Source organism: Nonomuraea sp. NPDC059194, from assembly GCF_042754765.1.
GTDB lineage: Bacteria > Actinomycetota > Actinomycetes > Streptosporangiales > Streptosporangiaceae > Nonomuraea.
Genome location: NZ_JBHZBH010000023.1, coordinates 1 through 105,337, shown reverse-complemented (window position 1 = coordinate 105,337; position 105,337 = coordinate 1). Strand labels below are relative to the sequence as shown.

General features: G+C 67.5%; 139 protein-coding genes, 2 tRNA genes and 1 pseudogene (1 of these 142 cut by a window edge). 106 read left to right on the top strand and 36 right to left on the bottom strand.

All coding sequences use genetic code 11. The features are described from left to right. Both ACFXJ8_RS26480 and ACFXJ8_RS26475 read left to right on the top strand, forming a co-directional pair. Window positions 1-427 carry the final stretch of a DUF932 domain-containing protein gene (locus ACFXJ8_RS26480; protein WP_379646654.1) on the top strand. It extends 602 nt beyond the left edge of the window, so 427 of the gene's 1,029 nt are visible here — the last part of the coding sequence; the start codon falls outside the window, past its left edge; it ends in the stop codon at window positions 425-427. Between the two features lie 83 nt (window positions 428-510). Continuing rightward, a complete protein-coding gene (locus tag ACFXJ8_RS26475) occupies window positions 511-993 on the top strand; it encodes a hypothetical protein (protein WP_379646653.1) in 483 nt (160 codons plus the stop codon). Here ACFXJ8_RS26475 and ACFXJ8_RS26470 read toward each other — a convergent pair. From ACFXJ8_RS26470 to ACFXJ8_RS26435, 8 genes are all read right to left on the bottom strand, one after another. Beyond that, window positions 990-1,721, bottom strand: coding sequence for a TIGR02391 family protein (locus ACFXJ8_RS26470; RefSeq protein WP_379646652.1), 732 nt, complete (start codon window positions 1,719-1,721; stop codon window positions 990-992). The two genes, ACFXJ8_RS26475 and ACFXJ8_RS26470, sit on opposite strands and share 4 nt — an antisense overlap. Window positions 1,722-1,856: 135 nt before the next feature. Then, complete coding sequence (locus ACFXJ8_RS26465; protein WP_379646651.1) at window positions 1,857-3,164, bottom strand: C40 family peptidase; 1,308 nt, start codon at window positions 3,162-3,164, stop codon at window positions 1,857-1,859. After that, window positions 3,161-4,045: a replication-relaxation family protein gene (locus ACFXJ8_RS26460; RefSeq protein ID WP_379646650.1), complete on the bottom strand. Its 885-nt coding sequence runs from the start codon at window positions 4,043-4,045 to the stop codon at window positions 3,161-3,163. The genes ACFXJ8_RS26465 and ACFXJ8_RS26460 overlap by 4 nt, the downstream gene beginning before the upstream one ends. 12 nt (window positions 4,046-4,057) lie before the next feature. Continuing rightward, window positions 4,058-6,391: an ATP-binding protein gene (locus ACFXJ8_RS26455; protein WP_379646649.1), complete on the bottom strand. Its 2,334-nt coding sequence runs from the start codon at window positions 6,389-6,391 to the stop codon at window positions 4,058-4,060. Beyond that, window positions 6,388-8,142, bottom strand: coding sequence for a VirB4 family type IV secretion system protein (locus ACFXJ8_RS26450; RefSeq protein ID WP_379646648.1), 1,755 nt, complete (start codon window positions 8,140-8,142; stop codon window positions 6,388-6,390). The genes ACFXJ8_RS26455 and ACFXJ8_RS26450 overlap by 4 nt, the downstream gene beginning before the upstream one ends. After that, the gene (locus tag ACFXJ8_RS26445; RefSeq protein WP_379646647.1) at window positions 8,139-9,080 is read right to left on the bottom strand and encodes a PrgI family protein; all 942 of its coding nucleotides are present in this window, start codon (window positions 9,078-9,080) and stop codon (window positions 8,139-8,141) included. The genes ACFXJ8_RS26450 and ACFXJ8_RS26445 overlap by 4 nt, the downstream gene beginning before the upstream one ends. Next, on the bottom strand, window positions 9,077-10,690 hold the full coding sequence (locus tag ACFXJ8_RS26440; protein WP_379646646.1) for a conjugal transfer protein TrbL family protein: 1,614 nt from the start codon (window positions 10,688-10,690) through the stop codon (window positions 9,077-9,079). The genes ACFXJ8_RS26445 and ACFXJ8_RS26440 overlap by 4 nt, the downstream gene beginning before the upstream one ends. 5 nt (window positions 10,691-10,695) lie before the next feature. After that, complete coding sequence (locus tag ACFXJ8_RS26435; RefSeq protein ID WP_379646645.1) at window positions 10,696-11,946, bottom strand: hypothetical protein; 1,251 nt, start codon at window positions 11,944-11,946, stop codon at window positions 10,696-10,698. 246 nt (window positions 11,947-12,192) lie between these two features. On the opposite strand from ACFXJ8_RS26435, the gene ACFXJ8_RS26430 reads away from it, so the two are divergent. Together ACFXJ8_RS26430 and ACFXJ8_RS26425 are read left to right on the top strand one after the other, a co-directional pair. Continuing rightward, on the top strand, window positions 12,193-13,284 hold the full coding sequence (locus ACFXJ8_RS26430) for a DNA-methyltransferase (protein WP_379646644.1): 1,092 nt from the start codon (window positions 12,193-12,195) through the stop codon (window positions 13,282-13,284). A 199-nt stretch (window positions 13,285-13,483) separates the two neighbouring features. Beyond that, window positions 13,484-14,584: pseudogene (locus tag ACFXJ8_RS26425) on the top strand (recombinase family protein); the annotation flags it as partial. A 534-nt stretch (window positions 14,585-15,118) separates the two neighbouring features. Here ACFXJ8_RS26425 and ACFXJ8_RS26420 read toward each other — a convergent pair. Continuing rightward, window positions 15,119-15,204 (bottom strand) — tRNA-Leu (locus ACFXJ8_RS26420). 108 nt (window positions 15,205-15,312) lie between these two features. Here ACFXJ8_RS26420 and ACFXJ8_RS26415 point away from each other — a divergent pair. The 3 genes from ACFXJ8_RS26415 (at window position 15,313) to ACFXJ8_RS26405 (ending at window position 19,423) form a co-directional block, all read left to right on the top strand. Then, a complete protein-coding gene (locus tag ACFXJ8_RS26415) occupies window positions 15,313-16,587 on the top strand; it encodes a M20/M25/M40 family metallo-hydrolase (RefSeq protein ID WP_379646643.1) in 1,275 nt (424 codons plus the stop codon). A gap of 160 nt (window positions 16,588-16,747) precedes the next feature. Continuing rightward, window positions 16,748-17,278: a hypothetical protein gene (locus ACFXJ8_RS26410; RefSeq protein WP_379646642.1), complete on the top strand. Its 531-nt coding sequence runs from the start codon at window positions 16,748-16,750 to the stop codon at window positions 17,276-17,278. 183 nt (window positions 17,279-17,461) lie between these two features. Beyond that, on the top strand, window positions 17,462-19,423 hold the full coding sequence (locus ACFXJ8_RS26405) for a chaplin family protein (RefSeq protein ID WP_379646641.1): 1,962 nt from the start codon (window positions 17,462-17,464) through the stop codon (window positions 19,421-19,423). Window positions 19,424-19,608: 185 nt separating this feature from the next. On the opposite strand, the gene ACFXJ8_RS26400 is transcribed toward ACFXJ8_RS26405, so the two are convergent. Then, window positions 19,609-19,776: a DUF5703 family protein gene (locus ACFXJ8_RS26400; RefSeq protein ID WP_379573043.1), complete on the bottom strand. Its 168-nt coding sequence runs from the start codon at window positions 19,774-19,776 to the stop codon at window positions 19,609-19,611. A 195-nt stretch (window positions 19,777-19,971) separates the two neighbouring features. On the opposite strand from ACFXJ8_RS26400, the gene topA reads away from it, so the two are divergent. From topA to ACFXJ8_RS26360, 8 genes are all read left to right on the top strand, one after another. Next, on the top strand, window positions 19,972-22,647 hold the full coding sequence (topA, locus tag ACFXJ8_RS26395; RefSeq protein ID WP_379646640.1) for a type I DNA topoisomerase: 2,676 nt from the start codon (window positions 19,972-19,974) through the stop codon (window positions 22,645-22,647). Between the two features lie 673 nt (window positions 22,648-23,320). Next, window positions 23,321-25,204, top strand: coding sequence for a dTMP kinase (tmk, locus tag ACFXJ8_RS26390; protein WP_379646639.1), 1,884 nt, complete (start codon window positions 23,321-23,323; stop codon window positions 25,202-25,204). A 10-nt stretch (window positions 25,205-25,214) separates the two neighbouring features. Next, window positions 25,215-26,390: a DNA polymerase III subunit delta' gene (locus ACFXJ8_RS26385; RefSeq protein WP_379646638.1), complete on the top strand. Its 1,176-nt coding sequence runs from the start codon at window positions 25,215-25,217 to the stop codon at window positions 26,388-26,390. Between the two features lie 497 nt (window positions 26,391-26,887). Next, window positions 26,888-27,400 (top strand): SigE family RNA polymerase sigma factor, encoded by a 513-nt coding sequence (locus ACFXJ8_RS26380; protein WP_379646637.1) that lies wholly within the window; start codon window positions 26,888-26,890, stop codon window positions 27,398-27,400. After that, on the top strand, window positions 27,397-28,047 hold the full coding sequence (locus ACFXJ8_RS26375) for a permease-like cell division protein FtsX (protein ID WP_379646636.1): 651 nt from the start codon (window positions 27,397-27,399) through the stop codon (window positions 28,045-28,047). The genes ACFXJ8_RS26380 and ACFXJ8_RS26375 overlap by 4 nt, the downstream gene beginning before the upstream one ends. A gap of 83 nt (window positions 28,048-28,130) precedes the next feature. Beyond that, a complete protein-coding gene (locus tag ACFXJ8_RS26370) occupies window positions 28,131-28,955 on the top strand; it encodes a stage 0 sporulation family protein (RefSeq protein WP_379646697.1) in 825 nt (274 codons plus the stop codon). Between the two features lie 118 nt (window positions 28,956-29,073). Then, window positions 29,074-30,543: an alpha/beta hydrolase gene (locus ACFXJ8_RS26365; RefSeq protein ID WP_379646635.1), complete on the top strand. Its 1,470-nt coding sequence runs from the start codon at window positions 29,074-29,076 to the stop codon at window positions 30,541-30,543. Window positions 30,544-30,599: 56 nt separating this feature from the next. Next, window positions 30,600-30,676, top strand: a tRNA-Thr gene (locus ACFXJ8_RS26360). 73 nt (window positions 30,677-30,749) lie between these two features. Here ACFXJ8_RS26360 and ACFXJ8_RS26355 read toward each other — a convergent pair. The 3 genes from ACFXJ8_RS26355 to ACFXJ8_RS26345 form a co-directional block, all read right to left on the bottom strand. After that, window positions 30,750-32,354, bottom strand: a complete 1,605-nt coding sequence (locus tag ACFXJ8_RS26355; protein ID WP_379646634.1) for a hypothetical protein — start codon at window positions 32,352-32,354, stop codon at window positions 30,750-30,752. A 3-nt stretch (window positions 32,355-32,357) separates the two neighbouring features. Then, window positions 32,358-32,480, bottom strand: coding sequence for a hypothetical protein (locus ACFXJ8_RS26350; protein WP_379646633.1), 123 nt, complete (start codon window positions 32,478-32,480; stop codon window positions 32,358-32,360). Between the two features lie 144 nt (window positions 32,481-32,624). Then, window positions 32,625-33,044 carry a helix-turn-helix domain-containing protein gene (locus ACFXJ8_RS26345; RefSeq protein ID WP_379646632.1) on the bottom strand — a complete coding sequence of 140 codons (420 nt, stop codon included), beginning with the start codon at window positions 33,042-33,044 and terminating at the stop codon, window positions 32,625-32,627. A gap of 173 nt (window positions 33,045-33,217) precedes the next feature. Between ACFXJ8_RS26345 and ACFXJ8_RS26340 the strand changes: the two genes are divergently transcribed. The 22 genes from ACFXJ8_RS26340 (at window position 33,218) to ACFXJ8_RS26235 (ending at window position 44,269) form a co-directional block, all read left to right on the top strand. Further along, the gene (locus ACFXJ8_RS26340) at window positions 33,218-33,463 is read left to right on the top strand and encodes a hypothetical protein (protein ID WP_379646631.1); all 246 of its coding nucleotides are present in this window, start codon (window positions 33,218-33,220) and stop codon (window positions 33,461-33,463) included. Between the two features lie 48 nt (window positions 33,464-33,511). Further along, window positions 33,512-34,213, top strand: a complete 702-nt coding sequence (locus ACFXJ8_RS26335) for a phage antirepressor N-terminal domain-containing protein (protein ID WP_379646630.1) — start codon at window positions 33,512-33,514, stop codon at window positions 34,211-34,213. A gap of 190 nt (window positions 34,214-34,403) precedes the next feature. Beyond that, window positions 34,404-34,658, top strand: a complete 255-nt coding sequence (locus tag ACFXJ8_RS26330; protein WP_379646629.1) for a hypothetical protein — start codon at window positions 34,404-34,406, stop codon at window positions 34,656-34,658. Then, entirely contained in the window at window positions 34,655-35,047 is a 393-nt protein-coding gene (locus ACFXJ8_RS26325; RefSeq protein ID WP_379646628.1) for a hypothetical protein, read from the top strand. Before ACFXJ8_RS26330 ends, ACFXJ8_RS26325 begins: the two co-directional genes overlap by 4 nt. Beyond that, complete coding sequence (locus ACFXJ8_RS26320) at window positions 35,044-35,388, top strand: hypothetical protein (RefSeq protein WP_379646627.1); 345 nt, start codon at window positions 35,044-35,046, stop codon at window positions 35,386-35,388. Before ACFXJ8_RS26325 ends, ACFXJ8_RS26320 begins: the two co-directional genes overlap by 4 nt. After that, entirely contained in the window at window positions 35,385-36,218 is an 834-nt protein-coding gene (locus ACFXJ8_RS26315; RefSeq protein WP_379646626.1) for an ERF family protein, read from the top strand. Before ACFXJ8_RS26320 ends, ACFXJ8_RS26315 begins: the two co-directional genes overlap by 4 nt. Beyond that, the gene (locus tag ACFXJ8_RS26310) at window positions 36,215-36,559 is read left to right on the top strand and encodes a hypothetical protein (protein ID WP_379646625.1); all 345 of its coding nucleotides are present in this window, start codon (window positions 36,215-36,217) and stop codon (window positions 36,557-36,559) included. Before ACFXJ8_RS26315 ends, ACFXJ8_RS26310 begins: the two co-directional genes overlap by 4 nt. After that, window positions 36,556-36,915: a hypothetical protein gene (locus ACFXJ8_RS26305; protein ID WP_379646624.1), complete on the top strand. Its 360-nt coding sequence runs from the start codon at window positions 36,556-36,558 to the stop codon at window positions 36,913-36,915. The genes ACFXJ8_RS26310 and ACFXJ8_RS26305 overlap by 4 nt, the downstream gene beginning before the upstream one ends. Further along, window positions 36,912-37,049: a hypothetical protein gene (locus ACFXJ8_RS26300; protein WP_379646623.1), complete on the top strand. Its 138-nt coding sequence runs from the start codon at window positions 36,912-36,914 to the stop codon at window positions 37,047-37,049. The genes ACFXJ8_RS26305 and ACFXJ8_RS26300 overlap by 4 nt, the downstream gene beginning before the upstream one ends. Next, window positions 37,046-37,843 (top strand): hypothetical protein, encoded by a 798-nt coding sequence (locus tag ACFXJ8_RS26295; RefSeq protein WP_379646622.1) that lies wholly within the window; start codon window positions 37,046-37,048, stop codon window positions 37,841-37,843. The genes ACFXJ8_RS26300 and ACFXJ8_RS26295 overlap by 4 nt, the downstream gene beginning before the upstream one ends. A 78-nt stretch (window positions 37,844-37,921) precedes the next feature. Continuing rightward, window positions 37,922-38,335, top strand: coding sequence for a hypothetical protein (locus tag ACFXJ8_RS26290; protein ID WP_379646621.1), 414 nt, complete (start codon window positions 37,922-37,924; stop codon window positions 38,333-38,335). A gap of 109 nt (window positions 38,336-38,444) precedes the next feature. After that, window positions 38,445-38,873, top strand: a complete 429-nt coding sequence (locus ACFXJ8_RS26285; protein ID WP_379646620.1) for a hypothetical protein — start codon at window positions 38,445-38,447, stop codon at window positions 38,871-38,873. Next, on the top strand, window positions 38,870-39,223 hold the full coding sequence (locus ACFXJ8_RS26280) for a hypothetical protein (RefSeq protein WP_379646619.1): 354 nt from the start codon (window positions 38,870-38,872) through the stop codon (window positions 39,221-39,223). The genes ACFXJ8_RS26285 and ACFXJ8_RS26280 overlap by 4 nt, the downstream gene beginning before the upstream one ends. Further along, window positions 39,220-39,558: a hypothetical protein gene (locus tag ACFXJ8_RS26275; protein WP_379646618.1), complete on the top strand. Its 339-nt coding sequence runs from the start codon at window positions 39,220-39,222 to the stop codon at window positions 39,556-39,558. The genes ACFXJ8_RS26280 and ACFXJ8_RS26275 overlap by 4 nt, the downstream gene beginning before the upstream one ends. Further along, the gene (locus tag ACFXJ8_RS26270; RefSeq protein ID WP_379646617.1) at window positions 39,555-39,782 is read left to right on the top strand and encodes a hypothetical protein; all 228 of its coding nucleotides are present in this window, start codon (window positions 39,555-39,557) and stop codon (window positions 39,780-39,782) included. The genes ACFXJ8_RS26275 and ACFXJ8_RS26270 overlap by 4 nt, the downstream gene beginning before the upstream one ends. After that, entirely contained in the window at window positions 39,779-41,047 is a 1,269-nt protein-coding gene (locus ACFXJ8_RS26265) for a DNA cytosine methyltransferase (RefSeq protein WP_379646616.1), read from the top strand. The genes ACFXJ8_RS26270 and ACFXJ8_RS26265 overlap by 4 nt, the downstream gene beginning before the upstream one ends. After that, window positions 41,044-41,214, top strand: a complete 171-nt coding sequence (locus tag ACFXJ8_RS26260; protein WP_379646615.1) for a hypothetical protein — start codon at window positions 41,044-41,046, stop codon at window positions 41,212-41,214. Before ACFXJ8_RS26265 ends, ACFXJ8_RS26260 begins: the two co-directional genes overlap by 4 nt. Continuing rightward, window positions 41,215-42,039 carry a hypothetical protein gene (locus ACFXJ8_RS26255; protein WP_379646614.1) on the top strand — a complete coding sequence of 275 codons (825 nt, stop codon included), beginning with the start codon at window positions 41,215-41,217 and terminating at the stop codon, window positions 42,037-42,039. Then, window positions 42,029-42,370: a hypothetical protein gene (locus tag ACFXJ8_RS26250; protein ID WP_379646613.1), complete on the top strand. Its 342-nt coding sequence runs from the start codon at window positions 42,029-42,031 to the stop codon at window positions 42,368-42,370. The genes ACFXJ8_RS26255 and ACFXJ8_RS26250 overlap by 11 nt, the downstream gene beginning before the upstream one ends. After that, window positions 42,363-42,803, top strand: a complete 441-nt coding sequence (locus tag ACFXJ8_RS26245) for a WhiB family transcriptional regulator (RefSeq protein ID WP_379646612.1) — start codon at window positions 42,363-42,365, stop codon at window positions 42,801-42,803. Before ACFXJ8_RS26250 ends, ACFXJ8_RS26245 begins: the two co-directional genes overlap by 8 nt. Continuing rightward, window positions 42,800-43,627, top strand: coding sequence for a hypothetical protein (locus ACFXJ8_RS26240; RefSeq protein ID WP_379646611.1), 828 nt, complete (start codon window positions 42,800-42,802; stop codon window positions 43,625-43,627). The genes ACFXJ8_RS26245 and ACFXJ8_RS26240 overlap by 4 nt, the downstream gene beginning before the upstream one ends. 99 nt (window positions 43,628-43,726) lie before the next feature. After that, a complete protein-coding gene (locus tag ACFXJ8_RS26235; protein WP_379646610.1) occupies window positions 43,727-44,269 on the top strand; it encodes an endonuclease VII domain-containing protein in 543 nt (180 codons plus the stop codon). 70 nt (window positions 44,270-44,339) lie between these two features. Here the strand turns inward: ACFXJ8_RS26235 and ACFXJ8_RS26230 are convergent, their stop codons facing one another. Beyond that, entirely contained in the window at window positions 44,340-44,579 is a 240-nt protein-coding gene (locus ACFXJ8_RS26230; protein WP_379646609.1) for a hypothetical protein, read from the bottom strand. Between the two features lie 194 nt (window positions 44,580-44,773). On the opposite strand from ACFXJ8_RS26230, the gene ACFXJ8_RS26225 reads away from it, so the two are divergent. The 9 genes from ACFXJ8_RS26225 (at window position 44,774) to ACFXJ8_RS26185 (ending at window position 49,979) form a co-directional block, all read left to right on the top strand. Beyond that, window positions 44,774-45,664: a hypothetical protein gene (locus tag ACFXJ8_RS26225; RefSeq protein ID WP_379646608.1), complete on the top strand. Its 891-nt coding sequence runs from the start codon at window positions 44,774-44,776 to the stop codon at window positions 45,662-45,664. Beyond that, window positions 45,661-46,950 carry a DnaB-like helicase N-terminal domain-containing protein gene (locus ACFXJ8_RS26220; RefSeq protein ID WP_379646607.1) on the top strand — a complete coding sequence of 430 codons (1,290 nt, stop codon included), beginning with the start codon at window positions 45,661-45,663 and terminating at the stop codon, window positions 46,948-46,950. The genes ACFXJ8_RS26225 and ACFXJ8_RS26220 overlap by 4 nt, the downstream gene beginning before the upstream one ends. Window position 46,951: 1 nt before the next feature. Then, window positions 46,952-47,635, top strand: a complete 684-nt coding sequence (locus tag ACFXJ8_RS26215) for a hypothetical protein (protein WP_379646606.1) — start codon at window positions 46,952-46,954, stop codon at window positions 47,633-47,635. Between the two features lie 70 nt (window positions 47,636-47,705). Further along, window positions 47,706-48,131: a hypothetical protein gene (locus tag ACFXJ8_RS26210; protein ID WP_379646605.1), complete on the top strand. Its 426-nt coding sequence runs from the start codon at window positions 47,706-47,708 to the stop codon at window positions 48,129-48,131. Next, window positions 48,124-48,549: a hypothetical protein gene (locus tag ACFXJ8_RS26205; protein WP_379646604.1), complete on the top strand. Its 426-nt coding sequence runs from the start codon at window positions 48,124-48,126 to the stop codon at window positions 48,547-48,549. Before ACFXJ8_RS26210 ends, ACFXJ8_RS26205 begins: the two co-directional genes overlap by 8 nt. Then, window positions 48,546-48,962, top strand: a complete 417-nt coding sequence (locus ACFXJ8_RS26200) for a DUF397 domain-containing protein (protein ID WP_379646603.1) — start codon at window positions 48,546-48,548, stop codon at window positions 48,960-48,962. The genes ACFXJ8_RS26205 and ACFXJ8_RS26200 overlap by 4 nt, the downstream gene beginning before the upstream one ends. Window positions 48,963-49,081: 119 nt before the next feature. Then, a complete protein-coding gene (locus ACFXJ8_RS26195) occupies window positions 49,082-49,618 on the top strand; it encodes a 3'-5' exoribonuclease domain-containing protein (protein ID WP_379646602.1) in 537 nt (178 codons plus the stop codon). Then, the gene (locus ACFXJ8_RS26190; protein WP_379646601.1) at window positions 49,615-49,800 is read left to right on the top strand and encodes a hypothetical protein; all 186 of its coding nucleotides are present in this window, start codon (window positions 49,615-49,617) and stop codon (window positions 49,798-49,800) included. Before ACFXJ8_RS26195 ends, ACFXJ8_RS26190 begins: the two co-directional genes overlap by 4 nt. Beyond that, window positions 49,797-49,979 (top strand): hypothetical protein, encoded by a 183-nt coding sequence (locus ACFXJ8_RS26185; protein ID WP_379646600.1) that lies wholly within the window; start codon window positions 49,797-49,799, stop codon window positions 49,977-49,979. The genes ACFXJ8_RS26190 and ACFXJ8_RS26185 overlap by 4 nt, the downstream gene beginning before the upstream one ends. 4 nt (window positions 49,980-49,983) lie before the next feature. On the opposite strand, the gene ACFXJ8_RS26180 is transcribed toward ACFXJ8_RS26185, so the two are convergent. Then, window positions 49,984-50,178: a hypothetical protein gene (locus tag ACFXJ8_RS26180; RefSeq protein ID WP_379646599.1), complete on the bottom strand. Its 195-nt coding sequence runs from the start codon at window positions 50,176-50,178 to the stop codon at window positions 49,984-49,986. Between the two features lie 119 nt (window positions 50,179-50,297). On the opposite strand from ACFXJ8_RS26180, the gene ACFXJ8_RS26175 reads away from it, so the two are divergent. The 37 genes from ACFXJ8_RS26175 (at window position 50,298) to ACFXJ8_RS25995 (ending at window position 71,160) form a co-directional block, all read left to right on the top strand. After that, entirely contained in the window at window positions 50,298-50,768 is a 471-nt protein-coding gene (locus ACFXJ8_RS26175) for a helix-turn-helix domain-containing protein (protein ID WP_379646598.1), read from the top strand. A gap of 81 nt (window positions 50,769-50,849) precedes the next feature. After that, window positions 50,850-50,990 (top strand): hypothetical protein, encoded by a 141-nt coding sequence (locus ACFXJ8_RS26170; RefSeq protein ID WP_379646597.1) that lies wholly within the window; start codon window positions 50,850-50,852, stop codon window positions 50,988-50,990. Beyond that, complete coding sequence (locus tag ACFXJ8_RS26165) at window positions 50,991-51,116, top strand: hypothetical protein (protein WP_379646596.1); 126 nt, start codon at window positions 50,991-50,993, stop codon at window positions 51,114-51,116. 73 nt (window positions 51,117-51,189) lie between these two features. Then, complete coding sequence (locus ACFXJ8_RS26160; RefSeq protein WP_379646595.1) at window positions 51,190-51,765, top strand: DUF262 domain-containing protein; 576 nt, start codon at window positions 51,190-51,192, stop codon at window positions 51,763-51,765. Between the two features lie 73 nt (window positions 51,766-51,838). Beyond that, window positions 51,839-52,084 carry a hypothetical protein gene (locus ACFXJ8_RS26155; protein ID WP_379646594.1) on the top strand — a complete coding sequence of 82 codons (246 nt, stop codon included), beginning with the start codon at window positions 51,839-51,841 and terminating at the stop codon, window positions 52,082-52,084. A gap of 64 nt (window positions 52,085-52,148) precedes the next feature. Continuing rightward, the gene (locus ACFXJ8_RS26150; protein WP_379646593.1) at window positions 52,149-52,604 is read left to right on the top strand and encodes a hypothetical protein; all 456 of its coding nucleotides are present in this window, start codon (window positions 52,149-52,151) and stop codon (window positions 52,602-52,604) included. 82 nt (window positions 52,605-52,686) lie between these two features. After that, window positions 52,687-52,911 (top strand): hypothetical protein, encoded by a 225-nt coding sequence (locus tag ACFXJ8_RS26145; RefSeq protein ID WP_379646592.1) that lies wholly within the window; start codon window positions 52,687-52,689, stop codon window positions 52,909-52,911. Between the two features lie 93 nt (window positions 52,912-53,004). After that, on the top strand, window positions 53,005-53,259 hold the full coding sequence (locus tag ACFXJ8_RS26140; RefSeq protein WP_379646591.1) for a hypothetical protein: 255 nt from the start codon (window positions 53,005-53,007) through the stop codon (window positions 53,257-53,259). Between the two features lie 3 nt (window positions 53,260-53,262). Continuing rightward, window positions 53,263-53,466, top strand: coding sequence for a hypothetical protein (locus tag ACFXJ8_RS26135; RefSeq protein WP_379646590.1), 204 nt, complete (start codon window positions 53,263-53,265; stop codon window positions 53,464-53,466). Continuing rightward, complete coding sequence (locus tag ACFXJ8_RS26130) at window positions 53,459-53,932, top strand: DUF2493 domain-containing protein (RefSeq protein ID WP_379646589.1); 474 nt, start codon at window positions 53,459-53,461, stop codon at window positions 53,930-53,932. The genes ACFXJ8_RS26135 and ACFXJ8_RS26130 overlap by 8 nt, the downstream gene beginning before the upstream one ends. Further along, window positions 53,925-54,254, top strand: a complete 330-nt coding sequence (locus ACFXJ8_RS26125; RefSeq protein ID WP_379646588.1) for a hypothetical protein — start codon at window positions 53,925-53,927, stop codon at window positions 54,252-54,254. The genes ACFXJ8_RS26130 and ACFXJ8_RS26125 overlap by 8 nt, the downstream gene beginning before the upstream one ends. After that, window positions 54,241-55,092: a hypothetical protein gene (locus ACFXJ8_RS26120; RefSeq protein ID WP_379646587.1), complete on the top strand. Its 852-nt coding sequence runs from the start codon at window positions 54,241-54,243 to the stop codon at window positions 55,090-55,092. The genes ACFXJ8_RS26125 and ACFXJ8_RS26120 overlap by 14 nt, the downstream gene beginning before the upstream one ends. Then, window positions 55,085-55,366 carry a hypothetical protein gene (locus tag ACFXJ8_RS26115; RefSeq protein ID WP_379646586.1) on the top strand — a complete coding sequence of 94 codons (282 nt, stop codon included), beginning with the start codon at window positions 55,085-55,087 and terminating at the stop codon, window positions 55,364-55,366. The genes ACFXJ8_RS26120 and ACFXJ8_RS26115 overlap by 8 nt, the downstream gene beginning before the upstream one ends. Then, entirely contained in the window at window positions 55,359-55,820 is a 462-nt protein-coding gene (locus ACFXJ8_RS26110) for a hypothetical protein (RefSeq protein WP_379646585.1), read from the top strand. Before ACFXJ8_RS26115 ends, ACFXJ8_RS26110 begins: the two co-directional genes overlap by 8 nt. Continuing rightward, the gene (locus ACFXJ8_RS26105) at window positions 55,817-56,050 is read left to right on the top strand and encodes a DUF6011 domain-containing protein (protein WP_379646584.1); all 234 of its coding nucleotides are present in this window, start codon (window positions 55,817-55,819) and stop codon (window positions 56,048-56,050) included. The genes ACFXJ8_RS26110 and ACFXJ8_RS26105 overlap by 4 nt, the downstream gene beginning before the upstream one ends. Next, entirely contained in the window at window positions 56,043-56,393 is a 351-nt protein-coding gene (locus tag ACFXJ8_RS26100; RefSeq protein WP_379646583.1) for a DUF6221 family protein, read from the top strand. The genes ACFXJ8_RS26105 and ACFXJ8_RS26100 overlap by 8 nt, the downstream gene beginning before the upstream one ends. Window positions 56,394-56,436: 43 nt before the next feature. Beyond that, complete coding sequence (locus ACFXJ8_RS26095; protein WP_379646582.1) at window positions 56,437-56,691, top strand: hypothetical protein; 255 nt, start codon at window positions 56,437-56,439, stop codon at window positions 56,689-56,691. A gap of 152 nt (window positions 56,692-56,843) precedes the next feature. Further along, window positions 56,844-57,743, top strand: coding sequence for a hypothetical protein (locus ACFXJ8_RS26090; protein WP_379646581.1), 900 nt, complete (start codon window positions 56,844-56,846; stop codon window positions 57,741-57,743). Between the two features lie 149 nt (window positions 57,744-57,892). Continuing rightward, window positions 57,893-58,135, top strand: a complete 243-nt coding sequence (locus tag ACFXJ8_RS26085; protein WP_379646580.1) for a hypothetical protein — start codon at window positions 57,893-57,895, stop codon at window positions 58,133-58,135. A gap of 241 nt (window positions 58,136-58,376) precedes the next feature. After that, window positions 58,377-58,628, top strand: a complete 252-nt coding sequence (locus ACFXJ8_RS26080; protein WP_379646579.1) for a hypothetical protein — start codon at window positions 58,377-58,379, stop codon at window positions 58,626-58,628. Window positions 58,629-58,696: 68 nt separating this feature from the next. Continuing rightward, window positions 58,697-58,903 carry a hypothetical protein gene (locus ACFXJ8_RS26075; protein WP_379646578.1) on the top strand — a complete coding sequence of 69 codons (207 nt, stop codon included), beginning with the start codon at window positions 58,697-58,699 and terminating at the stop codon, window positions 58,901-58,903. 713 nt (window positions 58,904-59,616) lie between these two features. Then, complete coding sequence (locus ACFXJ8_RS26070) at window positions 59,617-60,015, top strand: hypothetical protein (RefSeq protein ID WP_379646577.1); 399 nt, start codon at window positions 59,617-59,619, stop codon at window positions 60,013-60,015. Then, entirely contained in the window at window positions 60,002-61,657 is a 1,656-nt protein-coding gene (locus ACFXJ8_RS26065; RefSeq protein ID WP_379646576.1) for a hypothetical protein, read from the top strand. Before ACFXJ8_RS26070 ends, ACFXJ8_RS26065 begins: the two co-directional genes overlap by 14 nt. Before the next feature lie 3 nt (window positions 61,658-61,660). Next, the gene (locus tag ACFXJ8_RS26060; protein ID WP_379646575.1) at window positions 61,661-63,163 is read left to right on the top strand and encodes a phage portal protein; all 1,503 of its coding nucleotides are present in this window, start codon (window positions 61,661-61,663) and stop codon (window positions 63,161-63,163) included. 2 nt (window positions 63,164-63,165) lie between these two features. Continuing rightward, window positions 63,166-64,866: an ADP-ribosyltransferase gene (locus ACFXJ8_RS26055; RefSeq protein WP_379646574.1), complete on the top strand. Its 1,701-nt coding sequence runs from the start codon at window positions 63,166-63,168 to the stop codon at window positions 64,864-64,866. Between the two features lie 213 nt (window positions 64,867-65,079). Continuing rightward, on the top strand, window positions 65,080-65,805 hold the full coding sequence (locus ACFXJ8_RS26050) for a hypothetical protein (protein WP_379646573.1): 726 nt from the start codon (window positions 65,080-65,082) through the stop codon (window positions 65,803-65,805). Between the two features lie 14 nt (window positions 65,806-65,819). After that, on the top strand, window positions 65,820-66,875 hold the full coding sequence (locus ACFXJ8_RS26045; RefSeq protein ID WP_379646572.1) for a major capsid protein: 1,056 nt from the start codon (window positions 65,820-65,822) through the stop codon (window positions 66,873-66,875). A 2-nt stretch (window positions 66,876-66,877) separates the two neighbouring features. After that, window positions 66,878-67,192, top strand: coding sequence for a hypothetical protein (locus ACFXJ8_RS26040; RefSeq protein WP_379646571.1), 315 nt, complete (start codon window positions 66,878-66,880; stop codon window positions 67,190-67,192). After that, on the top strand, window positions 67,189-67,764 hold the full coding sequence (locus ACFXJ8_RS26035) for a hypothetical protein (RefSeq protein ID WP_379646570.1): 576 nt from the start codon (window positions 67,189-67,191) through the stop codon (window positions 67,762-67,764). The genes ACFXJ8_RS26040 and ACFXJ8_RS26035 overlap by 4 nt, the downstream gene beginning before the upstream one ends. A 2-nt stretch (window positions 67,765-67,766) precedes the next feature. Continuing rightward, window positions 67,767-68,330, top strand: coding sequence for a hypothetical protein (locus ACFXJ8_RS26030; RefSeq protein WP_379646569.1), 564 nt, complete (start codon window positions 67,767-67,769; stop codon window positions 68,328-68,330). After that, a complete protein-coding gene (locus ACFXJ8_RS26025) occupies window positions 68,327-68,719 on the top strand; it encodes a DUF6093 family protein (RefSeq protein ID WP_379646568.1) in 393 nt (130 codons plus the stop codon). Before ACFXJ8_RS26030 ends, ACFXJ8_RS26025 begins: the two co-directional genes overlap by 4 nt. Continuing rightward, the gene (locus ACFXJ8_RS26020) at window positions 68,719-69,108 is read left to right on the top strand and encodes a hypothetical protein (RefSeq protein WP_379646567.1); all 390 of its coding nucleotides are present in this window, start codon (window positions 68,719-68,721) and stop codon (window positions 69,106-69,108) included. The genes ACFXJ8_RS26025 and ACFXJ8_RS26020 overlap by 1 nt, the downstream gene beginning before the upstream one ends. Beyond that, window positions 69,105-69,518 carry a hypothetical protein gene (locus ACFXJ8_RS26015; protein ID WP_379646566.1) on the top strand — a complete coding sequence of 138 codons (414 nt, stop codon included), beginning with the start codon at window positions 69,105-69,107 and terminating at the stop codon, window positions 69,516-69,518. Before ACFXJ8_RS26020 ends, ACFXJ8_RS26015 begins: the two co-directional genes overlap by 4 nt. Before the next feature lie 66 nt (window positions 69,519-69,584). Continuing rightward, complete coding sequence (locus ACFXJ8_RS26010) at window positions 69,585-69,917, top strand: hypothetical protein (RefSeq protein ID WP_379646565.1); 333 nt, start codon at window positions 69,585-69,587, stop codon at window positions 69,915-69,917. Window positions 69,918-69,949: 32 nt separating this feature from the next. Next, a complete protein-coding gene (locus tag ACFXJ8_RS26005; protein ID WP_379646564.1) occupies window positions 69,950-70,126 on the top strand; it encodes a hypothetical protein in 177 nt (58 codons plus the stop codon). A 3-nt stretch (window positions 70,127-70,129) separates the two neighbouring features. Continuing rightward, complete coding sequence (locus tag ACFXJ8_RS26000) at window positions 70,130-70,612, top strand: hypothetical protein (RefSeq protein WP_379646563.1); 483 nt, start codon at window positions 70,130-70,132, stop codon at window positions 70,610-70,612. Next, window positions 70,612-71,160, top strand: a complete 549-nt coding sequence (locus tag ACFXJ8_RS25995) for a hypothetical protein (protein WP_379646562.1) — start codon at window positions 70,612-70,614, stop codon at window positions 71,158-71,160. Before ACFXJ8_RS26000 ends, ACFXJ8_RS25995 begins: the two co-directional genes overlap by 1 nt. A gap of 362 nt (window positions 71,161-71,522) precedes the next feature. Here the strand turns inward: ACFXJ8_RS25995 and ACFXJ8_RS25990 are convergent, their stop codons facing one another. Continuing rightward, window positions 71,523-71,903 carry a hypothetical protein gene (locus ACFXJ8_RS25990; protein ID WP_379646561.1) on the bottom strand — a complete coding sequence of 127 codons (381 nt, stop codon included), beginning with the start codon at window positions 71,901-71,903 and terminating at the stop codon, window positions 71,523-71,525. A gap of 107 nt (window positions 71,904-72,010) precedes the next feature. Between ACFXJ8_RS25990 and ACFXJ8_RS25985 the strand changes: the two genes are divergently transcribed. The 13 genes from ACFXJ8_RS25985 to ACFXJ8_RS25925 all read left to right on the top strand — a co-directional run bounded on the left by ACFXJ8_RS25985 (window position 72,011) and on the right by ACFXJ8_RS25925 (window position 83,581). Continuing rightward, window positions 72,011-75,715 carry a hypothetical protein gene (locus tag ACFXJ8_RS25985; RefSeq protein ID WP_379646560.1) on the top strand — a complete coding sequence of 1,235 codons (3,705 nt, stop codon included), beginning with the start codon at window positions 72,011-72,013 and terminating at the stop codon, window positions 75,713-75,715. 67 nt (window positions 75,716-75,782) lie between these two features. After that, a complete protein-coding gene (locus tag ACFXJ8_RS25980; protein WP_379646559.1) occupies window positions 75,783-76,043 on the top strand; it encodes a hypothetical protein in 261 nt (86 codons plus the stop codon). Continuing rightward, entirely contained in the window at window positions 76,040-76,318 is a 279-nt protein-coding gene (locus tag ACFXJ8_RS25975; protein WP_379646558.1) for a hypothetical protein, read from the top strand. Before ACFXJ8_RS25980 ends, ACFXJ8_RS25975 begins: the two co-directional genes overlap by 4 nt. A 20-nt stretch (window positions 76,319-76,338) precedes the next feature. Continuing rightward, the gene (locus ACFXJ8_RS25970; protein ID WP_379646557.1) at window positions 76,339-76,764 is read left to right on the top strand and encodes a hypothetical protein; all 426 of its coding nucleotides are present in this window, start codon (window positions 76,339-76,341) and stop codon (window positions 76,762-76,764) included. 73 nt (window positions 76,765-76,837) lie between these two features. After that, window positions 76,838-78,709, top strand: a complete 1,872-nt coding sequence (locus ACFXJ8_RS25965) for a hypothetical protein (RefSeq protein ID WP_379646556.1) — start codon at window positions 76,838-76,840, stop codon at window positions 78,707-78,709. 41 nt (window positions 78,710-78,750) lie between these two features. Beyond that, window positions 78,751-80,577 carry a hypothetical protein gene (locus ACFXJ8_RS25960; RefSeq protein ID WP_379646555.1) on the top strand — a complete coding sequence of 609 codons (1,827 nt, stop codon included), beginning with the start codon at window positions 78,751-78,753 and terminating at the stop codon, window positions 80,575-80,577. After that, a complete protein-coding gene (locus ACFXJ8_RS25955; protein ID WP_379646554.1) occupies window positions 80,577-80,987 on the top strand; it encodes a hypothetical protein in 411 nt (136 codons plus the stop codon). Before ACFXJ8_RS25960 ends, ACFXJ8_RS25955 begins: the two co-directional genes overlap by 1 nt. A 106-nt stretch (window positions 80,988-81,093) precedes the next feature. Continuing rightward, window positions 81,094-81,417 (top strand): hypothetical protein, encoded by a 324-nt coding sequence (locus ACFXJ8_RS25950; RefSeq protein ID WP_379646553.1) that lies wholly within the window; start codon window positions 81,094-81,096, stop codon window positions 81,415-81,417. A gap of 2 nt (window positions 81,418-81,419) precedes the next feature. Continuing rightward, the gene (locus tag ACFXJ8_RS25945) at window positions 81,420-81,581 is read left to right on the top strand and encodes a hypothetical protein (RefSeq protein ID WP_379646552.1); all 162 of its coding nucleotides are present in this window, start codon (window positions 81,420-81,422) and stop codon (window positions 81,579-81,581) included. Beyond that, a complete protein-coding gene (locus ACFXJ8_RS25940) occupies window positions 81,578-82,333 on the top strand; it encodes a CHAP domain-containing protein (protein WP_379646551.1) in 756 nt (251 codons plus the stop codon). The genes ACFXJ8_RS25945 and ACFXJ8_RS25940 overlap by 4 nt, the downstream gene beginning before the upstream one ends. Window positions 82,334-82,488: 155 nt before the next feature. Next, window positions 82,489-82,836: a hypothetical protein gene (locus ACFXJ8_RS25935; protein ID WP_379646550.1), complete on the top strand. Its 348-nt coding sequence runs from the start codon at window positions 82,489-82,491 to the stop codon at window positions 82,834-82,836. A gap of 120 nt (window positions 82,837-82,956) precedes the next feature. Further along, entirely contained in the window at window positions 82,957-83,367 is a 411-nt protein-coding gene (locus tag ACFXJ8_RS25930; protein ID WP_379646549.1) for a hypothetical protein, read from the top strand. 16 nt (window positions 83,368-83,383) lie between these two features. After that, window positions 83,384-83,581, top strand: a complete 198-nt coding sequence (locus ACFXJ8_RS25925) for a hypothetical protein (protein ID WP_379646548.1) — start codon at window positions 83,384-83,386, stop codon at window positions 83,579-83,581. A gap of 447 nt (window positions 83,582-84,028) precedes the next feature. Here ACFXJ8_RS25925 and ACFXJ8_RS25920 read toward each other — a convergent pair whose 3' ends face one another. The 8 genes from ACFXJ8_RS25920 to ACFXJ8_RS25885 form a co-directional block, all read right to left on the bottom strand. Continuing rightward, entirely contained in the window at window positions 84,029-84,781 is a 753-nt protein-coding gene (locus ACFXJ8_RS25920) for a hypothetical protein (RefSeq protein ID WP_379646547.1), read from the bottom strand. A gap of 544 nt (window positions 84,782-85,325) precedes the next feature. Beyond that, entirely contained in the window at window positions 85,326-85,517 is a 192-nt protein-coding gene (locus ACFXJ8_RS25915; protein ID WP_379646546.1) for a hypothetical protein, read from the bottom strand. Next, on the bottom strand, window positions 85,514-85,639 hold the full coding sequence (locus tag ACFXJ8_RS25910) for a hypothetical protein (RefSeq protein WP_379646545.1): 126 nt from the start codon (window positions 85,637-85,639) through the stop codon (window positions 85,514-85,516). The genes ACFXJ8_RS25915 and ACFXJ8_RS25910 overlap by 4 nt, the downstream gene beginning before the upstream one ends. A gap of 153 nt (window positions 85,640-85,792) precedes the next feature. Beyond that, window positions 85,793-85,966, bottom strand: coding sequence for a hypothetical protein (locus ACFXJ8_RS25905; RefSeq protein ID WP_379646544.1), 174 nt, complete (start codon window positions 85,964-85,966; stop codon window positions 85,793-85,795). 98 nt (window positions 85,967-86,064) lie between these two features. Next, window positions 86,065-86,427 (bottom strand): hypothetical protein, encoded by a 363-nt coding sequence (locus tag ACFXJ8_RS25900; protein WP_379646543.1) that lies wholly within the window; start codon window positions 86,425-86,427, stop codon window positions 86,065-86,067. Window positions 86,428-86,445: 18 nt separating this feature from the next. Further along, entirely contained in the window at window positions 86,446-86,649 is a 204-nt protein-coding gene (locus tag ACFXJ8_RS25895; RefSeq protein WP_379646542.1) for a hypothetical protein, read from the bottom strand. A gap of 243 nt (window positions 86,650-86,892) precedes the next feature. After that, window positions 86,893-89,025 (bottom strand): FtsK/SpoIIIE domain-containing protein, encoded by a 2,133-nt coding sequence (locus ACFXJ8_RS25890; RefSeq protein ID WP_379646541.1) that lies wholly within the window; start codon window positions 89,023-89,025, stop codon window positions 86,893-86,895. Continuing rightward, window positions 89,022-90,380, bottom strand: a complete 1,359-nt coding sequence (locus ACFXJ8_RS25885) for a hypothetical protein (protein ID WP_379646540.1) — start codon at window positions 90,378-90,380, stop codon at window positions 89,022-89,024. Before ACFXJ8_RS25885 ends, ACFXJ8_RS25890 begins: the two co-directional genes overlap by 4 nt. Window positions 90,381-90,728: 348 nt before the next feature. Between ACFXJ8_RS25885 and ACFXJ8_RS25880 the strand changes: the two genes are divergently transcribed. Next, window positions 90,729-90,959 (top strand): hypothetical protein, encoded by a 231-nt coding sequence (locus tag ACFXJ8_RS25880; protein WP_379646539.1) that lies wholly within the window; start codon window positions 90,729-90,731, stop codon window positions 90,957-90,959. 263 nt (window positions 90,960-91,222) lie between these two features. After that, on the top strand, window positions 91,223-91,738 hold the full coding sequence (locus ACFXJ8_RS25875) for a helix-turn-helix domain-containing protein (RefSeq protein ID WP_379646538.1): 516 nt from the start codon (window positions 91,223-91,225) through the stop codon (window positions 91,736-91,738). 289 nt (window positions 91,739-92,027) lie between these two features. On the opposite strand, the gene ACFXJ8_RS25870 is transcribed toward ACFXJ8_RS25875, so the two are convergent. Both ACFXJ8_RS25870 and ACFXJ8_RS25865 read right to left on the bottom strand, forming a co-directional pair. Next, window positions 92,028-92,297 (bottom strand): hypothetical protein, encoded by a 270-nt coding sequence (locus ACFXJ8_RS25870; RefSeq protein ID WP_379646537.1) that lies wholly within the window; start codon window positions 92,295-92,297, stop codon window positions 92,028-92,030. A gap of 289 nt (window positions 92,298-92,586) precedes the next feature. Beyond that, complete coding sequence (locus ACFXJ8_RS25865; protein ID WP_379646536.1) at window positions 92,587-92,766, bottom strand: hypothetical protein; 180 nt, start codon at window positions 92,764-92,766, stop codon at window positions 92,587-92,589. 131 nt (window positions 92,767-92,897) lie between these two features. On the opposite strand from ACFXJ8_RS25865, the gene ACFXJ8_RS25860 reads away from it, so the two are divergent. The 3 genes from ACFXJ8_RS25860 to ACFXJ8_RS25850 all read left to right on the top strand — a co-directional run bounded on the left by ACFXJ8_RS25860 (window position 92,898) and on the right by ACFXJ8_RS25850 (window position 93,900). Continuing rightward, window positions 92,898-93,311 carry a GntR family transcriptional regulator gene (locus tag ACFXJ8_RS25860; protein ID WP_379646535.1) on the top strand — a complete coding sequence of 138 codons (414 nt, stop codon included), beginning with the start codon at window positions 92,898-92,900 and terminating at the stop codon, window positions 93,309-93,311. Between the two features lie 104 nt (window positions 93,312-93,415). Next, window positions 93,416-93,634 (top strand): type II toxin-antitoxin system HicA family toxin, encoded by a 219-nt coding sequence (locus ACFXJ8_RS25855; protein WP_379646534.1) that lies wholly within the window; start codon window positions 93,416-93,418, stop codon window positions 93,632-93,634. A gap of 20 nt (window positions 93,635-93,654) precedes the next feature. Continuing rightward, on the top strand, window positions 93,655-93,900 hold the full coding sequence (locus ACFXJ8_RS25850; RefSeq protein WP_379646533.1) for a type II toxin-antitoxin system HicB family antitoxin: 246 nt from the start codon (window positions 93,655-93,657) through the stop codon (window positions 93,898-93,900). Window positions 93,901-93,969: 69 nt separating this feature from the next. Here ACFXJ8_RS25850 and ACFXJ8_RS25845 read toward each other — a convergent pair whose 3' ends face one another. After that, a complete protein-coding gene (locus tag ACFXJ8_RS25845; RefSeq protein WP_379646532.1) occupies window positions 93,970-94,440 on the bottom strand; it encodes a hypothetical protein in 471 nt (156 codons plus the stop codon). Between the two features lie 243 nt (window positions 94,441-94,683). Between ACFXJ8_RS25845 and ACFXJ8_RS25840 the strand changes: the two genes are divergently transcribed. The 3 genes from ACFXJ8_RS25840 to ACFXJ8_RS25830 are packed head-to-tail and all read left to right on the top strand — an operon-like array spanning window position 94,684 to window position 96,034. Continuing rightward, on the top strand, window positions 94,684-94,932 hold the full coding sequence (locus tag ACFXJ8_RS25840) for a GntR family transcriptional regulator (protein ID WP_379646531.1): 249 nt from the start codon (window positions 94,684-94,686) through the stop codon (window positions 94,930-94,932). A gap of 53 nt (window positions 94,933-94,985) precedes the next feature. Continuing rightward, on the top strand, window positions 94,986-95,828 hold the full coding sequence (locus tag ACFXJ8_RS25835) for a helix-turn-helix domain-containing protein (protein WP_379646530.1): 843 nt from the start codon (window positions 94,986-94,988) through the stop codon (window positions 95,826-95,828). Continuing rightward, on the top strand, window positions 95,822-96,034 hold the full coding sequence (locus tag ACFXJ8_RS25830) for a DUF397 domain-containing protein (protein WP_379646529.1): 213 nt from the start codon (window positions 95,822-95,824) through the stop codon (window positions 96,032-96,034). Before ACFXJ8_RS25835 ends, ACFXJ8_RS25830 begins: the two co-directional genes overlap by 7 nt. Before the next feature lie 237 nt (window positions 96,035-96,271). Here the strand turns inward: ACFXJ8_RS25830 and ACFXJ8_RS25825 are convergent, their stop codons facing one another. The 9 genes from ACFXJ8_RS25825 to ACFXJ8_RS25785 all read right to left on the bottom strand — a co-directional run bounded on the left by ACFXJ8_RS25825 (window position 96,272) and on the right by ACFXJ8_RS25785 (window position 102,586). Further along, window positions 96,272-97,546 carry a tyrosine-type recombinase/integrase gene (locus ACFXJ8_RS25825; protein ID WP_379646528.1) on the bottom strand — a complete coding sequence of 425 codons (1,275 nt, stop codon included), beginning with the start codon at window positions 97,544-97,546 and terminating at the stop codon, window positions 96,272-96,274. Then, a complete protein-coding gene (locus tag ACFXJ8_RS25820; RefSeq protein ID WP_379646527.1) occupies window positions 97,480-97,662 on the bottom strand; it encodes a helix-turn-helix domain-containing protein in 183 nt (60 codons plus the stop codon). Before ACFXJ8_RS25820 ends, ACFXJ8_RS25825 begins: the two co-directional genes overlap by 67 nt. After that, a complete protein-coding gene (locus ACFXJ8_RS25815; protein ID WP_379646526.1) occupies window positions 97,652-98,995 on the bottom strand; it encodes a replication initiator in 1,344 nt (447 codons plus the stop codon). Before ACFXJ8_RS25815 ends, ACFXJ8_RS25820 begins: the two co-directional genes overlap by 11 nt. A 445-nt stretch (window positions 98,996-99,440) precedes the next feature. Further along, complete coding sequence (locus ACFXJ8_RS25810; protein WP_379646525.1) at window positions 99,441-99,587, bottom strand: hypothetical protein; 147 nt, start codon at window positions 99,585-99,587, stop codon at window positions 99,441-99,443. Next, window positions 99,584-99,727, bottom strand: coding sequence for a hypothetical protein (locus tag ACFXJ8_RS25805; protein ID WP_379646524.1), 144 nt, complete (start codon window positions 99,725-99,727; stop codon window positions 99,584-99,586). Before ACFXJ8_RS25805 ends, ACFXJ8_RS25810 begins: the two co-directional genes overlap by 4 nt. After that, complete coding sequence (locus ACFXJ8_RS25800; protein WP_379646523.1) at window positions 99,724-100,101, bottom strand: hypothetical protein; 378 nt, start codon at window positions 100,099-100,101, stop codon at window positions 99,724-99,726. Before ACFXJ8_RS25800 ends, ACFXJ8_RS25805 begins: the two co-directional genes overlap by 4 nt. After that, the gene (locus ACFXJ8_RS25795; RefSeq protein ID WP_379646522.1) at window positions 100,098-100,727 is read right to left on the bottom strand and encodes a DUF2637 domain-containing protein; all 630 of its coding nucleotides are present in this window, start codon (window positions 100,725-100,727) and stop codon (window positions 100,098-100,100) included. Before ACFXJ8_RS25795 ends, ACFXJ8_RS25800 begins: the two co-directional genes overlap by 4 nt. Before the next feature lie 65 nt (window positions 100,728-100,792). Continuing rightward, complete coding sequence (locus ACFXJ8_RS25790; protein ID WP_379646521.1) at window positions 100,793-102,163, bottom strand: FtsK/SpoIIIE domain-containing protein; 1,371 nt, start codon at window positions 102,161-102,163, stop codon at window positions 100,793-100,795. 93 nt (window positions 102,164-102,256) lie between these two features. After that, window positions 102,257-102,586 carry a hypothetical protein gene (locus ACFXJ8_RS25785; protein ID WP_379646520.1) on the bottom strand — a complete coding sequence of 110 codons (330 nt, stop codon included), beginning with the start codon at window positions 102,584-102,586 and terminating at the stop codon, window positions 102,257-102,259. Window positions 102,587-102,722: 136 nt separating this feature from the next. Between ACFXJ8_RS25785 and ACFXJ8_RS25780 the strand changes: the two genes are divergently transcribed. Together ACFXJ8_RS25780 and ACFXJ8_RS25775 are read left to right on the top strand one after the other, a co-directional pair. After that, the gene (locus tag ACFXJ8_RS25780; protein WP_379646519.1) at window positions 102,723-103,565 is read left to right on the top strand and encodes a GntR family transcriptional regulator; all 843 of its coding nucleotides are present in this window, start codon (window positions 102,723-102,725) and stop codon (window positions 103,563-103,565) included. Beyond that, complete coding sequence (locus ACFXJ8_RS25775; RefSeq protein ID WP_379646518.1) at window positions 103,562-104,611, top strand: HAD family hydrolase; 1,050 nt, start codon at window positions 103,562-103,564, stop codon at window positions 104,609-104,611. The genes ACFXJ8_RS25780 and ACFXJ8_RS25775 overlap by 4 nt, the downstream gene beginning before the upstream one ends. Window positions 104,612-105,337 lie beyond the last annotated feature (726 nt).

Genomic DNA, 105,337 nt, shown 5'->3' with positions numbered 1-105,337 from the left:
GCTCCGGCTCGCCGAAGCCCGCGATGCCCTCAACATCGTGTACGAGGTCGCCGACACCTTCGCCGACCAGGTCAAGCGGCTCTGCGAGACCACCGTGAGCCCGGCTCAGTGGTCGCGTTTCCTGGACGAGTACGCCCCCATCCCCGCAGAGTTCGGCCGGTCCCGGACTCTGGCCGAGCACAAGCGAGACAGCCTGATCAAGCTCTGGCGTTATGACAACCGCGTCGCACCCTGGTCAGGTACCGGCTGGGGCGTGCTCCAGGCGGTCAACACCTACGTGCAGCACGAGCAGATCGTGCGTGGCGCTGGCCGGGTCGAGCGGAACTACCTCCGCGCCGTGACCGGCGGTGTGGACCAACTCGACCGCGAGACACTCCAGACCCTGGAGAAGGTGATCGACCGGCCGGTGTTCGCCCGCGCGGCGTGAACTCGTTCCGGGTACGGCTGCCGCCCTGACAGGTAGCCGTACCCGTGACAGGATCTCACTGTCCGGCGACTGCGGAGGGCGACATGAACGACGAAACAGCGGCGTTGCTCTTCGATGCGGTCGGCCGGCTCGAGGTGACCATCCTGGCACGCGAGTGCCCGGCGATTGTCGTTCTGCAGAGCGAGCGTCTTCTTGTCCTCAGCGACTATGACTATCTGCGAGATGACGAGACGGCCGCCGCGTTCGAAACGCGGGCGGCTGCCAAAGCGCGGGAGATCGACGCCGTGCGGTGGGTGCTCGCGGTCCCCCAGGTGTGGGTGATCACTCCGGATGCGATCCTGAGCCGTGCTGTGTCCAATCACCCGTTGCGGGAGGGCGAGCAGGAAGCGATCACTTGGATGAGCTTCGACCGCCAGGACGGCGTCGACTACGGCCGCGTGCCGTATACCCGCCGACCGAACGGTGAGCCCGTCTTCGGCGAGCCGGAGATGGTTACGGTTGGGGTCCGGCCCGACGAGTCAATGCCTGGCTTCAAGCTGCTCGAGGAGTCAGCTTCAGCCAACTAGGGAGCCTCTACCACGGCGGCGGAATCAACCCAGCGTGCGAGCACACTGAAGGCAGCAAGTTGCTCAAGTGCTTCGAACTCCGGCAACTCATCCTGCACGACGTGGCTGGACGGGTTCCGGATTCCCCGATAGCAGCCCTCGGCGAACGCCATGACGCCGGAATGTTCGCTTATCCAGGTCTGAGATCCATCATTGGGCCTCAGCCGTAGTCGCGGCTTCCCCGGCTCAGGATCCTTGACACTAAAGGCTTGCTTGAAGAGGTCGGTTTCAGAGATATCCACTCGACCGACCTTCTTCGATGTCTCTGCATTGACCATGACAGCAGCTGAGCGTATGGCTTCACGGTAGAAGCCTGAAGTCCAGTACGGCCTGGCCGGCTCCCACACCCACGGGTGAAGATGCTGGGCATTCAGCCTCGGGGCGTTGTCCCCAAGCTTCTCAGCGATCTCTTCGCGACGATCAAGCTCAACGAGAGCTCGTTGGGTGGCTTCCCTGTGACGTTTCCACTCGTCGAGGGCGCTTCCCTTCATTGAACGCCAGCCAGGCAAGATGCGATCAAGAATCTGTTCGCCGACCTGGACAGAGGCAATGATTTCCTCGCGGGGAGCGTACGACATCACGGGCTTGCCTGCGGCCAGAGCCGTCGGCGGCTGTTTGCGAACTCGCAGCTCGATGAGATCGAGAAGCCCCTTCAGCTCTTGCCTAGCCCACGCAGTGTCCAGCGTCACGGACCCATGATCCCGTATCGGACGGGGAGGTCCAAACAGTAGGCAGGGTCGCCGCGGAGGGCGACCCTGCCCGGACCTGCTCGTCCCATTCGGCCAAGAAAGGTGGGAGCGGTCGTTTCCAGCGTACGCTGGGCCCTACCCAGGCCGTACGGCTCCCGCGTACTCCGCTTCGCGCATGGCCGTCCACCCGTCGACCTTCACCGTGCTGCCGGTGTAGGGCGCGTGCACGTAGCGCTTGCCGTCGATGTTGATCGCCACGTGGTGGATGGTGGATGGGTCTCTCGGGTTGGTGGCGAAGAAGATTAAGTCGCCCGGCTTGAGTTGGGAGCGAGGCACTCGGGTACCCGCGTTCCACTGAGTCGACGTATGACCCCCGACTTTCACGCCAGCCTTGGCCCAGGCGTACTCGGCGAGCCCGGAGCAGTCGAAGCCCTTAGTTCGAGCGCCCCGTCCGATCCCCAAGCTCGGGCCGCTGAGACCGCCTCCTCCCCAGGAGTAAGGCACGCCCATCATTTTGAGTGCCGCCTTGAGCGCCACCGCACCGCGGCCTGCCTTACCGACGGCCTCCATGGTCTTCGGATCGAGAACCGCGTTCTCTTTGGAGAGCTCGGTACACAGGCGACCGGCGACGCTGTTGACGATCTGCTCGGCGAGCTTCGTCGGGTCATCGGTTCCTTCGGTGACGCTTGGCAGATAGCCGCTCTGGAGTCCTGCGGCCACGTCCGCAATGACCGCAGTCCGGGGGATTCCGAGCGAGATCGCTGCTTCGAGACTGGCACCCACGATCCGCGCGTCCTCGGCGGAGAGGTCCACAGGGTCACGGCGGACCGATGAAGGCGTGAGTGCCTGCTCGCTCTCGCCGAGCGCGTTCACGATGCGCTCGGCGCGCCCCTCGTGCTTGGCATATGCCGAAGGGAAGGCCGATAGCTGGACTGTCTGCGCGGCAACTGTGAGCGGCTTGTTCTCCCAGTCCTTGACCTTGACCAGGCGGGAGAAGAACTTCCGCGCGGCGTACTTCGGATCGGTGACCTGTGCTCGGGTCCCCCAGCCGTGCTGGGGGTGCTGCTGGAAGATCCCGTAGGCCTGCCCATTGTCCCCGACCACGCCGTTCTTGAGATACGACTCCTGCAGTGCTGTGGCCACGCCAACGACTGCGGCTCGCTTCGGCAGGCCCAGGTCTTCAGCTGTCTCCACGATTGTCCGGGCGTTGCTGAGCTGTTCGGCCGTGAGCCCGAGGCCGCCCTTCGGCGCCACCTTCGCGGGCTGCTTGATCCGTTCCGGTGTCTGCTCGGTGTAGGTGCAGGCCACCGACGCGAGCTTGTCGAGGTCGGCCTGAGCAGAGGCGTACTGACCTCCGCCGGTCATCCCGGCAATCAGAGCGACCGAGGAGACCAGCCCGCCGCCGGCGGCGATGGCCTTGAGGAGTCCCGCTTCGAGGATCACTCGTCAGCCTCCTCGGGTGCCGTCTGCGGTCCGAGCCCCGGCCAGTGCAACGCCAGCTCGGCGAGCCGTACCCGAGGGCCGTCGGAGTCGGTGGGCAACCAACAGGCGCCAGCCGGGCCGTCATCAACCAGGCCGGGCGCGGCAACTGGATAGGCGGTGGCGATGGGCACGAACATGCGGGCTGGATGGTGCTTGAGCTTCTTGCGGAGGTTGGCCTCGCGCCGCTCTCCCTGCACCCAGAAGAGCACCGGGGTCACGATGCGGCTCGACTCGGTGAGCTCCACGTAGCCGTCCAGCTTGCGGGCGACGCGGTCCAGGGTCTCGGTGCCGGTGTCGTACTCCAGGAAGAAGTCGATGCTGTGGCCGGCCTCGCGGAACCGGCCATAGGCGTCCGGGCGGGCGATCGGTCCCCACTCGGTCCTGCACCGGTGCTCAGGCCACCATGTGGTCAGCTCGCTTTCCGGATGACGGCATGCGTAGCCGTACAGGCTCGCTGCGATGCCGTTGGCACCTACTGTGTGGCCAAGGCTGGAACTGAAGGCGATGCCGATCACTCGGTCGCGCCGGTAGCCGGACTCGGCGAGGTCGACGCCCTCTTCGGAAGCGAGCACCGCGGCGGCGGTCTCGCCGATCACGTAGTGGTAGGGCGCCGTGCCCATGGCGGGTGGCAGATTGGGGCGGAATCGCTCCAGCACGCCCATGCGGGACAGGACGAGCAACCGCTTGCGCGCGGAGTCTGCGGAGTCGAAGTAGATCTCCGCGATCTGGGCCGAGGTGAGCACGCGGAAGTCACGGATCATGCGGATGAGTTGGCGGTCGCGGTCGGTGAGACGGATCGCAAGGGCGTTCAGCATCCGTGGGGTGAAGCGGGTGATGGACATGGTGGGTCTCCTTCAGAGGGTGTGCCGGCCGTCCGGCTTGCGGGTGGTGGCGCTGGCCGTACGGCCATGCGCCCGCGCGGCGACGACCCGGATCTGCCGGGCGACGCCTGGGTCTGGCTCAGGGAGGGGTCGGGTGCGCAGGGTGAAGGGAGGCGCTTCTGCCGAACGGACGACCAGGCGGGCGGCGGCCTGGAAAGCGTCGAAGCTGCTGAGGTCGTGTGTGGTCAGGTGTGGACTGAAGTGGTGCTCGACCTCGCGGGCGTCCTCGGGCGAGAGCGAGAAGTAGATCTTGTTGCGGGCATCGGAGGAGATGGCCTGGCGCAGCTCGCGGGGAAGCTGGGCGAGGTGCTGGTGGGCCAGCACCAGCGAGACCCGGTAGGCGCGGGCCTCGGCGAGCATGTCCGCCAGGGCGTGCGGGAGGGTGAGGAAGTTGTGGCACTCGTCCACGTAGAGGGCGGCAGGGGAGCGCGGGTGGTCGATCTTGGCGCGGCGGGAGGCGGCCTGCCAGACCTGGGCAAGGATCATGGAGCCGAGCAGCCGGGCGGTGTCGTCGCCGATCACGCCCTTGGGTAGGCGGACCAGAAGGATGCCGCCGTCGAGCACATCGCCGAGGTCGAAGGTGGACTCGACGCTACCGAGCACGTCGCGCACGAACGGGCGCAGCAGGAACGCCCAGAGCTTGTTCATGATGGGCGCCGTGACGTGGGCTTGCGCCTGGTCAGACAGGGCGGTGTACCAGGTCCAGAAGCCCATCAGGAGCGGATCTTCGATGCGGGCGGTCTGGCGCTGGCGAAAGGCGGAATTGGACAGCAGTTCGGGGACGTCGGCGAGGGTGCCGCCGTTTCGAGCAAGGGTTAGCGCGCAGCCGCGCAGGATGTCGTCGGTGCGGGGTCCCCAGTAGTCGGAGTAGATCTGGTGGAAGATGCCGACGAGGTTGTCCACGCCCATGGCTTGGTCGCCGCCGCCCAGGACGTTGAGGGATGGACGGGGGTGACGGTCGTCAGGGTCGATCAGTATGACCTTCTCGGCGTGCTCTTCGGGGATGAGCCCAAGGAGGTCGCGGACCAGGTCGCCCTTGGCTTCGATCACGACCACGCCGCGGCCGGCTTCGACGTCGGAAAGGATCATCTGGGCCAGCAGGGTGGACTTGCCTGTCCCGTTCGGGCCCATGACGTGCACATGGTGGAAGGAGTCGGCCACCCGAAGGGCGACGGGGCGTTCGTGGCCGGACTCGGAAAAGCCGAGCACCTTGCCGGTTCGCGAGATCGCCGGGGAAGGCGGGACGCTGTTCGCGCCTGCGCGCTGGAGACCTGGGACGGCGGCGTCCAGGGGGAGGTGCGCCAGTGCTGCCAGTTCGGGCACCGAGAGCAGGAATCCGCGGCCCATGCGCCGGGACGCGAGCCGATGTGCTGAGAGGAGCAGCTTGCATCGCTCAAGTCGGTTGTGGCCGCTGTAGAGGGCGAAGGCTGCAGCGATCGCGTGGGCGCGTCCGGTGATGCCGTTTCGGCGGACTCCGGCGAGCGCTTTGGACGTCGCGGGGTCTGCCTGTACGGCGTAGCGGACGGCGACCTCGTAGCGGGAGCGATGAGCCTTGTCGCGGATGGCACGGGCTTCCGCGGACTCTTCCAGCCGGACATGGCGGTCAGGAGTCGAAGGCTTGCCGGCGCTTGGCACGACCAGGTCCAAGAGCAGTCGGACCAACCGGAAGGGACCGTTGAGGGCACCGGTCAGCCGACGTCCGGTCGCCGGTCGGGCGAGGATCTGAACGGCGGCGTGCTGCCAGGACGGCATGCCCACCGCCGCGCCGTTGATCGCGCGTAGTGGGTCGGTTCCGAAATCGTGGCGGATGGGGAGGCGCTCGCTCCGTGCGAGAACGAGTTGTCCGCCGACAGCCTGCCCGTCGAGCGGGACAGGGGCAGTGGGCTCGTGGATGAGGGTGCGCGCCGACGGCCACGCGGCCTCGATCGCGTGCTCGACGAGTTCCTGGGGGATACAGCCGGGCACCCACAGCCGAATGCGGATGCCGTTGACCCCAAAGAGGTACTCGAAGGCCAGATGAGGTTGGCCGAGGAGCAGGCGCTTCCACGCGGGCCGGAGCAGTCCGATCAGGTTGCCCCAGAGCGCTTCGGCACCGGGCAGGTTGGCCACGGGCGGGGGGAGAATCTCGACACACCGAGAGCTGCGCGTGAGGTAGCTCTGGCGCAGCCGCACGACGGCAGCTCTCACCAGGATGAACAGGATCGTGGCGCTGATCGCTATCGCGCCGAGCTCCCAGGCGTGCCGGAGCAGCCAGGCCGCCAGCTCATCCAAGACGGCGTCGGGATCGTCGAGCCAGTCGTAGATCACAGGTCCGCCTCCTCGAACTCGGCAAGTTCCTGCGGCGAGGAGGTGACGAGGTCGTGCTCGCGAGCGCTGGCGATGACCTGGAGCGGACAGCGCTGACCACTGACTCCGGCTGTGAGCAACCCAGTGCCGCGTTCGGCGGACAGCAGGAGTTGCCGCTCCCCGTCGGACAGCCGGAACGCCTCGGTGACCTTGTCGATGGCCTGGGGTGCCTGCCGGAGGAGGATCTGGGTGGTGGAGTTGGCGACGATCGCCTGGCCCATCTCCGAGCCCAGGAGGTCGGCGGCGTCCTGGGTGACGACGGACAGGCCGGCCCAGTGCTTGCGGGCGGCCTTGGCCATGCGCAGCAGGAACTTGGCGCCTTCGGGGTCCTTCATGAGCAGCCAGGCCTCGTCGACCACGACCAGGCGCGGGCGCCGGTTGAACGGGTCGGAGACGCGGCGCCAGACAGCGTCCAGCGTCAGGAGCGTTCCAACGGCTTTGAGCTCTTCGGGGAGGTCGCGGAGCGAGAAGACGATCAGATGGGAGTCGGGGCGCGTGGTGGTTGGGCCGTCGAAGAGCTGGCGATGGCTGCCGGTGACGTACGGCGCGAGCCCGGCGGCAAGCTCTTTGGCCTTGGGATCGCTGTCCTTGCTGAGGGTGGCCGCGAGGTCGCGGAGCAACGGCGGGCGGCGGTTCCAGGTGTGGGGATCATGGGTGATCCCAGCCTGGCGGTAGGTGGCCAGGATGGCGCGGTCGAGCGCCGCCTTCCCGGCGTTGTCCAGCCGCTCGCCGAGCATGACCGCGATGAGAGTGTGCAGGAACAGCGCTCGTCGAGTTAGGGGGTCGTCTCCGCGTTGGTTCTTCGGTGGCAGGTCGAGCGGGTTGAGCCTGACCTTGGGTGCTCCCAGATGGATATAGGCGCCGCCGGCGGCATTGGCAAGTCGGGCGTACTCGTCTTCCGGGTCGATGATCGCGACCTCGATGCCTGTGTAGAGCGAGCGCAGGGCTTCGAGCTTGGCCAGGTAGCTCTTGCCGCTGCCGGAGCGGGCGAGGATGACGGAGTTGTGGTTGTCCTGGGCGAAGCGGTCCCAGGCGACCAGGGAGGCGCTAGAGGTGTTCGCGCCGTAGAGCACGGCGGTGGGGCCGAGCTCGGTCGTCAGGTCCGGGCTGGTAAACGGGAAGGCCGAGGCGAGCGCCGGAGTATCGAAGGTTCGGCGCATGGCCAAGTTGTCGTAGGCCAGAGGCAGGCTGGACACCCATCCCTGCAGCTGGCGGAAGTCGACCTGGCGCGCGTCCAGGAGCAGAGAGGCGGCCAGGGCTCGCACCTGCGCGCAGGCGTCCTCGAGGTCGTCCACGGTGGAGGCATGTACGGTCAGGTAGATCGAGGCGCGGAACAGCTTGGCCTGGCCGCGGGCCAGCCGGGAGGCGAGGTCTTGAGCATCCTCCGCGGCTGCCTCCCGGCCGGGATCGAGGAGTCGGCCGTGCTCATAGTCGGAGCGCAGCCCGGACTCCAGCCGGGCGAGCTGCTTACGCAAGCGATCGGTGGCCACCAGCGAGGGCACCGGCTCGATGTGGAGCGAGACGTCCAACCGTCCGGGGTAGGTGAGCAGCGGTTCCAGCCATCCGGGAGCGACCTCGCGGGGGTAGCCGATGATCGCCAGCGTTGCGCAGACGCTCGCCCCTATGTGCAGGCGGCGGGCTTCGACCTGGACGACGTCCGGGCCGAATCCGTTGGCCGTGGTGTTCGTACGGCGAGGCAGTCGGATCTTCACCACTGGTCTCCTCGCGTGATGACCTCGCCGGGGAGGGCGATCTCGTCCTCGGGCAGGGCCGGGGCGGTGGGGTCGAAGCAGGAGCACAGGAGAGCTCCGACTGCGCGCGCATCCAGGAGCCGCGTGGTGAGCCCGCAAGCACCCAGGACCCGCGATGCCTCGTCCAGCCGTCGCAGCGCCCGAGCGGCAGCGGCGTCACGGCCGTTGGCACCGACTGCCGGCTCGCGGATTATCAGCAGCACCTGACGGCGGAGCAGGTCATGCCGGGCCGACAGGTTGGCCAGGAAGTCCGCGTGTTCCAGGGCGGCGGAAGCCAGCGCGGGATGGGGGAGCCGGCGGGCGTTGTCCTCCAGCGCGCCGATGGTGTCGGACAGGTCGACGCGTTCGGCCCGGACGAGGACCTGGGCGGGGCCGGAGAGGGAGTTGAGCCAGCGGCCGAAGACGGCCACCAGGGCGTCCTGCTCATCAGGGGTACGCAAGGCGAAGCTGACGGTAGAGACTTCGGCGACGGCGGCGACCCCGTCCGGGCCGAGGTCGATCAGCCCGTCGCCTGCGACGCCTCGCGCGGGCAGCTTGAGTGAGGCTGGTTGAGGACCGGCGGAGGCAGAGATCCAGGTGGGCGGCATGGGAATGTCCTCGGACACGGAGACCAGGTGCTTGGGGGAGCGCTGGAACTGGATGGCGGCCAGCAGATAGCGGTCGAGCGAGACGCCGTCGTGCTGGCCGATCGCCAGGAGAATTCCGACGACGGACACGGGCAGAGCGACGGCAGCACAGACAATGAGCGGTGCACGGTCGCCTACGGCCATGTAGGCGCTGTAGAGCAGGCCGCCGGTCCCGCCGAGGATGGCCACCTGCCGGGCGGTGAACGAGCCGAGGATCTTGTCGGGCTGTTCGACGTCAGCAGGGATGCGCGCGATGGATTCCCCCCAGCTCATTTGCTGTCACCGCCTCGCGGTTTGCGCGGGCGCGGCCTGGGCCGTGGCGTACGCCGAGCGCCGGGGTTCTCCGGCCAGTTGGCCTGGCTGGGGATCGGGGCGTCGGGCGGCACGATCGGGCGAACGGGACTTTGGCCGGTGCGCGGAGGTTCGATCGCGAGTCGTGAGTTGCTGCGCAGGGCATTCATCTGGCCGAGCCCGGCTGGGCCGTTCGCATAGAAGCTCTCGCGCGGATAGCCGTAAACCGGTGTCGTGGGCCGGATGGGCTCCTGCGGCTTTGGTGTCGGCCGATACTTGCCGGCCACCGGTGGGGCGGTGGGTGCGTGCTTGACCGGTGCCGGTTCCCAGTCCTCAGCTCGGATGGGACGGCGTGCTCCGGTCGGTGCGTGCTTGAAGGAATTGGCGCCGCTGCGGGCAGCCGTCGATGCGGTGATGGCGGTGGAGGCAGCGGTGCAGGCCGGGCCACCGATCGCTCCTGCGACGACCTTGCTGGTCATCGTCAGCGCGGTGGCCCTCTTCGATGGCGCGCCTCCGCCTGTCCCGCCGCGCCCGAGGCGAAGGGCGTTGAGGACCGGTGCGGTGGCCTTGGCGGCGATGGCGTACTTGATGATCCGCGTGATGGTGGAGCCGCGCCCGCCCTGGATGAAGATCTGCCGGAAGATCCACGAAGGGATGCGGACCAGGATGACCAGCAGGCAGATCGCCAGGGTGAAGTTGATCAGCTGACCGGTTGGTTCGATGCCGAGGAGCAGCCTCCCGTCCTGGTTGAAGAACACCCTCATGGCCAGCACGAGCGTGAGGGACTGGGCGACCTGGATCAGCAGGAGTCCGGTGAACGCTCGCCACCAGAAGCGAGCCACGCCATCGGTGTGGGGGAGTGAGTGGCACGCCATGGCGAGCGGCGAGGCGACCACGAGCAGCAGCACCAGCGCGCTGCGCATGATGAACGTGATCACCAGCAGGATCAGCAGGATGATCGCCACGAGCGCGAGCAGGATGTAGAAGATCTGGTTGTTGCTCGGCGGAAGGATCATCATCCGGATCGAAGTCGCCGCCCGCTTGGCATCGAAGTCCTGCCCGAGCAGAGCGCCCGAGAGGGCATTCGAGACCTCGATGATCTTTCCACAGATCAAGAAGCTCAGATTCGCGGCCAGGATCGCCAGGCCCAGGCGGGGGAGGACCTCCTTGACCGCATAGCGCGTCTGGACGGTCTGGTAGCCCATGGCCGCGATGGCACCGATCGTGGCAAGGACGAGAAAGGCGCCGTTGGCGATGGCAGCCGTCGCCTTCCACAGGTCGAAGACTCTGCCGCTCGCGGATACGTCCGGCGTGGCGAGCAGCGAGCTGGCGAGGATGTCGAGCAGCGGCCTGATCGACATCGCGACGAGGTTGCCGAACCAGGCGTTGATCTGGCCGGTGATCCAGTCGCCGATGCCTATTCCGACCGACGGTCGTGCCGGTCCCCAGTCGAGTTCACTGGCCGGGCCACTTGGCGACGGCGACGGCGTCGGTGATGGGTTCGGAGCCGGTACTGCCGCTGCCGCTTCCGCGGCAAGCACGAGGGTGGCGGTGGCAACGACGATTGCCGCAGCGGCAAGGCGGGTACGCATCGCGCTCACCCGCCCACGACGCGCTTGAGCACGTTGACGAAGAGCGGTGCGAGGATGGCAAGGCCGTAGCCGAAGGCGGCAGCCTTCAGCGCCGCCTTCGCCTTCTGAACCTCACCAGGATCGCCGCCGGCAACCAGGTAACGCAGGCCGCCGACGGTGAGCATCAGCGTTGCCAAGGCGGCAAGAAGGCCGATCAGCCAGTTCCGGAGGTTGTCGAAAACCTTGTTGAGGTCTGACGGCACTCGGGCGACTCCGGGCTGCGTCTCGGCGAGTACGGCGGAAGCCGTACCGGCAAGGACGACGGCAACGACTGCCGCGATCAGCGCGACCTTCGCCAGGTGACGCCAGCGGGTCCTAGGGGTGGAAGGTGCGGTCCGCGCGGAGCCGGTGGGGTTGCCCCAGCCTCCCTTCGATTCAGTAGTGATGGGCCGCGGATCTGAGGTGATCCGGCTCCGCGCGGAAGTCTCTTCCACCCTTCTAGGGGCGGCAGAAGTGATCGTTAGGGACAGCGCCGCCTCGACTTCTCCGGCCAGAACGGCGTCGACCAGGATCGGTTCACAGCGCTGCCGCCGCTTCTTGGCGGCTTCCTCGGTCAGCCCGAGCTCGGCTGCGGCCTCGGCAAGGGTGCGCTTCTCCAGCCGGGTGCGGCCGATCAACTCGGCATCCAGTTCGCTGACGACCCCTTTCGCCACCGCGTCGGCCAGGACGAGATCCGGGTGTCCCCAGGGCGCCGCGGGCGCCTTGGAGGCGTGGTTGGAGACCCGGCGAGCGACATCGGCTTCGGCGTTCTGGCGAGCTCGTTCACCGGCCCTATGGGCCGCGTCGCACATCCGAGGAAGCACATTCGGCCGGTCGATGTCCGTCGTGCGCAGTGCCTCGATGAAGGCGGTCAGGACCTCGGTGTCGATGTCGATCGGGTCGCCGGCGACGTAGCCGCGGCAGATCCGCCCGGCGATGCCGCGCAGGGCCGGCACCGCGACGCCCACCGCACCGACGAACCACTGCGGTCCGTCGCGGCGGGCCCGCGCGACCATCTCGCGCCACACACTGTCGCGCGTGGCGTTGGTGACGGTCCGTGAGGTGAGCAGGTCGCGGAGCTCGGTCAGCAGGATCGGGCGCCGGGGGAGCTCTCCGCCGAGCGTCCGGCCATCGACGGTCAGACCAGCGGGGTCGCAGGAGACGAGTTGGAAGACATGCTCCGCGGCGTCCAGGGGTGAGTTGTTCGCCAGGGGCGTCTCGTGAAGGTGGGACTTCATCGCGTTGCTCCAGTACGAGAGGAACTGCGTTCTCGTAACCGGTGTAAGAACCACCTCTGGCGACCCTCTGGCGCACCTTGAGTAGCAGAACAGCCACCTCTGGCGCCAGAGATCAACTCACTGGAAGAGCCATCCGCCAGAGCTGCGCCAGCGAGCCGCCAAAGATCATCGTTCGACTGGAGATGCGCCTCATTCGGGTTGTGACCCGGTCAGGCGCTGCGGATCTGAGGCCCGCCCCATCTGGCGATGACGACTCTGCTCAACGCCAACACCGATCACGCCGCCTGCACGGCCGGCGCCATCTCCGCACCGGAGGTGCGCACCGTGAGGCAGCCCTACTGGACCACCCCCACGACGACCCTCTACCTCGGTGACGCCCGCGAGGTCCTAGCCGAGCTGCCCGCAGCCTCGGTCGACTGCATCGTCACCAGCCCGCCCTACTACGGTCTGCGCGACTATGGCGTGATCGGTCAGTACGGGCAGGAGCCGACACCCACGGAGTACATCGAAACCCTCCGTGCGACGTTCGCCGAAGCCAGGCGCGTCCTGGCCGACGACGGCACGCTCTGGCTGAACCTCGGCGACTGCTATGCGGCCAACTCCGACGGCTGGTCACGCGGCAACGGCTACAACGAACGGCAGCCAGGGGTCCGGCCCCGCTCGCGCCTGGTGCTGCCGCCGAAGAACCTGCTCGGCATGCCGTGGCGGGTCGCCTTCGCTCTGCAGGAGAACGGCTGGATCTTGCGGAATGCGATCGTGTGGCACAAGCCGAACGCGATGCCGCAGTCCGTGCTCGACAGGGTCTCCACCCGGCACGAAATGATCTTCCTGCTGGTCAAGCAACGCCGCTACTGGTTCGACCTGGATGCCATCCGCGAGCCGTACACCGGAGACCGTCCGCTGCCGCGCCGCACCCGGACTGGCGGCAACAAGCCCAACACGATCAAGACCCCCTGGCCGCCCGACGGCAAGTATCAGACCGACCAGGAAGCCTTCTGCGGCAAGAACCACGGCACGGCCATGCTCGCCTCCGGGCGGCGGCATACCGCGGCACACGAGCGCGGCAGGAACCCTGGCGACGTCTGGTCCATTTCCACCCGACCACTGAAGGTGGCACACTTCGCTGCCTTCCCCATCGACATCCCGCTCCGGGCGATTGCCGCCGGCTGCCGCCCCGGCGGCACCGTCCTCGACCCCTTTGCCGGAGCGGCAACGACGGCGGTTGCCGCACGGCAGCTCGACCGGCGCTTCGTCGGCATCGAGCTGAACGAGGCGTTTTGCGATCTCGCTCGGGCGCGCGTCATTGCCACTGTGGCAGAAGAGCCCGACGGTGACTGAACAGCCACAAAGGGCCTGCTCAGGGCCTCCCAAAACGGCCGAGGAGACGTACGCTGCAGGGCCCGGATCGGCAAGCGGCAAGGCGGAATTGCGGGTGTTGCCGCCCATCGATCCGCCTGACCTGACCCCGGGAGTGGCTGTCGTCCTCCTGCGGATCTTGCTCAAGGCCTACGAACGGATCAATCAAGAGGAGTGACGGGTGACCGAGCTGGCGTTTTGGGGCCGATGCTCCACAGAGGATCGGCAGGACCCCGAGGCATCGCGGGCGTGGCAACTCAACAGGGCCAAGGCGCTCGTAGAACCTCGGGGTGGCCAGATCGTGGCGGAGTTCTTCGACGTCGACAAGTCGCGCTCGATCCCGCCCGCCAGACGGCCCCAGGCTGCCCGCCTGCTCAGCCAGCTCGCCGACCCCGGCCGTGGATTCGGCGCGGTCGTGGTCGGCGAACCGCAGCGAGCCTTCTACGGTAACCAGTTCGGGTTGACCTTTCCGCTCTTCGAGCACTACGGCGTGTCGCTGTGGGTGCCCGAAGTCGGTGGACCGATCGACCCGGCCAACGAGGCACATGAGCTGATCATGTCGATGTTCGGCGGGATCAGTAAGGGCGAGCGCAACCGCATCAAGGTGCGCGTTCGCTCGTCCATGGCCGCTCTCGCCCAGATGGAGGGCCGGTTCCTGGGCGGACGCCCGCCTTACGGCTACCGACTGGTCGACGTCGGGCCGCATCCCAACCCCGCCAAGGCCGCTGACGGCAAACGACTGCGCAGACTCGATCCTGACCCCCTGACATCAGCGGTGATCCAGCGCATCTTTCTGGAGTTCCTGAGTGGCAAGGGCCTGCTCGCCATCGCCGAGGGCCTGACTCGTGACGGCATCCCATGCCCGTCGGCCTACGACCGCGCAAGGAACCCGCACCGCAGCGGGATCGCCTGGTCCAAGGGAGCTGTCCGCGCGATCCTGCTCAACCCGCGCTACACCGGCCGCCAGGTCTGGAACCGCCAGCACAAGGACGAAGTCCTGATCGACGTCAACGACGTCGGGCTCGGCCACATGACCAAGCTGCGCTGGAACGACCCCACCCGCTGGATCTGGTCAGAACAGCCCGCACACGAGCCACTCGTCGACGACGAGGTCTTCGCTCAAGTGCAGGCTCTCCTTGCAGCACCTCAACAAGGGCGGAAGCCACGCAGCAGTCCCCGCCCTTACATCTTCCGTGGACGCCTCTTCTGCGGCCTGTGCGAGAGGCGCATGCAGGGAAGCTGGAACAACGGCAAGCCCCACTACCGCTGTGTCTTCGCGCGTGAGTACGCCCAGGCGAACAGCCTCGACCATCCACGTGCGGTCTACATCCGCGAGGAGTTGATCGTCGGCCCCTTGGACGACTGGCTCGGGCTGCTCTTCGACCCGGAGCGCTTGCCGGACACCATCCGCGCCATGGCCAGCGCTCAGACGGCCGACGACCATCGGCTCGCCATGATGGAGGCCACGCGCCAGGCCGTAACGGACTGCGAGCGCAAGCTGGCCTCCTACCGGGCGCTCATCGATGCGGGGAGCGACCCGGCGGTCGTCGCCGGCTGGATCAGCGAAACCGAAGCGAAGCGGAAGGTCGAGCAGATGCGCTTGGACCAGCTCGTCAGCACCATCCCCAAGAAACTCACGGAGGAGGAGATCGCTGCTATGACAGCCGCTCTGGGGAACCTGCGCCGCGCGTTCCGTGGTGCCGACCCGCTGGACAAAGCCGCGATCTACGAGCAGCTCGACCTGCGCCTGACCTACGAACCAGCCCAGAACGCAGTGATCGCCCGAGCTGAGCTCGGGCGATCATGTAGCAAATTGTGTCCGAGGGGGGACTTGAACCCCCATGCCCCGCAAAGGGCACTAGCACCTCAAGCTAGCGCGTCTGCCTATTCCGCCACCCGGACTTGGTGCCTGCACGCGGGACCGTCATCCCGCGTCGGCTCAGTAAGGTTAGCAAACTCTGCGGGGTGCGTCATACCGTGTTTCCTCGAGACCCGATCGAAGGAGCTCGCATGACCGCGCTCACCGGCGAAGACGAGGTAGCAGACCTCTGCCGCGACCTGATCCGCATCGACTCGAGGAACGCCGGCGACAACGCGGGCCCGGGTGAGCGCAAGGCCGCGGAGTACGTGGCGGAGAAGCTCACCGAGGTGGGCCTGGACGCGCTGATCCTCGAGAGCGACGACCGCAGGGCCAACGTGGTCGCCCGCATCGAGGGCGAGGATCCGAGCAGGGGCGCGTTGCTGCTGCACGGGCATCTGGACGTGGTGCCGTTCGACGCGGACGACTGGCGGCACCACCCGCTGTCGGGTGAGATCGCCGACGGCTGCGTGTGGGGCAGGGGCGCGGTCGACATGAAGGACATGGACGCGATGATCCTGGCCGTGGCCAGGCAGCGCGTGCGGGAGCGGCGCAGGCCGCCGCGCGACGTGGTGCTGATGTTCACCGCCGACGAGGAGGCGGGCGGCGCCTACGGGGCCAAGTGGCTGGTCGACAACCATGCGGGGCTGTTCGAGGGGGTCACGGAGGCGATCGGGGAGGTCGGCGGGTTCAGCGTGTCGCTGGGCGACAGGCGGGTCTACCTCATCGAGGCCGCGGAGAAGGGCATGGCGTGGATGCGGCTGACGGCCAAGGGCCGCGCGGGCCACGGTTCGATGCTCAACGCCGACAACGCCGTCACCGAGCTCGCCGAGGCGGTCGGGCGCGTCGGCCGCCATGAGTGGCCGGTACGGCTGACGCCGACCGTGAAGCGCCTCCTGGAGGAGCTGGAGATCGGCCCAGACGACGTCGACAAGCTGGGCCCGCTCGCTCGCATGATCGGCGCGGCGCTCCGTAACACCGCCAATCCGACGATGCTCCAGGGCGGCTACAAGGCCAACGTGATCCCGCAGAACGCGCAGGCGGTGGTGGACGGGCGGTTCCTGCCCGGGTTCGAGGAGGAGTACTTCGCCACGATCGACGAGCTGCTCGGGCCGAACGTGTCGAGGGAGTTCGTGCAACACCAGGTGGCGCTGGAGTTCCCGTTCGAGGGGCCGCTGGTGTCGGCGATGGCCGAGGCGCTGCTGGCGGAGGACCCGGCCGCGAAGGCCGTGCCGTACACACTCTCCGGGGGCACGGACCTGAAGGCTTTCAGCAGGCTGGGAATCACCGGGTACGGCTTCGCGCCGCTGCGGCTGCCGGCAGACCTGGACTTTTCAGGGATGTTCCATGGGGTGGACGAGCGGGTGCCGGTCGATTCGCTCCGGTTTGGGGTCCGGGTGCTTGACCGATTCCTTGGACTCTGCTGAAAAGCCTTTGCGACCACCTTGCGTGCTGCTACGGTTACGGACCGTTGAGGGGTGAGTCTGCGGACTGACCTCGCAGAGTCGGTTCTGGAGCTCGGGAGGTCGTCACGTGGCACGCATGCCGGTGCAGCAGTGGAGGGCGCACGCCCTTCATGCTCGGCGCGTGCCCGTGACCGTTTCCGAAGAGCGTGCGACCACCGATCGGGCCGCCCGGATGGCGCGGTTCGCGGCCGGCGCCCGCTCGGTCATCGCACGAGCGCTGACGGTAGGCGGCCTGCTGGTCGCCGGTTGGCTGCTCGCCATGCTCTTCGGGCTGCTCTCAGCCGCTCCGGCGGCCGCGGAGACCACCGCGGCGACAGGAGCCGACACCTCTCAAGCCGCCGCCGGGTTCCCCTCGGCGAGCGGCGCCGCCTTGGTGACGGACAACGCCGAGGCCATGGCCGGAGCTGAAGTCGACGGGCTGACCAGCCAGTCGAAGCCCGGCTTCCCCGCACCTTCCACCGCGGAAAAGAGCATGGGCGCCAACGGCTTGGCCCCCAACAGCGGTGGCAACGGCCCGTTCGGGCCAAGCATGGGGGACCTCGCGCGGTGCTTCTTCGACCCGCGTGAGACGGCTCAGCGCGCCCCCTTGGCGTGCGTGCTGCCCCCGGTCTTCCGCACAGCGGCGGACGACCCTTCTTTCTCCCCTGACTGAATCCGCTCGAGAGCTGGAGTGTGGGCCGAGTCCCCTCCGCTGAGCGTGTGATTTCACCCGTCAGATCTGGTTCGCGAATTCTCCGAGGTCTCCGCTGCGCGCGGTCGTTCGTCGACCTCGCTCGGCCTCGGCTGCCCGCGAACTGTCAGGTACATCCCCCCAAGAACCACAAGGAGCATTCATATGCGTACGTGGGCCAAGGCGTCGACTCCCGGGGCTCTGCTCGCGGTGGCCGTCCTGTCCTTCGGCGGCGGTACGGCCGTCGCCGACACCTCCGGAGACAACTCCATCGGTGGCGGCAACCAGGTCAACCTGCCGATCTCCCTTCCCGTCGACATCAGCGGCAACTCGCTCGGCGTGGCCGGCGACTCCAACGCCAGCTCCCAGGGCGGCGCGTCGGTCGAGAACGTCGGCAACACCAGCATCCCCAACAAGACGTCGGGCAACAGCAGCATCCTGGGCGGCAACCAGGTCAACGCGCCGATCAGCGCGCCGATCAACGCCTGTGGCAACGCGGTGTCGCTGTTCGGCAGCTCCGAGGCCGGCTGCAAGGGCGGCGCCTCGGTCAAGAACGCCGGCAAGGGCGGCGCGGGCGGCAACCGGACCTCCGGCGACAGCAGCATCCTCGGCGGCAACCAGATCACGGCGCCGATCAGCGCCCCGATCAACGCCTGCGGCAACGCGGTGGCCATCTTCGGTGATGCCACCGCGGGCTGCAAGGGCGGCGCCTCCGTCAAGAACGTCGGCAAGGGCGCCGGTGGCAACACCACCTCGGGCCGCAGTTCGGTGCTCGGCGGCAACCAGGTGATCGCGCCGATCAGCGGCCCGATCAACGTCTGCGGCAACGCGATCGCCGTCTTCGGCCAGGCGTTCGCCGGGTGCAAGGGCGGTTCGAGCGTCACCAACGGTCCGGGCAAGCCGGGCCACGGCTACCACCGCACGCCGGGCCGTCCCGGCTCCTCCGGCAACGACACCGACGGGCGCTTCAGCGCCGGCAGCGGCAACCAGGTCGTCGCCCCGATCAGCCTGCCCATCACCGCCTGCGGCAACGCGGTGGGCAACGCTTCGGCGGGATGCAGGGGCGGCAGCTCGGTCGAGAACACCGCCGCGGGCAGCGGCGCAGGCGGCAACACCACCTCGGGCAGGTCGGGCGTGCTGTCAGGCAACCAGGTGATCGCGCCGATCACGGCTCCCGTCAACGTCTGCGGCAACGCGGTCGCCGCCTTCGGCCGGGCCTTCGCCGGGTGCAAGGGCGGCGCATCGGTGAAGAACGGCGGCAGGGGCGCGGGTGGCAACACCACCTCCGGCAGGTCGGGCGTGCTGTCCGGCAACCAGGTCGTGGCCCCGATCACCGCGCCGATCAACGCCTGTGGCAACGCCGTGGCGGCGCTGGGCCTCGCGGAGGCTCACTGCAGGGGCGGCGCGTCCGTCTCCCAGAAGAACGGCATCGGCGGTGGCGGCAACACCACCTCCGGCAGGTCCGGCATCCTGGCGGGCAACCAGGTGATCGCGCCGATCACCGCTCCCGTCAACGTCTGCGGCAACGCGGTGGCCGTTCTCGGCGACGCCGCGGCGGGCTGCCTCGGTGGCGCCAGGGTCGGCAAGCCGGTCCACGAGCACTCCGACGCCTTCGACCGGTGGGCGCGCACCAGCGGCAGGTTCACTGGCGCCAAGACCAGCGGTCTGCTTCCCGCGCTCCCTGTCGTGCCCGCCATGGCCGGGGTGAAGGATGTGGGTAACGTCACCCACCAGATGGGCGGCTCCGGCCTGCCCGCCCTGCCGTTGGTGGGCGACCTGGCCGGCACGCTCGGCCTGCCCGAGCTTCCTGCTCTGCCCGGCCTGCCCGGCCAGCCCGCCACCCCCGCTTCACCCGCCCAGCACCAGGGCGTTCCCGCGGGCAACGGCCCGGCTGCGGCGCTCGGCCCCGCGACCTCGCTGGTCGCCTCCACCCCGGTCGGTGGGGCTGTCGGCTCCGCCACCAGCGCGCTGCCCGTCGGCGACCTCGGCCTGATGAGCGCCGCCCAGCCGTCCGGCGTCACGGGGATGACCTCCAACTCGCTGCTCGCGCTGGTCATGGGCGCCATGTTCGCCGCCTCGGCCACGCTGTTCGCGACCACCCGCCGTATCCGTTTCGGCAAGAAGTAACCAAATCACCACCCGCCGCAGGCGGGTGGGCGCACTGCCCGCTCCCACGCCAGGGAGCGGGCACGGCCCGTTGCCCCTGGTGGGGCACATGATGCTTTGTCCGCCCTCGTCGACATGCGAGCGGGCAAAGGTAAAGACGCTTTGCCCGTTCCAGGGGGCGCGGCCCTGGGACGGGCAAAGCCATGTCACAAGGTGCTGCGGACCCGGATAACCTTGCGACGGAGCCGTACGTGCCGGCTGCCATCGGGGTGCAGCCGCACTCGGGCGAGCTCCCACTGCCCGTATTCGGCATGTTCGGTCAGCAGCTGACGTGCGGCTTCGCGTGAAGTGTCGCGGGGGATATAGACATCCATGTAGGAGTAGGCCAGCACAGCGATTAGTCTCCAGGGTGAGTTAGGGAGCAACGGCACTCACTCGGCCTTATTCTGCGTCCTTGAGTGAGACGGTGACCCCCGGGGGAAGGAAAATCCTCCGACACGGGTTACCTTTCAGATCTGTGCCCGCTCCCAGCAGGGGGATAGCAAGCGAACAGCGAGGTAGGAAGCAGCGTGCCAGCCAACAACGGCAGCGCCGGCGGAAATCGCCTGGTGATCGTCGAGTCGCCGGCCAAGGCGAAGACGATCGCGGGCTACCTTGGGCGCGGTTACATCGTCGAATCGAGCATCGGTCATATCCGTGACCTGCCTGAGAAGGCGGATGACATCCCTGAGAAGTACAAGGGGCAGGCGTGGGCACGCCTCGGCGTCAACGTCGATCACGAATTCGAGCCGCTCTACGTCGTCAATCCCGACAAGAAGGCTCAGGTCAGCAAGCTGAAGCAGCTGCTGAAGGACGCCGACGAGCTCTACCTCGCCACTGACGAGGACCGCGAGGGCGAGGCCATCGCGTGGCACCTGCGCGAGGTGCTCAAGCCGAAGGTGCCCGTGCACCGCATGGTCTTCCACGAGATCACCCCGCAGGCGATCCGCGACGCGGTGGCCAACCCGCGCGACCTCAACCTGCGGCTGGTCGACGCGCAGGAGACGCGGCGCATCCTCGACCGCCTATACGGCTACGAGGTCAGCCCCGTGCTGTGGAAGAAGGTCAAGCCCCGCCTGTCCGCCGGCCGCGTGCAGTCGGTGGCCACGCGCCTGGTGGTGGAGCGCGAGCGCGACCGGATGGCGTTCACCGCCGCCCACTACTGGGACCTTTCCGCGCTGTTCGACTCGGGCAAGCCGGAGGAGACGCCGCGCGACTTCACCGCCACGCTGACCGGCGTCGAAGGCAAGCGCGTCGCGCAGGGCCGTGACTTCGGGCCCGACGGGCAGCTCAAGAACGCGAGCGTCCTCCACCTGTCCGAGCAGGCCGCCGCCGAGCTGGCCGTACGGCTGCGCACGGCGTCGTTCGCCGTCCAGTCGGTGGAGCGCAAGCCGTACACCCGCAAGCCGTACGCGCCGTTCAGGACGACCACGCTGCAGCAGGAGGCCAGCAGGAAGCTGGGCTTCTCCGCGAAGTACACGATGCAGGTGGCGCAGCGGCTGTACGAGAACGGTTTCATCACCTACATGCGTACCGACAGCATCACGCTGTCGGAGACAGCCGTCGCGGCCGCCAGGTCACAGGCCATCAAGCTGTACGGCTCGGCGTACGTGCCCGACAAGCCGCGCGTCTACGCCAGCAAGGTGAAGAACGCCCAGGAGGCGCACGAGGCGATCAGGCCTTCGGGCGAGGAGTTCCGCACGCCGGGCGAGACCGGGCTGAGCGGCGACATGTTCCGCCTGTACGAGCTGATCTGGCAGCGCACCGTCGCCTCCCAGATGAAGGACGCCGTCGGCGAGTCGGTCACCGTGAAGGTGGCGGGCGGGGGCGCGGAGTTCACCGCGACCGGCCGGACGATCACCTTCTACGGCTTCCTGAAGGCCTACGTCGAGAGCGCCGACGACCCGTCGACCGACCGCGACGACTCCGAGAAGCGGCTGCCGAACCTGGCGGAGGGCGACGCGCTCGGTCTGACCAGGCTCGACGTCTCCGGCCACTCGACCAAGCCGCCCGCCCGCTACACCGAGGCGTCGCTGGTCAAGGAGCTGGAGGATCGCGAGATCGGCCGTCCCTCGACGTACGCGTCGATCATCGGCACGATCCTCGACAGGGGCTACGTCTTCAAGAAGGGCACCGCGCTGGTGCCCTCCTTCCTCGCCTTCGCCGTGGTCAACCTGCTGGAGCAGCACTTCGGCAACCTCGTCGACTACGACTTCACCGCGGAGATGGAGAAGGTCCTCGACGACATCGCCAACGACAGGGCCGAACGCGTTCCTGAGCTGCAGCGCTTCTACTTCGGCCACGACGGCGACGAGGGCCTGAAGGAGATGGTCACCGACCTCGGCGAGATCGACGCCAAGGAGATCAGCTCCTTCCCGATCAGGGACAGCGACATCGTGATCAGGGTGGGCCGCTACGGGCCCTACCTCGACCGCGAGGGCGTCCGCGTCAACATCCCCGAGGACATGACGCCCGACGAGCTGACCGCGGCGAAGGCCGAGGAGCTGTTCGCCAGGCCGACGGGCGACCGCGAGCTCGGTCGCGACCCGGTGAGCGGCAACATGATCGTCGCCAAGGACGGCCGCTTCGGGCCGTACGTCACGGAGGTCCTGCCCGAGGCGGCCCCCGACGAGACCAAGAAGCGCACCAAGAAGGCCGACGCGCCCAAGCCGCGGACCAGTTCGCTGTTCAAGTCGATGTCGCTGGACACGATCACGCTGGACGACGCGCTCAAGCTGCTGTCGATCCCGCGCGTGGTCGGCGAGATCGACGGCGAGGAGGTCACCGCGCAGAACGGCAAGTTCGGGCCGTACATCAAGAAGGGCACCGACTCGCGGTCGATCGGGTCGGAGGACGACCTGTTCACGATCACGATCGAGCAGGCCAAGGAGCTGTTCGCGCAGCCCAAGCAGCGCGGTCGCCGTACGGCTGCCGCCGCGCCGCTGCGCGAGCTGGGTGAGGACCCCAACTCCAAGAAGCCGGTCGTGGTCAAGGAAGGCCGTTTCGGGCCTTACGTCACCGATGGTGAGACCAACGCCTCGCTCCGCAAGGGCGACACGGTCGAGGACATCACCATCGAGCGGGCCGCCGAACTGCTGGCCGAACGGCGTGAGCGGGCGCCCGCGCCGAAGAAGGCGCCGGCGAAGAAGCCGGCGGCGAAGAAGGCGACCACGACGACGCGGAAGAAGCCCGCTGCCAAATCGTGACCGGTTAATTGTCGGTCACGGACCGTAAGCTGACGGGGTGATCTGGCAGCCGGTCATCAGGACGCTCCCGACCGGGCGTGGCGCACGCCATGCCCGGTTCGTGGCGTCATCCTTGCTGGGCTTGGTCACCTGCCTGGTTCGCCTGGTCTCCTGCCCGGCTCGCGGACGACTTCGGGCGTGGCGCGCGCTTCCTCTCGGGCACCTGCCGACAACCGCCCTGCCGGTCGTCCTGCTTTCGCTTCCCTCGAAAGAACGCCCGTCCGTCCCCCTTTCGATTCCTCCAGAAGAACGCCCGCCGGTGACCACGGGTGGGGCCGTGCTGGTGGTCGCTGGGTGGCAGTGCTCGGGGTTGTCGTCGGGGTGGAGACGCTCGCCCGTCGCGCCGTCTCGCTTCTTCCAGAAGACGCCCGCGATCACGGATCAGGCCGCACCGGTGGTCGCGGGGCGGCGGCCCTCCACGGGGTCTATCGGAAGGACGGGCATCCGGCCGCCGGCCGTCAGGCATCTCGGGGGCGGGCGGGGCGAGGGAAACCGCTGGTGCCGGTGGGCCCGTACGACGAGATCTCCCTGGTCCAACTTGCCTCCGTGACGAGTTCACAGGTATTACCCTCAGGCCACGTACAGCCGGGCATAGCAGACTCCCGCCCTCAACCCCCCTGGATACGCTGACACCATGACCATCCGCAGACCGGTCCACGTGCTGGACATCTCCCCTTTCCGCAGGCTGTGGATGGCCATGTCCGCGAGCAGCCTGGGCGACTGGCTCACCCTGCTGGCCCTCAGCGCACTGGCCGCGCAGCTCACCGCCCCTCACGGATACCAGGCCCAGGCGGCGGCCGTCGGCGGCGTGTTCCTCGCCAAGCTGCTGCCCGCGCTCCTACTCGGCCCGCTGGCAGGCCCGCTCACCGCCAGGCTCGACCGGCGTGTGACGATGCTCGCCGCCGACCTGGCCAGGTTCGCGCTGGTGGCCTCGGTGCCGCTGATCGGCCTCTACCAGTGGCTGGTGGTCGCGGCGCTCCTGATCGAGTGCGCGGCCCTGTTGTGGGCGCCCGCGAGAAGCGCAACGGTGCCCGCGCTGGTGCCCAAGGAGCGGCTGGAGGAGGCCGCCAGGCTCGGCGTCCTCGTGACGTACGGCACCGCGTCCGTCGCCGCGCTGCTGTTCACAGTCCTGACGATGGCGGGGCAGTGGATGGTCGCGGGAGGCGCGCTCGCCTACCTGGTGTCGGCCGTGCTGGTGTTCACGTTGCGCGGCCTGCCCAGGCGTGGCGGGGCGGCCTCGACGCCTTCGGTGCTCGAAGGCTGGCGAGCCTCGGGCCGCGACAGGGTGGCGCGCGGGGTGCGCGCGGGCCTGCTGGCCACGGTCGCCGCGGGTGGCGCGCTCATCGGCGTCAGCGTGCTGAGCGGCCCGGTGGCCTACGGGGTGGTGTTCGGCGCGCTGTTCGTGGGCGTCGCGGTCGGCCTGTTCTTCGGCCCTCGGGTGCTGACGCGGTTGTCGCGGCTGCGGTTGTTCGGCGTCGCGGTCGTCGCCGTGGGCGCGGCGCTGGTGGTGATCGCGCTCGTCCGCGACCAGTCCGTGGTGGTCATGCTCACCGTGGTGCTCGGTCTGTGCGCTGGTGTGGCGTGGCGGGTCGGCCTCGACGTCCTCGACGGCTCGTCCGTGGAGCCCGTCGCCAGGGTCACACTGCTGTTCGCGGCCGCCGTGGTCGCTCCCGCGGCGGGCCTGGCGGGTGGCGCCCTGCTGGCCCTGCTCGCCATGGGCGGCCTGATGACGGTGGTCGGCGCACTGGCGTTGCGGCGGGTGGACGACAGGAAGGGTGTGTCACTGTCGGAGGACATGCTCGCCGCGCTGCGCGGCGAGAGCTACGCACCGGGGGATGTGGACGAAGTGCCTGGGGTGTTCATCGCCTTTGAGGGCGGAGAGGGTTCGGGCAAGACCACGCAGTCGAGGCTGCTGGCGATCTGGCTGCGCGACCAGGGGTTCGACGTGGTGCAGACGAGAGAGCCGGGCTCGACCAAGGTCGGCATGCGGCTGCGCGCGATTCTGCTCGACGCGGCGGAGAAGGGGCTGTCGGCCAGGGCGGAGGCGCTGATGTACGCCGCCGACAGGGCCGAACACGTGGAGAAGGTGATCAGACCGGCGCTGGAGAGGGGAGCGCTGGTGATCACCGATCGCTACGTCGACTCCTCGCTCGCCTATCAGGGGGCGGGCAGGGCGCTCGACCCCGGCGAGGTGTCCGAGGTCAACGCCTGGGCGACGAGCGGGCTGGTGCCGCACCTGACCGTGCTGATCGACACGCCGCCGTCGGTGGGGCTGACCAGGCTCGGCGGCGCGGCCGACCGCATCGAGGCGGAGCCGATGGCGTTTCACGAGCGGGTGCGCAAGGAGTTCCGCGCGCTCGCCGGGGCCGCTCCCGAACGCTATCTAGTGGTCGACGGCACGCTACCGCTGGACGAGATCAGCAGAGCCGTACAAGACAGGGTTCGGGAGCTTCTGCCCGATCCGGTGCCGAGTGAGTCCGAGGACGTCACCGGCACGATGCCCGCCATCCGCGACTAACCTTGACCCGGTGAGCGTCTTCGACGACCTGGTGGGCCAGGAGCAGGCTGCAGCCGTACTCTCGCGGGCCGCTCAGGCCGCCGCCGAGGCGGTCGCGGGCGGGCGGGGTGCGGGGATGACGCACGCCTGGCTCTTCACCGGCCCGCCCGGGTCGGGGCGTGAAGTCGCGGCCCGCGCCTTCGCCGCCGCGCTGCTGTGCCCGTCGGGCGGGTGCGGCCACTGCGACCAGTGCCATCAGGTGATGATCGGCTCGCACCCCGACCTGGAGGCGGTCAAACCGGAAGGCCTGTCCTACAGCGTCAAGCAGACCCGCGAGCTCATCCTGCGTGCCGCCGGAGCGCCGACCCAGGGCCGCTGGCGGGTGATCTTGTTCGAGAACGCCGACAGGGTCACCGAGTCGGCGGCCAACGCGCTGCTCAAGGCCATCGAGGAGCCGCCGCCGCGGACGGTGTGGCTGCTGTGCGCGCCCGCTCCCGACGACATGATCATCACGATCAGGTCCCGGTGCAGGGTCGTCGGCCTGGTCACCCCTTCGGGCACCGCCGTCGCCCACGTGCTGGCCACGCGGGAGAGCGTGCCGTGGGAGATGGCCGACTTCGCCGCGCGGGCGTCGCAGGGCGACCTCTCCCGTGCGCGGGCCCTGGCCCTCGACGAGGGGGTACGGCAGCGCCGCGAGGCCGTCCTGGCCATCCCCCGATCGCTCGGCGGGGTCGGCGACTGCATCACGGCCGCCGAGCGGCTGGTGAAGACGGCGGAGGAGGAGGCGGCCGCGGCGACCGCCGCGCTCAACGAGAACGAGACCGCCGAGCTCAGGAAGCTGTACGGCGAGGGCTCGTCGGGCAAGGGGCTCAACAGGGGGCTCGTGCGTGGCGGCGCGGGGGCGCTGAAGGAGCTGGAGGACCGGCAGAAGTCGCGGGCGACCAGGGTGAAGCGCGACTCGCTCGATGTGGCGCTGCTGGAGTTGGTGTCGTACTACAGGGATGTGCTGGCGGTGCAGCTCGGCGCGCCCGTGGAGCTGGCCAACGAGGATCATCGCTTCCATCTCGACGGGCTGGCGAGGGCCTCGACGCCAGAGGAGAGCCTGCGGCGGATTGACGCGATCATGCAGTGCAGGGAGCGGTTGGCGGCGAACGTGAACCCGCAGATCGCCGTCGAGGCGATGATGCTGGCCCTGCGCCGCCCCTGACCTCCTGGCTTCGCTAACCCCCTTGGCCCGTTGACCCCTGACCTCCTGGCTTCGCTAACCCCCTTGGCCCGTTGACCCCTGACCTCCTGGCTTCGCTAACCCCCTTGGCCCGTTGACCCGTGACCTCCTGCTCGCTGGCCACCTGCCCGTGGCCACCTGCCCGTGGCCCCGTGGCCGTGGCCTCCTGGCCCCTTGGGCTGTCCTGGCCTCTCCTCGCCAGCCACCTCTCGCCTCCTTCAGCGCCGTCATTTGACCCTCCTTCGCCCACTCCTCGCCTCTCCTATGCCCTCCTGCGCTGCCCCCCGGCTTCTCCTGCGCTGCCCCTCGGCTTCTCCTGCGCTGCCCCTCGACTTCTCCTACGCCGCCCCCCGGCTTCTCCTGCGCCGCGCCTGGCCTCGTCGTGAAACGGAAGCTTTGGCCTGCGGAGCCCATGGCCGCTCCGCGAAAATCGGCAGATGGCCGGAGCAGCAGACGCCCTCCCCAAACGTCTCTGTGATGTGAAAGTCGAGCTGCTCCCTGACCGGGAGCTCGTGGATGTGGCGACCATCTTCGCCGAACACCACCTGGGCCTCGTACGGCTCGCCCTGATCATGGTCGGCGATCAGGCGACGGCCGAAGACGTGGTCCAGGAGGCGTTCGCCCGCACCCACGCGGGGCGGGATCGGCTGCGAGATCCTGATCGGGCGCTGACCTATGTGCGGTCCGCCGTGCTCAACGGGTGCCGGTCGGTGCTGCGGCGCAGGGCGACCGTGTTCAGGCGGGCGGTGCCGTACGAGCCGCCGGTCTGGTCGGCGGAGAGCGCCGCCCTCGTCGGTGAAGACCGCAAGGAGGTGCTGGCGGCGCTGCGGGCGCTGCCGCGGCGGCAGCGCGAGGCGCTGACGCTGCGCTACTACTTCGACCTGTCTGACCAGGAGGTGGCCGACGCCATGGGGATCAGCGCGAGCACTGTGAGGTCCACGATCGCCAGGGGGCTCGCCGCCCTGGCCCGAGCGCTCGGGGAGGACGCGTGAACAGCCCGATGGAGGATCGCCTGCGCGACGCGCTCAGCGCCGCGGGCGCGACGGTGGCCCCCGAGACGGTCAGGCCGTTGCAGGCGCCGGCGGCGCGGACGAGGTGGCGTGTCGACCTCCGATACGTGGCCATCGCGGTGACGCTCGCCGGCGTGGTGGGGGCCATGGGGTGGTGGCCGGTCGAACGCGAGGAGCCGGCGGTGCTGGCGGCGGGGGTCTCAATCTCGTTGTCCGCGCTGGACGACGGTAAGGCCGACATGTCGGTATTCCTCTGCAAATCCGGATCGCCGGTGCCGAGGTGCCAAGGAGATGTGCTCGTCGATCGCGCGGCCATCCAGCGAACGCTGGAGGCGGTGCCGCAGGTGCAGGAGATCCGATTCGAGGATCAGGCGGCCAACTACGTGAGATTCCGCCGCTCCTTTCAGGACGAAGACTCGCAGCTCCTCAGATTGGTGAAGGCCGAGGATATGCCCGAGGCCTTCCGACTGCGGCTGCGGCCCGGCACCGATGGGGATGCGCTGGTCGCGGCGGCGGCGAGGATCGAGGGCGTCGCGACGGTCATCAAGCACGGGTGCCGGTCCTCATGGATTGACCGGGCGGCGCTGCGGTTGTTCGGCTCCGAGCCAGACACATGCCAGGCCCCATAATCGTTGGCGGCTCTCGTAGGGTGGGGAAGGAAGGCCGGTAAGGATCCCCGAGGCCGTCAGGAGGCGAGCGCGAGCCCATGGGAATGATCATGGCCGTGAGCTTCACCCGTTACGGAAGGCTCTACTACCTCGATCCGGGCGGACACAGCCCCAAGGTGGGCGACAAAGTGCTGGTCCCCACCGACTCGGGGCCGGAGGTCGCCGAATGCGTATGGGCGCCGCAATACTCCAGCGAGGACATCGACGGCCTTCCAGTGTGCGAGGGCCTCGCGGGCGATGAGCACCTGTCGCGCGACGAGACCAACAAACGGCGGCGCGCGGAGGCGCGCAGCGTCTCCAAGCGGCTCATCAAGCGCCACGAGTTGCCGATGAAGGTGGTGGGCGTCGACTACCTCGACAAGGAGAACATCTACACCGTCTACTTCTCGGCTCCCCACCGGGTCGACTTCCGGGCGCTGGTGCGTGACCTGGCCCGCAACCTGCGGGCCAGGGTCGAGCTGCGGCAGATCGGGCCGCGTGACGAGGCCAGGCTGCAGGGCGGGATCGGGCCCTGCGGGCGTGACCTGTGCTGCGCGACGTTCCTCAAGGACTTCGAGCCGGTGTCGGTCCGGATGGCCAAAGACCAGGACCTGCCGGTCAACCCGCTGCGCATCGCGGGGGCGTGCGGACGGTTGATGTGCTGCCTGAAGTACGAGCATCCCCTGTACCAGGAGTTCCGGGCGTCGGCGCCGCGGGTCGGGGTGGCCGTCGACACGCCCGAGGGGCCGGGGACCGTGGTGGGGCACAACGTGCCGTCCGACTCGGTGGTGGTGCGGCTGAACGACGGCGGGCGTCGGTGCTCGTGCTCGAAGGCCAGCGTGTGCGGTCCGCGCAAGGCGTACGACTCGACGTATGGGGGCGATGCCTGACGGTCTCCCGGCGGCGACAGGCGGCGTACGGGGGCGACTGGCAGTCTCCTGGAGGCGACAGGCGGCGTACGGGACGGCGACAGGCGGCCTCCTGTTTCTCACGGTGGGAAGGGGTGGGATGGGTCGAGGGCGCGGGCTCGTCATCGGGCTCGGGTTGAGCCTGCTGGTGGCCGCGTGCGGGACACCCACCACGCCCTCCCTCGATCCTTACCAGCAGGAGCTCGCCTGGGAAGACTGCGGAGACGGGTTCGAGTGCGCCAAGCTCGCCGTGCCCCTCGACTACACCAAACCCTCCGCCGAGCAGCTGGCCATCAGTGTGATCAGGCTGCCCGCCAACGGCGACCGCCTCGGTTCCATTGTGATCAACCCGGGCGGCCCGGGAGGATCCGGCATTGACTACGGCAGAGCCGCCCGCGTGGTCCTCAGCCCCGAGGTGCGGGCCAGGTTCGACGTGGTCGGCTTCGACCCGCGCGGCGTCGGCGAGTCGGCGCCCGTCGAGTGCCTGGGCGACGCCGAGCTCGACGCCTTCCTCGCCCTCGACGCCACCCCCGGCACCAAGGCCGAGCTCGCCGCGCTCGAATCCGGCTCCCGTGCGTTCGCGCGCGGCTGCCAAGCCGCCTCCGGCCGCCTCCTTCCGCATCTCGGCACCGTGAACGCCGCCCGCGACCTCGACGTGCTGCGCGCCGCCCTCGGCGACGACCGGCTGACCTATCTGGGCAAGTCCTACGGCACGTACTTAGGGGCGCACTACGCAGACCTGTTTCCCCACCGCGTGCGAGCGCTCGTGCTCGACGGCGGCATCGACCCTGCCCTGAACCGGGTCCAGCTGAACGAGGGGCAGGCCAAGGGCTTCTCCGACGCGTTCAGGGCCTACGCCGAGGACTGCGTTGCCGCGCCCGACTGCCTGCTGCGGAGCCGTACGGTCGACGGCGCCGTGGCCGAGCTCGCCGGGCTGCTCCGCCGTACGGACGACAAACCCCTGCGCAGTGACGGGCGTGAGGTCACTGAGGCGCTGGCCACGCTGGGCGCGTTGACCCCGCTGTACGACCGGGGCACGTGGCCGCTGCTGTCCGACGCGCTCCACGAGGCGGCGAACGGCGACGGCAGGCTGCTGCTGCGAAGCGCCGACCAGCTCGTCGGACGCGCTGAGGACGGCACGTACACCAACCAGACCGAGGCGAACATGGCCATCAACTGCGCCGACAGCCCCTCCCCCCGCACGACCGCCGACTTCGCGAAGGCCGCCGCCGAGTCGGAGCGGCGCGTGCCGGGGTTCGGTGCGTTCATCATGTGGAGCTCGCTGCCCTGCGCCTTCTGGCCCACCCCCGCCACCACGCCGATCAGGCCGCTGAAGGCGTCCGGGGCGCCCCCGATCCTCGTGGTGGGCACCACCCGCGACCCCGCCACGCCGTACGCGTGGGCGAGGTCGCTGGCCGCGCAACTGGAGTCCGGCGTGCTGGTGAGCTTCGACGGCGACGGCCACACGGCGTACCTCAACGGGTCGACGTGCGTGGACGGGCTCGTGGACACGTACCTGCTGACGGGCCGCGCGCCGACCTCAGGCACGCGATGTCCGAAGATCGAGTGAAGGGAAGGCGCGAGGACCCGTGGGGGTCCTGTAGACTTCATCACGTTCTATGGCAAGCCGCCTTAGCTCAGTCGGCCAGAGCACTTCACTCGTAATGAAGGGGTCTCGGGTTCGAATCCCGAAGGCGGCTCCAGCTCAAAGGCCCCTCGCGAAGATCGCGGGGGGCCTTTGGTGTGTAAATGGGAGATCATTTGGGAGATGATCTTTCAGGCGGTCCGCGGAGCGACTCCCAACCGCACCACGTTCCCCTCCCGATACGGCGCCAGCAGACGCTCCAACATCGGCACCGAGGAGGGCGGTAGCGCAGCCCGCGCGACGAGAGCTTCCTCCCACAGCCGCTCCAGCACCGTCACGCACTCAGAGCGCATCTCATCGGTCGGATGGCTGTAGACACCCCGCATCCCAGGAATCAGATGCCCCATGCGGTCGGCCACCATCACGTACTTCACCCCGGCCGTCTCCAGCCACGACTGGTGCCCGTGGCGAAGCCCGTGCGGCGTCAGGTTCGGCATCACAGGCATCCACGAGGCCAGCGCCGCCGAGCTGGGCGTGTAAGCGCTGCGAACGAAGCGGTCCAGCAGTTGCTCACGAGTCGAGGTCGAAGCGATCTCCACCGGCATGCCCTGAGCGACCGCATACTCCACGAGCTCAGCCTTCTTCGACCGGCTGTTGAGCCCTGCCTTGCCCTGGTGACGGATGGGCGCCCCCAAATCGCGCTCTGGCATGCGCGCCACGCCCTGGCCCTTCGGGAGCACGAAGTCCTGCCCGCGCACGGCGGCCGGCCAAGGCGGCAGAGGGATTCCGGGCCAGCTGCTTGTGGCGTCCACCAGGACCCGCATGGCCGGACGCGGGCTCTTACCGCCACGCGCCGGATACACGCCATCAGCGGCTGGACGGAACTGGTGCCGGGAGAATCCTGAGCGGCGCGCATGCCCTCTTTTCGGCCCCAGAAAGACGTACTCGGCCCCCGGGCAGAACGGCTCCTCGGCGGAGCGGCAGGTACAGGTGAAGGATCCGTTTTCGAGGTGGGCGTACAGGAGGCGGCTCAGGAAGACAGGCAGGTCCACGCGTCGGATGCTGCCGTCCTTGGGGTGTCCTCGGTAGAACTTCCCCTTCAGCTCATACAGCTTCCAGTACAGGTCGATGTGGTCGGTGTGGACGCACTCCGGGTCCATTCCGACCGTCTCGCTCCAGCGGGCTCCCGTCCAGGCGATGGTGATGAGCTTCAGGAAGTCCGGCTCATGCCCGGACAGGGAGGCCGCGCGTTCGGCTACGAGAAGCGCTTGGAGCGGGCTGACTACAGCTTTCCTGCTCTTCATGGCTGCTTTTACGCGGGCCTGACCGATGCGCCCCTTGGTCTTCTTACGCGCCGCAGGGTTGACGCCGATGTGCCGAGGTACCGCGTCAGAAAGACAGATGCCCAAGACGGTTCGCGCGTCCTTCGCGGTGCGCTCGGAATGGGTGGTGCGGATTCGGCGCTCCCACGCGGCGACGTCTACTTCGGTGATCGAGTTGAGCGTCTTCAGCTCGAAAGCGGGGATGGCGAAGCGCCGCAGGTGGTAGGTGTAGTTCTCGACGGTGCTGAGCTCCAGGTCGAGGGCTTCCAGCCAGTTCTCAGCCCAGGTGTTAAAGAAGATCTCGCCCGCGTTGGGGTCGCGCCAGGTTCCTTCACGGATCTTCGCCTCCTGGTCGCGGCCCCAGTCGAGGGCGGCTTGCTTGGTGGGGAAGCCGGAGGTGCCGCTGGACCATTTACCGTTGGGAAGCTTGTGCTTAACCCTCCATGTGTTTCCTCGCTTCTCCGGGTAGGCCATGGCTTACTCCTCGGCTTGGGTGTGGGTGAAGATGATCTGCCGCCCGTCGTTCGTCATGATGACCAGGCGGTGGCAGCCCTCGGGAAAGTCGGAACTGGTCACTTCGACGACAGGGGGGTTGTTCATGGACCGTTCCTTCGCGTCGCATGTTGAAGAATTCAATCATCGCGACGAGAGGGAAAGTGGGAAGACCTTCGTGAAATATTTCAGTCTGCTTGTCCATATCGTTATAGCAGTGCCGATATTGGCCAGATTTGTCCGATAGTGCACTCACTCACCCTTTCGAGCGTCGAGTTCGGCGATCGCCTCAGCGATCAGGCGATTAAGGACCTGTAGCTTCTCCTCAGGCAGGGCGTCCACCTGCCGGTACGTCTCCACCCAAGCCTTGACATCTACCCGCCCTGTGGGGATCTCCACGCGGTAGGTGGGGCGACCCGCGTCGTCTAGCAGTGACGCCTTGCCTCCCGCCTTGATCGCGTCCACGCTCCCGCGCGCCCAGCCGAGCGCATCCTCGACGCGCGCGAGTGTCCGATCCTCGTAGTCGTCCTGCTTCGCGCGCTCCAAGGCCGAGAGCGTGGAGATGGAGATGCCGGCGCGCTGTGCGACCTCGGCCTGTCCAAGGTCGAGATCGGTTCGGCGCTGTCTGATGGCCGTGCCGAGTCGCTGCCAAGTCTCTCGTGTGCTGCCCATGGGGTGACCTCTCAGTGTTGAACCATCTAGAGGATCGCAGGTAAGCCCATGCATTCCAAGGTGCTTCCCATGACTCACTTGTAACTCCTTGCCGCTACATGTCAATAGCTGTCTTGCCATGCGAATCCATCTGGACACTTGTGATTGCAAGTGAACACATGTAGATTCGGCTCATGGCAACGACCACTACCCCCGACGCGACCCCGCCCGACGGGTGCATTACCGCAGAAGAGCTCGCTGACAAGCTGCGGATCGGCTACCGATGGGTCACGAACGGCGCTCGCTACAAGAAGCTGCCCCACCTGCGCATCGGCCACAAGATCATGTTCACGCCGGAGCAGGTTGACGAGATCGTCGCCAAGCTGACGGTCGCCGTTAAGGAGAGCTCCTCCGAGAAGCGTCGGCGCGAGGGGCGCTGATATGACCGCCGCCGTTGGCTGCCGCCGTCACATCACGGCAGGTCTCGCATGAGCGAGCTGGTCCACATCCCATTCCGCGGTCGTGAAGTGTTGGCGATCGAGGACCACAGCAAGCCGTTCATCGTTCTCAAGCCCGCGCTCGAACACATCGGCCTGGACTACAAGAGCCAGCACGAGAAGCTCCGCCGCAAGTCATGGGCCTGCATGGTGCTCAGGACCATGCAGCTCCCGGACGACATCCAGCGGCGTGAGCACGCGACGGTGGACGTCCGCACCTTCCTCATGCTTCTCGCCACGATCGACGAGAACCGTGTCAGCCCCGAGGCGAAGCAAGTTCTGGTCGCCTACCAGAACGAAGTCGCCGACGTGATCGATGCCTACTTCACGCAGGGCTACGCGTTCAACCCGCGCAAGCGTGCCGCGGCGATCGGCCCGATGACGATCACGTTCGACGACGCCATGGCGCTGTACTTCCAGGACCACGGCATCGACTACGCGACGGGGTTCTTCACGCAGGGTCTCCGGCTGGCTGGCTACCTGCGGCAGGGCGGCTGTGTGCCGCGCAAGAAGAAGCGCAAGTTCTTCTTCTTCAACGGCACTAGCTGGGAGATCAGGTCCTGGGCGCTGCCACTGCTGTTCGGCGAGTTCGAGGAAGTCCTGCGGGCCTTCGAGCCGTACCCGTGGGCGCAGCCCCGCCTCGACGACGGTTTGGACGACCGTGTCCTGCCGGTGAAGCGAGGCGAGTCGTGACGGCCGCCGAGTTCAACGACCTCGTCACTGCTGGATGGCTCGTCAAGAGCATCTTTCGCGAGCTGGCCGACGCCGAAGATCTCGTCGCCGACCAGCCCACTACCCGGTAATGCCGCGAGGTCCAGCTGCCGGGCCGGACCTCGCGATGACCTACCCGCTCAACCAGACCAACCAGAAGGAGCGAGCGATCGTGAACAAGATACCCGCCGCCGGCCGGACCCGGCTGTGCGTGGAGACGGTGGCCGATCTGGAGGTCGGCGACCTGCTGCACCTCTACGACCGGACCGTCCAGGTCCACTACCTCAACCCGGAGACCCGCGACGCGGCGCTGGCCGCGGGTATTCGCGAGGTCCACTCCGGTTCCTGGCAGGACACGTTCGACTCCGACTGGCCTGTGGACGCGGTGCCGTGGGAGTTTCTCAAGGAGCAGGCGGTGACGGCATGACGTCCCTGCTCGCCGACTCGCTGCTGGCCATCGACGCCTTCCCTCTGCCTGCCGAGGTCGCGGTCATCGCTGTCCCGGCGGGCGGGGTGGCCCGCGTCCACTACTCGCACGGCGTCTCCCTCGACTACCCGCTGCCGCTCGACGACGAGCCGTGGATCGCGGTCATCCCCGGCAACAAGGAGTTGCTCGGGTGGGGCTGCGTGCCCTGCTGGTACGGCTCGCCTCGCGGCGTCCGCAACGGCAAGCACGAGATGGACCGGCCGGTGTGGGACGAAGCGGCCCGCGCGGTGCTCCGTGGCCAGGTCGTGTACGTGGCCCACGAGCGGCAGCCGTACCACGGGGGAGAGCGGTGGACCGCCGTGTCCTGCCGGACGGAGGCGGTCCGATGACCGACTTCAGCGGCGCCCACATGGGCGACAAGATCCAGCTCCCGCACCTCGCGAAGCCCGTCCGCCTGATCGACGAGCCGGGCCCGTGCAGCGACCCCGGCTGCCTCGCCCTGCACGCGAAGGGCGTGGACCGGTGCGGCTACGTGGAGGCCGTGCGCGCCTACCCGGACACCGTGATCGAGGTCCTGGAGCAGGGGCCTGCGAGCAAGTCCGCCTCGGAGCTGGCCGCCCCACGGGGTGACGTCCTGGCCGAGCACGCGGACCGCAGGCCATCCCACCGCGGAGGACCGGACATCGGCGACGACGCCGAAGAGGAATACCGATTGGAGCGCGAAGCGTGACCGAGCTGAACATCTACCAGGCGCTCGCCCAGGTGATGAAGAAGGTCCGTTCGGTGGCGAAGCGGGACCAGAACAGCCACGGCAACTACGTCTTCCGAGGCGTGGACGCGGTGGTCAACGCGGTCGGCCCGAAGCTGCGGGACGTCGGCGTGATCGTCGTCCCCATCGTGGAGGACTCCTCCTACGACACGGTCGAGGTCGGCCGGAACCGCACCCAGATGGGCCACGCCCAGGTGACGGTCACCTACCGCTTCTACGGCCCTGACGGGACGCACCTCGACTGCCGGGTGCCTGGCGAGGCCATGGACTCGGGCGACAAGGCGATGAGCAAGGCCATGTCGGTGGCGTTCCGGACCGCGCTGATTCAGGCGCTGTGCCTGCCGACCGACGACCCCGACCCGGACGGCATCACCTACGAGAGGTCCGCGGCCAAGACGGTCGAGGACTTCCGGCAGGAGGCGTTGAACGGCAACGCCACGAAGGCCGACTTGGAGCGCACGTACCGGGAGGCGAACCGGGCTGGCCTGCTTGCCCAGCTCGTCACCGACCCGGCCGGAAACGAGATGCGGCTGGTCGACCTGCTGATCGAGCGCGGCAAGCAGGTCCCTGACGGGCTGCCGCGGACCAAGGCGGGCAAGGTCGCCAGGTCGAAGCTGACCGACGAGGAGAAGGCCGACGCCGGCCTTATGACCGGGCCGGAGATTCGCGCCCACAACAAGCTTGAGCGGGAGACGATCGCCAACCCGAAGAAGGCCGACAGGATCGACTCGTCTGAGCTGTTCGACCAGTTCGCCACGGTCCCGCCGTCGCCAGTCGGCGGTGAGTCATGAGTGACCTGCTCACCGTCGTCAAGCAGCTCGGGCAGCTGTCCCGCGACCTGGACGAGTCCGTGAAGAAGCTCGCCGAGCTTGAGGAGCCCGCGGTGGACGCCGAGGCCGACTACAAGGTGGCGTTCGCCAAGGTGTACGGGTCGGCGCCCGGGTCGGTTGAGGACCGCAAGCAGCTGTCCACGATTGAGACCAGCGACCTGTTCCGCGTCCACGGCAAGGCCAGCGCGGCGGTCCGGCTCCAGCGTGATCACATCCGCGCCTTGCACGCCCGCATCGACGTCGGCAGGACGATCCAGTCCACCGCGCGGGCGGAGATGCAGTTGGCGGGTGGTCAACTGTGAAGCGCACGCCGATCAGCAGGAAGACGCCGCTGAAGCGAGGCGACTCGCAGCTGAGACGCACTCCGCTGGCCAGGGTGTCGAAGAAGCGGGCGCGGGAGAACCGCGAGCGCAAGGCGATGGTGCGCAGGCTGTGGCCGGACATGCAGCCCCGCTGCGTGGTGCTCGAGTGTCCGCGCCTGGCCGACGACGTCCACGAGCCCCTGTCTCGAGGCCGCGGCGGATCCATCACCGACCCGGGCAACGCGGTCCCGATCTGCCGGCCTCACCACGACGAGCTGACGTTCGGCGAGCCGGAGTGGGCGTACGAGCAGGGCTTGAAGGTCCACTCGTGGGACGCACGCAGGGAGGCCTCGTGAGCGAGGTCGGGTGCCCTGGCCTGTACGAGGACGACAAGTCCTGCGGCATCTGCCCTACCTGCCTCTACCGGCAGCAGGGCGACCCCCGGTACGGCTCCCCGTCCGACATCGACACCCCGGAGGTGGGCGCGTGAAGCACGTCGTGCAGTACTCCACGGGTGCCGGATCTGCCGAAGTCGCCTGGCGAGTGGTCGAGCAGCACGGCGCAGACAACGTGGTCCTGCTCACCGCAGACACGCTGCGAGAGCACGAGGACAACTGGCGGTTCGCCCGCGACGTCCATGACCGTCTCGGCTGCGAGTGGGTGGTGCTGGCCGATGGCCGCAACCCCATGCAGGTCGGTAGGGACAAGAGGGTCGTGCCGAACAACCGGATGGCCATCTGCTCCCGCGTGCTGAAGCGGGAGTTGCTCCGCCGCTACATCGAGGAGCGGTTTCCTCCCGAGGAGACGGTCATCTATCTCGGTTACGACTGGACCGAACCTGAGAGGCAAGACGCCGCGGTACCGCACTGGGCGCCGTACCGGGTCGAGTCTCCGCTCATCTCGCCGCCGTACCTGGCCAAGCAGGACCTGCTTGAGCTGTTCCGTCAGCGCGGCATCGAGCCGCCTTGGCTGTACTCGCAGGGCTTCACGCATGCGAACTGCGGCGGGGCGTGCGTCCGTGGTGGCCAGGCGCAGTGGGAGCTCCTCCTGCGAGTGGATCGCGACCTCTATCTCGACTGGGAGCGCGAGGAGGAAGAGACCCGCGCCCTGCTTGGCAAGGACGTGTCGATCCTCCGTGACCGCGCCGGCGGGACGGTGAAACCGCTGACGCTCACACGGTTCCGAAAGCGCCTCGACTCCCAGCCTGCGTTGTTCGACGCCGACGACTGGGGAGCTTGCGGCTGCTTCATGGACGACTCCCCGCCCGTCATCAAGACCCCCTAGCCCCCCGTTCTTCCCGCTCCAGCAGCACGGGGGACTGCTGGAGCGGGACCCCTACCTCATCTCAACCAGGAGAGTTCCATGAGTCGCAAGGATCAGCTTGTCGCCCCGGCCCCGGTCGTGGTGTTCCCCACCCAGCAGGCCGCCGACCGGATCATCGCCGGGATGAAGGCCGCCTACGACCAGGCCGCCAAGTTCGCGCGGGAGCGCGGCACGCTCGGCATCCAGAAGGGCGAGGAGATCCGCCAGCTCCAGAAGGAGATCAACGAGCGTCAGGCGTGGCTCGTCCAGAAGGAGGGCGAGAAGGACCTGCTGGAGGCCGAGTCTCGCGATGCCCGCGACGTCGCCAAGGGGTACGCGGATCTGCTGGCCGCCGCTGGCATCCATCTCCCTCCTCCGAACGGGGAACTGTCGCTCGACCCGGACACCCGCATCCGCAACATCGAGGCCGCTCACGACGAGCAGGACGCCGCCGAGGGGGTGCGTCGCTCGTGAACGCCCTCAAGCTCGTGTGCCGCCTGGTGCTGCCCGGCAAGGGGCGCCGAGGCCGCCGCAGGCTCCACATCGCGCCGTCCCGTATCCACCCGTACGAGAGGACTCCCCGATGAGCGAGATCACCCCCGCCACGCCTCCCACTCCGGAGAACGTCGCCGAGATGCTCACGTCCGGGGACAACGACTACCACGACGGCAACTACTGGCACCCGTCGATCGGTTCCGCAGGGAATGTCATCAGCATCGGTATCACCGCTTACAGCGAAGACGGCAAGAAGCTGCCCGAGGTCCACTTCACGGCGGTCGTCGTCGAGGGCACGGACGCGCCGATCGTTCTGGAGCGGCCCGAGGAGCTGGGCCTGTCGTGGCATGACGGTGGGGACCTGCTGGCGCTCACCCGCAACGGCATCACCCTGTTCCCGAACGGTGCGGACGAGTGGTCTATGAGTCCCGAGAGCGCTCGGGAGATGGCTGCGCACCTGGCCGCGATGGCTGACGCGTACGAGGCCGCTCAGGCAGAGAAGGGCGGTGCCGAGTGAGCCGCCACGTTATCCCCAACGCCCCCGACTCGCCGTCGAACCGGGTGACGACGGTCGGCTGGGACGCGCCGCTGACGACGTTCTTCGCCATGGCCTTCGACCGCACCCCTGACCCGATCGACGACGAGTACGAAGACGAGATCGAGGTGTTCTGGATCGGCGCCATGCCGGGCGAACTCCCCACCGTCGAAGCGCTCGAAGCGGCACTGAAGGTCCACGGCGTGGAGCTGACGCCGTGGATCGCCTCGGTGCTCGCGCAGGACAAAGAGGGGGAGGGCGACCGGTCGGGCAATGTCGGTCGCCGCCTGGTGGACGCCATGCTGGCCGAGCAGAAGGGCGGCCAGTCATGACGGGCTTGGACCCCCGCAAGTACGAGATGTGGGACGAGAGCCGTCTCATCGCCCGCCATGTCCTGGAGGTAAGCCTTGGCCTGGACTGGCAGCGGGCGGACCGTCTCGCCGAGGACCTGGCCGACGCGATGCTGGGCCACTTCGTCACCCAGGCCGAGGCGGACAGCAGCGTCGTGTTCCTCGCGAAGGACGGGACGGGCCCCTTCTGCTCGTGGTGTGGGCGCATCCCTGGCCCTCATCTGCCTCCGGACCACATTCAGTACGGCGTCTTCTGCAACTGCCGCCGCAAGGAGCAGGACGAAGACGCCAAGGCAGAGCAGACGGTTGCCCAGTGAGGCGCCCTCTGTGGGTGGCCACTGTCGGCTCCACGATCGCGGTCTGCCTCGTCGCTGGCGTCGGCGGGATCATCGGCTACCGCTTCGGGTTTCTGCCCGGGGCGGCGGCCTCCCTCCTGGCCGCAACCCTGGTCGCCGTCACCTTGATCACGGCGGTTGCCGTCTTCGCCGCCATCTCCAAGCCCGCTGACGTCCACGACGTGTTCCCCGAGGAGGGAGAATGACCGTGCCTTCCGGTGGTGGGCCCACCACCACGCACCTGTTCTGCGGCGCCGGCGGCGATGTCCGCGGCTTCCAGAAGGCGGGCTTCGAGCCGGTCGAGCTGGCCAACCACGACCCGGTGTCCATCGCCACGGTGACCCGCCGCTTCCCGAACGCCGACGCCCGGTGTGTCGACCTCGACCACTACAACATGGCGTCGCTGAAGCGCACCCAGGTCCTGGTCGGTTCGCCGATCTGCACCGAGGTGGCGTCGGCGGGCGGCAACACCGCGCCCAAGGCGCAGTCGGACCTGTTCGAGAGCGAAGGCGCGGTCTCCAAGGCGACGTGGGAGAGGACGAGGGCGACCGCGTGGGACCTGATCCGCGCGGCTGAGGCGCACCGCTACGACATGGTGCTCGGCGAGAACGTCCCGGAGTTCGCCAACCGCTGGATCCTGTTCGACACGTGGCTGAGGGCCTGGGACGTGCTCGGCTACAACGTGCAGGTCGTGTGCGTGAATGCGGCCCACGTCGCAGCTCCAGGCAGTCAGCCAGTCCCTCAGCTGCGCAACCGGATGCTGTTCGCGTTCACCCGAAAGGGCATGAAGCTGCCGGACCTGCGTCCGCGGCCGGACTGCCTGTGTCGTGAGTGCGGTCCCGTGCAGGGCATCCAGCGGTGGCGCAACCCGCGCGCCCGCAAGATCGGCAAGTACGGGGAGCAGTACGACTACGTCTGCCCCAACCGCGCGTGCGGGCACCTGAAGGTCGAACCGGTCGTCTGGCCGGTCGCTCCGATCATCGACTGGAGCCAGCCCGGCCGGCGCATCGGCGACGGCAAGCCGGAGAAGAAGTTCCGTCCCTACGCCGACACCACCTTGAAGAAGGTCGCGATCGGGCTGGAACGGTTCCGCGACGAGCCGTTCCTCGCCGTGCTGCGCAAGAACCTGACGGTCCAGTCGCTGGACCGACCGATCCCGACCGTCACGGCAGGCGGTAACCACTTCGCGTTGATCGTCCACATCGGCCGGAATGCTGCGACCCGCACCACCCACCAGCCGCTGACGACGGTCGCCACGCACCCACACCACGCGCTGGTCCAGCCCGCGCTGTCGGTGGACAACTCCACGCTACGCATGCTCGGCCCGGAGGAGACCAAGCTCGCCCAGGGCTTTGACGCCGACTATTTCCTGTCCGGCAACCTTGAGGAGCAGCGCGTCCAGGTGGGCAACGCCGTCCCGGTGAGCACCGCCGAGTGGTTCGGCCAGCGAGCCATGGCGGTGTACTCGTGATGACCTCTCCCCGCCCCTACTGCTGCGCCTCGGCCGAGTTCGACGGCATCCCCGCGGATGTCCACGCCGAGGTGTGCCGAGAGCCCGCTCCTGCCGTACAGGACGCTCTCGCCTCTCCGCTGGCCGATGACCCCGGCACCGGCAACACCTCACAGGAGGTGAAGTGAATGGCCCAGTTGACCTACTACGTCGCGCCCTGGGACCGAGAGGAGTCGAGGCCCGAAGCCCTCGCGGTGGAAGCCCGCGACGGCTTGCGTTGGGGATACGTTGCCGCCGACATTGACCGGTTCGCCCGGATGGCCTGCTCACGCAACGTCGGGAACTTCGCCTTCCACCCCGCCGAGCGTTACGAGATCGCTTGGTCGGCCATCGCGATGGAGCTGTACACCGCTACCGAACGACCCGCGAGCGGCGACCTGATCTACGCGGGATGGAACGCGATCTCCGCCGCGAACGCCGACGGGGCCAGGCACCACGGCCGCGATCAGATCCGCCACAAGGGGACGACCAGAAGCTCGTTCTGGCTGTACTGGGACGACGCCAAGCGCTACACCAGCAGCCCCGAGAACAACATCGTCGAACGGATAGCGCTGGACCAGATCTGGCCGCTTCTGACAGACAGCCAGCAGGAAGCGCTCACCGCCCTCGCCGTTCACGGGTCCATGGCCGCCGCCGCGCACGCCCTCGGCAAGTCCACGGGGGCGCTGCACCAGGTGGCGCACAAGGGCCGGGCCCGCTTCAAGCAGTGGTGGCACGAGGGCGAGATCCCGTCCAAGCCGTGGGGGCGCGACAAGCGCCGCACAGAGCCCGCCACGCACTGCCCGTCCGGTCACGAGCGGACGCCTGAGACCTCGTACGTGAGGCACACCATGCGTGGCGGAAAGCCCAAGCAGGAGATCATCTGCCGGATCTGCCGCGAAGAGCGCCGCGCGAAAGGCACCGATGCGCCTCGCGAAGGCATCGACCTTACGGGGGTGGCCAATGGCGCCTGAAGCTGTTGTCCGCGTCCAGACGGACGACGAGCGGCTGGCGGCTTCGGTGGTCCACCACATCGAGGCGCACCGCGACCACATCCGCGGGCAGGCGTTCGACGACCTGGCCAAGCATTTGGGGGAGCGCGCCAAGTGGCTGCGCTCCGCCCCCCTCGCCTTGGACGACCCGCTCGCGCAGGCGTTCCTCCAGCACGCGCACACCGAGGCGGGCCTAGTCGTCGCCGACCCCAGGATCGTCGCCGCTACCGCCTACGAGTGGCTGGCCGCGGAACTCGCGGCCGGCGTGTTCTCGGACGCCGGACAGGCCCGGACGGAGGACACCGATGGCTGAGTGGAGCTGGCAGAACGCTGCCGCTTGCCGCGGAGAGCCGCTGTGGCTGTTCTTCGGAAGCGCGGGAGAGCGGCACTCCGAGCGGGAAGAGCGCGAGGCGGAGGCTAAGTCGATCTGCGCCCAGTGCCCCGTCCGCGCCGAGTGCGCCACCTACGCGCTGTCCCGGCCGGAGAAGTACGGGACGTGGGGCGGCCTCAACCCCGAAGAGCGCGCCTCCGAGCGGCGGCGCCGCCAACGGCGAGCCCTCTCGGAGATGGTGCGCATCCCTGAGGATTCCTCCCGCAAGCGCTGCCGCGTCTGCGAGGAGGTCAAGCCTGTCACCGACTACGGGCGCGCCAACGACACCCGGGACGGGCTGAATAGCGCGTGCAAGCGGTGTACCGCGGCGATGTCGAAGCAACGGCGGGACAAGAGGAAGGCGGCGGCATCGTGATGGCCCGCAGGATCCCGCCGCACGGCACGGAGAACCGCTACACGAACCACGGGTGCCGCTGCCCGGAATGCAAGTCGGCCTCAGCCGAAGGCAGGGCGGAGCGTAAGCGCCGCGCGGCCTACGCGGAGTGGAACGGCCGACCTGCGCTGGTTGACGCCGAGCCGGTCCGGCAGCACATCATCAGCCTGCAACAGTCGGGCCTGTCCGTCGCTCACATCGTCAACATGTCGGGCGTCGGCTACAGCGTGGTGCGCAACATCCTGTACGGAACGCACGACCAGCCGCCAGCCCGCCGGGTGTTCTGGGACAACGCGCAAGCCGTACTGAAGGTGCGGGCGGACGTCGACAGCATGCCGGGCTCTGCCCGCGTGGACGGGGCGGGCACGCGCCGGCGCATCCAAGCGCTGATGACGCTGGGCTGGACATCGCAGAACATCGCGGACCTCGTCGGCTACACCCGCGTGTACGTGACCGCGCTCGCCTCCCGAGACCGTGTCACCGCGTCCGCGGCCAAGCGCATCCGCGAGGCGTACGGCCAGCTGTCGATGAACGTCCCCGCTGATACGCCGCGAGCGCGGAAGGCGAAGGCTTTCGCGGCCGGTAGAGGCTGGCTGCCGCCCGCCGCGTGGGACGACGACCTGATCGACCTGCCCGACGACGAGCTGAAGGTCGAGCTTCGCCGCCAAGTGGCGCTCATGGACTGGTCAGAGCTACAGGCGTGCCACAACTCGCGGGCCAGGTACGGCGACCGTTCCCCGCTCACGTTGGAGGCGTCCCGCGAGTACAAGCGCCGGCCTCGACAGAAGTTCGAGGAGGCGTCTTGACGGAGATCGCAGGCCGCATGTGCGGCCGGAAGATCGCAGACGAAACCCGACATCACCTTCAGGACGAGACGAGGACCCTTGCCGAGACGCGGCGCTTCTATGTCGGAGGGGCAGAAGCAGAAGATTGCCGAGAGTCTGCGGGCCCGGACCAACACTCAGCTCAAGCGGTGCCCCAAGTGCGGCGAAACAAAGGACAGAGAGAGGGACTTTGGCAGGCGCACGAACGGCTACTCGCGGTCGAGGTGCCGATCCTGCGAGCGCGAGGACACGCTCACCTGGCAGAAAGCCAACCCGAAGCGAGTAAGGGAGGCGAATCGCCGGGGTGGACTCAGGCGGTACTTCGGCCTGACCGAGGGAGAGTACGACGCGATTCTCGACGCCCAGAACGGCCGCTGTGCGATCTGCCGTCGAGCGAGCACCGACGTGCCGAAGGGCCGTCTGTACGTAGATCACTGCCACAAGACCGGCAGGATTCGCGGCCTGCTGTGCAGTCCATGCAACACCGGTATTGGACTTCTTCAAGAGGAGCCGGCCCGCTTTCTCGCAGCGATCACGTACTTGGACAGGCCGAATCCACATATTCCGCTTCTGTATGCCAACCCTGCGGTGCCTTCAGGCCAGAGTCGACGAGCACGCGTCTGATCCCGACCTGGCATGTGGGTCACCGGCCGGCCGCGGCGCTGCAGCGGTCCGGGGAGGCGTCGTGAAGAGGTCAGGAGTCGGAGGGCTCGGGGTTGGCGCGCTTGCGCCGGCCCCGGCTCCGGGGAACGCCAGCGTCGCGGATGATCTGCGAGACGTAGTCGGGGCTGTACGTGAGGTCGATCGTGCTGGCGATCTCGGCGGCGGTGTGGCCGTGCTTGGCCGCGTTGATGATGGCGTCCTTCAGGATCTTGGGCGCGTTCCGGTACGCCTCGGCCGCCTCTCGGAGCTCGGTCCTCACGTCGTCGTCCACCTTTCAAGGTTCTCACGGTCCCGATACCACACATTGATAGTAGAACACGTATCTTGTCAGCGGACTGATAAAGTGGACTCACTTCGTATTTACGAGAAGCGGGCACCCGAAGGGGGTCTATTTGGCGTGCCCGGACGAAGACAGGGCCCGATTCCGGCTGTCAACGAACAACTGCCATTGGAAGGTCCCAGTACGTGCGCATCAGGTCCATCAAGCCCGAATTCTGGCGCTCTGACGACATCGTCAAGCTGCGCCGCGACGTGCGTCTGCTGTTCGTCGGGCTGTGGTCATATGTCGACGACAACGGTGTTGGCGTTGACGACTTCCGCCAGATCGCGGCCGACCTGTTCGCGCTCGAAGACGATCCCGTCGCGGCTCGCACCTTCGTTCGCGAGGGTCTCGCGACACTCTCTGCGGCCTCTTTGGTGGTCCGCTATGAGCATCTGGGTCGGCGATACCTCTTCATCCCGACGTGGGATCGCCACCAGCGGGTCGACAAGCCGTCGAAGCCACGGTACCCGCGCCCTGACGACTGCGGCGCGACTGTCACCAGCGGAAACGCGGATCCTCGCGACATCCTCGCGACATCCTCGCGAGAGTCTCCGGATGGTCTCGCGCCTGGAGCAGGGGAGCAGGGGAGCAGGGGAGCAGGGGATACGGACTCTTCGAGTCCGTCAGCGCGCACTGCCGTGCGCGACGACGGGCGCGATGGAGAAGCCGACCCCGAACCGCAGACGCGAGCAGCACCGGACCAACCGGGAGAGCAGACGGCTGCGCCGAGAGGACCGTCGCGTTCGACGGCCGGTACCCGACTCCCCGACGACTTCCCCCTAACCGCAGAAATGATCGCTTGGGCGCGCGAGAACGCCCCTACCTGCGCAACGCCTGACCACGAGGCGTTCTGCGACTACTGGCGGTCAGTGCCTGGAGCCAAGGGCCGCAAGCTCGACTGGATCGCCACCTGGCGCAACTGGATGCGCCGTGAGCACAACGACCGAGCACGTCGCAACGGCAACGGGCGCCAGAAAGGCGACGGCAAGCCGACCACGACAAGCCCCCGTAACCGATGGATGGAGCGAGAATGATCGACGACGAGACGAGCCTCGAACCGCACGACATCAACGCCGAGATGTCAGTCCTCGGCGCCATGCTGTGGTCCCAGGCCGCCACCGAAAAGTGCCTGGCCACCATCTCCACCGGCGACTTCTACCGCGGCGGCCACAAGGTCATCCACGAGGCGATCCTCGAGGTCGTCCGGGCGGGCAAGCCCATCGACGCCACGGTCGTGCTGTCCCAGCTCATCGACAGCGGCCTACTCGACAAGGCGGGCGGAGCCGGATACCTGCACACTGTCATGGCCGCCTGCCCCACCCCGGCGAACGTCGGCCACTACGCGGCGATCGTCCGCGGCCACGCCGTTCGCCGCCGCCTCATCGCCGCGGGCAAGCGCATCGCCCACCGGGCGTGGGCCGCCGAGAGCGACGCCCACGGGTTGACGGAAGCTGCGCTGCGTGAACTCGAAGACGTTCGCGACTTCGAGCTCGGCGAGGACGACATCGAGACCCAGACCATCGGGCAGTTCCTCGCCGTTGAGGACGAGGAGTACGACTGGATCGTCCCTGGCCTGCTGGAGCGCGGCGACCGGTTCATCCTCACGGGCACAGAAGGGCTCGGCAAGTCCACCCTGTTCCGCCAGCTCGCGGTCACGATCTCGGCCGGGATCCACCCGTTCAAGCATTCCGAGATCACGCCGCGCCGGGTGCTCATCCTGGACGTCGAGAACACCGCCACTCAGGTACGGCGCAAGCTGCGACCCATGGTGGCGCAGGCCGGTCTACAGGGCAGGCCGATCGAAGAGACCAACCTGTGGCTGGAGATCCGTCCCGAAGGGCTCGACCTGGCCAACGACCGTGACCTGTCGTGGCTGATGCGCCGCATCGCCCTCATCCAGCCCGACGTGGTGTTCCTTGGCCCGCTCTACCGGCTCGCGCCCCGCGCGCTCAACAGCGACGACGAGGTGGCGCCGATCCTCGCCGCGCTCAACATGATCCGCGCCCGTGGCGCCTGCGTCCTGCTCGAGGCCCACGCGGGCCACGCCCTGGGTTCGGGCGGGCGCCGAGACCTTCGCCCCCGCGGCTCCTCGGCGCTACTCGGCTGGCCCGAGTTCGGCTACGGCATCCGCAAGGCCGACACCAAGGACGCCAACGTCCGCCGCATCGTGGACCTCGAGTCTTGGCGTGGCGATCGCGACGAACGCGACTGGCCGGAACGTCTCAGTGCGGGCGGCGCCTGGCCGTGGACCGAAACCATGATCGGCTTCGACGAGCAGAAGGCATGGACGCCGACCAGCGCCCTGGAGAGGACGGGTTGACATGACCATCCAGGCCATCGACACCCGGTACAAGGGCTGCCGCTTCAGGTCCCGCCTCGAGGCCCGCTGGGCGGTCTTTCTCGACACGCTCGGCATCCGCTGGGAGTACGAACCGCAGGGCTACCTCGTCGGCGCCAAGCGCCGCCCCTACCTGCCGGACTTCTACCTGACCGACCTCAACTGGTGGGTCGAGGTCAAGGGCCCGCTCGAGCGGCTGGACGTTCCGCTGCTGCTGGACGCCGTCGACCCGATCCACGGGTTAGGCCGGTCGGACGCCTTCCACATGACGAACATGCTCGTGCTCGGCGACCTCCCCGCAGGCGAGGTGCCGCACGGCCACCTGTCCATCCGCCGCTCCCGCGTCATCGGCACGCCGGCCCGCGGCCAGAGCTCACACGTTGGCGTCGGATGTGGAGGGGACTGCACCTTCACCGGCCCGCTCTTCGGCTTTCACTTCTTCGCCCCCGCGTGCGGCATCCTCCCGGACGTCGACGACGACGGCTTCCGCCGCATGCTGTGCAAGCACGGTGCGCTGCTGGTCCCGGCCTCGCGCGCCTCGACTGCGCTGCCCAAGGGCGACGTCACCGAGCCGATCCCGCTGGCCCGCGCCCCGTACGCCGAGTACCTCGAGCACGCCTACGTGGCCGCCCGTTCGGCCCGTTTCGAGCACGGCGAGTCCGGATGACCGCCGCCCGTCCCCACCCTGTGCGCCCGCCCGTGGAAGGCGCATCCCCCCGAGACCCGAAGGAGGCGCGGTGAAGCCGAACGAGCTATTCGACCAGGCCGCGGACAAGCCTGGCCGCAGAGGCGACGCCATCGGCGCCCTGTTCGCTGGCCTGGCGGCGGCTGCCACCGCCGCCGCAGCCGAGCGGCGGGCACAGCGGGAAGCACAACGCGAGGCTAGGCGCAACCGGCCGGAAGCCGTCGCCGCACGAAAGACGGCCGCCCGGCGAGGGTGGGAAACCCGCCGACGGAACGCGGAGGAAAAGGCCCGCATGCACGCCCTGGACGACGGACCTGTCCGCACCGGCCCCAGGTGCGACGAGATGACGCACGACAGCCGCGGCCAAGAATCGTTCTGCTACCTCGAACCCGGCCATGACGGCGATCACGACAACGACTTGGGTCTCACCTGGCCAAGGGACGAGAACGAGACCGAGGAGGTGGCATCTCATGGCTGACATCGACGAGACCTTCGCGGAACAGGTCACCCGCCTGGATCGGATGCTGGCCAACCTCCAGGCGCACATCGACCAGCGCGCCGCCGAACTAGCGGAACCGATCATCGCCGCCGCGCGAGAGGCCGCCACCGTCGAGATCAAGGGCGCCCAGGGCATGCAGCAGCGCGCCGAGGACCTCGCGGTTGAATTGCGCCGCCAGCTCGACATCCTGGAGCGCCAGAACACGCGCTCACGCGAGCGTGCCGAGGCGGCCGAGGCAGCAGCCGAGCGCGCCTTGGTCACCATGCGCTCCAACACGCAGCCCTCCCCAGTTCACCCGACCGACTACCAGCGCGGCTACCAGGCGTGTGCCGACCACGTCACCGACGCCCTCGCCGACCGAACCCCTGACCACCCGAACGAAGGAGATCACCGATGAACGAGCCCGAGATCGTGTGGCGTAAGAGCAGCTTCAGCGGACCCACGGGCGAGTGCGTGGAGGTGGCCCGCGCCGCTGACGCCGTGCTGGTGCGGGATAGCAAGCGCGGCGCGGAGTCGCCCGTGCTGAGGTACACCGGCGACGAGTGGCAGGTCTACGTCGACGCTCTGGCTGCCGAGCAGCTCGGCACCTACTGCGGCCCGGTGATCCTCGTCCGCTTCGATGAGGACTGGTGGGAGATGTGGCGGGACGGGGCGCCGAGGCCGTCGCTCACGTTCTTCGACGGTGAGGTGGCCGCGTTCGTGGCCGGGGTCCGCAACGGCGAGTTCACCCTTGAGGCGCTCGGGGCGGGGGACGGTCGGGGCGGGGATGCCCCGGGAAGCGGCTCAGACGCGGCTCTCAGCGCCCCGTAGGGCGGTTCAGGTCTCCTAGGTCGTCTCGGGGGGCGCAAGGGGCTCCTGCACCCTTTGAGGCGCACACCAGTACGAGATCAAAATCAGTATCCGAAATCAAGATCGACAAAGAGGCAGTGATGACCAAGATCTTCTACGACTGCGAGTTCATCGAGGACGGCAAGACGATCGAGCTCATCTCGATCGGCATGGTGTCCGAGGATGGTCGCGAGTACTACGCCGTCAACCGCGACATGCCCATCAGCAAGATCAACGCCCACTCGTGGCTGATGGACAACGTCTGGCTGCACCTGCCGCTCGACAACAGCGGCTTCCTTGACGTCGAGCACGAGGACGTGAAACCCGCCCAGCGGATCGCCGACGAGGTCCGAGACTTCATCCAAGCAACCCATGACGTCGAGCTGTGGGCCTGGTATGGCGCCTACGACCACGTCGCCCTCTGCCAACTGTGGGGGCGCATGATCGACCTGCCAGCAGGCGTGCCGATGTGGACCAACGACCTCCAGCAGGAGGTTGCGCGTCTCGACTACCCGAAGCTGCCCAAGCAGGCCAAGGATGAGCACAACGCCCTGGCCGACGCACGGTACAACCGGCTGCTGAACGACTTCCTGATCGCCGAGAGGCAGCGTCAGCAGTCCGGGGAGGCGTCCCGATGAGCATCCGCCACATCGCCTTCGACTGCGACACCCCCGGCTGCTGGGCCTACTGCCAGATCAGCGCCCGACACCCAGAGAGCGCCTTCCGGATCGCCGTCGAGCGGTACGACTGGAGCGAGCGCGACGGCAAGCACCACTGCGAGCCCTGCACGCGGGGCGGGCGGCCGGGGGAGTCCGGGTGAAGGTCCGAGCGGTCGCGTTCAAGTGCGACAACCCCGGATGCGCGGCCCGCTGCCAGACGACGGTCCGCGACTTCGCCGCCGCGGACCGGATCGCTCGGGACGTCTACGGCTGGACACTCGTGGGCGGGCTTGAGTTCTGCGGTGATCCCTGCGCCAGAGCGGTGGGGATGGCCGGGTGAACGGCTACTCGCCGGCGTCCTTGACCTTGCCGTCGCGGATCTTGGCGATGTACTCGCGGCTCCAATCGACGCTCCTGCCGATCTCGGACGGTCCCCGCCCTTTCTCCAGGTGCTTGCGGATTCCAGCGAAGAGGGCGGCTCTCGCGCGGTCGTAGTCGTCGCGGAGCTTTCGCAGCTCGGGGATCTCGTCCTTGGCCATAAGCGAAGGATCTCACAACAGAGTGCGCGAACCAATAGCGCGAACATAGTTGACAACCCGAGAGGGCAGGCGTAGTGTCAACATTGTTCGCGAAGAGAGTTGCAAGCAGGGAGAACGAAATGACCGCCACCACCGACTACCGCCCCGCCCAGCAGACCGTGAAGGACCTCGCCGCCGAACTCGGCGTCAAGGCCAGCACCGTCTACCGCTGGATCGCGGACGGCAGCCTGCACGCCAGGTACCGCGTGGTGGCCGTCAAGACCGGCCGCACCTGGACGATCACCCTCCCCGAGGACGTCAAGTACTTCGAGGCCCCCAAGCCCGCCGTCAACCTGGAGGCCCGCATCCGCGCCGCCTACGCCACCCTGCGCACCGCCCGCCACGAGTGGGTCGGGTTCGCCGAGCTGCGGCCGATGCTGGCGGACGTCGCCCGCGCCGACCTCGACTACGCGCTCCGCCAGATGCTCCGCTGCGACGACGTGGTGATCATCCCCGAGAACAACCAGAAGGCGCTCAGGCAGGAGGACCGCAAGGCGGCCCTGTGGCTCGGCGACCAGCCCAAGCACTACATCGCCTGCGGCATCCGCTAACCGACTTGGCCCGAGGGAGACCTCGGGCCCAGCTCCACTCCCTGACCCCAGACCCGCAAGCCCCAACCCACAGGAGGACCCATGACCCCGCTTCACCCCGAAGACCTCGCCGAACTCGCCTGGCGTGACGAAGGCGACGACCGGCGGGCCGAGGAAGACCCGAACCTCGACGTCGTCCCCGAGATCACCGACCACCCCGCAAATGGAGAGGAGCCCTTCTAGATGTGCAAGTCCTGTGAAGACCTCGCTGCCGGCCTGATCGACGCCGTGACCGCTGACGTGTGCGACGACGCCGAGGCCGGTATCGCGTACGCGCCCACCGGCGAGGGCAGCTACGACGACCTGTGATCCCTTTCGGGCCCGGGTTGCCCCGGGCCCCGCTCCACTCCCTAACCCAGGCCCGACTACGTAGGAGCCCAGCATGACCCGCCAAACCGATCAGCCGCTGGAGCACCGGAGCCTGAACGCCACCAACCGTGAGGCGAGCGGTCTCGTCAATCTGGTCCGTGAGGGCGACCTCCTTCTGGACACCCCGTACCAGCGTGGAGACGTGTGGACGCTTGACCAGCGAGTCGCGCTGGTCAAGTCGTGGCTGCTTGGGCTGCCGATCCCCGCTCTCATCATCAACGACCGTCTCGGCGCATTCTGGGGCGAGACCCACCACGACGACATCGACTTCGCATACGCGATGATCGACGGCAAGCAGCGCATCACCACTGCCGCGATGTGGTTCGGCAGTGACTTCGCAGTCCCCGCGTCCTGGTTCCCTGAGGGCGAAGTGTCCGTCACGGAGAGAACCCCCGACGGTCCGTACGTGCTCTTCAGCGGTCTGACCGTCATCGGGCAGCGGCGTTTTATGCGGCGGGCGCTCATCCCCGTGTGTGAGGCGCGGGTGAAGACGGTCCGCGAAGAGGCCGAAATCTACCTGCTGGTCAACGGCGCGGGAACGCCGCAGAGCGACGAGGACATGGAGCGTGCGCGGCGCATAGCCGATTGACCCCTTTGGCCTGGCTCTCCCTGCCGGGCCCCAGCTCCACCCCTGCCCCAGACCCGCCGACGTAGGAGACGAGATGACGCTCATGGCCGCCTCGAAGCCCGCCACCATCAAGGACCTCCCCGAATGTGCCCTCAAGGCTCTTGCTGGCCGTGTCGACGGGCGGGACTGCGGCCACATCAGCGGGTTGGTCAGGCGCCTCGGCGCCGACCACCTCAAAGAGGTCAAGGCCGCTCACGCCGAACTGGTCATCGGCTGCCAGTGCTGCTTCTGCTGGGAGCACGACAGGCGCGCGATAGAGGCACTCCTTCGCGACCGCTGACCATTTGCCCGGCTCTCTCTGCCGGGCAACCTCCAACCCCCTCGACGACCAAAAGGAGAACCACATGATCAGCAAGCGTCACGCTGAGGGCGTCCAGCACCTCCTCGGCATGCTCGCCCCCGCCCACCCCGACCGCTACCAGCTCGCCGACAGCCGCGCCGAGGAGGTCGTGGTCGAGCTGGCCAACTTGTCAGCGGCGACGCTCGGCAGCGGCCTGGACGGCGACCAGGTCCGCGAGGAGTGGCAGCACCAGCCCGGCGAGATTGTCCTCTGGCTCACCGCCCACGAAACCCCAGAAGGCCGGCTGGCGTTCGACGGCGCCGACCTGGCCGAGGACGACGCCCGCGAGCGCGTCGAGAACCTGGCCCGCACCCACTGCGAGACGGGCACCGAGTTCGGGTGGGGGCCCGTCCACCCGGACGACCCTCACGGCCCGCAGGCGCTGTTCGCTGACCCGCCAGAGCGCGAGGAGTACCCGACCGGCCACCAGGTGCACCGCGTCACCACCCGGCTCGCCTGACCCACACTCCAGCCCCGGGGCTCACCCGGGGGCCTGGCTCTCCCTGCCGGGCCACCCCCAACCCCCTGAACGGAGAACCGAGATGCCGAAGTACCGAGTCCACCTCGTAGGCAGCGCGTCCGCGACCATCGACGTGGAAGCCGAGGACGCCGAGAGCGCGGTCGACGAGGCGTACGCCGAAGGCACGCCAGGGATCTGCGCCCAGTGCTGCGGCTGGGGCCGCTCATGGTCGCAGGAATGGCCCGACGACATGCAGGTCTTCGTCGACGACGACGGCAAGGAGGCCGTCGATCTCGTCGAGGAATGACCTCCAGCCCTCTTCCCCGGTCCTGCCGGGACTCCGCGAGCGAGACGCGGGGAGGGCGCGAGACCAGACCCCCAACGATCAAGGAGGACGTCGATGGAAGACGAGCGATTCATCGCAGGGCAGCTTCAGGAGCGTCAGCACTGCCAGGACATCGCCCGCATCCTCGCCGAGCACCTGCGCAAACAGGGCCGCCGGGACGCCGACACATGGGCGTACGCGCTGGAGTGGTTCGCCAAGCGCATCACCGGAGGACACCGAGGGATCAACGCGCAGCAGGAGTTTGACGCGAGTTTCGGCGTCGTGGACTGGAGAGCGTTCGCGGACTCCTCCCAGGGAGAGGAGATCTGACCCGTGGCCAGCTCGATGATCGGACGCGTCTACGCCGACCCTGGCGACCGCCTGTCAGGCCGCTTCGACCCGCCCCGCCCCTGCCAGGTCCTCATCCCGTGGGGTCCTGGCGGTGGGCCCCGCAACGTCGCGGTCCGCTACCTCGACGACGGTAGTGAGGCCGTGATCCCGTTCCAGCGACGCCTGAGGAGGCTGCCCGATGCCTGACCGCAAGTTCCGGGTGCTGATCACCGGCAGCCGCTCGTGGACCGACGAGCAGACCATCAGGGACGCTCTCGCCCCCATCTCCTTCATGTACGGCCCCGAGAACGTCGTCGTGGTCCACGGCCACTGCCCGGACGGCGCTGACGCTCTGGCCGACAGGATCGCCTCCGCATGGGGCATCACCGTGGAACGCCACCCAGCAGACTGGGGCACGTGCGCTCCGACTTGCAGGCCCGACCATCGCAAGAGGCGCGGCGATTCCACCTACTGCCCGTCCGCAGGACATCGCCGCAACGCCGAAATGGTCGCCCTCGGGGCGGACGTGTGCTTGTCGTTCGTCGACCCGTGCGCTATGTGGCACTGCCCCAACCTCGACCCGCACGGCTCGCACGGCGCATCTCACACGACTTACCTCGCCAAGGCTGCCGGCATCCCCACCCGCAGATTCCCTGAGGACTTCCATGGCTGACATCCCCGCCGAGGCCGTACAAGGCAGCATCCCCGACAAGATCGTCCACAAAGCGGCCACGGCCATGCTCCAGGCCCACATCAGCGGCGAGCCGAACATCGGCTTCATGCGGTTGTCCCGTGCCGCTCTGGAGGCTGCTGTTCCTCTCCTCGCCGCCCAGGTACGGCGAGAGACCGCCGAGCAGATCGCCGCCGAAATCGAGCGCGTGGTCGTCAGCGGCGACTTCCCGCGTCCACAGGAAGAGCGCGGCGGGTTCCTGAACGACGCGCGCTGGTCTGCCCACATCGCCCGCCAGATCGGAGAAGCCCGTGACTCACGCTGAACTGATCGAGAAGCACCTGCGCGAACACCTGAGGCTCCGCCTCGGCAAACGAGCACTCACCGACGCCATGCTGGACAAGCCGATCATGCTGTCTGGGGGAGAGGCCGAAGAGGCCGCCCGGATCGCCTTGGACGCTCTCGCTGAAGCGGGCATGGTCGTCTCCGTTGATGACCGGCAAATCTGCCACGAGGGGTACGGCAGATCTGCCACACACGACCTCCGCCAGCGGTTCGCCGAAGCGCTCCTCCTCCACCTGCCTCCCGGCCCTGCCGTGGCCGAAGCGCTGGACGACCTAACCCGGATCCGAGACGAGGAACTGGAGCGGCTACGCGCCAAGGTCGCCGAGTACGAGAACACCATCACCTGGGGCACGTCCTGCACGGCGTGCGCCCGCCTGTTGGGCGAGTGCCGCCGCCAGGAGGAACGTGCCGCAAAGGCCGAACGCGAGTCGGAGCAGCGACGCCTCGCCTACAACGCCGCCAAAGCGATGGCAGGCGTCCACAAGCGCCGCGCGGACCGGCTGAAGACAGAGTTGGAGCATGCGAAAGCCGCGCTCGCTGGCGACAGCGAGGGCGTTGCGGCGTTCATGGCTGACCATGCCAAGGTTGTCGAGCGTCATCGTGAGCGAGCGGACATGTGGCAGCGAGAGGCCGAGAAGGCCGAAGCCGACATAGACCGCGTTCGCGCAGTCATCAAGGAATGGCATGCAGAGGCCATGAAGCTCAACGCCCCCTCCAACCCGGACCGCGCACAACAGGCCATCTGGGCGACAGTCGGGCACGTGTGTGCTCTTGCGCTCGGCGCGCTCGACGACACCCTGGAGCCCGACCGTGGGTGAGCCCATCCTGGTCGTCGCCTTGGACGCCATCGACGCCAAGCTGGCCGCCGAGTACGAGGGCGTAGACGAATGGTGGATAGGTGAACTCTGGGACCACATCTACCCGACCTGCCCCGGCCTGAAGCGGGCCGGGCGGCCGATCAGGCGCGGCGCTGGCAGGCTCTACCCGGAAGCCGGTGATGTGTGCCGGTGGTGCGTTCGCGTCTGGCGAGCTCGTAAGGCCAAGCTCGACGACACCCATCCCGAGACGGGAGATGATGGCGAGCATGGCTGACACTGACGGCGTGCTGGCGGCTATCGACTCTTGCCTCGACGACTACGACCTCTCCGAGGACGCGATGAGGTGGGCTCCAGACGAGCCGGACCCGACGCCTGAGGATGGTCTCGGCCTGTGGGGTCAGTTCATCAACGGTGACCAGCTGTACCGGACAACCTCGCCGCCATACGAGTTCGTGGTCAGGCATGGCGAGCCGCTGGCGGACCTGGCCGTGTCCCTCCACGCCGATGTGACCGCGTTCGCCGAAGGGATGCGTCGAGCCGCCGGTGCGGTCGCCGAGGCATTCGGCAAGGCGTTCATCCCGATGCTGACCGCCACACAGCGGGCCTTCCACAAGCTCGCCTACCAGGGCGACCGCAAGCACTTTCGCCGTTGCTCGACCTGCAACCCGGCAGGCTTCCCGACGGGCATGTCGATCGACCGGGGTGAGTACCGGCGGCGACGCCGATGACGCTCCTCTCCGAGCTGGACGAGCCAACCGTGGGGGAGAGCCCCACGGTTGGCCGATGCCGCTGCTGCAAGCACACCCTCCGCACCCCGGAGTCCCGAGCTCTCGGGTTGGGGCCAGACTGCGCTTCCAAGCTCGGCCTGGCACCGCGAAAGCCCTTGCGGATCACCGGCGTACCGCAAGGATGGGACTGCGACGGGCAGATTGATCTACTGGAGGAGACGCATGACTGATCTAGCGACGTTTCTCAATGCCCGCTTCGACGAGGCCGAGGAGTGGGTGAAGAAGCACGAGCAGAAGAAGGCCGATGCGATCGATGGAATGTCGATCTACGCGAAGATCCCCCACATGCAGGCTGCAGCAGCTCTTGGCGCGGCGGTCTCGCTGGGCGCGGGGCCTGCGGATCCCCGCCGCGTCCAGCGGGACATAGAGGCGAAGCGGCGGATTCTGGTTCGGTGCCAGGAGGAGATGCTGTCCGGCATCCCTCGCCTGGTCCACTTCGCCAAGCAGACGCTGTGGGAGATGGCCCAGCCGGACGCCGACCACCCCGACTTCCGCGAGGAGTGGAAGCCGTAGGCGTTTGCCCCTGCTTGGCCTCGCCCCTGACACCCTGGTCTTCATGACCGACGACGTCGCCATCGTGCAGGCGCTCATGGCGAGGCTCAGGGCCAACGCCGCCCGCCTCGCATGGCCTGACGTGCCGCTCCAGCCCGGCGATGAGACGTCGGTGGCTTTCATGGGCACCGTAGGAGACCCGGATTTCGTCGCTCATGTCGCCGTTCACCGCGGCCCCGAGCTGCTACGGCACATCGCCTACTCCGGCTGGGACGGCGTCTCGTTCATGCTCAGGTGGGCGGACACCGCGATCGAATAGGGCCAGGCGGGAACACATGGGACGGCGGGAGCGCTTAAACGCGAAAGCGGCTCCCCGCTGCCCACGGGAAGCCGCCCCGACCCCACAACAACATCGCCCAGCCCACCAGCCTCACCAGTGGTCTCCCGTACAGCGTACTCGGGGAGGCTGCTTTGACTCGTTACTGGATTCACTCCGCGCCCGACGACTACACCGATGAAGGCCAGCGCTTGTGCGCGCGTGGCGACCGATGCTCAGACCCTCGCGTCGAGCTGATCGACGGCAAGACGGCCCGCCGCCCCGCCTTCACCTACCGGGCGTTCTGCGACCAGGACCGTACCGCGGTCGCCAAAGCGCTCAACGACCTGCCGCTGCTGCTCCTGCGCGTTCGCCAGCGCCTCGACAAGAGCTTCGCCGTAGCGGGCGGGCCCGTCGTGTCAATGTCGAAGTCGGCGCCCGTCCCCATCTCGCTGAGCGCCGACGAGCTGGTGCGGCTGATTCTCGCCACCCTCGTCTCTTGGGAGGAGCGCGTGCGGACCGTCGCCCGCCTGGCCCCGATGGACACGGAGACGGCCCGTAGACGTCGCGACGGGGCGATCCTCACGCAGGCGTGGACGATCCTCGCCGCCCACCTCGACGCGCTTCTGGCACTCCCGGAAGAGCCGATGATGCGCGCCGTTCCGCTCCACGAGGCCGCCCGACTCCCGCACGGCACTACGGGAGTCGTTCACCCCACCGCGGGCTACGCTTACGTCCTCCTCCCGCTCTCGGGCGCAGACGCCGGCCTCGAACTCCTCAGCCTCGCCTACCGCTGTCGTGGCTTCCTCGGCGACACCGAACGGAAGGCGCGCCACCTGCCGGGCGTCTTCTGCTACTGCGGGTTCGCCGAGCTGTACGAGGTGCGCGACTATGACGGCCAGCCAGCTGGCGCGAGGTGCCGTGAGTGCCGCACCGAGTACAACGCTGAGGAGTACTCCGACCTGACCAAGGCCCGCGCCGAACCGGTCAAAAGCTACCGGCGCTCCACGTTGCAGCCAGCCGGTTTGGACGATCACACCTCTCGCCGCGCCTGACCGGACGTAGCGGACTGCGAGGCATTCCAGGCGTGTCGAGTGGACAAACCTCTGACCAGGGTGTATCACTAGACCAAGATTCTGGGATTACCAGCCCTCGAACGCATCGCGCGCGTCGAGGGCTTTCGCATGTTCGGAGGTGCTCCGCCATGCAGAAGGAACCCATCACGATCGCCGGAGCCGCACGGCGCTTGGGCAAGCCCGAGCGGACCGTACGCACGTGGGCATCTCGCTACAGCGGCCGGCGCCTCCTGAAGCCAGGAGCCGCTGGCACGACTGCCTGGTACGACTGGCACGACCTGAAGACGATCGCCCGCCAGCTCCACCTCGGCGAGAAGGTCCCGGCCACGCCTGAGGAGCGCGACCACATCCGCGCCCTCGTCGCAGCCTAGAAACGCCTATACGGCCCCATAGACGCGGCGCTCCCACTCGCGGGGGAGACGCTGCCCGCCGCGCCCGAGCCTCTCCCCGTGGTTCCCGCGTGGCCCCCGATGCCGGTCTGGCTGCCCTGGACATGACGTCCGCGGGAAGGGCAGCCAGACCGACATCACCCCTTGATCGTGCGGCCCGTCCTCTCCGGGGGGTCAGGGCTGGGCCGCACCTCGACCCCCTGCGACCCCCTTGGAGATCCCTGTGACGAACCTGCCTCCGAACGTCCGCCCGTATCGTCGTGCTTCCGAACCCGGCGAGAACAGGACCGCGGTCCACACCGAGGAGGGCGGGCGTCGTTACCGGTACGTCCTTCGCCAGGTGGGCTGGCATGGCCAGTCCGGCGCTTTCTACGCGCTGGATGAGTCGCCGCACATGCACGAGACGGCCTCGTACGCTCCGCTGTGGATCATCGCGCATGCGGACGAGATCGACAGCGACGGGAACCCGATCTGATGCCCCGCTTCCGTAAGCGCCCCGTAGAGGTCGAAGCCGTCCAATGGACCGGCGACAACGAGGCAGAGATGCGCGCCTTCGCAGGCAACCTGTTCGAGGCGGTCCACCCTGAAGATCGCGGCGACGACCCCGACCAGACCGGCGCCATCATGGACACCCTGCACAACACGTGGGTGCGGGTCTACGACGGCCAGTGGGTGGTCAAGGGCGTGAAGGGCGAGTTCTACCCCATCGCCCCCGACGTGCTCGCCGAGACGTACGAGCCATGCCCCTAGCTTCTCCAATACGCACCAGAACCGATCACACTAAGTAGTGCCGGTGCCGCATCAGTGCAGGTCGCATCTCGCTGAACTGTAATCACCGCAGGTGGTGAGACCGTGGCAAGCAAGGCTCTATCCGTCTGCTCCTGCACAGGATGCGATGGATGTGGAGAGCGCTGCCCTGTCCTAACCCCGAGCGGTAGGTGCGATGGATGCAAGCGCACAGCAGACAGAGCACGAGGCACCGCATCACAACGTGGGTACGGTGCACGGCATCGCACACGCTTCAGGGGCAAGGTCCTAGCTCGTGACCCCATCTGCACCATGCCTGACTGCACTGAGCCCAGCACAGACGCAGACCACCACCCACTAGACCGCAGGGAACTGGTACGCCTCGGCCTCGACCCCAACGACCCCAGGCACGGGCGCGGTCTATGTGGACGTCACCACAAGGTCGAGACCAGCGAGCACCAGCCGGGCGGATGGGCAGCACGCTGAGTCACCAAGAGGTGGGGGGATGCCCCCTATGTCCGATTCGTAGAGGACCGCGGGGGAGGTCGCTGCCATGTGCGGATGGTTCAAACGTTCTGGCTCGTCACGCAAGGTGACGGGCTGCCTGATGCCGCGCAACGCGGCTGGGGGAGTGATCGAGTATGGCCCGTGGAGGTGCCCGTAACAGGTCGGGCCCGCAGCCTGACGAGTCGTCTGGGCGGTCTGATCGGCGTGGCGTGGTGTTCACCGCGCTCCCTGCGGAGGGGTACGACGGCGCACCGCCTGAGTTTCCGCTGCCGCTGCCGAGCGACCGCGAGCTGGAGGTGTGGGCCGAGGCTTGGTCGACGCCTCAGGCGGCGGCGTGGTCGGTGCAGTCGTGGCGCTGGCGTGCGGTCGCCATGTGGGTGCGCTGGTCTGTGCGGATGGAAGCGCAGGACGCCTCAGCGGCGCTCGGGAACGTCGTCATCCGCTACGCCGACCAGATCGGGTTGACGCCGGCCGGACTGAAGGAGAACGGCTGGAAGGTCGCCGAGGATGACCTTGCCTCCAAGCGGCGCGACAAGGACGACATCGTCGAGGACGACGCTGACGATGTGCGGTCGCGGTTCACGGTCGTGACTAATGGCGGCGGCTGACCGGTACGTCGTCGACTTCCCCACGCTGTGGATTGTCCCGTCATGGATTCAGCGGCACTGCATCGTCCCGGACGGCTTCTCCAAGGGCCGCCCGTTCCGCATGTACGACTGGCAGCTGTGGTGCACGCTCAACCACTACCGGGTCAAGCCGGACGCGAAGGCGTACGACAAGAACGGCGTCCCGACCCGCGGTGCGGCGTTCTTCTACCGGCGCTCGCAGGTCATCGCTCCGCAGAAGACCGGTAAGGGGCCGTGGTCGGCGACGATCGTGTCCGCCGAGGCGGTCGGGCCGGTGGTGTTCGCCGGCTGGGCCGAGGACGGCGACGTCTACGAGTGCGCTGATCACGGCTGTGGCTGTGGCTGGAGCTACACGTATCGGCCGGGTGAGCCGATGGGTATGCCATGGCCGACCCCGCTGATCCAGCTGCTGGCCACGTCCGAGGACCAGGTCGACAACGTGTACCGGCCTTTGCAGGCGATGGCGAAGGGTCCGCGGTTGTCGGAGCTGATGAAGGTCCGTGAGGGCTTCATCCGGCTGCCGAACGACGGCATCATCGAGGTTGTCACCTCCAGCGCCATGTCCCGGCTGGGCAACCCGCTGATCTTCTGCCTACAGGACGAGTCGCAGCTGTACAACGCGACGAACAAGCTGGTGAAGGTCGCCGAGACGATGCGTCGCGGCGCGGCCGGCATGGGCGGCAGGTCGATGGAGACGACGAACTGCTTCGACCCGTCTGAGCAGTCGACGGCGCAGCGCACGTTCGAGGGCAAGGCGAAGGACGTCTTCCGCTTCTATGAGCCGCCGCCGCCGAACTTGTCGTTCAAGAACAAGGCGGAACGACGCAAGCTGCTGCGCCTCAACTACGCCGGTTCACCGCACGCCAGCGTCGACATGATCGAGGCCGAAGTCGCCGAGCTGGCCGAGCTTGATTCGGCGCAGGCCGAGCGGTTCTTCGGCAACCGGATCGTGTACGGCTCGGGCGCGTGGCTGGACGGCGACCGCTGGGACGCTCGCGCCCAACACCGCGTGGTGCCAGACGGCGTTCCGATCGTGCTCGGCTTCGACGGCTCGGACAGCGACGACTGGACGGGCTTGAGGGCGGAGACGGCGGACGGTTTCCAGTTCACGCCGACGTACGGCCCCGACAAGCTGCCGACCATCTGGAACCCCGCCGAGTTCGGCGGCCAGGTGCCGCGGCTTGAAGTGGCCGCCGCTCTGGACGAGCTCATGGCCCGCTATCGGGTGGTCCGCATGTACGCAGACCCTCCCGGCTGGGCGTCAGAGATCGACGCGTGGGTGGAGAAGTACGGCGACAAGGTCGTGTTGCGATGGTCGACGTTCCGGCCGATGCAGATGCACGCGGCCACTGAGCGGCTGCTGACCGACGTGGTGAAAGCTGAGTCGGCCTTCTCCCACGACGGTTGCTCGCAGACCGCGATCCACATCAAGAACGCACGCAAGGCGCCGAGGCCGGGCCAGCGGTACGTGCTGGAGAAGCCGTCCCAGACTCAGAAGATCGACCTCGCCGTCTGCTCTGTGCTCGCGCACGAGGCCGCCGGAGACGTCACCGCCGCAGGCCTATTCACGGTCACCGAATCGATTCTGTACACCGCGTCATCCACTCGACTTGCCAGGAGGTGAAGCGTGGCCGAGATCCAGATGACCGCTGACGCGATCGCGGCCACGACGATCCTCAACCGGCTCGCTGAGGAGCTCGACAAGCGGCGCAAGGTCGTCAGGCGGCGGTTGGACTACTACGGCGGCAAGCATCCGCTGTGCTACGCGAGCCCTGAGTTTAGGGACTACTTCGCGGGCCGGTTCGCAGGGTTCGCCGACAACTGGTGCGCCCCCGTCGTAGCCGTTCCCGCTGAGCGTATGAACGTGCTCGGCATCCGCCTGGACGAGGGTTCCCGCAAGGCGGACAAGGACCTGTCGAGGGCGTGGAAGACTGCGGACGCTGAGCGGGGATCTTCTGAGGCGTTTGTGACCACGCTGGCCGCGTCCAGGTCCTACTGCCTGGTGTGGGCCGACTCTGATGACGAGAATGTCCCGCGGGTGACATGGGAGCGGCCCGATCAGGCGATCGTCGCTTACGACTCTGACACCGGTAAGCGGTCCGCGGCGCTGAAGCTGTGGGCTGATGACACCAAGGAGTACGCCACCCTCTACCAGGCCAAGACCGTGTGGAAGTTCCAGCGGTCGAAGTCCTCGACGAGCGGCCGGTCGGTTGCTGGACTGATCGTGCCCGCTGAGGGGCTGGTTAACGCATCGGCATGGGGCGGCTGGAAGCCTCGACAGGGTTCTGATGATGTCTGGCCGCTGCCGAACCCCATGGGCGTAGTCCCCATGGTTGAGCTGCGCAATCAGACGCTGCTGGACGATGACCCGATCAGCGACATCGACGGTGTCATCGCGATGCAGGACGCCATCAACCTGATCTGGGCGTATCTGATGAACGCCCTGGACTACGCGTCGCTGCCTCAGCGGATCGTGCTGGGCGCCGACATTCCCAAGGTGCCCATCCTCAACGCTGACGGCCAGGTCGCCGGTTACAGGCCTGTCGAGCTGGACAAGCTCAACGCCGAGCGCATCTTGTGGGTGCCGGGAGAGCATGCCCGCATCGCGCAGTGGTCGCCAGCGGATCTCGCCTCCTACTCGAACGTGATCGAGCGCGGAGTCGAGCACATCGCCGCACAGACCAGGACGCCGCCGCACTACCTGATCGGCAAGCTCACGAACATCGCCGCTGAGGCGCTCACCGCGGCCGAGTCGGGCCTGGTGTCGAAGACGGGCGAGCGGATCGTCTACGTCGATCCCAGCATCCGGGAGATCTACGCCCTGATGGCCCTCGTTCAAAGCGACGAGAACAAGGCGAAGGCGTGCCGGGCAGGCACGGTCGTGTGGGGCGACATCCAGTTCCGCGCCCTGGCGCAGAAGGTGGATGCACTCGTCAAGATGCGCCAGATCGGCTTCCCGTTCGAGTGGATCGCCGAGCAGTACGGGCTCGAACCTCACGAGGTCGCCCGAGTGCTGAAGATGCGCGAGAAGGAAGCCGAAGACGACCCGATGGCGCAGATGCTCAACGGCACCATGCAACGCCCCGAGGCGGAGCCTGCCGAGCCTGATGTCGAGACTGCCGAGGTGTAGCGATGGCGCGTCCTGAGGACATCGCCCGCAGCTACCAGCAGCAGCAGAAGAGCATCATCCTGGCTGCGCTCGCGTCGGTCCTCGCCCTGTGGCGGCGCCTTAACAACGACGACCTGACCGGGTCGTGGAACGCGGGCCTGGGCTTGTCGATCGTCGAGATGATGACGCGGGCCCAACTCCAGGCCGCCGCCGCAGCCCCGGCCTACCTGGAGCAGCTGGCGCAGGCGCAGGGCTTCGTGTCGCAGGCGTCGCAGCTAGTTCCTGGGTCGCTGGCGGGTGTCGCGTCGGATGGGCGTGAGCTGGCGTCGTTGATGTATCAGCCGATCATCTTGTTCAAGCGGCTTCTCATGGATGGGCTCAGCGAGCAGGACGCGATGAGCCGGGCGACCGCGCACATGGCGATGATCGCCGCCACACAGGTGGCCGACGCGGGCCGTGGTGCTGTCAGCGTCGGGATGACAGCGACCCGCCAGTGGGTCTCGTACGTGCGGGTGGTGAGCCTGCCCGCATGCTCGCGCTGCATCATCCTGGCTGGGCGGGTCTACTCCCACTCGACAGGCTTCCAACGGCATCCTTCGTGTGATTGCGGCATGATGCCCGTGACCAGCGAAGATGTGACGGTTCCGTCGCCTGAAGAGCTGTTCGAGTCGATGTCGCCCGAGGAACAGGATCGCCGCTTCGGGAAGGCTGGCGCGGAGTCGATCAGGCTCGGCGCTGACATGGGGCAGGTCGTCAACGCACGCCGCGGCATGCGACAGGCCAGCGTGTTCGGACGCCAGACTCTCATCACCACGGAGGGCACGACTCGTCGCGGCATCGCAGGCCGCCGCCTGATCGAGCAAGGGGCGGGCACCCAGCGGGTTGCGGAGGAGTTCGCCACTCGCGTCACCAGATCCGGCCCAGAGCAGCGCCGCGTCACCCGGGAACGGGTCAGGACGCCAAGGCTCATGCCCGAGGCCATCCTGCAGGCTGCAGGAGGCAACCGCGACGAGGCGATCCGGCTTTTGGAGCGGTTCGGCTACCTGGACAGTTCGCGTGTGCAGCGCCGCTCACGCGTCACCGAGACCCGCGAAGCCGATCAACAGGCCGCCATCGAGGCGCAGCGTGAGGCTGAGACCCGGCGTTGGGTACCACCGCCCGGCATCACGCACGAGCAAGCCCAGTCGATGCATGACCGCATGACCGCGGACCAGCCGTGGACGGAACGGCAGCGTCAGGCGTTGCACGTCTACACGTACGGCTGGGCCAAAGCGATCAACAACCCGCTGCGGAAGGGCCGCCGGGTGAAAGCGCCCAGCCGTGAGGTTCGGCAGGCGATCGCTGACATGCACGCGGCGATGCGGCCTCTCGAGCAGCCGATCACGGTCTACCGGTATGTGCTTCCGGACGCTTTCGGAGGTAACCGGACACGGGCGGAAGGCCTCACGAACCTGGTCGGCCGGATGGTGCAGGAGCGCGGCTTCATGTCGACCACCGTTGCCAAGACGGGGCACACCGACCCGCACCACATGAGCGACTTGGCACAGTTCCCGGTGCGGATGGAGCTCGCACTTCCGGCTGGGCTGCCCGTCGCCTACGTGGATGAGCTGTCCGGCTATCCCGGCCAGTGGGAGATGGTCCTCGACGCTGGAGCACGGTTCGAGGTCGTCGAGGTCGTGAAGGATGGCGCGCAGATGGTCGTTCGGGGCAGGGTGGTGTTGTGAGTACGCCTCTCCCTCCGAGCGGGTTCGACGACGAACCGGAACTTCTCGACATGGACGAGCACGGCGACGCCTGGGACGACCCCGACTATCGGGAACTCCTCGGCGAGTAACGCCACTTGATCCTTACCGGGCCAGCCTTAGGCCAGTCCGGCATTTCGCATGCCCTCGCGCAACGTGAGGGCTCCACCTTCACCCGCAATGGGAGACGTTCGCATGCCCATCGACCTTCCTTTCCACCCGCTCACCGGCCTGAAGGCCCTCGGGCTGCGCCGCAACGGCGAACCCATTTGGCCGATCCTCGGTGCCTCCGACGACCACGACGAGGACGACTCTGGCGAAGAGGAGTCGACCGAGGAGACGTCGCAGGGCGACGAGGACGAGTCCGACGACAAGGACAAGCCGCTCGGCCCAGCGGGGGAGAAGGCGCTTGCCGCTGAGAAGGAGAAGCGGAAGGCCGCCGCGTCTCAGGCCCGCGCCGAGAAGGCTCGCGCGGACGCCGCCGAGGCGGAGTTGGCCAAGATGCGTCGCGCCGCCGAGCGCTCCAAGCCGAAGGCAGAAGACAAGCCGGACGCTCAGGAAGACGCGCCGGACGTCGAAGAGATCCAGCGCAACGCCGAGCAGGCAGCCCTCGCCAAGGCCAACGAACGGATCATCCGCGCGGAGATCCGAGCAGCCGCGGCTGGCAAGCTCGCCGACCCCCGCGACGCACTCAGCTTCCTCGACCTGACCAAGTTCGAGGTGGACGCCGACGGAAACGTCGACGCTGACGAGGTCGCCGACGCGATCGAAGACCTCCTGAAGAACAAGCCCTACCTAGCTGTGGCGCAAGGCGACGGCAAGCGATTCAAGGGCTCCGGCGACGGAGGCGCAAAGCCGAACAAGCCGACCCGATCCAAGAGCCTCACCGAGGCAGTCACCAAGGCACTCTCGCCTTCCTGATCTAGGAGAAACACATGCCTGTCACGCTTGCGCAGGCGCAGGTCAACACCCAGTCCGACGTGGACTACGCGGTCATCGACAACCTGCGCCGCTACAGCTGGCTGCTCGACCAGATGGTGTTCGACGACACCGTCACCCCGGGCACCGGCGGCGGCTCGCTCACCTACAGCTACACGCGGCTCACCACCGCCCGTACGGCGGCGTTCCGCCAGTTCAACACCGAGTACTCGACCGGCCAGGCGGCCAGGCAGCGGTACTCGGTGGATCTGAAGCCTCTCGGTGGCGCGTTCTCCATCGACCGGGCGCTGGCCCGGCTCGGCCAGGCGGCCACGAATGAGGTCACCTTCCAGATGCAGCAGCTGCTCACCGCTGTGCAGGGCCGCATCCAGGAGGAGCTGATCAACGGCGACACCGCCGTGGACGCTGCTGGTTTCGACGGTCTGGACAAGCTGCTCACCGGCGCGAGCACCGAGTACTTCCCGGGCGGCGCCAACATGTGGGCCGACTGGTCCATGGCTACCGTCGACACGCAGGCCGAGGCCAACTCGCGCCTGGACGAGCTTGACGACTTCCTGTCGCGAATCGTCCCGTCGAAGGTCGGTGGCGGCGACCAGGGCACCCCTGGAGCTCTCCCGCCTGGCGTGAAGGCCATCATCGGCAACACCAAGTCGATCACCCGGATTCGGGCGCTGGCCCGGTGGGCGTCGATGTACACCTCCACCAAGGACGACCTTGGCCGGCAGATCGACCGGTACGGCGACTGGGTGCTGATGGACATCGGCGACACCACGGACGGCTCCGGGCCGATCATCCCGATCGAGTCCCGCGACCCGGACGGCGGCGGCGGCCAGACCACGCAGACCAACCTGACCGACATCTACGCCGTGTGCTTCGGCCTGGACGCCTTCCACGGCGCCAGCGTCGCCGGTAGCCCGCTGGTGCAGACCGTTATGCCCGACTTCTCCACCGCCGGCGCGGTCAAGTCCGGCGAGGTCGAGATGGGCCCGGTCGCCGCGGTCCTCAAGAACACCAAGGCGTGCGGCGTGTTCCGCAACGTGAAGGTGGCCTGATCATGCGGTACCAGATCACCACCCCGGAACCTGAGTTCCGCGGCGAGATCGCCGGCGTCGTCTTCGCAGACGGCGTTGGCGTCACCGACAACGCCGCGGCGCTCGCCTACTTCAGCCGTAAGGGCTACGGCGTCCACCCCATCGAGGACGCCGCGCAGGCTGTCGAGGAGCAGGACAGCGCGCCACGCAAGTCCGCATCCAAGGCCGCGTGGGTCGCCTACGCGGTCTCCCAGGGCATGGCTGAGGCCGACGCCGAAGAGCTCACGCGTGACCAGCTTGTCGAGCGGTTCGCCAGCGACGAAGGAGAAGACCAGTGACCGTTCACGGCCGCTACACCGGCCTCGTGCGCGAGGATCTCGGCTGGCTGTCCAGCGGCGCCAGCCGCCCCTCGCAGGACGCCGTGTTCCACCGCGCCAACCTGCCTCGCGCGCCGCTCGGTGACCAGGCCGCGCTCACCTCCGGCGTGATGACGTCCGTTCCGCTGTACCTGTCGGCGGGCGACCTGGTGACGAACCTGACGTTCATCTCCGGCGGCACCGCTGCCGCGACCCCGACGAACTACTGGTTCGCCCTGTACTCCACGGCGTCCACTCCGGCGCTGCTGGCGCAGACCGCCGACCAGCTCACCGCGGCGTGGGCGGCCGACACGGCGAAGACGCTGGCTCTGGCCTCCGCCTACCGTGTCGTGACCTCCGGTATCTACTGGGCCGCCGTCATGGTGGCCGCTGGCACTCCGCCCACGCTCATGGGTGCAATGGGGGCCAAGCCGGTCCTGTCCGGTGAGAACAACCTCGCCGTCACCTCCGGCTCGTCTCTCACCACCACGGCGCCTGCGACGATCGCCACGCCGGCGTTCAAGCGGACCATTCCGCTGGTCATCGCGAGCTGACCGTGGCGGCGCTCGCGACAGCAGCCGACGCAGTTCGGTTCGGCTACACGCTGCCTGCCGGCGAGGAGAGCAAGCTGCTGGATCGGGCGTCGGTACGGCTGCGCCGGGCCGCGGGCCAGCAGATCAGCGAGACCACCTCGACCGTTCGCCTCAGGGTGGATGGCGGGGTGGTCACGCTGCCCGGCCCGCCTGTCACCGCCGTCGCCACCGTCGCGAAGCTCGCTGAGGACGGCGGCTCCACCCTGACTGGGTGGAGGTGGGACGGCTACGACCGCGTCACCTGCATCCCGTGGTGTTATGACGTCAACGTCACCTACACGCACGGATTCGCCCCCATCCCAGATGAACTCCTGGAGCTTGTCTGCTCGGTCGCCGCACGGCTCGGCTCGGCGCCGACCAGCGGCGGCATGGAGGCGGGTGTGCGGTCGGAGTCCATCGACGACTACCAGGTCACCTACGCGACCGACTCTCTTGAGTCCGCTTCTGGCCTTCTCGAAGGCGAGGAGAGTCAGCTCCGTGCGTTCCTCGGCGATCCACCGTCCGCCTACATGGTGAGGCTGCGGTGAGCGTCGAGGGAGTCCTGTCCGCAGGCCGTACCGCAGCGCTCAAGCTGATGCGGGACACCTGCACGGTGGAACGCCAGGACGGCGACCCGGTCCTCAACGAGGAGACCGGCCAGCTCGAACAGCCGTACATCACGGTCTACTCGGGCCGCTGCCGGATCAAGCCCCGGTCGTCCTCGGAGACGGAGTGGGGAGAGCACGAGGTCACCCTGCACTCGTACGTGGCTGTGCTGCCGTGGGACGCATCGCCTGAGATAGGCCGGGAGGATCGGCTGACCGTCACCGCAAGCGATGACGCGTGGCTGATCGGGCGACACCTCGAGGTCATCGCGGTCTCGCTGGCCGGCACGAGCACCGCGAGGCGGATCCTCGTCGAGGACAAGGAGGGGTGATGGCCGACGCCGAACTCGACTTCTCCGAACTCCTCCCGATCGGCGATGAGATCGAAGACCGGGCGCGGAAGGTAGCCGAGGGCGCGTATCCGCTGGTGAAGGAGTATGCGCTCAAGCTTCAGAAGCGTTGGCGGGAGAACGCCCGAGACACGGCGCCCCCGCATGGCAAGCACTACCCGCGGAGTATCACTGCGGAGCAGATCTTCAACGCCTCGGCCGCCGAGTGGGAGGTCGGCCCGGACTCAGCGCTGCCGCAGGGCGGCATGGGTAGGGGCTTCGAGTACGGCAGCCGAAACCAGCCGCCCCACTTGGACGGCGCGCAGGCGACAGTCGCGGTCGAGCCCGAGTTCAACGCCGCGGTCGACAAGCTCGTGGAGAAGCTGCTGTGACCGCCCCGCTTGAGTCGCGTCCGCTGGTCAACGCCATCCTGGCGATGATCGACGTTGGCCTGCCGTCCACGATCGGCATCTACTGGGCGGGAGCTCCGACGAACGCCGCTACGCCGTACGCGGTGCTGTACCCGGACATCGGCATGGAGTCGGCGTCCGACCGCTCTCTGTCCGATGACGTGCCGAACGACCTCAGGTTCCAAGTGACGTCGGTGGGCACCACGCCTGATCAGGCTGCGCTGGTCGCCGACAAGGTGGCCACGATCCTGCTCACCACGGTCCCGACCGTGGCGGGGCGCAGGGTACGGCCGATCCGCCAGGAAGCCGCACAGCCCGTCCGCCGCGATGACGAGTCGACGACGCACTTCATCGCCACGGCCCAGTACCTCGCGCGTAGCGACCGCACGTAACCCACACCCGTAACCAGCCCGACACCACCTGGTGGCCGGGCTCTTTGGCATGCCCTGGAGGAGCCCATGGCTACCCGCACAGCACAGGCGATCACGGTAGGCGGCGTCACGCCGACCTACCACCCCGCGACCGTCACGACCGGAGACAAGGTTCTCTCCGACTCGCGGACGTTCATCCACGTCAAGAACGGGTCCGGTGGCGCCATCACCGTCACCGTGTCCGGGGCAGGCCAGACCTCCTACGCCGTAGATATGCCAGACAAGGTCTACAACCTGGCGACCGGCGCCGAGCAGTGGATCCCGATGCTGCCGGAGTACGGCGACCCAAACGATGGACGGTTGGTCACGTTCGTCTGTTCGTCAGTCACCAGCGTGACGTTCGCGGCGGCTCGCATCTGATGGCCCGCCCGAAGATCCGCGTCCGGTCGAAGGTGAACGGTCTCGTTACCGAGGTCGCGCCCGAGGCGCTCAGGCACTTCCCCGACTATGAGCCGATCGACGCCGCCCCCGACGCGGTGTTCGTCGAGCCCGCCAGCCCGCCCACCGAGGCGGTCGAAATCCCGAAGACCACGCGCCGCAGCACGGCGGCCAAGAACGACGAGGAGTAACCCATGGCTGCCGATCTGTTGGGCGACGGCAACGTCGCCGCCTACTTCTGCCTGACCATCGCGAACGTGTCCGCTCCGACTGCGGCCGAACTGAACGCGGGTGTCGCGCTGCAGGAGTACATCACCAAGGACGGCCTGGGCATCTCGCCCGAGCAGGCCGCCGTGGACAACACGTCCCTGGCCTCCCGCGACGAGACCGAGGACGCCGGCACCGTCAAGTACTCGATCGAGCTGACGTGCAAGCGCAAGGAAGTCTCGGCTGAGGACGTCGCCTGGAACACCCTCACGGACCGGACGCTCGGCTACCTGGTCGTCCGCCGGAACCTGGCGCACGAGACGACGTTCGTCGCCGGTCAGCGCGTCGAGGTGTACCCGGTTCGCTGCGGTCGCCCGAACATGCTTCCGCCCGAGCTGAACGCGGCGCAGCGGTTCACGTCGAAGCTGTTCAACCACACGACCGCCGACCCGGATGCGCTGGTGGCCTGATGTCCGAGACCCCCTACGTCGAAGACATCGACGCATTCCTCGACGGGCTCAAGCTGCCCGAGACCGAGGTGCCGATCGTCATGCGCGGCGATCTGCAGGCTCGCTTTGAGGAGCTGGAGCGGGCACTCGACATCGCCCGCCGCAGGCCAGAGAGTGACTCGCTGGCTGGCGGTGGTGGCGACGCGCGGCGGATCGCAGAGGAGATCGAGGCGCTCCGAGCGGAGATGCAGGGCCACGTCCGTGTGTTCCTGCTGCGCGCCCTGCCCCGCAAGGCATGGTCCGACCTGGTCAAGGAGCATCCTGCCCGCAAGCAGGACACGAGCGCGGGCGTTGACTTCAACCGCGACACTCTGCCGGTGGCGGCTCTTGCCGCGTGTTCAGTGAAGCCGCGGATGGCCGAGGAGAAGGCGGGCAGGCTCGTCGACGCTCTCACTCAGGGCCAGTGGATGACGCTGTGGAACGCCATCCTGGAGCTGAACGGAGGTAGCGGCGAGGTCCCTTTCTCCGCACTCGCCTCCGTGACTCTGTCCAGCACCAGGACGAGCTAGCGGTTGCCCGCGCCTACCAGGTGCCCAGAAGCGTCCTGCTCGGACGGCAGCGCGTCTCCGTCACTACCTACGAGCATGACAAGCAGGGGCGCCTGGTGCGGGCCATCACTGTGCACGACCCGGAATGGTTGGAAGAAGACCGGGACTGGGCGTCAGCTCAGCGTCTTGAGGACCTTGGCCGCTGCCCAAACGGATGCGGCCTGCCGCTGGACGAGACGTCCGACCCGGCGAACGAGGGAGCTTTCGAGGCGCCCCTGCCGAGCCGCTGCTACGCCTGCGAGACGCTGCATGCCAGGCAGAAGGAGTACGTGAAAGATCCGGATCCCGCTCGCCTTTTCCACGTTCGCAAGAGGATGTAGTGGTCAGCTGGTCGGGGTGGGACAGCCCATGGCCTCGAACATCCGCTTGTCTGACTCGGTCTGCGGGGGAGCGCAGTAGTCCTTCGAGGTGATTGCGATCAGTTCCTCGACCTCATCCTGCCGATCTGCGCACAGGTGGCGGACGTTGATCTGGAACTGCTCGAACGTGCCGCCATCCTTGGCTAGCGCCCCGCTGTAGCCGAAAGCTTCTTCGCTCTGCTCGCAGACCTCTTGAGCCGTCTGCCGGTAGGCGGCCCAGTCCTTGACTGGGTGGCCGGCGCTGGCTTCTAACGCGGCGCGGTGGGCGGCTTCGTCGTACTGCTGGCCGCAGGCCGACAGGGCCAATGCGGCGGCGGCTACGACGGCGAATCGACGCAAGAGCATGGCAGAGCCTCCAGTGATGTCAGCCCCCGAACCCGAGTGGTGATCCTGCCACGTTCCAACGCCGCATCAGCCACAAAGGGCTCAATTCGTAACCTTGGAGGTGGGGCGTGGCTGACCGCACTGTAACCACCCGACTTAAGCTTGCCGTCGCAGACTGGACCGCAGGCAAGAACACCGTCAAGCGCGACCTGAAGGACCTGAACAGGCAGTTCGCCGACTCGGCAGGCGCCGCCTCCGGCTTCCGAAAGAAGCTTGAGGACGCGGTCAAGAAGCTGCCGAAGATCGAGATCGACGCCAACTCGTCGGCGGCCGAGGTCAAGGTCGCCGAACTTCGTTCGGACTTGGAGAAGCTCGCGGCGAAGCGGGTCGGCATCGACATTGATGCGGGTGACGCGCTCGCCGAGATGGCCCGGCTCCAGGCGGAGCTTAAGGCGGTTGAGGCTGGCGCATCGTTCGAGGTGCGCGCCAGCATCGGCGAGGCGCTCAAGGACCTCGCAGCGGTGGATGCCGAGGTGTCGCGTCTGCGTGGGCAGCGGACCCGCATCACGGTGGACGCCGACACTCGCGAGGCGCTCGCGGGCATCGGCAAGGTGTCGGCTGGTCTGGCGGGGCTGAGCGTAGGCATCCCCACGGTGGCGAGCCTGGGAGCTGCCGCGGTCACCATGGGCGGCGCGTTCATGACTGCGGGCGTTGGCGTCACCGCCTTTGGGACGGTTGCGACTGCGACGCTGACGCGCGTCCAGGAGGCTGTCGAGAAGCAGGACTACAGCAAGCTGAGCCCCGAAGAGTTCGAGCTGGCGCAGCACTGGCAGGAGTTCTCCGACGTCTACCTCGACTGGCAGCGATCCCTGAACCCTCAGGTGATCCCAGCGATCTCCACTGGGCTCGGGCTGATGGGGTCGACGCTGCCGAAGATCAGCCCTCTCGTGGCTGGCACGGCAAACTCCTTCACCACGTTGGGGCGTGAGGCGCAGACGGCGCTGAACGGCCCGTTCTGGAACGAGTTCCTCACCAACATCGGCGTGGCAGGGCCTCAGGCTGTGCTCGGCTTCGGCCGGTCCTTCGGCAACATCGCCGGTGGAGTCGCGGGCGTCATCAACGCCTTCCTGCCTTGGCAGGGCACCGTCGTGGGCGGGCTTGAGGACGCCACCGCGAAGTTCCGCGAGTGGGGGCAGTCTCTCGACCAGAACCCCCAGTTCAAAGAGTTCATGGCGTACGTCCAGGCGCACGCGCCCGAGGTGTGGCAGCTGATCAAAAACGTTGCCGCCGCGCTGTTGAACGTTGGCGAGGCTGTGCTGCCGCTCGGCACGGGCTCCATGGCTGGGCTGAACTTGCTCGCGCAGATCGTGGCTGACATGGACCCGGCCATCCTGACGGCTGTCGCTGGCGGCCTGGTCGCTATCAAGCTGGCTCAGGCCGGGATGCAGGTCGCCTCCTTCTGGGGTGATCTGCGGGACCGGATCGGCGACATCGGCTCCCGCGTCGATGGCGCCAAGGGGAAGCTGTCGTCCTTCGCCGGGTTGCTGGCTGGCGGCGGCCCGTGGGGTGTCGCGCTCGCGGCTGGTGTGACCGCGATCGGCCTGTTCGCGTCCGCGCACGCGGAAGCTGAGCAGTACGTGCGGGACCTCGCGTCCACCCTGGACAAGCAGACTGGCGCGATCACCGCGGACACCAGAGCCAAAGTGATCAACAAGCTGGAGACCGAGGGATACCTGAAGTCGGCATCCCAGATCGGCCTCAATCTCAAGACCGTCACCGACGCTGCTCTCGGATCGGCCCCTGCCATCGCAGAGTTCAATCGGCAACTCGCAGCCGCGGCGGAGGCCCAGGGCGTTGCAGGTCACCGCGCCGTGGATCTGGGCGGCAAGACTGTCTACTTGAACGAGCAGTTCGGCGGACTGGCTCTCGCTGTGAACGGCGCTGGCGGCGAGCTGCGCGACAGCGTCGAGGTCCATAAGCGCAACGCTGAGGCGATGGGTCAGGCGGGCACGGCTGCGAACACGTCCGGCTCCGAGATGGCCACGATGGGCACGAAGGCTTCGACCGCCGCGGGAAGCATCGACACCCTGCGGGCGTCGCTCGGCCAACTGATCGGCGTGACCACGAACGCGATGACTGCGGAGATCGGCTACAAGCAGGCGCTCGACGACGCGGCATCCGCGGCTAAGACCAACGGCGAGGAGATCAGCACCAACACGCAGAAGGGCCGCGACAACCGGCAAGCGTTGATCAGCCTGGCCCAGGCGGCGAACGGCTACAGGGATGCGCTGGTTGCTCAGGGCACGCCGATGGCTGAGGTCGAGGCCAAGCTCGGCACCCAGCGGGCCGCTTTCGTCAAGGTCGCCGAAAGCATGGGCTTCTCGAAGAAGGAAGCCGGTGAGTTGGCCACGAAGCTGGGTCTCATCCCGGGCAACGTGAAGACGGACGTGAAGACGCCCGGCGGCAAGGAAGCCTTGGCGCTGATCAAGGAGTACGAGCGCAAGCTCAACGCCTTGGACGGCAAGACCGTCACTACTGCGGTCAACCAGGTGATCACCTACTCCCGCCGGCAGATCATCGAGAAGAACCGTGAGCGCGGCGCGATCGACCGCTACGAGACGGGCGGCATCCGTGCCTTCGCTTCGGGCGGGATGACGACCGGGCCGCGGCCTGGCCCGCACATCGCCACGCGGCCCACGATCTTGTACGGCGAAGGCAGGGATGCCGAAGCCTTCATTCCCTATGACAAGGCGTTTCGGAAGCGGGCCATCGGCTTGCTGGGCCAGGTGGCTGACGACTTCGGCCTGAAGCTTTTCAACCGGGAAGCCGAAGAGCAGGCCGTCGCATTGACCGGCGGGCTGCGGGAGGCGAACTACGGGATCTCGACCACGTTGGCGTCGGCCACGACGATGCTCGATCAGACGCTCGGCTCGGCTGGCTCCCTCACGGGCGCGATCGTGGGTGTCGGCGAGGTCGGCCAGGACCTCACAGCGGGCTGGGTTGAGGGCTCGGGGGCGCTCGGCGACGCGGTGACCGACATGGGTACTGCGGTTTCTGAGAGCGGGTCGAAGGTGTCTGCCGCGCTCGACGCGCTCGGCTTGACGGTGAAGGACCTGGCCGCCGTGCTCGACCAGGCCGCATCCCGCTCGGGTAGCGGCGGTAAGGCTGGCACGTCGAAGCGCAAGGGCTCGCCTCCCCCCGTGCAGACGGGCGACGCGATGGGGCCCACGGACGCGGAGATCCGGGCCCGCATGAAGAAGAAGCCGCCGCCTGGCTATGTCGGTGATGCGGCGGGCCCGTCTGATGCGGAGATCCGGCGCCGCATGGCCGCGAAGGCCATGCAGGTGCCGGGCGGGTCGCTTAAGGAGGTGGCCTTCGCGTCGGGCGGATTCATCGCCGCTCCGACGCGTGCGCTGATCGGCGAGGACGGGCCTGAGGTGGTGATCCCGCTCGGGCGCCGCTACCGGGACGAAGCTCTCAAGCTGCTGTCCGATACGGCCTCGATGCTGGGTGCCCGGCACACGCTCACGCGGAGCTCGTCTCCCACGGTTGTGCCGGGCGGTCAGCTTCGTGACGCGTACGCGGGCGGCATGCCTGGCGTGTCAGCGTCCGTGAACACGTCGCGCGTGTCGGCTCCTCAGCAGATGTCGCCACAGATGGCGCTGGCGCAGGCGTTCAGCCGTACAGCCGAGAAGGCGGCGGCGGGCGGTCAGTCGGGCGGCGGCCGGGGCGGGTCGCTTGTGCATGTGGAGAACCTGCAAGTACGGGAGCGCGCTGACGCCGACCTGGTGGCTTCCTACCTGTCGGCCCGTATCGACTCCAAGGGCTTCTAACCCTCAAGCCCCGAGCACGTCTGCTCGGGGCTCTCCCTTTCAACACCTCGATGGAGGGCGGTTCGGCATGGCCGGATTCGATCCCGGGGGCGGCCAAACCTACGGGCAGTGGCTGCGCTCGAAGAACATCCAGACCCGCCCTCAGGGCTGGTCGCACGCGACCCGTGATCAGGTGCGGGAGTACCGGTCTGACAAGGACGGCAGGCGAGTGAAAGACGTGACGGATCAGCTCGGCAACTCGGTGGTGCAGCACGGCTCCGATCAGCAGTCGGTGATCGTCCGCGCCCCGCTGGTGACCGCGACTGTGGTTGGGGAGGTGGCGGAGTGACCAGCGCGAAGCTTGCCCAACTGCGGCTGCGGCGCGAGCAGGAGTTCCTGGAGGCGTGTGTCGGCCTGGAGGAGCGGCTGGAGGAGGCGAAGGCCGCCTACGTGGCCGCCCGCGACTCAGGTGATCAGTCGGCTCTGGCCGAAGCGCGCGCCGAGCTGAAGGCGGCGTCGGAGGAGATGTTCGCGTTCAGGTCGTGGGCGCGGACCATGGGCCAGCCAAGGCAAGGCGTTCCAGGTAGGGACGCCACGATCCAGATCGGTGGTGCGGTCGAATGAGCTGGGGCGGTAGCGGCTGGATGGCCGACACGCTGGTGGATGCGCTCGGCACCGACCAGCTCGCGCTCAACTTGGCGATAGCGACGCACAAGCTGGCCTTGTACGACAACACGATCACCCCGAACTTCGGCACGGATCAGTCGTACTCGACGACCGGCGAGATCGTCGGCACCGGGTATACGGCGGCTGGTAAGGCGATCCTGTCGGGCACGCTCACGGTGGTCACGGCGGGCGGCACGTTCGCGACGTGGGATGGGGCTGACGTCCAGTGGGACGCCAGCACCCTCACCGGCGTCCGGGGCGGTCTGATTCACGCTGACGCGCTCACACCCAAGCGGCTCATCTTGGGGGTGGACTTCGTCTCGACCTATCAAACGAACGACGGCACGCTTTTGGTCGCTTGGAACTCTCTCGGGATCGGTCGCATCAACGTCATCTCCGCCTGATCCTCTCTCACTTCTGCCGCCGCCTTCGGGCGGCTTTTTCATGCCCACCCACCGACCTTGAGAGGGGGCGGGCATGGCGTCTGTGCGGTCGGCCTCATCCAACTCTGCCAACAACTCAGCCACGGTCGTCGTCACCAAGCCTGGCGGTACGGTCGCCGGAGATGTGCTGATCGCCTACCAGCAGGCCACCTTCGGCGCGCTCACGGACATGACGACGCCTTCGGGTGGGGCGACCTGGCAGGAGTTGGAGGCGTTCGGGCCTGAGTTTGACGTCACCTGCGCCAAAGTGTGGTGGAAGGTCGCCGGGTCGTCTGAGCCTGGCAGCTACACGTTCAACGGGCTGAGCGCCGGTGACTACAGCGTGATCGTGGTCGCGGTGGAGGGCGCTACTTCGGCGACGCCGTTGGACGCCAGCGTCTACACCTCCGGTGGGGCAGCGACGTCCGTGCCGACGCCGTCAGTGACCGCTGGCGGGCCGGGTATCGAGGTGCGGTTCGCGGGCGGTACCCGTTCGGGCACCACCACGTGGACACCGCCAGCGGGATACAGCGAGCATGTCGAGGTCAACTCGCCCGGCAGCGACAAGATATGCGCCACCGCCGCGTCGAAGGTGCTGGCGGGTGCGGGCGCTACCGGGGCGCTGGACTTCACCGCGTCTGCGGCCATGGGCGGCAAGCTCGGTGCTTCTGTGGTGCTGGCGGCCTCATCGCTGAACGCGACGGTCGACGCCGCCACGGTGACCGGTGCGGGGAATGTGCCCGCGCCGGTAGTGCGAACTGGTATGACAGCCCGTCCTGCGGTTGTGACCGGCGCAGGGAACATCCCTGCTCCTGGTGTTCACACCGGGTCGACCGCCCGCCCGGCCACCGTCACAGGTGTAGGCAGCGTTCCGGTTCCGAACGTCGTGGCTGGCTCTGCCGAGCTGATCGAACCGACCACGGTCACCGGCACGGGCAGCGTCCCTGCCCCGTCGATCACGGCTGTGCAGAACCGCACGGTGCAACCTAGTGTTGTCACCGGTGCAGGCAGTGTGCCCGCTCCTACGGTGACGGCCACGTTCCAGGCGACCATCGCCCCGTCCACCGTGGAGGGGACCGGCGTTGTTCCGTCGCCTGGGGTGATGGTGCCGGTCCTGCCCGGCCAGTTCATCACCGAGGACGGGCAGGTTGAATTCAACGGCGTCGTGTGGGGCGCCGGGACGCTGTTCCGGGTGCGGGAGATCACCGGCTGGGAGGCTCGCCCTCAGGTTGACGACCTGACGGTGGAGGAGGCCAACCGGCACGGCGCGCTGGCGGGGTCGAGCTTCATTCAGCGCAGGATCGTGCAGATCCGCTTGCAGATCGACTCGGTCACGGACCCGACGCAGGTGTCTGGCCTGTTGCGGCAGCTCAGGTACGACACGAGGACGCTGCGGGACAACTCGCTGTGGTCGCTGGTCATCCGGGGCTACACCGAAACGCTTCTCGCGTACGGCAAATGCATCGACCGGACGGGCGTCATGGACGGCGACTACAGCGTGGGCGCCCCCGAACCGGTCATCACGATCATGTGCCCGGACCCTCGCCGGTACAGCCTGGAACAGCACAGCGCGGTTGTCCCGGCCAACGCCTCTACACCGGTGACGCTCGCAAACGACGGCGAGCTCTACACGAACCCCGTGCTGCGGTTTCAAGGTCCGGCAGTCAACCCGCTGATCATCAACGAGAGCCTGGACAGGATCCTCGCCTTCAACCTGACGCTCGGTGCGAGTGACCTGCTGATCGTGGACACGCAGCGCGGCACCGTGAAGATCGGCAACACCGACCACACCAACGACATCAGCGACACCATCTCGGTGCCGGTCAAGGAGTGGTTCCTCGAGGTCGGCTCCTCGCAGGTGTCGTACGAAACCGACTCAGGCGGCGCCGCTGGTGTCGAGGTTCTCTGGCGTGACGCGCACGAATAGCTGACCAGCTCATCCCTTCTCTCACGATCGGGGGGTGAGCTGTGGCCACGTACCGCTCCTCCAGCTCCGCCCAGTCGTCAGCCGCCTCGTTCGCTGTGCCGCGCCCTCCCGGCGTGATGCAGGGCGACGTGCTGGTGGCGTTCCAAACGTCAGGCGACCTCGTCCCGTCCACGATGCTCACCCCGTCCGGGTGGACGCTGCTCGGGCAGCGCACCCCCGTCGAGGACTGGGGCGGCGCACGAGTCTGGTGGAAGGTCGCCGGTGCGGACGAGCCCGCCAGCTACATTTTCCGCCAGGCTGGCAGCGAGTCGATCGTCGGCATTATCGCCGTCTCCGACGCCGACAGCTCCGCAACACCGCTGATCTCCAGCGTGAACGAGGACGGCGGCAGCCAAGTCACCTGCCCTGCCGTCACCCCGTCGACTGAGTCGGGCGTCACCATCCGATACGTCGCGGCTCTGCATTTCTTCCACCCGGTCTCGTGGACTCCGCCGGCGAACCATACGGAGCGGATGGACCGTAGCGAGGATTTCCTACCGACTGCGGCGTTGGCCACTCGGGCGCGTTCCAGTTCGGGTTCGACGGGCGCGGCGTCATTCGGGGCATCTCCGCAGGTGATCGCGCCGCACGTGATCGCGTTCACGGTCGACGTGGGCGGTGTGGGCGGGCCTGCCCCGAACCCGCCGGATCCGATCCCTCCGTCGCCTGACGTCCACTACAAGTACGTGTTCTGCGACCTGCGCACGGACAGCTTCATCACGACGCTGGACCTCAACCAGGTCTCCTACTCGCGGATGATCAGCGCGCCGGGCTCGTTCCAGGCGACGATCGACGTGGTCAACGACGAGGTGGCCGACATGGTCGCCGCCGTCGTACCCAGATGGGTCGAACACGCCTCCGACCCGGATAGCCTCTCGACCGGTCCCGGTCGGACGGTGTGCCACGTCTACCGGAACGGGATCATCTGGGGTACGTACGCCATCTGGAAGGCCGCCGTCTCCTCCGACAGCGAGGGCGCCATCAAGGTGTCGCTGACCGGCGCTTCGCTGGAGTCGTACCTGAACGCGGTGGAGATCCGGTCGACGCTCACGTACGAGGGCACCGACCAGCTTGAGATCGCCCGTGACCTCATCACCGCGATGCAGGCCAACACGCACGCCAACATCGGACTGACCCTGCAGTCCGGCACGTCGGGCGTCCTACGGGATCGCACGTACGCGGCGGGGGAGACGGCGAGCTTCGGCCAGCGGTTGAAGGAGTTGGCCGACGTCGACGACGGGTTCGAGTGGCTGATCCACACCTCCGACCCTGGTGTGGGAGCGCGGGCGAAGCTGGTCAAGTTCGGCTACCCGCGGCTCGGCACCCAGACCGATCACGTGTTCTCCCAGCCGGGCAACGTGCTGTCCTGGTCGCAGGAGATCGACGGCCTGCGAGGAGCCACCTCCTATCGGGCCCGTGGTGAGAGCGTCTCCACCGACGCGTCCACGGCCTCGACGCCGCTCATGTCGTCGCCCGCGGACGCGACCGCCCACCTGACGGCGGGCTGGCCGCGCATCGACCGGACCGTGGACTACTCCACCGTCAAAGAGGTCGCGACGCTCGACGCGTACGCCCAACGCTGGGTGACCGAACGTCCGGGAGCGGTCCGTATCCACCAGGTCGACGTGCGCCTCGACGACACCGAGTGGACGCCCGAGAGCCTCGGCGACTACGCGCGGGTGATCCTTTCGAACGACTGGTGGCCCATCCGGAACGGCGGGGCGACGTTCAACAACAGGTGGAGGGTCATCGGTGTCAGCGTGCGCGCCACCAGCCGAAACAGCCAAGAGCAGGCGACGCTCACGTTCGAGGAAGAGGTGGACATCTGATGCCGCTGCCTCAATCAGAGGACTTCGCCGACCGTATCCGCAAGATCGAGCAGGAGATCCGCGACCTGCGCTCCTCCATCACCAACCAGGGGGGCCGTAGCGAAGCGTCGGGGGGCTGGGTCTTCACCGACATGGCTGACCCGCCTGTTCCCACCTCGGGCAAGACGCACATCTACTCGCAGGGCGGACGGCTGTGGGCCAGGTCCACGACGGGTGATGTGCCGCTCCTGCTACCGCCTCCCTTCCCTCAAGGGAGTTCCGTCACTGACCCCATCCTGACGATGGGTAGCGCGCCCGCCAGCTACACCCAGGGCTATGGCGACACGCTGAACCTGGCGATCAACGAGAAGCACAACAAGCTGATCGAGCTGCTCAACTCGCTGCGCTGGGCTGATCTGATCAACACCTGACTTGGCCGCCTGCGCGGGCATGGATGCGCGCCCAAAGGGAGCGCGGGCGGCCAACCCCCTCCACCACGGCGCTAGCCGTACCAGCAGCTAGGAGCCGTGCTTGAGCATGTCCACTGACGAGCCCACCCTCGGCGAGGTCGCCCGAACCCTGGAAAGGTTCGAGCGCACCACGAACGCGAGGTTCGCAGACCTGGCCACATCCATCTCCCTGATGATCACGCGGGATCTGTACGAGGCGCACAGGACCGCGCTGCTGGAAGACATCGGGCAGCTCCGCGAGGAGATGAAAGCCGACCGTGACGACCTCAAGCGGGAGCAGGACCGGCGCACACAAGACCGGCGGATGGTCGTCTCGGCTCTCATCGCCGCCGCCCTCGCGGTGCTCGTCGGCATCCTCAACGTCGCGTTGAAGAACGGAATCGGAGGCTGACCATGACCGAACCATCCGAGGCCGACCTCACGGCACACGGCGTAGACCTACTCGATTGGGGTCCCACGGAGGACGACGAGGAGGCCGTGCTCGCCTCTCTCGGCTACGTCCTCAACGAGGAGACCGGCATCTACGAGGGTGACGGCATCGAGGAGGACGCGTGAGTCTCCCGCACATGCTGGCCGCTGCCCGTAAGAGCTTGGGCTTGTCCGGCCGACCGAACTACATCACCCGTGACTACGCCAAGCGGCACGGTGGCGCGTTCCTGGACGCTCCCTGGTGCGCGATGTCGGTCACGTACTGGGCTCGGCTGAGCGGCAACGGTAAGGCCGTCCTCCCGGACGGAGACCGCGCATACACGGTGTGGTTCGCCGAGGACGGGCGCGACATGGGCCGCTGGCACGCCGGGACGACCGCCAACATCAAGGCCCACTGCAAGCCGGGCGCGGTGGTGTTCATGGACTGGGACGGTACCGACAGCATCTCGCGGATCGACCACGTCGGCATCGTCGAGAAGGTCTTGCCTGACGGCAGGGTCCAGACGATCGAGGGCAACACCGGCGACGCCTGCAAGCGCCGCGTCCGCTCCGCCTCTGTGATCGCCGGGTTTTGGAACCCGCCCTACACAGGGTCACCTCCCTCAAAGCCCGCTCCAAAGCCAAAGCCCGAGCCGAACCCCACGGAGGTCCTCGTGAAGCAGCTGCCCACCCTCCGCGAGGGCGACAAGGGCTGGCACGTCAAGACCATGCACTACCTGCTTGCCGCCCGCGACTACGCCATCGACGACAGCGTGGACGACACGACGTTCACGGCCTACCACGAGCAGGGCATCCGAGGCATTCAGGACGCCGCCGGCATCAAGGTCGACGGCGTCTGCGGGCCTCAGACGTGGGCCGCCTTGCTGCGCGTCCTGTAGGCGTCGTGGATGAGCTCGTCCGCTCCTTCCTATCCCGCTTGTGGGCGGAGGACTGGGACAGCCCCGAAGACGCCCTCTACGACGCCCTGCCTGTGGGGCAGCGCGTCCCCTGGCCTGATCGATGAGACCAACTAGACCGCCCCTTGAGGAGCATCATGACCCAGACCCCCACCGTGGGCCGCATCGTCCACTACTCGCTCAGCGAGCAGGACGCCCAGGCCATCAACCGCCGACGCGCGGACTTTGACGCCTTCCAGCGCAGTCATGCTCACCCGCACGAGCCGGGCCAGCCCGGCGCGACCGGCCACCAGGCCCACGTCGGCAACACCGCTCGGGCAGGCGACGTCTACCCGGCCGTCGTCGTTCGAGTGTTCGCCGGCGGCACCGAGGTCAACGGCGTGTGCAACCTGCAGGTGCTGCTCGACGGCAACGACACCTACTGGGCCACGAGCCGTACCTGGGGCGAGGGCGAGTGCCGCTGGTCCTGGCCGCCGCGGGCCTGACCATTCGCAACTGACATCAACTGATTAGCAACTGAGAACTGGTCGAGAGCCAGTCACCCGAAGCGCGCCGCCCGATGCGGTGCGCTCTTCGCATTTCCCCCATCCCGAGGAGCAACCTCAATGCGCATCTCCAAGAGCGCGATCCTGCTGACCGCTGCCACGCTCGCCCTGGGCGTGTCCGGCGTGGCCACCGCGTCGGCTGCCGCGCCAGCCAAGCCCAAGGCTTACGGCGCGTGCGTCAGCACCAAGACCGGCGCCATGCGGCTGCTGGAGCCCAACCGGCTCCGCAAGTCGCAGCACGGCCGGTGCAAGTCGAGCGAGCGGAAGATCTACCTGCCGACCCGCGAGGCGATCCCGGCTCCGTTCGTGCTGCCCGCCAAGTTCACGATCTCGCTGGACGGCGTGAAGGGCACCTGCACCCGAGGTGCCGACGTGGCCGGTGTGCCGGACTACGCGTGCGCCAAGGCGACGCCCACCCCGACCCCGACCGTCACCGTGACGGCCACTCCGACCCCCACCCGCACGTCCTGACCCCTTAGGAGGAGCAATGCTCAAGGTAGGTAGCTACGCCAAGGCCATCGTGTCCGCGGCTGCCGCAGGTACCGCGTCGCTCGCCGTCGCCATGGGTGACGACGTCATCGTGACGGGCGAGTGGGTGACCGTCGCTCTGGCCGTGCTCGGCGCCCTCGGGATCACGTACGTGGTCCCCAACGCCGACCAGTCCCAGCCCCGCCAGCGGTACTAGGCTGAGATCGAGGACGTCGGGATTCCCGACCGGCTGGCGAGATGCCGAACTACCAAGGCCGGACGGCCCGCCTGTGGCCTTGCGACGCCTCCTCTGTACGACCTGCCGTCCTCGTTGGCGGCAGGAGCCGGTGAGAGGGTCAGGGATCCTCAACACCCGGTTGCGGGGTGGCGGCACGTCCGGGATGGCCACCGGAGGTCGGCCCGCCTAAGCACACCCGCCGAGTGGACTGCGCCGTACGGCGGTTCACTCACCCACTGTGCCGGACCTGGGGGCCGGTCGAGCTGAGGGCCCGGCACCGGGAGGCATCCCCGTGCCGGGAATCCTCGCGAGCTGCTAAATCTGGCGTCGTTAGCAGCTGATTTATAGGTGCCGCCGCGAATCGATCAACTAATCAGCGCCCGCTCACCCTTCGGGGTGGGCGGGCGCTGCTTTGTGTTGTCTGGGCTATGCGGCGGCGTCTCCGCGTCGTGCCTGGACTGTGTTTACGATCGCCTTGGGGTGGACGCCTCCAGAGAGCATCCCGTCCACCATGGACGACTCCCACGGGTCGAGGTCCCCGATGTGATCGCAGACGTAGTCGTAGCAGTCGTCCAGGTCGTCGAAGTCATACTTGCGCCCCGATGCGGCAGCATCGGGCCGATCGTGTCGATCGGAATGGTGATGACCTGTCTTGGTGGATACGTGGGTGTCATGTGTAGGTGTTGTCATCTCAGACAACCACCAGTGGTTAACTGACGCGACCAGGGGTGGTTGTGTCATCTGACCACCTGGTTGGCTCACTTGACCACCCCTCTTCGAGAGGCGCGCGGAGACCCCCAAACGGATCGCGGTCTGCTGCGCGATCGGAGGGAGCGTGTGGAGGGCTGGCTCCTTGCCGCTCTTGGCGTCGACCATCGGCAGGTGCGCGAGCGTGCGGGGCAGGCAGAGCTGGTACTCGTCTGCGTGGCCGCTCTCGGAGCCTTGACCGGAAGACAGGCGGAACAGGAAGCCCAGGTATCTCATGGTGGCCAGCGCGTCGATGACGGTCGGCTTGGAGTGGCCCGTGATGGCCATCAGCCTCTTGACGCCAGGGAACACCTGTCTGCCGCGCTTGTTGCTGAAGGTGGCGGCGCTGAGGCCGACATTCTTCACGGACGGCTGGACGACGACGTAGCGGAAGGTGCGTAGCCAGTCGTAGGAGTACCTGACGGCGAACAACGCCGAGGCTGGGGGGTCTTGCGGGGGGATGTCGCCCAACGGCTCTCTCCGATCTCTCGCAGGGGCCGAGAGACCAAGACCGTTTGCCATGGGGGGCAGCTAACCGTACGACGATCTAGTACGATGTTATTGGACTGAGGTTCTGATCTCTCGGAGCTTCGGGCGAAACCCTGGCCGCAACGCCAGGGTTTCGTCGTATCTGAGCCTACTCCGTTCCGAACACTTGTGCCCAAGCGCTACGAGCGGCTGCGAGAGCGTAGGCGTCTCGCTCGCGCCGGCGCCAGATTGATCACCTCGACCAGGTCTTCGAGCGGCACGTGGCGGGCTACCTCGTGGGGGCTCCAGCAGTACCCGAGGAGATAGCGCTCCCCGCGGACCCTGTGTGAGACGCGGAGGCATTGCCTGCCGTCGAGGAGGATCAGCTCCACCTCCCGGCCTCGCGGGGCAAGCCAGAGCGTCATGCCGCGAGCATACGCCGAAACGGACAAAAACGGACATGGGGACGCCCCCGGCCTCTTCCCTGGCCGGGGCGTTGTCGTGCGCTTTAGTCGCGGCTCGCCTTGATGATGGCCGCCTTGTACTCCTCGGTGGTGGCGTTGCGGCGGGCTGCCTCTACCGCTGCGTCCAGCCGGGCGAGCTTGTCTCTGTCCTGGCGGCTGCTGTTTGTCTCCGCCGCGCCTCGCTCCTTGATCGCTTTAACGATCTTGTCTATCTGACCCTGACGGATGGCCATCATTTCCCCTTTCCGTGCCGCTTGTCGATCAGGTCGAAGTACTCCTTCGTCCCGAAGGGCGGGCACTCGCACGGGGCCTTGGTGCACAGCGCGCACCGGGCGGTGGCGGTCTTGCGCTTGCTCATGTGCTGCTCCTCTTCTTGATCGGTTCGGTTGTAGGTTGTGCGCGTGGGTCCGGGGCCGATAACGGCGGCCCCGGACCCGCGCGAGGACAAGCTAGAGGACATGGTCCGCGAGGCGCCCGCCCGACACCCCTGACGCCAAGCGGGTACGCAACATCAGCGCTTGCGCCGCAGCTTCTCGGCCTCGCGCCGCAGCTCGTCGGCACGCGCCGTGAACTCGTTGGCGATCTTCGCCTCTATCCGCATGTGTCCCATGAGGCCGTCCCTGGCGTGCGACTTGGCCCACAGCAGATGCTGGTAGGCCTCGCGGTCCTCCTTGCGGGCCCACATCTCCAGGTCGGCGGCGCGGTCGAGAGCTGCCTAGGCTGCTGCCTTCTTCTTGCCGAACATCCGGCATCTCCTCTCGTTGTTGGTGGCCTCGCGAGACTTCAGCCCGCATATCGGGCGACGATCTCGGCCTCTCTCTTGGATAGGGGTTGAGCGTCCGCTTGCTCGATCACAGGCTGGGGGCGGGCGGCCAGCACCCGCATAGACGGGTGAGTTGCGGGATGGGCGGGGGCGGGCATGACGACCGTGCGGCGCGGGCTCGCCACCACCGCGACCAGCGCTACCGTGGCGATAGCAGCCCACGCGGTGACGCCGAGCAGCAGCCACGCCAACACCTGACTGCCCTGCGCGAGCGCCAGAACCACTCCAGCGCTGCCAGCGACGACGACCGCGATTCCTCCAACGCGGGGCCCGATGCCCGACAGGAGCATCGCTCCCGCTGTGACGCGAACTTCCTGGCACACAGTGCCTCCTTCAGGGGGTTAGTTGGTGCGCCGGTCCTTGATGCCGGAGCCGCCGCAGTCTGGGCAGTCGCGCCACCGCGCCGACCACGGACTGTAGAGACGGCCGCCCTTGCAGCGGCGGCACTGCGACTTGTGGTGGATGCGCATGTCGAGCAGCAGCCAGCCGCCGAAGAACAGAACGATCCCGGCGAAGATGAGCGCGCCGGCCGCGAAGTCGCTCACCGATCCCGCCCCTTGCGCTTGGGAGCTAACTCGATCTTCATGATGGATCCTTCGGAGTGAAAGGCGGACGGAAGGTAGAGGGGGACCCCTCTACCTGAGGCCCTGGTGACGGGCTGGCGAAGCCCACTACCAGGAACCCCTTATGTAGAGGGGGGCCTCTACCTCGGTCATGGGGTCGGTAGGGGCCTTCGACCTCGGAAGTAGAGGGGGTAGAGGGGGCCGCGTCCGGTCCTCGGAAGGGGCTCATCGGGCCGCTCCGACAGGTGTCTCGAACAGTTCGGCAGGGACGGCGTCCTCGATGTCGCGCCGGTTGTAGCCAGCGAGGTTCTGGCCGTCGATCTTCACCTGCTTGGTGCTCCGGCGGACCCCTGCAAGCTCAAGCTCCTCGGCCAGCCGGACGGCGTCCCAATCCCCGTAGGTGTCCTCGTCCACGTTGACGAGGCCGGTGAGGATGTCCGTGGTGAACATACGGGGGCTGTTGTGCATGACGTACAGCACGTCGGAGATGACCGGCGGGATCTGCTTGCCTGCCGACTCGGCGGCGGACACGACGTCCCCGACAGCGTCGCCCGACAGGGTGCCTTCCTTCTCCCGCAATGCCCGCCCGCGGGAGCACACCTCGGCGAACGCTGCGTTGTCGAGGTAGTCGCACTTCGGCATCACGTACGAGCCGGGCCCGGTGACGAGCACACCAACACCCTTGTGCTCCTCCTGCAGAATGGAAGCGTCGGCGCCTTGGTTGGCTTTGCCCTTGCCGAGCACCATGTCGGAGCTGGTCTTGTCGACGACCTGGGTGCAGTACCGGTAGGAGACGATCTCGCGCAGCTTCGTCGGGACGCTGTCAGCGTCCGGCCGCTGGGACGCGAAGTTGCAGATAAACCCGGCTGCGGGCCCTCGGCGGGCGATACGGCAAAGCTTGTTGATGACCTCGTCCTTGAGGTCCTTGTCCATCGCGGTGAAGTACTCCTGCAGCTCGTCGATCGTCACGAAGATGACGGGCATGCGGTATTTGCGCATTATGGCCGGCGTCAGCTTCGACTCCGGGCAGACGGAGGCGGGCAGGTCGCGGAAGATGCGGAAGCGGCGCTCCATTTCGACGATCAGCTCGTTCAGCATGGCGACCAGCGCGGCGATGGCGTCGTCTTCCGCTCCGAGGACTAGGCGGTGGGCGATGGCCCGCATCGCCATCCAGTCCGAGCCGCCCTTGCCGTCGGCGACGTAGTGGCGTACCCACGCGTCGAGAACGCCGGCGGCGGTGAGCAGCCGCTGAGAGAAGGTCTTCCCCCTACGGGGTAGGCCGCCGAAGAACATCGACTGCCACATGATCGACAGCACGATGAGGTTGCCGCGAGCGTCACGCCCGAACGGGATCGGCTCCCACACAGACCACGTCTCGGCGCCCACAAGAGGAGATGAGATCGGCTTGCCCATGTATGGGTCGTCGTCGGCCACCCAGATCGCGATCCGGCCGCCGTGCCCGCCCGCGTGGGCGCGAATGCGGGACATGATGAGCTGGATCTCGTCCACGCCCAGCTCGGCGGCGAGGACCTCGCGCAACCTGAGGACGTCGTTGGCGGTCTTTCCGCAGCCGCGGGGTAGGTCGAGGATGCACGCCCATCCCTTGCCGTCCTTCGCGACGCCTTGGACGAGGGTGAGCGCCTGCCCCTGCTTGATGAGCCCAGCGGCGCGGAAGGCGTCGTTGAGATGCTCAGGCGCGAGCTCCAGCCGTACCGGAAGCTGGGGCGTGTCGATGACGGCGACCTCGCTGACGGTCGAGCCTGCCGCGGCTGCTGCCGCCGCGGCCAGAGCTCCCACACCCCACGGCAGCAGCGGGTAGTGGACAGCCAGCGCGTTCAGTAGCCCCAATCCGGGCAGCCCGAGCGCGGTCGTCCACTTGGTGCGGCGCCAGATCTCCGATCGGCGGGTGGCGCGCTCGTTGGCGGCGTCCTTCTTACGGCCCTCGTTCAACGCCTGGTCAACCACCACCTTGTGGTCGTAGGCGGACACGAACCGCCATCCTCCGCGCACCCCGACGGCGGCACCGATCAGTGTGCGCAGCGCAAGTCGCCCGGTGTACTTGGGGGAGCGGACCGTGTGCACTGCGGCGATGTAGGCCGTCTTGCGGATGTGCAGCTTGATCTGGTCCTGCCAGCCCTGCTTGGTGGTGGCCCACGGCGGCAGGATCGGCCCGTACTTCAGCTCGTAGCCGGGGACGACGTGCCCTTCGATCTCGATCTCTCTCGGCTCCTGCGCCGAGACGTCGATCGCGGCGGTCTGGTCGAGGACGACCAGCGTTTCCATGACGGCTGGAGGGATGTCGTCCATCGGAGCCGCGGCGTCCGTGCCGCGGCTCTCGACGTCGGGGGTGTGGGTCACGCGCCGACCCGAGCATTCTCGGAAGGGGTGGACGCGACCAGATCGGCGTCCACTTCAATGGGCTTGACGGGGCGACTGCGCTCGTCGAACGTCCACCCCTTGGCGGCCAGGATTTGCTTGCCCTCGCCGATGCGGTCGCCGCACCAGGTCGGCTTGAACCGGGTGCGCTTGGCGAGCTCCCACTTCGACAGAACCTCGCCAGCTTCGACCCGTCTCGCCCACAGTCGGGCGATGCGGCCCTTGTCCTGCTCAGTGGGCTCTTTCTGGTCGCCGTCTTGGTCGCGTCCATCGCCGTTTCCGGGCGCGTCCACCTGATCGTCGGCGTCCGGCTTCGCGTCCACTTCGGCGACCAGGAGCGGGGGCACCACGCCCTGGCTGAGCGGTCGCGGCTGCGGTCGCGTCCACACCTGGAATGGCACACGATGCCCGACCGGTCGCGGGTCGCCTGGGTCGATCAAGAGGCGGGTCCGCGGAGCCGGGATGACGGGGGCGCCGGTGGTCGCGGGAGTGGTCGCGTCCTGGTCGCGAGACTGGTCGCCGTCCGCGGCCACTTCGGGACCGCGCTGCCGGTAGTCGCGGCTCCACTGGTCGAGGGCGCGAGCGAGCTCGTCGGCGGCGGGCGGCAGGCTGCCAGCCTTGGCGGGCGGCTCGTTGGCGGGGTGGTCGAGCGCCTTCCACGGGGCGACCGCGCGCATTGCGGCGAGGTCGTCGGAGCTGCACAGGGCGCCGATCTGGTCGAGCATGAGCCTCTGCCGGTCGCCGTCGACAGCGAGGCGGGCGTGCTCTACCGCTTTGGAGATCGCGGCCCGCATCGCGACCTTGGCCTTGCGCTGCTTCCGGTCGGAGGCTCCCGATTCGGCGAGGTCGCGGACCTTCATCGTGGTGAGGGCTACGCGGGTGATGCGCCGCTGCGCGTCTACTTCGCCCGCGGTACGGTCTGACGCCTCGGCGATGCCGAGCCAGACGAGCACCCGTTCGGGGGTGAGCCGCCAGTTGATGCGGCCGGTGCCGCGGATGCGGTGGCGTTCGATCGCCATGCCGCGCTCCCACAGCCACGCCGCGACCAGCGGCGAGGCGAGACGGAAGACGGCTTCGGCGAGGCTTCGCGCGTCCATGCTCGACAGGACCGCGGTCAGGCAGGTGAGCGCCCACACGGCGATGCCGTCGATGCCGGCGGAGAAGTTCTCCCGCATGTTGCGGCGCGCGCGCACGGCGGATGTGACGATGGCGACCTCGATGAACGCGAACAGCAGCAGCCTGAGCGGCCCGTCCAATCCGAGGACGTCGCCGGAGAAGCGCCACATGCCCTGAGCCGAGACGCCCGTCGCGATGGAGGCGGCGACGACAGTCAGCACGTCCTCGATCGAGCGAGCGGCGATGTAGGGGCCAGCGGTCCGCCACGCCGCACGGATGGCACGCAGAGCCGCGCGCCCGAATATCCAGGTGGCGGTGACAGCGCAGAGTGCGCCGATGATCCACCACCCCCATGCCGGGGGCAGGTATGGCGAGATCGCTTCCCGCAGAGGCTGCCACCACTCAGGAGGGGCTTGAACACCCTCGTCGTTCGGCATTGATCGCTCCTATGTTGACCCGGTGTAGATACACCACTAGCTTGGGTCACCGTAGCCCGGTGTAGATACACCGCGCAAGCAGTCAGGAGGAGATCGTTGCTGACCTCGCTTAACCCCCGTTATCGTGAGCGCGTGCCAGACAAGCCGAGGACCAAGGGCCGCAACATGCGGATCTGGAAGTGGAATGCCCTCGGTGTGGCAGCTCAGAAGCGCGGCACCAACAGGACCGAGATCGTCAACAGACTGATCGACTGGTGGCTCGCAACGCCAGGCGCGACACTGCCGGACCAGCTCACTCCCGAAGAGGTTGAGTGGCTGAAGTCCCTAGCGGTCAAAGAAGACCTCGCCAACAGCGGCGACTAGCAGCGCAAAACAGGAGCCCCCGCCTGCCAAGGACGGGGGCTTCGTGTTCTGGTCGGCTACCGCGTGCGCCAACACCCGGTCAGCCTGTGATCCTCCCTCGCTGCGAACAGCCGCTCAGTGCTCGCGAGGGGACGGGTCTGCGTTAGCCACATCGTGAACGACTCTCCCGAGGCGCCTTCAACGTGATTCGACCCGATGACGACGATAAGCCGTTCGTCGCTAGATGGAACAGCCTTATCCGCGTTTTGCTTCTGGATTCTTCGGTGAAGCTGGTCGCGCGTAGCGCGATGGACTACGCCGACTTCTACGATGGCACGTCCTGCCATCCGAGCAATGAACGGCTGGCCCGAGAGACGGGGTACAGCGAGAGAACCATCCGAACGGCCTGGGGTGTGATGCGTGGCCTGGGGCTCGCTGAGCGTGTCTCGAACGCGGTTGCCCACGCCAGGGTTGCCGACGAATACGAGCTGGCCATTCCAGACAACTGGGCGAACCTGCCGATCCTTGGGCCCCGCGCCCGGAAGTTCACCTGCTTGGGGTGTAGCAAGCTGTTCAACCCGCAGGGCAACTGCACGTTGGGCACGGGCGACAAGGTGACCTTCAACGTGGTCGCGTACTGCTTCTGTCCTGCGCCACGCAAGACGAAGGGCCGCGATGAGGCATGGTGCTTCGACTTGTGGAACACGCAGGAGACGGAGATGGGCCGTCTCGCCTGGCAGAAGAGAGGGCGTGAGGACATCTGGAAGCTGTTCCGCCTGGCTCGCGGCGACGACTGGTGATGGCGGAAGTGAGTTCCGGTACCGGAAGTGACTTCCACGTCTACCGGAAGTGAGATCCGGTAGGTACCGGAAGTGAGTTCCGCGAGTACCGGAAGTCACTTCCACCCAACAAACCACTTCACCACCCCATAGAACGTCTCAGGTCAACGTCGCCGCGCTTGCGCGCGGCCCGCATTAGGTCGCTGACGACTCGCAGGCATGAGAAAGCCCCTCGCAGGGGATCGCCAGGGGCTTTCGTTTGTGGGGCGGCCCCGCCCCCAGCCCTCCCGCGAAGGGCGGGGCCACCGGTCTATCGGGCCATCCCGGCCAGCAGCGCCAGCCACAACACTTCTGCGTCGGACTTGCGGTACCGGGAGGTGGTGTAAGAGACGACGGTCATGGACTGCTGGATGGCGTCATGCCAGGCGATCCTGGTGCGGACGATAAGGAAGACGCCTCCCGCGTTGACCAGCTCGAACGCGAGCGGATGAAACGAGCACGTCCACCGCACGACCCGATGCCGGCCCAACGGCTGCTCATGAGCGCCAATCCAGTCGAGTTGGGTCGCGTTCGGTCGCATGGGGGTCAGGTGGGGGGAGATGTCAGGGCAGGAACCGTCGTCTTCCACGGCCCCTAGCCACCGCAGCATCACATCTTTGGAGACACCTGCCCTGGGCGTCCCGCTCATGGCGTGCGTTCCGTCTTGATGTGGACGTCGCATACGGGTCGCGGCCACCGATGGCCCACGCGGCGGCGCCGGTAGAGGTCGGGGTCGTTGCGCCACATGTCCCAGCCTGGCCAGCCGTGGAGCGACATTGTGGGGTCCACATGGCGAGGACGCCTGCCTTGGGAAGCGTCTCTCCAGGGGTTCACGCCGCCTCCTGGCCGGGGTTCGGGTAGCTGGAGAGGATCCGCAGGATCGCGCCTTGGATGTGTGCGTGCTCGTGGTTGCGGGCCGTAGCCGTTTCGCCGCTCTCAACGTGCGTGAGCTCGTACGTCCCGTCAGTCCGTCGTGTGACGGAGCACTCGGGGACCTGGGGGAGGGTCATAAGACCAAGCTAGGCAGTTACTCATAAGTAGTCTAGTAAGTAGTCTTCAAAACATCATGTGATGTACTTAAGATCTCTAAGTAGATTGAGCGGAATGAAGCGCGGATGGTAGGCGGATTTACCGTCGAACAGTGATCGACTATGAGTCGGAGTTCCCCGTGTATCTGCAGGTAGCGAACTCCCTCCGCGAGCGAATCGAAGCGGGAGAGTGGCAGCCGCGTAAGAGGCTGCCCACGGTCACAGACCTGGTCCACGAGTACGGCGTCGCGCGCAACACGATGATGCAGGCGATGGAACACCTGCGGAGCATCGGCTATGTGTACACCATTCGCAACCGTGGATCTTTCGTCCGCTACGGCGCCGACATGGTCAAGGTGGTCGAGCTGGGAGCTGGCGCGCGCAGCTTCTCCCGTCGCGCGAGCGAGGACGAGCGGGAGCGCCTGGAGCTCGAAGAGGACGGCTGGGTCACTGTGATTGAGTACGCCGATGGAGAGGTCGAGGTCCACGCGGCCGACAAGGTGGAGATCCGCGGCCCCCGCACCTAACCGATATGTGAGCAGTTCTCATTCCTCGACGACGGATCAAGGTGTCGCCCTAGCCTTGCGGGCGGAGTGGGGTCCTCTGTCGATCGAGGTAAAGGAGTCCCCGTATGGGGAAGGACGACGCCCTTCCGCGTGCTTTGAACCAGCGCAACGCAAAGAAGATGTTGGAAGAGCATGGGTGGGTGGAGACCCTCGGGGGGAAACATTCGGTGAAGATGGAGAAGCAGGGATGCAGGCCGATCACGCTGCCGATGCACAGCGGTAAGGACTATTCACCTGCACTCAGAGATGCGATACTCCGGCAGGCAGGACTGAAGGGACGGTGAAGCGCTACATGGCCCCTGACATGGACGAAAGCACCGGGACCTACACGGTTAAGGTTCACGCCGAGCAAGACGGAACGGCGTGGGCTGAAGTCGACGAGCTGCCTGGCTGCTTCGCCTCGGGCGAGAGCATCGAGGAGCTGTGGACGAACCTCGCAGAGGCGATCGGTCTCTACCTGTCGTCGGACGAGGTGTCCGTCAAGGTCGAGATGCAGGAACCTGATCCCATCACGGTCCACACCACGGAGAAGCGCTTCGCTGTCTGCTGAGCATCCGCCGAGAACTTCGCGGCCCCGTCTCCCTTCCGGAGGCGGGGCCGTTTTGCGTTTAGGCCCGGTTCAGACCCTGGTGAACGCGTACTGCTGGTGAACCCGGCAGGTCAGGGCTAACGTGCTCGCCGTGATGTGGATCGTCATCGCGTTGACGCGCTGAGCAAAGCTACCGGGTTGCTGGCTGAGCCAATCCTTCACTGAATCGTTCGCGTCCTTAACGACCTTGTACAGCTTCAGATCCGCCTCCCTCTCGATCGCGCTGAGTGCGAGCCCCCATCCGAAGACGTCGCCCTCCTTGATTCGGGTCTTCGACCCGACCTCGAATGCGCCACGGTCCGCGTAGTCGTCGATCTCCGTTAGGAACAGGCGAAGTTCCTTCATCGCGCAGGCCGGGTCGGTGCTCGGTTTCGGCGTGGCCGACGCGACCGCCTTGGGTGTGGCTGGCTCCGCCGCTACTGGAGTCTGCGTGGATGAGCATGCTGTCGAGAGCATGAGCGCGGAAGCGAGAGAGACGACTGCGTGCCTACGGGTGCGCATTGAGGGACTCCTGAGACGGGGGATGTGAACGGGGTAAGACGCCCGGCCTGGCGGTGAGGTGTACAGGCATATCCAGATAGTTGGCGACGTCTGCGGGTGAGCGTAGCGTCGTGATCGTCCGCTGACCTGGCGTTCGTCAGAACGCACCCCTCCCGGGGAGGCGTACTCGTTCATGCTCGTTCATAGTCGAGTCTGCTCGTATCCGCTCGTAGAGGCATGTGCATGCATGTCTACGGTCGCGGTGTGACGGAGGTGCGGGAAAGCAAAAAGGTGTGGATCCGAGTCGCTGACGAATTGCGAGGTCGGATCAAGGATGGGACGTACCGGCCCGACGCGCGCTTCCCGTCCGAGACGGATCTGGTGCAGGAGTTCGGAATCGCTCGGGGCACTGCGAGAAAGATCACAGCGAGGCTGCGCGATGAAGGGCTGATCTACACCGAGCCGCAAGTGGGAAGCTTCGTGGTGCCCAATGACGGCGAAGGTCAAACATAACAGTCTGTGCAATCTGGCAGGGATCGTGATGTTGAAGGGCTAAGAATCTGGTCATGCAGCGCATCAGCCCACCGTTGCGTCAGCAGCGGCTCGCCAGCATCTTGCGTGACCTACGTGAGACGAGGTCGCTCTCCCGAGACGAAGTAGCAGCAAGGCTCGGATGGGCCGCGGTGAAGGTATGGCGGATCGAGACGGGCAAGACTCGGCCCTCCGTCGACGACGCATCGCGTCTAACAGAGCTGTACGGGGCGGGACTCGACGTGAGGGAGCTGTGCGAGCGGCTGGCACGTCAAGCGTCTGGCCGCCCCTGGTGGGCTCCGTACCGGAGTGTGCTTGGCGAATATGTGGCATTCGAGACCGAAGCGGTCCTGATACGCACGTGGGAGCCTCTTCTCATCCCTGGTCTGCTTCAGACTGAAGATTATGCTCGGGCGGTCCACATGGCTGCCCATCCTGACGAGCCCGCCGACGTAATAAACCTTCGCGTAAAAGCGCGCATGACTCGTCATCGCTTGCTACTTGCGGAAACCGACCCAACTCAGTTCACGGCCGTCATTTCTGAAGGGGCTCTTCGACAGCGCGTGGGGGGGCCGAGCACTATGGCGGCCCAGCTTCGCCGCATTGTGGATGTCGGCGAAAGGCCGAATGTCAACATTTACGTCCTACCTGCGGATATCGGCGCTCATCCGGGCCTGGAAGGCTCTTTTGTGCTCTTGTCTCTACCCGGCCATGAGGCGCATCTGTTTGTAGAGACGGGCGTATCTGAGGTCATTACCGATAAGGTGGAGCTCGTTCGGGACTATGAGCGCAGATTCGATTGGCTGGCGTCGAAGTCTATGCCGCCGGATCGCTCTATGGCATTCATAGCGGAGATCGAGGAGGGGTGTGGATGCTGACTAGAGAATGGCGGAAGAGCCGTGCTTCCGGCGGGGGCAGCAACTGCGTAGAGGTCCGACTCGTTGACGGATGCATCCAGGTTCGTGACACCAAGGATGCGGGGCGTGGCCCGGTCCTGTCCTTCACGGAATCGGAGTGGGCTGCCTTCGAGGATGGGATGCTGCGCCGTGAGTTTGCGCTCCCTGGGAGATCATCTGGGAGATGATCATGGTCTGCGAGCTATGCAAATCTGTCACATGTGAATACATGCAATGCACTGCCTAAGCTGGTTGGCGCGATGGCGCCCAGGGTCGATGCAGGCAGCAACGATCTTCCAACCTGGCTCGTAATGAAGGGGTCTCGGGTTCGAATCCCGAAGGCGGCTCCCAGGTGAAAGGCCCTCTCGGATGATCCGGGAGGGCCTTTTTCATGGGCGTACAGCAGCGAAATACAGCAACCGCCGCTAACGATCTAGGCTGGCGTTGAGCTGGTCGAGCGCCTTGCGTGTTTCCGGGCTGGCGATCTGCGTGTAGACGTTCATGGTCACCGAGATCTGCGAGTGCCGGAGGATACGCATCGCCACCCGTGGGTGAACGTCGAGTGCGGCGAGCATCGAGGCGCACGTGTGCCGAGTGTCATGCACGCGGATGCGCGAGACCTTGGCGGCCTTACCGTGCAGCTCGAAGGAGCGGTTGAAATTCCGCGGTTCGATGGGCGTGCCGTACCGGGTGGTGAAGACGAGCGCGGAGCCCTTCCATCGTTCCCCCGCCTCCTTACGGGCCTCTTCCTGGACTCTGCGGCGATGCTTGAGCGCGGTGACACACAGCGCGGGCAGCGGAAGCGAGGCGTCCGAGTCGGCTGTCTTGGTCGTGTCCCGATGGAGAAGTTTGCCGTGCACCCGGTTGAGTTGGTGAGAGACCCGCAGCTCTTGGCGGTCGAGGTCAACGCTGTCCCAGGTGAGGCCGAGAACCTCGCCACGTCGTAGGCCCAGGACGAGGATGAGCACGAAGGCCGCATACTGCGGATCGTCTACCGCCCGAAGGTGCTCAAGGAAGGTGCGCGCGTCATCCACGCTCCACACGGCGTGCTTGCGCTTCTTGGCGGTCGCTTTGGGCAACGTGGTGAGAGAGACGACATTCTTGGAGATCAGTTCCTCTCGGATGGCATGGCTGAGCGCGGTGCGGAACACACGCCGGATGCTCTCGATGGTGCCGCGTGACGGGTGATCTCCGCAGCACTGGCCGATGGCGCAGCACGGCTTCTTACGCGGCTTCTTCTGCGCGCAGCAGGTGCAGAGGGTCGGCAAGCCGTTGAGCCAGGTCTGAACATCCCGGACGGTCAGTTTGTCGAGCCGCTTCTTGCCCAGGCCGGGAATGAGGTAGAGCCGAACCAGGGCCTCATATCCCGCGTAGGTAGTCGGCTCACGGTTGGGCTGAACCACGTCAGCGAGCCAGCGCTTGAGGAAGGCGGCCACGGTCTCGTGCTTGGTCGCCACGGGTCCCTTGCGGGCCTGCTCGTGGAGCTTCAGCCACTTCTCGTGGGTCTCTTCGCGGGTCTTGCCGTACGCCCACTTGCGGGTCTTCTTGCCCTCGGGGGTGGTGACCCAGACGTACCCCGCCCAGCCGTCCTTGTACGGGAAGATCGAGCCTTCCCCGTTGGATCGCTTGCTCATCAGGCGGCCTCCTCGCACAGGCGGGTCACGTAGGCGTCCAGGGCGGTCGATGGGATACGGCGGCATCGGGTGCCGACGAGTATCGAGGTGATCTCGCCGGAGCGGATCAGGTTGTAGAGCGTCCACCGGCTGACCTTGAGCACGGACATGGCCTCAGGCACGGTGAGCAGATCAGCGGCCATGGGTGCCTCCTTCGTTGACGGTCGCGGCGAGTGCGGACTCGCCGGGGGTGTAGCCCTGTCCGGCGTACTTCCAGTGGGCGAGCACGAGCGTGCTTTGCGGGTCGTACGGCAGGCGCCGCAGCTCTTGGGCCTCGCGGTAGTCCAGTCGGACGCGGCGCAGCGCGGTCAGGGTGGTGGAGTAGGCGCGGCTTTTGGTGGAGAAGTGGCCACGGAAGCCGAGCATGTGCGCCCACTGTCGGAGTCGGAGTGGGGCGAGGTCGGGATAGATGTCAGGGTTGCCGAGGTCCCATGCGGTTCGGATCAGGCGGGCGGCGTGGTCGGTGACGCCCTGGGCGTGCAATCGGGTGAGGTCGTGGTGGGTGACGCGCCGGTCGAGGGTGCCGGAGGTCTCGGCGGCCTTGGTGGCGTACTTGGCGATGTAGCCGGCGACCGCGGCTTCCGACAGCGCGTCGAGGCCGTCGGCCTGGATTGGGCGGACATCGACGCTGCCCCAGATCTGCCCCTGCGGCAGCCGTACCGCCTCGGCGGTAGTGCGGATGGTGGCGGTGAGCAGATCGAGGGTGGCCCAGGCGGGCGGGATGCAGAGGTCATCACCGTCGCGACCGTCGAGGCGGATCACGGCGTGGAAGTGCACGACGCCGCGTGCCTGGTATTCGGCGACCTTTGCGAACGACAGACGGGTGAGGTCGGCGAACTCCTTTCGGGTGAGGCCAGCGGCGGCGGCCAGGCGCTGCCGGAGGTAGATGGCGAAGCGGTGCCAGAGCTGCCCGGCGTGGGCGTTCCACAGGACGTGGCCGGTGTAGTCGTAGGTGCCGGGATCGAGCGGTTGGCCGATGGCCGGGTCTCCGGACTGGTGACGGGTGAAGCAGGCCGGGCCGGTACGGCGCGGGTGGCAGACGGGCGCGGTGCCGTCCTTGTCCGGGCCGCGATGGACCGGGCCGAAGGACGGGGCGGTGAAGGTGGCCAGCACGCGCGGGTGGGTGCGCACGATGTCGGGCACGCCCTTGTCCCCACCGAGCAGGCCAGCGCGGATGAGGTGGAAGGTGTCTTGCCGGTAGGTTTCCGCGCAGGCCGGGCAGCGGGTGGCGCGCCGGTTCCCGCATCGGATGAGAAGCTGACCGTGAGGTTCGGCGCTGGTGCTGTAGGTGTGCAGGACCTCGCCGGTCATGCCGTCGAGGGTGGAGGTCTCGCCGGTCAGGCGGATGGGGTTGGTGCAGCCGCGAAGCCGGTCGACCTGATGCAGCCAGCGGGTCACATCGTGGTTGGAGCGGCGGGCCAGGTCGCGGATGACCGGGCCGATGAGGTCAGCGAGCTGGGCGGGAGCTTCGGTCACTGGCTGACCTCCTGTCCGGTGCCCTCGCAGCACGGGCAGAAGATGATGATCAGTCGGTGGGTACGGACGGAGCGGACGCGGACGGAGCCGTATCCGCCGCATTCCGGGCAAGGCCGGTGGCGCATACTGGTGTTCCTTCGTGAGAGCGGAGGATGGCGCCCCACAGGGACGGCGTGGCTGCCAGGCTTGAGCCGCCCCGTGGTGGCGTCGTTCGGTTCAGTGGTTGTCGATGCCGGTGCCTGAGCAGTCGCGGCAGGTCTTGTCTTCGCACAGGCCGGTGCCGTTGCAGGTGGCGCAGGCGTAGAACCAGATCACTCGAGATCACCTCCTTGGCGGGTGCAGGGGCAGGGTTGGCGAGGGGTGGTCTTGTCGCAGTCGGGCGGGTCGCCGTCGAAGTCGCAGCCGTAGCGGGTGCAGCAGTCGCAGAACGGGCACGGTAACCGGGTCACGTGGTGGGGCCGGTGCAGTCCAGGCATAGGGCCCAGGTCTCGATGCGAACGGCGGTCTCGCCACGGCCGACGATCTCGAAGGTCTCCACCTGGCCCTCGCCCTCGCAGGTCGGGCAGGCCTTCTTCTTGGTACGGCGGGTCATCGGGTGCCCCTTCCTTGGCAGGTGGGGCAGGTCTCGGTGACCTCGACGACGAGGGTTTCGGCGCCGGTGGACCGGGGCTGGCTGCGGAAGCCGGTGATGGTGCCGAGGCCGAGGCAGCGGCGGCAGTAGGGCTGGTTCACGGTCGGTCCCTTTCTGTGGTGTGCCAGGCGGCGCGGTTGCCGCTGGCGTGGGCGATGGCGGCCAGGACGTAGCCGAGGTTGGTGGTGTCCAGGCGGGTGATGGCGGGGCCGAGGTCGACCGGCAGGCCGTGGCCGAGTGACAGCGCGATGCGCAGCACGGCGGCCTCGGAGCCAGAGCAGGGCAGGCGTCCGGAGGCGAGCGCGACGTGAGCGGCCTCAAAGTCGATGACCGCGTACGGCGGTTCGTGGTCGACAGCCAGCCGAAGGAAGTCGGGCCGGTGCAGCCACACGCCGTGGTGGGCGAGCAGCTCCACCGCGGCTTCCATCGGGTAGGAGCCGTGCGCCCAGGCGCGGGCGTGGTAGACGAGGTTCATGCGGCAGGTTCCTTTCGGATCTGGGCGAACAGGTCGGCGGCCAGCTCGGGCGAGACGCCCATGCGGGTGCGGAGCTGTTCGCCGGTGATCGGGCGGTGGTGGGTGGCGTGGTGGTCATCGGCCAGGCGGCGGGCGTAGGCCAGAAGCGCCGGCGACTGCCCCGGCTCAGCGGCCTCCAGGGCGGGCGCGGGTTCCGGTTCGGCTTCCTCGGTGACCAGTTCGACGGCGACGGGCGCGGCAGCGTGATGTGAGGCGCGGCGTTCGAGCATGGAGACCGCGACCAGGAACGCGACGGCCGGGGTTGCGGCGGTGATCCACCCCCACACGGTGGGTTTGGCGGTGGCCAGGTTGGCGGCCAGGGTGAGGACGATGCCGCCGGTCAGCACCAGCGCGGGCCAGGAGATCAGCCCGTGACTGTGGCGGCCGGTGCGCTTGTCGCGCTGGAGCTCGCGGGCGGCCATCACGCACATCAGGTCGATGCACACGGCGACCGCCCAGGACTGCCAGCCGGTCTGGCCGTGGCGGGCGGCCAGGTCGCTGATGTGGGTGAAGGAGCCCACGGCGGCGATGACCGCCAGGACGAGCACAGGCGTGGTGTCGAGTACGGCGGAGCGGATGCGGCTCACGGCGGACACCTCCCTTCGGTTTCAGGCATGGGTCGGGTAGGGACCTGGCGGGGCCGAGGATGGGATCAGGCGGGTTCGGTCTCGCGGGCCAGCTCTTCCAGCTCCGCATCGGTCACGGTGATGTCGGCGGGGCCGGTGAGCAGGTCGGCCCATTTCGGCGCGAGGTGGGCGTGGGCGAGCGCGGCGCTCTCGGCGGCTTCCTCTGCGACGTACACCGAGCGGGCGCGGTACCAGCGGCCGTCCTCGCCGACCACGATGGCCGTGCCGGGCATGTTCGCGGCGATCTGCCGGGCGGCATCCAGGGCAGCCGGATCGGTGTCGCCAAGGGTCATGGTCGCGGTCTCCGGATCGTTGACCCGGTGGCAGACCCGCCCGGAGAGCTGCGAGCGCAGCGCGGTGACGCCGGGTCCGAGGTCGGAGCCGACCCGCTGACCGCAGACGAACAGGTAGATGCCGAACGCCCGCCCGAGCTGGGCCAGCCGCAGCAGTGCGGTGGCCGTCTGGGCGATCTCGTCCCTCTCGCCCTTGTGCGCCATCAGGAACAGCTCGGCCACCTCGTCGACCAGCACCACGACGGGCATCGGCCGCAGGTGCTCGGGCAGCTTCCACACGTTACGGACGGTGTGGGTACGGCACAGCGCCATGCGCTGCTTGACCAGGCAGATCAGGTCATCGAGCAGGCCGACGCATTCGGCGCGTTCGGTGGCCATGGCCGACAGGCGCGGGCCGTACGGGGTGAGTTCCACTCCTCCCTTGAGGTCGAAGCCGACCAGCGCGACCGGCTGTGCGGCCAGGCCAGTGATCAGGGCGTTGAGCAGCGTGGACTTGCCGGACTGGGTGGCGCCCGTGTTGAGCCAGTGCGGCACGGTGCGGAAGTCGAGCACCCACGGCGCGCCGGTCTCCAAGACGCCGACGCGCACCCTCAGCAGGCCCTCGGAGAGTACGGGTGTGCGGACGTCGGACAGCGGGTCTCCGGTGGTGGCCAGCAGGGTGACGCGGCCCGGCTTCCAGGCGGCCAGCCGTACCGAATGAACCCGCCAGGCGTGCGCGAGGTTGGACAGGCGGGCGGTGTAGTCGTCGGGCGTCTGCCCGTCCATGAGCTTGACGTTGACGCGGAAGCCGAGGCGGTGCGGGCGGATGAGCCCGAGGCGCGGCGCCTTGTCGACGTCGACGCGGCGGACCCTGCGCTTCTGCGTCAGGGCGATGGTGGCGTTGCCGACCACCGGTAGGCCGTCGAGTGTCGACCGCCAGCGGCGGCGCTTGCGGGTCAGGGTGCAGCCGTGGGCGACGTTGCCCCAGGTGAAGTAGACGGTGATGGCCTTGAGTGGGTAGCCCAGGCACAGCCACAGGGAGACGGGGTGCAGCTTGCGCCATGCCAGCAGAGCGGCGCAGCACATGGTCAGGGTGATGGCCAGCGGAAGCAGCCAGTCGGACATAATCGGCTCTGTCCTTTCGGGTCTTCGACGCGAGAGGGAGGCCCCGGAGCGGGCGGGTTAGCTGCCAGGCGATGCGCCCGCTCCAGGGGTGGTTCAGGCGGCCTTGACAGCGGTCGGGGCTATGGTTTCGGCCCGGAAGCCGAGGCCCGAGCGGCCGTTCATCGACCAGAAGAAGGCGGCCAGGCCGACCGGGCGGACCTGCACGCCCTCGGGGATCTGCGGGAACGTCTCGCTCGGGAACGTCACCACGATCACCGGGTTGCGCCGGTCGTCGTTCGGCTTGGGTAGCAGCGGGATCGTGTACAGCTCCCGCCCCTCCGCGTCCCTCTTGACCTCGCCGGTGGCCCGGTCAACGATCTTCGGCTCGGGCTCACCCGCGACGATGAACGCCAGACCGGTGATGTCGACGGGGATGTTGCGCATGGTGAACTCCTTTGAAGGTTGCCTAACTTGGCTAGGCATCTTGTGTTGATCTCATGTTGCCCAGCATGGCTAGCCATGTCAAGCATCCGCGAGTAACTGGACTAGGCAACCTAGAAGAACTAGCCTGGTTTGCGTGATGAGTCTCGATCCAGACGACCCGCGACCGCCGTACCAGCAGGTCGCCAACGCCCTGCGCGCCGCGATCCTGACGAAGAAGTTCGAGCCGGGGGAGAAGCTGCCCTCAGGGCACGACCTCGCGAAGAAGTACGGCGTGGCGCGCATGACCGTGCAGCAGGCGATCCGGCTGTTGCGCGACGAGGGCCTGGTCGTCTCGCGGCAAGGCAGCGGCGTGTTCGTCCGCGAGCGCACCGAACGGCCGGTCGAGCTGCGGCCGCACATCGAGCACGCCTTCGAGGCGGCACACGTGGCTATCGACTTCGCCGGGTTCTCCGGCGAGACGCTGCACGGGATGCTTCAGGAGCCGCTCGACAAGATCCGGCTCGGACGACTCACCCCCGAGTCGATCAACATCCGGATCCTGGTGCCGGACATGGAACATCCCATGTCGCTGCCCTGCCGAGCCGAAGACCTTGGCGACGATCCGGTGATCAGGTCGCGCGCGTTGCGCATTCAGCAGCGCAGCACCCAGGCGATCGCGGACGCCGTACACGAGTTGGCCGATCTCGGGCTGGTCAAGACCGCCAGCGTGCATGTGCGGGTGCATCAGACCGCGCCCGCGTTCAAGTTCTACGTGATCAACCGCGAGCGGGTGTTCTTCGGCTTCTACCCCGTGGTCAAGCACACCGTGCGGATCAAGGGCGAGCCGCACGAGCTGTATGACGTGATGGGCAAGGAGGCCATCCTGTTCCACTACGAGATCACTGAAGACCCTGCCTCGATGGCCTCGCAGTACGTCACCGAGGTACGGCGTTGGTTCGACAGCATGTGGGGCACGATCAGTCGCGAGGTCGAACTGTGACGCTGGGCGAGGTGCTGGGCCAGGCTGAGGCGATCCTCTTGGACTTCGACGGGCCGGTGTGCAGCATCTTCGCCGGACTACCGGCGTCGGCTGTCGCAGTCAGGCTCAAGGACCTGTTGGTGCTGGAAGGGGTGCGGCTCCCGCCCGATGTCGAGGCGCTGGATGATCCGCTTAAGGTCCTTCGCCGTAGCGCAGAGATCGTGCCTGAACTGGTCGATACGGTGGAGACCGCGCTCATGGCGAGCGAGGTCGAGGCGGCGACATGCGCCGAGATCACGCCGGGGGTGCGGGAGTTCCTGCGTGCGTGCGCCGAATCGGGGCGGCCTGTTGCGATCGTGAGCAACAACTCCGAGCCAGCCATCGCGACGTTCCTCGCGCTGGCCGATCTGGGCGAGTGGATCGAAATGGTGTCCGGGCGCCCGATCGGGGAGCCGGACCAGATGAAGCCTCACCCGGGCACGACATTGCGCGCCTGCAAGGCGCTGGGAGTGGAGCCGGAGCGGGCGGTCCTGATCGGAGACTCCGACTTCGACATGGAAGCCGCAAGCGCCGCGGGAACCCGCAGCATCGGCTACGCCAACGAGCCCGGCAAGGCCGAGAGCCTGACCCGCGCCGGAGCCGACACCCTGACTGACGACATGTACAGCCTGGCGCAATGCTGGGCCAGTGAAGACGACCCGCAAGATGCTGTTGACCGCTACGCGTATTGCGCGATCTACATTCAGGATCTGAGCCCAGACGAGGTGATCAGGCTTATCTGGCGCGCACCCGAGGAACCCAGCGAGAGCCCGCGGCTCGGCTACATCGACGGTGTCGAGATCGAAGTACGCCGGAATCCGGACGCGGATCCTACCGAGATGGAGTTCCTCTATTGGCCGGTCAAGGTTGAGGTTGCGGCAGGGCGGTCAGTAGGAGGTTCCACGGTGGTTGCCGTGGTTGCTCGGATCCTCACATCAGCCTGGAACGCGGGCCATGCAGCTGTGGCCGCATGTGACTACGAGGAGGAGCTGCCCGATCGGGGCGGCTATCCCCGGTATCGAAGCTGATCATCGCCGCTATGGCGGCGGGTGATTCAAACCTTCCCTACGTCATCAAGCCGCCGCCCGATGGGCGGCGGGCGGCCGGGCGGTCCGGGCGGGCGTGCGGCCTCTCCGGGCCGGTCCCGCCCGGCCACCCCGCCGCCACAAGGGACGCCAGCCTATGTCGTGTGAGGTGGAATCCAGTGCCTCAGCGGGCCGACCACGTCCGTGTTATCGTCCGCTTGTCCCCTCAAGCGGTGCGCAAGGGCGCCCGAGGCTTTGGCCGAACCAGTGGGAGAAAGAGGCGGCCTGGGGGCAACCGCACGTTCGTGGCGCACGACCGGCGTCCTGAATAATCCCCCACTGGACCTTGCATGAACGCCTCCGGCGGGAGCCTCCGGCACCGAGGTGATCACCACACGGACCTGGACGTTGGTGGGTGGCTGAGGGCTGATCACCTCGCACACCATCTACTCAGGCAAGCCCAACAGACCGGCTCCTTCGTATCAAGCCCGGCTTTGACCGTTGGCATCGGATGATCGAGGAACGGCGACCGGCGACCGTACACGCGAAGCCGAGCTTGACACTCCCCCCGGCCCGCTGCCGCTACGCGGTGAGTCGACGGCGTATGTACTGACGCCACCGCCGACGACTTCTTCTAGTACGGCAGCCGCCATTCGTTAGTTGAGCTGGGCGTATGCGGTAGTGAGGCGGGCGCGCCGGTGGAACCAGCGGGCTCGGGCTTGGTGTCGC

Excerpts from the sequence above, each read along its gene's own strand:
- ACFXJ8_RS26475 (WP_379646653.1), top strand. The coding sequence starts at position 511 with ATGAACGACGAAACAGCGGCGTTGCTCTTCGATGCGGTCGGCCGGCTC.
- ACFXJ8_RS26460 (WP_379646650.1), bottom strand. The coding sequence starts at position 4,045 with ATGTCCATCACCCGCTTCACCCCACGGATGCTGAACGCCCTTGCGATC.
- ACFXJ8_RS26445 (WP_379646647.1), bottom strand. The coding sequence starts at position 9,080 with ATGAGCTGGGGGGAATCCATCGCGCGCATCCCTGCTGACGTCGAACAG.
- ACFXJ8_RS26440 (WP_379646646.1), bottom strand. The coding sequence starts at position 10,690 with ATGCGTACCCGCCTTGCCGCTGCGGCAATCGTCGTTGCCACCGCCACC.
- ACFXJ8_RS26435 (WP_379646645.1), bottom strand. The coding sequence starts at position 11,946 with ATGAAGTCCCACCTTCACGAGACGCCCCTGGCGAACAACTCACCCCTG.
- ACFXJ8_RS26430 (WP_379646644.1), top strand. The coding sequence starts at position 12,193 with ATGACGACTCTGCTCAACGCCAACACCGATCACGCCGCCTGCACGGCC.
- ACFXJ8_RS26415 (WP_379646643.1), top strand. The coding sequence starts at position 15,313 with ATGACCGCGCTCACCGGCGAAGACGAGGTAGCAGACCTCTGCCGCGAC.
- ACFXJ8_RS26405 (WP_379646641.1), top strand. The coding sequence starts at position 17,462 with ATGCGTACGTGGGCCAAGGCGTCGACTCCCGGGGCTCTGCTCGCGGTG.
- ACFXJ8_RS26400 (WP_379573043.1), bottom strand. The coding sequence starts at position 19,776 with ATGGATGTCTATATCCCCCGCGACACTTCACGCGAAGCCGCACGTCAG.
- tmk (WP_379646639.1), top strand. The coding sequence starts at position 23,321 with ATGACCATCCGCAGACCGGTCCACGTGCTGGACATCTCCCCTTTCCGC.
- ACFXJ8_RS26370 (WP_379646697.1), top strand. The coding sequence starts at position 28,131 with ATGATCATGGCCGTGAGCTTCACCCGTTACGGAAGGCTCTACTACCTC.
- ACFXJ8_RS26365 (WP_379646635.1), top strand. The coding sequence starts at position 29,074 with ATGGGTCGAGGGCGCGGGCTCGTCATCGGGCTCGGGTTGAGCCTGCTG.
- ACFXJ8_RS26355 (WP_379646634.1), bottom strand. The coding sequence starts at position 32,354 with ATGGCCTACCCGGAGAAGCGAGGAAACACATGGAGGGTTAAGCACAAG.
- ACFXJ8_RS26350 (WP_379646633.1), bottom strand. The coding sequence starts at position 32,480 with ATGAACAACCCCCCTGTCGTCGAAGTGACCAGTTCCGACTTTCCCGAG.
- ACFXJ8_RS26345 (WP_379646632.1), bottom strand. The coding sequence starts at position 33,044 with ATGGGCAGCACACGAGAGACTTGGCAGCGACTCGGCACGGCCATCAGA.
- ACFXJ8_RS26340 (WP_379646631.1), top strand. The coding sequence starts at position 33,218 with ATGGCAACGACCACTACCCCCGACGCGACCCCGCCCGACGGGTGCATT.
- ACFXJ8_RS26335 (WP_379646630.1), top strand. The coding sequence starts at position 33,512 with ATGAGCGAGCTGGTCCACATCCCATTCCGCGGTCGTGAAGTGTTGGCG.
- ACFXJ8_RS26325 (WP_379646628.1), top strand. The coding sequence starts at position 34,655 with ATGACGTCCCTGCTCGCCGACTCGCTGCTGGCCATCGACGCCTTCCCT.
- ACFXJ8_RS26320 (WP_379646627.1), top strand. The coding sequence starts at position 35,044 with ATGACCGACTTCAGCGGCGCCCACATGGGCGACAAGATCCAGCTCCCG.
- ACFXJ8_RS26310 (WP_379646625.1), top strand. The coding sequence starts at position 36,215 with ATGAGTGACCTGCTCACCGTCGTCAAGCAGCTCGGGCAGCTGTCCCGC.
- ACFXJ8_RS26290 (WP_379646621.1), top strand. The coding sequence starts at position 37,922 with ATGAGTCGCAAGGATCAGCTTGTCGCCCCGGCCCCGGTCGTGGTGTTC.
- ACFXJ8_RS26285 (WP_379646620.1), top strand. The coding sequence starts at position 38,445 with ATGAGCGAGATCACCCCCGCCACGCCTCCCACTCCGGAGAACGTCGCC.
- ACFXJ8_RS26275 (WP_379646618.1), top strand. The coding sequence starts at position 39,220 with ATGACGGGCTTGGACCCCCGCAAGTACGAGATGTGGGACGAGAGCCGT.
- ACFXJ8_RS26265 (WP_379646616.1), top strand. The coding sequence starts at position 39,779 with ATGACCGTGCCTTCCGGTGGTGGGCCCACCACCACGCACCTGTTCTGC.
- ACFXJ8_RS26255 (WP_379646614.1), top strand. The coding sequence starts at position 41,215 with ATGGCCCAGTTGACCTACTACGTCGCGCCCTGGGACCGAGAGGAGTCG.
- ACFXJ8_RS26250 (WP_379646613.1), top strand. The coding sequence starts at position 42,029 with ATGGCGCCTGAAGCTGTTGTCCGCGTCCAGACGGACGACGAGCGGCTG.
- ACFXJ8_RS26245 (WP_379646612.1), top strand. The coding sequence starts at position 42,363 with ATGGCTGAGTGGAGCTGGCAGAACGCTGCCGCTTGCCGCGGAGAGCCG.
- ACFXJ8_RS26235 (WP_379646610.1), top strand. The coding sequence starts at position 43,727 with ATGTCGGAGGGGCAGAAGCAGAAGATTGCCGAGAGTCTGCGGGCCCGG.
- ACFXJ8_RS26220 (WP_379646607.1), top strand. The coding sequence starts at position 45,661 with ATGATCGACGACGAGACGAGCCTCGAACCGCACGACATCAACGCCGAG.
- ACFXJ8_RS26215 (WP_379646606.1), top strand. The coding sequence starts at position 46,952 with ATGACCATCCAGGCCATCGACACCCGGTACAAGGGCTGCCGCTTCAGG.
- ACFXJ8_RS26205 (WP_379646604.1), top strand. The coding sequence starts at position 48,124 with ATGGCTGACATCGACGAGACCTTCGCGGAACAGGTCACCCGCCTGGAT.
- ACFXJ8_RS26200 (WP_379646603.1), top strand. The coding sequence starts at position 48,546 with ATGAACGAGCCCGAGATCGTGTGGCGTAAGAGCAGCTTCAGCGGACCC.
- ACFXJ8_RS26195 (WP_379646602.1), top strand. The coding sequence starts at position 49,082 with ATGACCAAGATCTTCTACGACTGCGAGTTCATCGAGGACGGCAAGACG.
- ACFXJ8_RS26190 (WP_379646601.1), top strand. The coding sequence starts at position 49,615 with ATGAGCATCCGCCACATCGCCTTCGACTGCGACACCCCCGGCTGCTGG.
- ACFXJ8_RS26180 (WP_379646599.1), bottom strand. The coding sequence starts at position 50,178 with ATGGCCAAGGACGAGATCCCCGAGCTGCGAAAGCTCCGCGACGACTAC.
- ACFXJ8_RS26175 (WP_379646598.1), top strand. The coding sequence starts at position 50,298 with ATGACCGCCACCACCGACTACCGCCCCGCCCAGCAGACCGTGAAGGAC.
- ACFXJ8_RS26170 (WP_379646597.1), top strand. The coding sequence starts at position 50,850 with ATGACCCCGCTTCACCCCGAAGACCTCGCCGAACTCGCCTGGCGTGAC.
- ACFXJ8_RS26165 (WP_379646596.1), top strand. The coding sequence starts at position 50,991 with ATGTGCAAGTCCTGTGAAGACCTCGCTGCCGGCCTGATCGACGCCGTG.
- ACFXJ8_RS26160 (WP_379646595.1), top strand. The coding sequence starts at position 51,190 with ATGACCCGCCAAACCGATCAGCCGCTGGAGCACCGGAGCCTGAACGCC.
- ACFXJ8_RS26155 (WP_379646594.1), top strand. The coding sequence starts at position 51,839 with ATGACGCTCATGGCCGCCTCGAAGCCCGCCACCATCAAGGACCTCCCC.
- ACFXJ8_RS26150 (WP_379646593.1), top strand. The coding sequence starts at position 52,149 with ATGATCAGCAAGCGTCACGCTGAGGGCGTCCAGCACCTCCTCGGCATG.
- ACFXJ8_RS26145 (WP_379646592.1), top strand. The coding sequence starts at position 52,687 with ATGCCGAAGTACCGAGTCCACCTCGTAGGCAGCGCGTCCGCGACCATC.
- ACFXJ8_RS26140 (WP_379646591.1), top strand. The coding sequence starts at position 53,005 with ATGGAAGACGAGCGATTCATCGCAGGGCAGCTTCAGGAGCGTCAGCAC.
- ACFXJ8_RS26130 (WP_379646589.1), top strand. The coding sequence starts at position 53,459 with ATGCCTGACCGCAAGTTCCGGGTGCTGATCACCGGCAGCCGCTCGTGG.
- ACFXJ8_RS26125 (WP_379646588.1), top strand. The coding sequence starts at position 53,925 with ATGGCTGACATCCCCGCCGAGGCCGTACAAGGCAGCATCCCCGACAAG.
- ACFXJ8_RS26110 (WP_379646585.1), top strand. The coding sequence starts at position 55,359 with ATGGCTGACACTGACGGCGTGCTGGCGGCTATCGACTCTTGCCTCGAC.
- ACFXJ8_RS26105 (WP_379646584.1), top strand. The coding sequence starts at position 55,817 with ATGACGCTCCTCTCCGAGCTGGACGAGCCAACCGTGGGGGAGAGCCCC.
- ACFXJ8_RS26100 (WP_379646583.1), top strand. The coding sequence starts at position 56,043 with ATGACTGATCTAGCGACGTTTCTCAATGCCCGCTTCGACGAGGCCGAG.
- ACFXJ8_RS26095 (WP_379646582.1), top strand. The coding sequence starts at position 56,437 with ATGACCGACGACGTCGCCATCGTGCAGGCGCTCATGGCGAGGCTCAGG.
- ACFXJ8_RS26085 (WP_379646580.1), top strand. The coding sequence starts at position 57,893 with ATGCAGAAGGAACCCATCACGATCGCCGGAGCCGCACGGCGCTTGGGC.
- ACFXJ8_RS26075 (WP_379646578.1), top strand. The coding sequence starts at position 58,697 with ATGCGCGCCTTCGCAGGCAACCTGTTCGAGGCGGTCCACCCTGAAGAT.
- ACFXJ8_RS26065 (WP_379646576.1), top strand. The coding sequence starts at position 60,002 with ATGGCGGCGGCTGACCGGTACGTCGTCGACTTCCCCACGCTGTGGATT.
- ACFXJ8_RS26055 (WP_379646574.1), top strand. The coding sequence starts at position 63,166 with ATGGCGCGTCCTGAGGACATCGCCCGCAGCTACCAGCAGCAGCAGAAG.
- ACFXJ8_RS26050 (WP_379646573.1), top strand. The coding sequence starts at position 65,080 with ATGCCCATCGACCTTCCTTTCCACCCGCTCACCGGCCTGAAGGCCCTC.
- ACFXJ8_RS26045 (WP_379646572.1), top strand. The coding sequence starts at position 65,820 with ATGCCTGTCACGCTTGCGCAGGCGCAGGTCAACACCCAGTCCGACGTG.
- ACFXJ8_RS26040 (WP_379646571.1), top strand. The coding sequence starts at position 66,878 with ATGCGGTACCAGATCACCACCCCGGAACCTGAGTTCCGCGGCGAGATC.
- ACFXJ8_RS26020 (WP_379646567.1), top strand. The coding sequence starts at position 68,719 with ATGGCCGACGCCGAACTCGACTTCTCCGAACTCCTCCCGATCGGCGAT.
- ACFXJ8_RS26010 (WP_379646565.1), top strand. The coding sequence starts at position 69,585 with ATGGCTACCCGCACAGCACAGGCGATCACGGTAGGCGGCGTCACGCCG.
- ACFXJ8_RS26000 (WP_379646563.1), top strand. The coding sequence starts at position 70,130 with ATGGCTGCCGATCTGTTGGGCGACGGCAACGTCGCCGCCTACTTCTGC.
- ACFXJ8_RS25995 (WP_379646562.1), top strand. The coding sequence starts at position 70,612 with ATGTCCGAGACCCCCTACGTCGAAGACATCGACGCATTCCTCGACGGG.
- ACFXJ8_RS25990 (WP_379646561.1), bottom strand. The coding sequence starts at position 71,903 with ATGCTCTTGCGTCGATTCGCCGTCGTAGCCGCCGCCGCATTGGCCCTG.
- ACFXJ8_RS25980 (WP_379646559.1), top strand. The coding sequence starts at position 75,783 with ATGGCCGGATTCGATCCCGGGGGCGGCCAAACCTACGGGCAGTGGCTG.
- ACFXJ8_RS25970 (WP_379646557.1), top strand. The coding sequence starts at position 76,339 with ATGGCCGACACGCTGGTGGATGCGCTCGGCACCGACCAGCTCGCGCTC.
- ACFXJ8_RS25965 (WP_379646556.1), top strand. The coding sequence starts at position 76,838 with ATGGCGTCTGTGCGGTCGGCCTCATCCAACTCTGCCAACAACTCAGCC.
- ACFXJ8_RS25955 (WP_379646554.1), top strand. The coding sequence starts at position 80,577 with ATGCCGCTGCCTCAATCAGAGGACTTCGCCGACCGTATCCGCAAGATC.
- ACFXJ8_RS25950 (WP_379646553.1), top strand. The coding sequence starts at position 81,094 with ATGTCCACTGACGAGCCCACCCTCGGCGAGGTCGCCCGAACCCTGGAA.
- ACFXJ8_RS25945 (WP_379646552.1), top strand. The coding sequence starts at position 81,420 with ATGACCGAACCATCCGAGGCCGACCTCACGGCACACGGCGTAGACCTA.
- ACFXJ8_RS25935 (WP_379646550.1), top strand. The coding sequence starts at position 82,489 with ATGACCCAGACCCCCACCGTGGGCCGCATCGTCCACTACTCGCTCAGC.
- ACFXJ8_RS25930 (WP_379646549.1), top strand. The coding sequence starts at position 82,957 with ATGCGCATCTCCAAGAGCGCGATCCTGCTGACCGCTGCCACGCTCGCC.
- ACFXJ8_RS25925 (WP_379646548.1), top strand. The coding sequence starts at position 83,384 with ATGCTCAAGGTAGGTAGCTACGCCAAGGCCATCGTGTCCGCGGCTGCC.
- ACFXJ8_RS25915 (WP_379646546.1), bottom strand. The coding sequence starts at position 85,517 with ATGATGGCCATCCGTCAGGGTCAGATAGACAAGATCGTTAAAGCGATC.
- ACFXJ8_RS25910 (WP_379646545.1), bottom strand. The coding sequence starts at position 85,639 with ATGAGCAAGCGCAAGACCGCCACCGCCCGGTGCGCGCTGTGCACCAAG.
- ACFXJ8_RS25905 (WP_379646544.1), bottom strand. The coding sequence starts at position 85,966 with ATGTGGGCCCGCAAGGAGGACCGCGAGGCCTACCAGCATCTGCTGTGG.
- ACFXJ8_RS25870 (WP_379646537.1), bottom strand. The coding sequence starts at position 92,297 with ATGCGACCGAACGCGACCCAACTCGACTGGATTGGCGCTCATGAGCAG.
- ACFXJ8_RS25865 (WP_379646536.1), bottom strand. The coding sequence starts at position 92,766 with ATGACCCTCCCCCAGGTCCCCGAGTGCTCCGTCACACGACGGACTGAC.
- ACFXJ8_RS25855 (WP_379646534.1), top strand. The coding sequence starts at position 93,416 with ATGGGGAAGGACGACGCCCTTCCGCGTGCTTTGAACCAGCGCAACGCA.
- ACFXJ8_RS25850 (WP_379646533.1), top strand. The coding sequence starts at position 93,655 with ATGGACGAAAGCACCGGGACCTACACGGTTAAGGTTCACGCCGAGCAA.
- ACFXJ8_RS25845 (WP_379646532.1), bottom strand. The coding sequence starts at position 94,440 with ATGCGCACCCGTAGGCACGCAGTCGTCTCTCTCGCTTCCGCGCTCATG.
- ACFXJ8_RS25835 (WP_379646530.1), top strand. The coding sequence starts at position 94,986 with ATGCAGCGCATCAGCCCACCGTTGCGTCAGCAGCGGCTCGCCAGCATC.
- ACFXJ8_RS25830 (WP_379646529.1), top strand. The coding sequence starts at position 95,822 with ATGCTGACTAGAGAATGGCGGAAGAGCCGTGCTTCCGGCGGGGGCAGC.
- ACFXJ8_RS25825 (WP_379646528.1), bottom strand. The coding sequence starts at position 97,546 with ATGCCGCCGTATCCCATCGACCGCCCTGGACGCCTACGTGACCCGCCT.
- ACFXJ8_RS25820 (WP_379646527.1), bottom strand. The coding sequence starts at position 97,662 with ATGGCCGCTGATCTGCTCACCGTGCCTGAGGCCATGTCCGTGCTCAAG.
- ACFXJ8_RS25810 (WP_379646525.1), bottom strand. The coding sequence starts at position 99,587 with ATGACCCGCCGTACCAAGAAGAAGGCCTGCCCGACCTGCGAGGGCGAG.
- ACFXJ8_RS25800 (WP_379646523.1), bottom strand. The coding sequence starts at position 100,101 with ATGAACCTCGTCTACCACGCCCGCGCCTGGGCGCACGGCTCCTACCCG.
- ACFXJ8_RS25790 (WP_379646521.1), bottom strand. The coding sequence starts at position 102,163 with ATGTCCGACTGGCTGCTTCCGCTGGCCATCACCCTGACCATGTGCTGC.
- ACFXJ8_RS25785 (WP_379646520.1), bottom strand. The coding sequence starts at position 102,586 with ATGCGCAACATCCCCGTCGACATCACCGGTCTGGCGTTCATCGTCGCG.
- ACFXJ8_RS25780 (WP_379646519.1), top strand. The coding sequence starts at position 102,723 with ATGAGTCTCGATCCAGACGACCCGCGACCGCCGTACCAGCAGGTCGCC.